We start from the raw sequence: 115,343 nt of genomic DNA on the forward strand, positions 1-115,343 counted from the left end.
CAGGAATTAGAGCTACAGGAGTATTTATACCAGATTTCATAACTCCGTTTACAACCTCATTTAATGTTCCATCTCCACCAACTGCAACTATTAAGTCGTAATCACCATCATTTATATTCAATAATTCATTCGTAGCATCAAATTTTTTGCTAGTATTGAAAGTGTCAATATATTTAAAAACCCCATCAAGAACCAATTTCCCTACTACTGCATGTAGAGATTTTTGGATAGTAGTTCGCCCAGATGAAGGATTATTAATAATTTTTACTCTCATATTAATACCTCCATTATTTTTCTAGTATTTCTTCATTAATATCTTCTTTTTTCTTAAATAGTGACTTTAAATCAACTTCTGAAATTATCATACCAACAAATATAAGTATACTACCTATTATTCCCTGTGTAGATAAAATTTCTCCTAGTAATATATAGGCAAAGATTGCAGAAAAAACAGGTTCCCCACTATATATTAAAGCTGTATGGGTAGCAGATGTGAACTTTTGCATAGTAGTTTGAACAATATAAGCTCCAGATGTTGCAAAAACGCTAGTTACTAATATAGCAGTCCAAGCCTTTGAATTACTTGGAATTACAGGAGTTTCTAACATAAAAGTAAATAATATACTAAATAGTGCAACAGTACCTATTTGTATAATAGCAAATGCAATAGAATCAACTTCATTTGTATACTTTCCAACAAGAATTATTTGAAAAGCATATCCAAAGGCACAAAGTAAAGTGTAAAAATCTCCTATATTTGGTTTTAGGTTTGAATCAAGGCTTAAAAGGGCAAGACCTACTATAGCACAGGTAACACCAATAATACTTTCTTTTTCTGGGAGTTTCTTAAGCAAAAGTGCAGATGCTATAGGTACTATAACAACAGCAAAACCTGTTATAAATCCAGATTTAGATGCACTAGTGTATAAAAGACCTATAGTTTGAGTTGCATAAGCAGAAAATAAAAGTATTCCAACTAAGAATCCATACTTTAAAGTATTTTTGTTTATATTCTTCATATTTTTCCAGAATACAATAGATGAAACTACAAATGCTATAACAAATCTTATAGCTAGAAAATTATAAGTTTCAAGACTCTCAAGAGCATTTTTTGTAAGAACAAATGTAGACCCCCATATTATGGTAACAAGTAGTAATGCTAAATCTGCTTTAAGTTGTTTTTTCATTTATACCCCTCCTTTTATCTAAGAATATTATATCATTTTAAGGTATAAAATAAGACATATTTTGGAATTAAAAAAAATTATCATTTTAGTAAAAAAACACTTGAAAATAATTATCAGTTTCTGTATAATAAAAAATGTGGTTGAAAATGATAAACGATATCAATTAAAGGAGGAATTACATATGAAGCACACAAAAAAAGTATTTTCAATTATTATGGTATTATTATTAACTTCAATTTCTTTATTAACAGGCTGTACAAATGAAACACAAAATACAGGTGAAGTAAATAATGAAGATAGCAAAAAGCTTGTTATATATTCAGGAAGAAAAGAGCAGTTCGTTCTTCCGTTAATAGAGAAATTCGAAAAAGAAACAGGAATAAAAGTAGAGCTTTTATCAGGAAAATCATCTCAATATGCACAAAAAATAATAGAAGAAAGAAATAATCCGCAAGGAGATTTATTAATAGCTAACGACGCAGGAGTTATGGAATACTTAAGACTTCAAGGAGTTTTAGCTTCTAATAATTCAGAATCACTTAAGCAAATACCTGCAAACTTCAAAGCTGAAGATGGATCTTGGGTAGGAGTTTCAGCTCGTTCAAGAGTACTTATGTACAATAAAGATTTAATAAGCGAAGAAGAAATGCCAAAATCTATACTTGATTTAGCGGATCCTAAATATAAAGGGCAATTTGCAATAACAAAAGCATCGAGTGAAGCTATGGTATCTCACATAGCAGCAATAAGATCTATATATGGAGATGAAAAAACAACTGAATTCATAAAAGGAATGTTAGCTAACGAGCCATTAATATTAGAAGGACATACAGATATAAGAAAAGCTGTAGGAGCAGGAGAAGTTAAGTTTGGTCTTGTTAACAACTATTACTTCCACTTACAGTTAGAAGAAGAAAAAGACAATAATGTTGGAGCTATTTATCCAGATCAAGGTGAAAATGAAATGGGAACATTTGTTAACGTAGCAGGAGTTGCTTTAATAAAAGGAGCTCAGAATGAATCAAACGCTAAGAAATTTATAGATTTCTTACTACAAGAAGCTCAACAAGAAATGTTTGCATTTGATAGTAAAGAAACTCCAGTACTTCCAAATGTTAAGACTTTAGATTATGCTAAAAAAATAGATGAATACAAAGTTATGGATAAGCCATTAAGTAATTTAGGTTCAGTGTGGGAGGATACACTAAACTTAATGGAAAAAGCAGGATATACTGAATAAAATGAACTTTGAAAATGTCAAGAAGGTCCGATTAAATAGTCGGACCTTAAGGCACGTTTGGAATAAAATATGGTTTGATAATCCTCCATCAAATCTTATTTTGTTTTTTTCAACTATAATAGCATTATTTATGTTTATACCAGCATTATATGTTGTATTTAAGGCACTTGAAGCTGATGAAAGTAGATGGTCGTTGATTCTAGGAAGTAGAGTTATGCCACTTCTTATAAGTACATTTAAATTATCTTCAGTTGTAACATTAATAACAATAGTAGTAGGGGTAAGTTTAGCTTGGCTTATAAACAGAACAGATCTACCATTTAGGAATTTTTTTAGAATAACATCAGCACTTCCTCTTGCTATTCCTCCTTATGTTGGAGCATTGACATATATAATAGTATTTGGTCCAAGAGGAGTTATACGAGATATATTAGGAAGAGCACCTTTTGATATATATAGCTTTTGGGGAGTAGCAATGGTTATGAGTTTATTTACATTCCCTTATGTATATCTTATTGTTTCTTCATCTATTCAAAGGCTTAATCTTAATTATGAAGAAGCAGCTTTATCGTGTGGTGTTTCATATAAAGATGTGTTTTTTAAGATTATACTACCTCTTTTAAGACCTGCTATAGGATCTGGAGCACTTTTAGTAGCTTTATATATATTCTCTGACTTTGGTGCTATAGCTATGATGAGGTATAGTACATTTGCAAGTGCTATATATCACCAGATGACAGGAAGATTTGATATGGTAGGATCATCTGTATTAAGTTTATTTCTTATGATGATAACGCTTATATTAATAGCTCTTGAAGGTAAACTAAAGAGAAAAAACTACACTCAAAGTTCTAAATCTGCAAGAAGAGCTAAGATAGTACCTTTAGGAAAGTACAAATATGTAGCGTTGATATTTGTACTTGTTGTGTTTACATTATCAATAGTTATACCTTTTTCAGTTTTGATTATATGGTCAATAAGAGGAATAATGAATGGAGCTATAAATGATAGATTTATAGGATTTTTACAAAATAGTATATACTCAGCATCAGTTGCAACAATTATTTGTATGATAGTAACTATTCCTTTAGTATATTTAAAAGCAAGATATAATTCTTTAATAGGACAGATCATAAACAAGATGATCTACTCTGGATATGTTCTTCCTGGAGTTATAACATCTTTAGGTATAGTAGTATTTTTCATAAGATATTTTCCAAGACTTTATTCAACACCTTTCATAGTTATAGCAGCATATATAATAAGGTTTTTACCTCAGTGTATGAAGTCTGGAGAAGCAGCCATAGAATTAGTTCCAAAGAATCTAGATGAAGCTGCAAAGAGTTTAGGAAAAGGTGAAACTTATATTCTTTCAAGAGTAATATTTCCTCTTATAAAGCCAGGGATTTTATCTGGTGGGGCATTAGTTTTTGTAAACTCTTTAAAAGAACTTACTACAACTTTGATTTTGAGACCTGCAGGATTTGATACTCTAGCAGTTAGGATATGGATGGAAGCTAGTGAAGGATTTTACCATCTTGCAGCTCCTCCAGCATTATTGATAGTTTTAGTGTCTATATATCCTCTTATAATACTATTGAGAAAAGATTAGGGGGCAGAAAATGTCTAGCATAAAATTAAGAAATATATCAAAAAAATACAAAGATGAGAAAAAATTTGCAGTATCTAATATGGATGCACAAATAGAAAATGGAGAAATAATAACTTTACTAGGACCTAGTGGATGCGGAAAAACAACTACCCTAAGAATGATAGCTGGATTTGAAAAACCACAAAGTGGAAGTATATACTTTGGAGATGAAGCAATAGTAGATGAAGATTTATTTATACCACCTCAAAATAGAGGTGTTGGAATGGTATTTCAGGACTATGCTTTATTTCCACATCTTACAGTTGAAGAAAATATAGGATTTGGGATAAAAAAGGACAAAGACTATAAAGATAAAATAAATAAAGTTTTGTATCTAGTCAAACTTAATGGTTTTGAAAAGAAGTACCCATCAGAACTTTCAGGAGGACAACAGCAAAGGGTTGCTTTAGCAAGAGCCTTAGTTAGAAGCCCAAAAGTAATATTATTTGATGAGCCTTTTTCTAATTTAGACACAGATCTTAGAACTAATATGAGAAATGAAATAGTTTCTATTATAAGAAAAACAAAGTCTACAGCTATATTCGTAACACATGATCAAAAGGAAGCTATGGCTATATCTGATAGAGTCATAGTTATGAATAATGGATTTGTAGAACAAATAGGTACTCCTAAAGAAATATTTGAGAAACCAAAGAATAAATTTGTAGCTGAGTTTATAGGTTTTAGCAATATATTCAAAGGAGAAGTAAATGATAATGTAGTATCATCAGATTTTGGGGATATAAGTATAGAAAATGAAGAAAATTTCTCTAAAGATGTACAGTTTTCTATTAAGCCAAGTGGTATAAGTATACATGATGAAGGGAACTTAAGTGGAATAGTAAAGTCAACATCATATTTTGGAGATTATTTAGAGGTATTTATAAGTTATATAACTAAAGATAAAGAAGTATTAGATTTAGTATGCTATGAAGATCCTTCGAAAGATTTAAAAGTAGGGGATAGTATTAGGTTTAGTATAGATAAAAACAAAATAGTAATATGGAAAGAATAAGGCGAGAAATCGCCTTATTCTTTTGGAAATTTAAGTATGAATTTAGTTCCAAATCCAAGCTTACTTTCTGCACTAATACTTCCTTTATGTGCCTCAACTAATGATTTTGTTATAGTAAGCCCAATGCCAGAACCTCCAGTATGCTTGCTTCTTGATATATCGCCTCTATAAAGATAATCGAATATGTAAGGTAAATCTTTAGGGTTTATACCAATTCCGAAATCTTGCACTATTATTTTAATATCTTTATCTACAATAGATTCTATATTTATGGATGAATTTTCGTGAGAGTATTTATATGCGTTAGAAAGTATATTATACATAATCTGCTTAAACTTATCCTTATCCATGAAAACATCAAAGTCATCATTTTTACTGTAATTTACAGTTATATTTTTCTTATCAAACTGCAAAGTTAAAGTATTTATTATTTTCTCAATCTCGCTCCTCAGTGAAAATTTTTCTTTGTTTAGAATATAACTGGATTTTTCAAGCTTTATTATATTTGTCAGATTACTAACTAAATTAGACAATCTATTCACTTCATCAAGGCAGCTTTCAAGATTTTCCTCATTTACATCCCAAACCCCATCCATAAAAGCTTCTAAAGATCCTTTTATATTAGTAAGTGGTGTTTTTATTTCGTGGGACATATCAGATATAAGTCTTTTTCTAAGATCGTCTTGAGATTTTAAAGTACTTCCTAGTGTACTTATAGAAGAAGAAAGTTCAGTTATCTCATCGATATCAGTATCTACTTTAGTATCAATAGATAAGTTTCCGCTCGTTATCTGCTTAGAAATTGAAGTTATCTTTTTTATAGGTATTGAAATTTGCTTTGAAAGAGCGATACTTATAAAAAAGCTTATCACTACAGAAATAAATGAAGAAATTATTATTGATTTGTATAGGGAATTCTTAAATATTATAGCTCCTGATGATATATTAGAAGGTCCAAAGTATCCTATAATGACTTTACCACTCTTTTGATTATTAACTACTAAATCGTATGATTCTTCTTTATAATTTCCTAGCATATACTGTAGCCTTCTTCTCATCATCATATGATGACCCATTTTATTTCTATTTATCATATGTTTATTTCCAGAAGTATAAAGTATATTATTTTTTAAATCTCTAATTTCTATGTAGTATCTTTCTAGTATTGCATATTGAGTAAGACCTTCACTGTCTAAATCTTTAAAAGACATATCTTGATTAAATGAAGATTGAATAATAGACTCTATTCTTTTGACTTTCTTTTGATGCTCACCTTCTAAATAAGTATCGAATTCTTTATCTATAATGTGATTAGATATAAAGCCTGTTGTAATTAACGATATCAAAATTATAACTATAGAATTGATTATAAGTTTTTTACTTATGGTGAGTTTCATTATTTTCCTCCAAATTTATACCCAACTCCGTATACTGTTTGTATATAACTTGGAGATTTAGGGTTGTCTTCAATTTTTTGCCTTATATTCTTTATGTGAGTATCTATAGTTCTATAAAATCCATCATAGTCAAACCCAAAAGCTTTCTCAATTAAAACTTCTCTTGAGAAAACCTGCTCTGGATTAGATGCAAGAGTTATAAGAACCTTATATTCATTAGGAGTTAGAAAAATTAATGAACCATTTTTTCTAACTTCTTGTTTTCTTGTATCTATTTCAAGCTCATTATTGAATGAAATCACATCTGCTAAAATAGAATTTTTATTTTCTATTCTTCTAAGTAAAGCCTTTACTCTACTTACCAGTTCTCTAGGACTAAATGGCTTAGTTACATAATCATCAGCTCCAAGTGCAAAACCTTCTAGTTTTGACTCCTCATCGGATTTTGCTGTTAGCATAATTATAGGAACTAATGAAGATACTCTTATTTTTTTGCATACATCCTCTCCAGAAATTTGAGGAAGCATCAAATCGAGTATAACTATATCAGGTGAAACTCTATTAAAAGTTTCAATTCCACTTAACCCATCTTTAGATATATATACATCAAAATTCTCTTTTTCTAGATAAGATTTTATAATATTTGTTATTTTATCTTCATCTTCTATAACCAGTACTTTCTTATTCATATATTCACCCCTTAAATATATTAATTCATAAATATGAAGATATTGTGAAGAAAAAATTTTTTCATCTTCATAAGTTCTCCATAATTTCTGATTATAATAAACTCAAGTAAAAAAATAAAGAAAGGGGAAATCAAAATGAAAAAAATGATTACTTTTGTCTTAGCATCACTTATAGTTTTATCTATTTCAGTAGTATCATTCGCTGATGCTAAAACAGAAACACCAGAATGGTTCAAAGACATGATAAACTGGAAAAGAGAAAGAATTACTGAGGCAGTAAGAGAAGGCAAGATAACTGAAGAAAGAGCAAAAGAAATGAATGAAAGATTAGACGAAAGAATAAAATACCATGAAGAAAATGGATTTAATTTCCCAGAAGACTGTGGAAAAGGAAAAAGAGGATTTAGAAAAATGAATAGAGGATTTGGAAGAGGGTGCGAGAATAACGTTATAGAAAGTGCACCGTCTATGTAATTATTTTTAAAAGGCTTTGGAAAATTTCCAAAGTCTTTCTTTTTTTGATTACTATCTTCATGATTGGTATATAATAGAAAATGTAGATGTAAATCATTTGCAATATGATAGGGAAGGAGAAGTAATATGAAAAAAATACTATCTATTTTTGCTATTATCTCAATTTTGTTAACAGGATGCTCAGGCGGTGAAGTTGAGAAAATTGAAGAAGTTAATGAACAAAGAATTAAAGTGTATGCAAGTTTTTATCCAATGTATGATTTTGCAAGCAAAATAGGAAATGAAAAAATAGATATTGAAGTTATAGTTCCACCAGGTGCAGAACCACATGATTTTGAACCTAGCCTAAAAGCAATATCTTCTATTCAAGATGCAGATTTATTAGTTTTAAATGGATTAGAAATGGAGCCTTGGGCAGATAAGATAATACAAGACTTAGAAAATAAAGGAGTTACAGTTATAAAAATTGGAGAAAGTGCAGACCCTTTAAGACTAGAGCAGCTTAAAGGAGGTCATAAAGGATGTAATCATAGCCATCATGATCATGGAGATTATGATCCTCATATATGGTTAGATCCTATAAGAGTTATTACAATGGCTGAAGAAATAAAAAATGCTTTGTGTAGAATAGATGAAGATAATAAGGAATACTATGAAGCAAACTTTGAAAAATTTAAAAGTGAGCTTATTAAGTTAGATGAAGAATATAAAGATAAATTAAGCAATACAAAAAGAAAAGAAATAATAGTATCTCATGAAGCATTTAACTATCTAGGAGATAGATACGGAATAAATATAATAGGTATCTCAGGAATATCATCACACGCAGACCCAAGTCTAAAAGTACTTTCAGAACTTACCAAATTAATGAAAGAAAAAGAAATAAGAACTGTTTTCTTTGAACAATTAGCAAGTTCAAAGTTATCAGAAACTCTAGCTAAAGAGGTAGGGGGCAAAACTGAAGTTCTTTATACTATAGAAGGAATTACAATGGAAGATATGAAAGAAGGAAAAGATTATATATACAAGATGAGAGAGAATTTAAATAAAATAGAAAGTGCATTAAATGAGTAAAATCCATTCTAAAGAATGGATTTTTATTCTATATTAAAGTACAATTATGTATTATAAATTATTGATACTAAAAATTGGGTTATAATCAGTTATGTAAGCACTTGAAAATAGGTTTTGAAAGGTAGGACTGTTATGGACATAAAAAGAAGAATAGATGAGCTTGTGGAAACTATAAATTATCATAATCATAAATATTACGTAGAAGATAATCCACAAATTAGCGACAGTGAATACGATGATCTTATGAGAGAACTAATAAGTCTTGAAGAAGAATATCCAGAATATAAAACTGAGAACTCACCAACTCAAAGAGTAGGAGGAGTAGCACTAGATAAATTTGATCAGGTTGTACATACTATTCCTATGTTGAGTTTATCTAATTCTTACTCAGAAGGTGATCTTATTGACTTTGACAAAAGAGTGAAGTCTGTAGTTGGAAGCGATGTAGAGTATGTAGCAGAACTTAAAATAGATGGACTTTCAGTTGCATTATCATATCAAAATGGAATACTAAAAACTGGTGCAACAAGAGGAGATGGACAAGTAGGAGAAGATGTTACGGCAAATCTAAAAACTATAAAATCAATACCTATAAAGCTAAAAGAAAATGTAAACCTACAGGTAAGAGGAGAAGTATTTATATCTAAGGATAAATTTGAAAAACTAAACAAATACCAAGAAGAGAATAATCTTCAAAGATTTGCAAATCCGAGAAATGCAGCTGCTGGATCGCTTAGACAGTTAGATTCTAAAATTACTGCAAAAAGGCCACTTGATATATTTATATTTAATATACAAACTATTGAAAATAAGGAGTTTAAAACACATAGTGAAAGTCTAGATTATCTTAAAAGTCTAGGGTTTAAGATAAGTCCTGATTATAGAGTGTGTAAAGATATAAAAGAGCTTATGGAGTATATAAATTATTATCAAGAAAATAGAAACAAGCTAGAATTTGAAATAGATGGAATAGTTATAAAGGTTAATAATCTAAGCTACAGAGAAGAATTAGGAAATACAGCTAAAAGTCCTAGATGGGCAACGGCTTACAAGTTTCCAGCAGAGAAAAAGAAAACTAAAGTAATAGATATAATAGTTCAGGTAGGAAGAACAGGAAATCTAACTCCAACTGCTATTCTTGAGCCTGTAAGTGTTGCAGGTTCAGTTATTAGTAGAGCTACTCTTCATAATGAAGATTATATAAAAGACAAGGATATAAAGATAGGAGATACTGTTATAATCCAAAAAGCAGGAGATGTAATTCCAGAAGTTGTTGAAGTTGTTTTAGAAGAAAGAAGTGGAGATGAGATAGAGTTTACTATGCCAGATATTTGTCCTGACTGTAAAAGTAAGGTTCATAGAGAAAAAGGAGAGGCAGCAGTTAAATGTGTTAACACTCTTTGTCCTGCACAGATAAGAAGAGGAATTATACATTTTGTATCTAGAAACGCTATGAATATAGAGGGACTTGGGGAATCCATAGTAACATTACTTCTTAATAATAATCTTATAAAAGATGTTGCAGATCTTTATTACATAAAAAAAGAAGACTTAGTTAAGCTTGAAAGAATGGGAGAAAAGTCTGCCCAAAACCTTATAAATTCAATAGAAAAATCTAAACAAAATGATTTATCGAGATTGATATTTGGACTTGGTATAAACTATATAGGAGAAAAAGGAGCTAAAATTCTTTCAAACAATTTCAAAGATATAGATACAATTATAAATGCTAAATTTGAAGATATTATAAAATTAGATGAGTTTGGGGAAAAAATGGCTCAAAGCGTTGTTGACTTTTTTTCAAATAGTACAAATCTTAATATAATAGATAAATTGAGAAATGCAAATGTTAATCTAAAATCTTTAAAAGAAGATACTGAAGATGCGAAAATATTTGAAGGAATGAAAATAGTTCTAACTGGAACACTAGAGAAATTCAAAAGAAACGACGCTAAGGAAATTATAGAAAGATTTGGTGGAAAGGTAAGTTCAAGTGTGAGTAAAAACACTTCATTTGTGCTTGCAGGAAGTGAAGCAGGATCAAAACTTGAAAAGGCAAATGAATTGGGTATAAAAGTTATAGATGAAAACAAATTCGAAGAACTCATAAAAATGGATTCAAAAGAAGAAGTTATAAAGAGCATATAAAGATAATCTGGGGGAGAATATTATGATAGATTTTCTGAAACCGAGCGAAAAAGAATTTCTAGATAAAAATATGATAGTTAAAGAATATAAAAAGGGGGAGCAAATATACTCCCCTTTGCAAAAGTGTAAATACTTATCATTTGTACTAAGTGGAAGTGTAAGACTTGCAAAATACTCAGGAGATGGTAGAGTTCAAATAGTTGCTATACTAAAGAAAGGAGCGTTCTTTGGAGAGGCCCTAGTATTTCAGGAGCTTCACTATCCTGTATATGTTATTGCTGATAAGGATTGTAAGATAGGAAATATTACTAAAGACACACTTATTAAAATATCTAGTATGAATGAAAAGTTTATGGAAGTGTTTTTAAGTGAAATTACAACAAAAATATTCATACTAAATAATCAAATAGAAATATTATCCCTGAAAACTGTAAAAGATAAGTTGATAAAGTTTTTATACAATCAATATGAACTTCAAAAAAGTAGTGAATTTAAGCTTCCTTATACAAAGCAAAAAATAGCTAATATGATAGGAACTTCAAGAGAAGTAGTATCAAGGAATTTTAGGGAATTAGAAGACGAAGGTGCATTTATTTACAAAGGAGATAAATTGGCTCTTGACCTAGATTATTTCAACGAAAAGATGTATAATTTCTATTAGGTTTTTAGATTGAAAGGAGTGATAAAATGATAGATAAAGAGAGCATAAAGCACGTTTCAAAACTTGCAAGACTTGAATTTAAAGAAGATGAAATGGATAAAGTGGTAAAAAAATTAGATGATGTACTAAGTTATGTAAAAATGCTTGATGAAGTAAATGTAGAAAACGTGGGCATTACATATAACCCAATTAATCTTAAAAATGTACTTAGAGAAGATGTTGTAAAAGAATCCTTAGATAGAGAAAAAGTACTTCAAAATGCTCCAGATAAAGAAATGGGATGTTTTAGAGTACCTAAAGTACTAGATTAGAAAGGAGTGAATAATTTGGATTTACATAAAATGACTTTAAAAGAAATCAGTGAAAAATTAAGAAATAAAGAAATAACTGCACTTGAGCTTACTAAAAAAACTCTAGATAAAGTTAAGGCACTTGAGTCAAAAGTAGAGTCATTTCTTAGTATAACTGAAGAAATAGCTATAGAAAAAGCAAAAGAAGTAGATGAAAAGATAGAAAAAGGGGAGGAAATATCACCCCTTGCAGGAATTCCTATGGGAATAAAAGATAATATATGCACAGAAGGGATAAATACAACTTGTGCATCTAAAATACTACAAAACTTTGTTCCACCGTACAATGCAACAGTTATAGATAGACTCTACGAAAGTGGAGCTGTACCTATTGGTAAGACAAATATGGACGAGTTTGCTATGGGATCTTCTACAGAAACATCAGCATTTAAAAAGACTAAAAATCCTTGGGATTTAAATAAAGTTCCAGGAGGATCATCAGGTGGATCTGCAGCTGCAGTTGCATCTGGTCAGGTGTTTTATGCACTAGGCTCAGACACAGGTGGATCTGTTAGACAGCCAGCAGCTTTAACTGGTATAGTAGGTCTAAAGCCAACGTATGGAAGAATATCTAGATATGGGCTTATAGCATTTGGTTCATCTTTAGATCAAATAGGAATATTTACTAGAAATGTTTACGATTGTGCTTTAGTTCTTAAAGAAATAGCAGGAAAAGATGAAATTGATGGAACAAGTTCACCTGAAGAAGTTCCGGATTATACTAAGTTTCTAGATGGAAATGTTAATGGACTTAAGATAGGAGTTCCTAAAGAGTATTTTGAACAAGGAATAGATGAAGATGTAAAAAAAGCTGTTCTTGATGGAATACAAAAGCTAAAAGAGCTTGGAGCACAGGTTAAAGAGATATCTCTTCCTCACACTAAGTACGCAGTTGCAACTTACTACGTTATAGCTCCTAGTGAAGCTAGCTCAAATTTAGCAAGATTTGATGGTATAAGATATGGATATAGAGCAGAAAAATTTGATTCATTAGATGAGTTATACATAAAAACTAGAAGTGAAGGATTTGGAGAAGAAGTTAAGAGAAGAATAGTTATAGGAACTTATGCACTTAGTGCAGGATACTACGATGCATACTACAAAAAAGCTCTTCAAGTTAGAACTCTTATTAAGCAAGATTTCGAGAAAGCATTTGAAGATGTAGATGTTATTATAGCTCCAACTGTTCCAAATGTAGCGTTCAATATCGGAGAAAAGAACGAAGATCCTCTATCTATGTATATGGAAGATGTTTGTACTATTCCTGCTAATATGGCTGGAGTACCTGCAATATCTATACCATGTGGACTTAAAAATGGACTTCCTATAGGAATGCAGATAATAGGAAAGCACTTTGATGAAGGAACTGTTCTGAAAGTAGCACACGCTTATGAAAATTCAGTAGACTTTAAGAACAGAATACCTAATTTATAAAATGGAGGTGAAAAAAATGAACTACAAAACTGTTATAGGACTTGAAATACACGCAGAACTTTTAACTAATACAAAAATATTTTGCGGATGTAAAAATGAATTCGGAGGAGATGTAAATACTCATTGCTGCCCTGTTTGCTTAGGTCTTCCAGGATCTTTACCAGTTTTAAATAAAAAAGTATTAGAGTACGGGATAAGTGCAGGACTTGCATTTAACTGTGATATAGCAAGACACACTAAAATGGACAGAAAAAACTATTTCTATCCTGATCTTACTAAGGCATATCAAATATCACAATACGATATTCCGCTTTGTGAAAATGGATTTGTAGAAATAGAAAAAGAAGATAAAACTACAAAGAAAATAAGAATAAGAAGAATACATATAGAAGAAGATACAGGTAAATCTTTACACGATACTACAGGAGATACACTTTTAGACTACAATAGAAGTGGAGTTCCTCTTATAGAGATAGTTACAGAGCCTGATATGAATTCCCCTGAAGAAGCATATAAATTCCTAGAAAAACTAAAAGAGATACTTTTATTTACAGAGGTTTCTGATGTTAAGATGGAACAAGGCTCTTTAAGATGCGACGTTAATATAGACTTAATAAGAGAAGATGGGCTTAAGTCAAACATAGTCGAACTTAAAAACTTAAATTCATTCAAAGCGGCAGTTAAGGCTATGGAATACGAAGTTAAAAGACATATAGAGCTTCTTGAAAGTGGACAAAATACAGTAAGAGAAACTAGAAGATGGGATGATAGTGAAAACAAAACAATATCTATGAGAAGTAAAGAAAGCGTTCAGGATTATAGATACTTCCCAGAACCAGATGTTGTTGATATACATGTAAGCGAAGAACTTATACAAAAAATAAAATCTAATCTTCCAGAACTTCCAGACCAAAAAAGAGAAAGATTTATTAAAGAATATTCTCTACCAGAGTACGACTCTAGGATACTAACTGCAAGTAAGGAGATATCTAGTTACTTTGAAGAAGTTGTAAAATCTTTCAATGAACCTAAGATGGTAAGTAACTGGATAATGACAGAGCTTTTAAGAAGGGTAAATGATGAATGTATACAGCTTTCAGACTTAAAATTCGATAAAGAAGACTTTATAGAGCTTCTAAAGTCTATATCTGAAGGAAAAATAAACAATAATGCAGGTAAAAAGGTATTTAGAATTATGTTTGAAACTGGCAAAAAGCCGCAGGACATAATAAAAGAAGAAGGATTAGTTCAGGTTCAAGACGAAGGAACTATAAGGGAAATAATACAGAATGTATTAAATAACAATCCTCAGTCAATAGAAGATTATAAAAATGGAAAGCAAAGAGCATTTGGATTCTTAGTAGGACAGATAATGAAAGAAAGTAAGGGAAAAGCTAACCCTCAAATAGTAAACAATATACTAAAAGAAATTATAGATAATATGTAAAGGATGAGAGAAATCTCGTCCTTTATTTTTTTTTGTAGCACTATATGTATAATTTTGTAATAAAATTCCTTAATATAGAAAAATTATTTAGTCATTAAGTAAGCTAACTGTTTATATAATACATATTAAAAATATAATATGTTAAAAGATTATAAAGCAAAGGAGGTCAATGTGTGGGAAAGTATATTATTAGCAGATTTTTATCTATGTTTATCACTATCTTCCTTGTTATCACAATTACATTCGTATTGATGCACGCAATACCAGGAGGACCTTTTACAGGTGAAAAGAAATTGCCACCTGCAACAGAGCAAGCATTGAGAGAAAAATATAAGTTAGATGACCCGTTAATTAAGCAGTATACAGATTATCTAATAAATGTATCTAAAGGAGATCTAGGCCCATCATTTAAACTAAAAGGGCAAGATGTAAACGACATAATATCAAGATCTTTTCCTGCGTCTGCTCAGTTAGGAGGGGTAGCTGTACTTGTAATACTAGCTATTGGAATTCCAATAGGGGTTATAGCAGCATTAAAGCAGGGAACATGGATAGATAGCGGTGTAATGTTACTTGCGGTACTTGGGGTTACAATACCGAGCTTTGTTGTAGCAACAGTTATGATTTACATATTCTCAGTTAGATTAAATATACTTCCATCAGCAAGATGGGGAACACTTCAGCATATGATTATGCCAACTATAGCTCTTTCAGCTTATTCTCTAGCATTCATAGCAAGGCTTACTAGATCTACTATGTTAGAAGTTATATCGCAGGATTACATAAGAACTGCAAGAGCAAAAGGATTAAGTGAGGGAGTAGTAATATTTAAGCACGCACTAAAGAATGCACTTATTCCAATAATAACTTACGTAGGGCCTTTAGTTGCAGCACTACTTACAGGATCATTTGTTATAGAAAAGATATTTGCAATTCCTGGGCTTGGTAGGTTCTTTGTTGAAAGTATAAGCAATAGAGATTATACAGTTATAATGGGAGTTACAATATTCTACGCAGTATTTTTAGTAGTAATGATGTTTATTGTAGACATACTATATGGATTAGTAGACCCTAGAATAAAGCTAGATGAGTAAGGGGGAAAAGGAATGGATTGGGAATTAATAAGCCAAGATGAAAAAGATTGTGAAAAGATCGTAAGACCGTCTATGACATATTGGCAGGATGTTTGGAGAAGATTAAAATCCAATAAAGTTGCAATGGGAGGTCTTATATTTTTAGTATTCTTAGTTTTACTTGCCATATTTGGACCTATGTTATCTAGATATTCATATTACGATCAAAATTTAGCACTTGCAAATCACGGACCTAGCTCAAGTAATTGGTTTGGAACAGATAAACATGGAAGAGATCTTTATGTAAGAATACTTTATGGAGCTAGGATATCTTTAACAGTGGGTATAGTAGCATCAATAATAAATTTGGTTGTCGGAGTATTATATGGTGGTATATCAGGGTATGCTGGAGGTAAGGTAGACAATATTATGATGAGAATAGTAGATATATTATCTACCATACCACTTACTTTGTATGTAATACTTTTGATGGTTGTAATAGGGTCAGGACTTAAAAGCATACTAATAGCTATAGGATCAGTTTACTGGCTTTCGATGGCTCGTATAGTTAGAGGTCAAATATTGTCACTAAAAGAGCAAGAATATGTACTTGCAGCAAAAACACTTGGAGCAAGTAGTCTTAGGATAATTTTAAGACATCTTATTCCAAATGCTATGGGCCCTATAATAGTAACTATGACAATGTCTATTCCTTCTGCAATATTTACTGAAGCATTTTTATCATTTATAGGACTTGGAGTTTCTGCACCTCAGGCATCGTGGGGGGTTTTAGCTAATGATGCACTAGGAAGTATAAGAACATATCCGTATCAGTTATTCTTTCCAGCACTTGCTATATCTGTAACTATGCTTGCATTTAACTTTTTAGGTGATGGATTAAGAGATGCATTAGATCCACGTATGCGTAAATAAAGGGGGAATTTAAGTGGGAGATAAATTACTTGATATAAAGAATTTAAAAACCTCTTTCTTTACTCATGTAGGGGAGGTAAAGGCTATAAGAGGAGTTGACTTTTATTTAAATAAAGGTGAAGCACTTGGAATAGTAGGGGAGTCAGGAAGTGGAAAATCTGTAACATCTATGTCTATAATGAGACTACTTCAGCATCCAGGTAAGATAGTAGATGGTGAGATATTATTTAACAATGAGAATCTTATACCAAAAACCGATAAAGAGATGCAGGCTATAAGAGGAAATAGAATAAGTATGATTTTCCAAGATCCTATGACATCTTTAAATCCTGTTTATACAGTCGGAGATCAGATTGTTGAAGCTATAGTAAAGCATCAGAAATTATCAAAGGCTGAAGCAAAGAAAAAAGCTATAGATATGCTAAGACTTGTTGGAATACCAAGTCCAGAAAAGCGTATTAATCAGTATCCACATGAATTTTCAGGTGGAATGAGGCAAAGAGCTATGATTGCAATGGCTTTATCTTGTGAACCAGAGCTTTTGATAGCTGATGAACCTACAACAGCACTTGATGTTACTATACAGGCACAAATTTTAGAGTTAATGAAAGATTTAAAAAGCAAACTTAATACATCTATAATACTGATAACTCACGATCTAGGTGTTGTTGCAGACGTATGTTCAAGGGTAATTGTTATGTATGGAGGACTTATAATGGAGGAAGGAACTGTTGAGGAAATATTCTATACTCCAAGACATCCGTACACTTTAGGACTTTTAAAGTCTATACCAAAACTATGTGACAAAGAAAGCAAACAAAGGTTAGTTCCTATTGTTGGATCACCTCCAGATTTGCTAAAGCCACCAAAAGGGTGTCCATTTGCACCAAGATGTGATTATGCAATGAGAATATGTGTAAATGAAAAGCCACAATACACAAATGTAAGTCCAACACAAAGGTCTATGTGTTGGTTGCTTCATAAAGATGCTCCAAGAGTTGAAGTTATAAATGGAGATTTAAAGGGGGCAGAGCAAAATGAATAATAGAGAAGATATAATACTTGAAGTTAAAAACTTGAAAAAATACTTCCCTGTTAGAAAAGGATTTTTAGGAAAGTCTACTCAGTATGTAAAAGCTGTTGATGATGTAAGTTTTTATATAAAAAGAGGAGAAACATTAGGTCTTGTTGGGGAGTCAGGTTGTGGAAAGTCAACTACTGGTAGAACCATAATTAGACTATATGACCCAACAGATGGAGAAATAATATTTAATGGAAATGAAATAGGTAAACTAAATCAGAAAGAACTCAGAGGATTTAGAAAAAAGATACAAATGATATTTCAAGACCCATATGCATCTTTAAATTCTCGTATGACCGTAGGAGATATAATAGGGGAATCATTTGATATACATAAAATTGCAAGTGGGAATGAAAGACTAGAAAGGATACACGAACTACTTGCTAGAGTAGGGCTTCAGCCAGACCATGCTACTAGATACCCACATGAATTTTCGGGTGGTCAAAGACAAAGGATAGGAATAGCTAGAGCACTTGCTGTACAGCCAGAATTTATAATAGCAGATGAACCTATATCTGCACTTGATGTTTCTATTCAAGCACAGGTTGTAAATATGCTTGAGGATTTGCAAAGAGATCTTAATCTTACATATTTATTTATAGCTCATGATCTTTCTATGGTAAAGCATATATCTAGTAGAATAGGGGTTATGTACTTAGGAAAATTAGTTGAGATTACTGAAAGTGATGAACTTTATAAAAATCCAGTTCATCCATATACTAAAGCACTTTTATCAGCTATACCAATTCCAGATCCTAATATTACAAAAGCTAACAAGAGGATAATACTACAAGGAGATGTTCCAAGTCCACTAAATCCCCCTTCGGGATGTAGATTTAGAACAAGATGTAAGTATGCAATGCCTATTTGTAGTGAAGTTGATCCTGTTTTAAGGGAAATAAGTAATAATCACAGCGTGGCTTGTCACCTTGTAGGTAAGTAGTTAATTTAGGGGTATAGAAACTGTAAAATTATATTTACAGTTTTTATATAAATACATAATAAATTAAGGAGGAGATATTGTGAAAAAAGTATTATCACTACTACTCACAGTAGTGCTAGCTTTAGCATCCTTAGTTGGTTGTACAGCTAACAATTCTGGTGGGGGAGAAAAGAAAGACCTAATGATAGTAAGACATAATTTAGGATCAGATCCAGAAACAATAGACCCAGCATTAAATGCAGCAGTTGATGGAGCTATAATACTTGTTAACACATTTGAAGGGCTTATGAGACTTGATGAGAAAGACCAACCGCTTGAAGGTGTAGCGACTGAATATACCATTTCTGAAGATATGTTAACTTATACATTTAAATTAAGAAAGTCAAAATGGTCAGACGGAGAAGAAGTTACAGCACATGATTTTGAATATGCTTGGAAAAGAGCATTAGATCCTGCTACAGCAGCAGATTATGCTTATCAATTATACTACATCAAAAATGGTGAGAAATTCAATAATGGAGAAGTTAGTGCAGATGAAGTAGGGGTTAAGGCTTTAGATGATTATACTTTAGAAGTTGTACTTGAAGCACCAACTCCATACTTCTTAGAATTAACAGCATTCCCAACTTACTTCCCAGTAAGAAAAGATATAATAGAAGCTCATGGAGAAAAATGGGCATTAAATCCAGAAACTCATATTTCAAATGGACCATTCAAAGTTGTTAAGTGGGAACACAATGATATAATGGAACTTGTAAAAAATGAAAATTATTATGATAAGGATAGAGTAAAATTAGATGGAATTCACTTCTACTTTATGACTGAATCTTCAACAGCACTTGCAGCATTCGAGTCAGGAGAAGTTGACTATATAGAATCAATGCCATCTGAAGAAATACCAAGACTTATGAAAGAAAGTGATGAATTTAAAATATTCCCAAATCTTGGAACATACTTCTACGTATTCAATACTACTAAAGAGCCTGTTAACGATGCAAGAGTTAGAAAAGCTCTATCTATGGCAATAGATAGAAAATCTATAGTAGAAGTTATAACTAAGGCAGGTCAAATACCAGCATTATCATTTGTTCCAGAAGGAATAACAGAGCCAGATGGATCAGACTTTAATAAAAATGCAAAGGACTATGGATTAGCATTGACTCCTAAAGTTGAGGAGGCTAGGGCTCTTCTTGCAGAAGCAGGATATCCAGATGGTAAAGGATTCCCTAAATTAACAGTTATATACAATACACATGAAGGGCATAAGGCAATAGCAGAAGCTATTCAAGCTATGTGGAAAGATAATTTAGGAATAGAAATAGAGCTTCAAAATCAAGAATGGAAAGTATTCCAAGATACTAGAGATAACGGAGATTTTGTTATAGCTAGACATGGATGGCTTGCAGATTATGTTGACCCTATGACATTCCTTGATATGTGGTATTCAACAAGTGGAAACAATAATGCTCACTGGAAAAATGAAGAGTTTGATAGATTAATAAATGAAGCAAAAACTGCAGCAGACGAAAAAACAAGATTTGAAATTATGCATAAAGCACATGATTTAATGATGGAAGAAATGATAGTAATGCCAATATACTACTACACAAATCCAGAAATGATAAAATCTTATGTTAAAGATGTAAGAGTATCTCCACTTGGATTTGTTTATTATGACGAAGCGTATATAGAAAGATAAAATAGGAAAATATAAAGAGAGCTAGTGCTCTCTTTATATTTTTTTGAAAGGAGATATACATGGAGTACATATTTGATGATTACAAAGAAACGAAAAGAATTTATCACATAGTCAGCTTAAATGATCTTGACAATGTGATAAAAAATGGAATATGTTACGATGATAAAATAACTTACAATACAAAATATAAAGGATTTCATGATTATATAGATAGATTCAAGGGAAGCAATATACCACCTTGGGTAAAGAGAAATGAATGTATATTTGGAAGCTTAAATTATAAATTAGGACATCATTTTCATTCTCATAGTGCTATATTATCAGTTAAGGTAAATGAAGATAGATGTTGGGTTGCTAATGAGAATTTAGCAAATACAATATATGAACCATTTGCTCTTAGAAATACAGCTTCATTTGAAAACTGTAAAAAATTTCTAAATAGCAAAGGTGAGATAATTCTAAGGGATTACTGGGATACATCTTTAAGTTTTAGCGAAAATCTAAAATTAAGAAAAGATTTACAAAAAGGGTACGATGCAGAGGTATTAATATGTCATTGTATTCCAAAAGAAGATATAGAGATTTTATATATATGTTCAGATCACGATATAATGAGTCTGGATAAATTTTATAAGTATTTTTCATAATATATCCCTTTGGGATATTTTTTTTTCATTTATTATAATGTTATAATTAATATATTAAAAATCTAGGGGGTAGCAAAGTGAAAGTAGGAAAACTTACATCAGATCAATTAAAAAATCTAGTTTTTAGCACATTAAATACTAGAAGAAGTGAAGTTATGGTAAGACCAAATGTAGGAGAAGATTGCTCGGTAATAGACTTTGGAGAATATGTATGCGTAATGAGTACAGACCCTATTACAGGAACTAGTGAGGAAATAGGAAAGCTTGCTGTGCATATAACTTGTAACGATATAGCAGCTAGTGGAGTCAATCCTTTAGGTATAATGCTTACAATAATGGCTCCAGAAGGAACAAGTGAAGAAGAAATAAAGAAAATTATGTTAGATGCATCGAATGAAGCATCAAAACTTAATGTAGATATAATAGGTGGGCATACAGAAATTACTACAGCAGTAAATAGAATAGTGGTATCATCAACTGGCATAGGTAAAGAGAGAAAGAAGAATATATTAAATAAAGAAATACCTAAAGATAAAGATTTAATAATACTTACTAAAGGTGCAGGGATTGAAGGAACAGGAATAATATGTTTTGAAAAAGAAGAAGAATTAACCAATATATATGGAAAAGATATTGTAAGTGAAGGGAAAAGGTTATTAGATAACATAAGCGTTGTAAAGGAAGGTATCATAGGTGGAAAAGTAGGGGTAAGCTTTATGCATGATGTTACAGAAGGAGGGATTTTAGGTGGAATATGGGAGGTATGTGATCTTTATAATTTAGGATGCATAATAAATAAGGATAAGATATATATAAATAATTCTACAAAAGTTATATGTAATCACTATAATATAGATCCTTTAAGACTTATATCCAGTGGCTCTATGTTAATTGGTGTATCTAGTGAAAAGTTTGAGAAACTGAAACTAGAGTTTGAAAAAGAAAATATACACTACTCTATTATAGGAGAATTTACAAAAGACAAAGAAATATTTATAGAAAATAATGGAGTGAAATACATTGTAGATCCACCTGAAAGTGATGAATTATATAAAGTGCTATAATATTACAATATACATCTTTAGTTGACAAAGTTTTGTTAGAAATGTTATGTTAGGTATATATAATCTAGAAATATTAATTTATAGGGGGGATAGAATGAAAAAAATATTAAGTTTATTTGCATGTGTGTTACTAATATTTATATCAAGTTTCACATCAGCATTTGGACAATCTAATCAAATAAGGGCTATAGTTGATGGAAGAGTCATGACTCTACAGACAGTTCAAATAAGACTAAATGGTGTAGAATTAAGAAATGATGTTCCTCCTGTTATACTTAACAATAGAACTTTGGTACCGGTGAGGATAGTATCAGAAAGTTTAGGAGCAAAAGTTGAATGGAACAGCATAACTAGAACTGTTACTATTACAAGAGATGACAAAATTATAATATTAACTATAGATAATAGTAGGGCACAGGTAAATGGAAAAAGCATTACACTACCAGATAATGTCCCTGCAAAGCTCGTGAACGGTAGAACTATGGTTCCTGTTAGATTCGTGTCTGATGAATTAGGGTTAGATGTAGGCTGGAATGATGTATCTAGGACAGTGATATTAAATACTAGAATAATACAGTTTAATAATATAAATGTTAGTAATAATGAAGTAAGGCTAAGAATGTCTGAAAATGTTATATATAGACATGCAGTTTATTCAAATCCACATAGGTTAGTTGTAGATATTGACAATACAAGAATGAACTTAACTAAAACTAATTACGACGGTGTAGGAGCATTAATAAAAGGTGTAAGAATGTCTCAATTCCAAAGTAATCCCCTTGTATCGAGGGTTGTGATAGACCTAAATGAAGCTCCAAAATATAGTATAGATCAAAGAAATAATGAAATCATAATTAGATTTGATTATTCTGTTAATGCAAGCTCAGAAAATGCTAAGTACCTAATTGCAATAGATGCAGGGCATGGCGGTACAGATCCAGGTGCTATAGGCGTTGAAAGAAAATTAAGAGAAAAAGACTTTAACCTAGATATAGCTAAGAGGCTCGACGAAATGTTTAGAAACAATGGGTACAGAACACTAATGACTAGAAGTGAGGATGTGTTTGTAGCTTTAAGTGAAAGAGCAGCTATGGCAAATCAAAATAATGCAGATGTATTTGTAAGTATACATGCAAATTCATTTACTAACCCTAGCGTATCTGGAATCGAAACTCTATATTATCCAAACAATGGGGATAGAGCTAATGGTAGAGATAATGAAACTTTAGCTAGAATGATTCAAGAAGAATTAATAAAAGAAACAAATGCTATAGATAGAAAGATAAAAGAAAGACCAAATCTTTTAGTACTCAATTCAACAAATATGCCTGCTGCTTTGGTGGAGTTAGGATTTTTATCAAATCCACAGGAAGAGGCATTACTAGATAACAATGAGTATAAGAATAAATTAGTTAGAGCTTTATATAATGCAATAGTTAGATATATCAAAAGAGATGGAGTGTAAAAACATTCCATCTCTTTTACATGTTTTACCTTTTAATAATATTTTCCTTGGTGTATAATAATTTAGTAAGTAAATAGCTATTAGAAAGGATGATTTTATTTTGAAGAGAATCGGTGGCAGAAAGAATGATCAATTAAGAGAAGTAAAAATAACAAGAGATTACACTAAATATGCAGAAGGATCTGTTCTTATAGAAATGGGAGATACGAAAGTTATATGTAATGCATCAATAGAAGAAAAAGTTCCTCCTTTTTTAAAAAATAGTGGAACAGGATGGATTACAGCAGAGTATTCTATGCTACCAAGGGCAACTCACTCAAGAAAAATAAGAGAATCATCTAAGGGTAAATTAGAGGGAAGAACTCAAGAGATACAAAGACTTATAGGAAGAGCTTTAAGATCTGTTATAGACCTTAAGGCATTAGGTGAAAGAACTATATGGATAGATTGTGATGTAATTCAAGCCGATGGAGGTACTAGAACTGCATCTATAACCGGTGCTTTTGTAGCCATGGCAGATGCTGTATACAAGGTATATAAATCTAAAGGGTTAAAGAAAATGCCTATAACATCATTTGTTTCTGCGGTAAGTGTTGGCATAATAAATGGAGAAAAAATATTAGATTTATGTTATGAGGAAGACTCAAATGCACAAGTTGATATGAATATAGTAATGACAAACAAAGGAGAATTCGTTGAGATACAAGGTACAGGAGAGGAATTTCCATTTACAAAAGAAGAATTAGATAGCCTGATAGATTTAGGCCAAATAGGAAATAGAAATCTTATAAAAGCACAAAGAGAAGCTTTAGGAGATATATCTAAGTTAATATTAGGAGATGAAGTTGAAGTTGTTATAGCAACTTCAAATAATCATAAACTAACTGAAATAGGAAAAATTCTAAGTGAATTCAATGTTAAGGTGCTTTCTCTGAATGATCTTGGATTTAAAGATATAAAAATTGATGAAACTGGAAGTACATTTGAGGAAAATGCACTTATAAAAGCTAGAGAAGTTATGAAAAGAACTGGAAAGATAGCAATAGCTGACGATTCAGGCCTTATGGTTGATATATTAGGTGGAAGACCCGGAATTTATTCAGCTAGATTTGCAGGAGAGAATTCTACTGATAAGCAAAACAACGAAAAACTATTAAAGCTTTTAAATGGATATCCTCTAGAAAAAAGGAGTGCAAGATTTGTGTCATCAATAGCTGTTGTTTTTCCAGATAAGAGAGAATTTACAGTAAAAGGAACTTGTGAAGGAAAAATAGCCTTAACCCCTGTAGGTGAAAATGGATTTGGATACGATCCATTATTCATAGTTGATGGATATGACAAAACATTTGGAGAACTCAGTAGTGAAGTAAAAAATAAAATAAGTCATAGAGCAAAAGCTATGGAAAAGATGAAAGTTGAATTAGAAAAGAGGATATAGAAATGAAAGTAGGTATACTTGGAGATACTCACAAAAACATGAGATATATAGATGAAGCCATACAATATTTGAAAGAATGTGATCTGATACTTCATACTGGCGACAACTTTATAGATTCAAAATATATATACAAAATGACAGGAGTACAAACACTAGGAGTAGCTGGAAACTGTGATTTTGAAGATGTTGAAGATGAAATTTTATTTAATATAAAAGGATATAATGTGTATTTATGCCATGGTCATAAACACTATGTAAATTCAGGTATAGAAAGAATAAAACAAAAGGCTAAAGACATTGGAGCAAATATAGTAGTATTTGGGCATACTCATGAATATATGAATCATACTGAAGATGATATTTTATTTTTGAACCCAGCAAGCATTACTTCTCCTAGAGGAGGAAGTAAAAGAGGTTTTATAATAATGGATATAGAAAGTGAAAGTGTAAAAGTTAACAAAATAATACTTTAATACAGAGGAGACATAAGGATATTTATGGAGTATATTGCGGGATATTTGTTTATATTCTTTTCAAGATGTCTAGATGTATCTATGGCAACTATAAGAACTATATTAGTAGTGAAGGGAAAGAAATTTACTGCAGCTTCTATAGGTTTTTTAGAAATAATTATATATGTATTTGCTATAAATAAGGTTTTGACAGGTATGGATAATATAGGTAATGTAATATCTTATGCATTAGGATTTGCAACAGGAAACTACTTAGGAGTTGTTATAGAAGAAAAAATGGCTCTTGGAACTTTGATTGTGCAGGTAGTTACAAACAGAGATATAGAAAAATTCTCAAAATACCTAAGAGAAAATGGATTTGGAATTACTGTTATGGAAGGACACGGAAAAGAGGGTAAGATACATATACTCCAAAGTGTATTGCACAGAAAAGACCTCCATAGCTTTGAAAAGTATGTAAATAAATACGACGATTCAGCCTTTATTACAATATCAGATGCTAGAACAATAAGAGGCGGATATTTCAAAAACAGAATTATAAATAAAAAATGACCAAGATTTGGTCATTTTTTTATAATGAATAGGAAATTATAAACTTTTTGAATTGTGGATAATTTATAATTTCCGTTATGAATTTCAAGAAAGTCTACCTTTAAAATCTTTCAAAGAAAGACTTTTTTATAATGAATAGGAAATTATAAACTTCTTGAATTATGGATAATTTATAATTTCCGTTATGAATTTCAAAAAAGTTCACCTTATAAAATCTTTCAAAGAAAGACTTTTTTATAAATAAAACAGTATTAAATATATAGTTGATAAAATTATTGAAATTATCATAAGAGGAAAACCTATCTTAAGATACTCTATAAATGATATTTCATTGTTATGTTTCTTTAGTATTCCAGCTATTATAACATTAGATGATGCTCCTATTAAACTTCCATTTCCTCCAAGGCAAGCACCTAAAGATAAAGCCCACCAAAGTGGCATTATATCCATAGAAGATAAAAGGGCTATTCTTTTGATTATAGGTATCATAGTTGCAACAAAAGGTATGTTATCCAAAAATGCCGACGCGATTGCAGAAGTCCAAAGAATTAGAATTGAAGCTAAAAATAAATTACCTTCAGTTGAATTTGCTATACCTTCAGCAATTTTATCTATTATACCTACTTTTTCAAGTCCACCTACTAATATAAATAGAAAGATGAAGAAAAATATAGTAGGCCACTCAATGTCATGTAAAATAGGCTCAACTTTAACCTTACTTATAAGAAGCATAATAGAAGCTCCTATAAGAGCAACTGATGAAGATTCAAGCCCGAAGTGCTGATGAGTTAAAAACCCGATAACTGTTATAAGTAATATAGTTAGTGATTTTATTAGAAGTTTTTTGTCTTTAATTGCTAATTTTTCATCAAACGAGAATATCTTTTGTTTTATATCTTCATCTATATTTAATTTATCTTTGTACATTGATTTAAAAGAAAATATGGTAACTAGAAGTATAACCAAAGATATAGGCCCTGTATTTAAAATAAAATCTAAAAAACCAAGGTTTGAAGAACTTCCAATCATAATATTAGGTGGATCCCCTACTAGTGTGGCTGTACCACCTATATTTGAAGCAAGTATCTGTGGAACTAAAAATGGTATAGGATTTAAATTTAAAGTGTCAGTTATAACTAAAGTTACAGGAGCTATTAAAAGAACTGTAGTTACATTATCTAAAAAAGCAGATAATATAGCTGTTACCAAGCTAAATACTATTATTATTCTTATAGGTTCTCCTTTTGCTACTTTTCCACATTTTATAGCTATATATTGAAAAACTCCTGTATTTTTTAGTATACTTACTATAATCATCATTCCAATGAGTAGTCCTATAGTGTTAAAGTCTATAAAGTGAATTGCTTCTTCTTGAGTTATTATTCCAAATAAAATCATCAAAGAAGCCCCAAAAAACGATATAGCTGTCCTATCTATTTTTTCTGTTATGATAAATAAATAAGTAAAAATAAATATTGAAACAGCTATAAAAGACTGAGAAAGCATAAAGATTCATCTCCTTATTTGAAAGTGTTATTGAGATTACTTAATTATTATAGTATATTGCATATAAAAGTAAACTAATATTAGCTCGACATATATTTACTGATTTTTTACAACTTATTCATATATTATTCTTATAATTATTTACACTAATCAAAAAAATATATTAAAATTGTAAGAAAACATTGATATATGAGCATACTTTTAATAAAATTTTATATATGCTATAATGTAAAGGTTACAATACAAATTATAAGAAACTAACTACATAGGAGGAAAAAAATGAGTTCACAATTTATAAAAAAGGAAAACAATGAAGTAACATTAGAGCTTACTATAAGTGCTGACAAATTTGAAGCTGCTACTGAGCAAGCTTACAACAAACTAAAGGGAAAATTCAATATACCAGGATTTAGAAAAGGTAAAGCACCTAGAAAGATAATAGAGTCTCAATATGGAAAAGGAGTATTTTTTGAAGATGCTTTAGATATAGCATTCCCACAAGAATATAAATTAGCACTTGATGAGCATAACCTAGAGCCTGTAGATAGACCAAGTGTAGATATAAAAGAAGCAAATGAAAATGGAGTAACTTTAGAAGTTATAGTTACAGTAAGACCAGAAGTTAAACTTGGACAATACAAAGGTATAGAAGTTGAAAAAATTGAATATACTGTAGAAGAAGATTCTGTGAATAAAAAGATTGAAGATATGTTAGAGCAAAATGCTAGATTTATCAATGTAACTGATAGAGCTGTACAAGACAAAGATATGGTATCTATAGATTTTAAAGGATTTGTTGATGGAGAGGCATTTGAAGGAGGAACTGCAGAAAACTATAACTTAGTTGTAGGATCAGGAACATTTATACCAGGATTTGAAGAGCAATTAGTAGGAGCAAACATTGGTGATGAAGTAGATGTAGATGTTACTTTCCCAGAAGAGTATCATGCTGAAAATTTAGCAGGGAAAAAAGCTTTATTTAAAGTAACTATAAAAGAAATAAAAGCTAAAGAACTTCCAAATCTTGATGATGAATTTGCTAAAGATGTAAGTGAATTTGATACATTAGAAGAATTAAAAGCTGATACAAAGAAAAAATTAGAAGAAGAATCAGCTAAAAGAGCTGCTGCAGAGTTTAGAGATAAAGTAATAGATAAAGTAGTAGAAAGCTCTGTTGTAGATATACCAGAAGCTATGATTAATACTCAAATAGATAGCATGATCAGAGATTTTGACTATCAATTAAGATATCAAGGCCTTGATATAGAGAAATACTTAGAATTTACTGGAACTAAGATAGAAGACTTAAAAGAGCAAATGAAAGAAGAAGCTCAAAATAGAGTTAAAACAGGATTAGTTTTAGAAGAAATTACTAAGGTTGAGAATATCGAAGTTTCTGAAGAAGAACTAGAAAAAGAAATAGAAAATATGGCAAATATGTACAAAATGGAATTAGACAAATTCAAAGCTACATTAAAAGATGAAGACAAAGAATATTTAAAAGAGAATGTAGCTGTTAGAAAAGCTGTTGATATGATAGTAGAAAATACTAAGACAGCATAATTACAGTAGCCTTTGGGCTACTGTATCTGTATATAAATAAAAACTAGGAGGGGTAGTTTGTATGGCTTTAGTACCTATTGTAGTTGAACAAACTGGAAAAGGAGAAAGATCTTACGATATATATTCTAGACTTTTAAAAGACAGAATAATATTTTTAGGTGAAGAGGTAAACGATGTTACAGCAAGCTTAGTAGTTGCACAGCTTCTATTTTTAGAATCTGAAGACCCAGATAAAGACATATATCTATACATAAATTCACCAGGTGGAAGTATAACTTCAGGGATGGCCATTTATGATACGATGCAATACATAAAGCCAGATGTATCTACAATTTGCATAGGTATGGCAGCCTCAATGGGAGCATTTTTACTTGCAGCTGGAGCAAAAGGAAAAAGATTTGCTCTTCCAAATAGTGAAATAATGATCCATCAGCCTTTAGGAGGAACGAGAGGACAAGCAACCGATATTAAGATACATGCTGAAAGAATTCTAAGAATGAAAGAAAATTTAAATAAGATACTATCAGAAAGAACAGGTCAACCTCTCGAAAAAATAGCAGTAGATACCGAAAGAGATTATTTTATGGAAGCTACTGAGGCTAAAGAGTATGGAATAATAGATGAAGTAATCGCAAATAGACCATAAGTCAAAGAGGTGTAAAAATGTCAAGATTTGATGATAAAAAACATTTAAAGTGTTCATTTTGTGGTAAAAATCAAGAGCAAGTTAAAAGACTTATAGCAGGTCCAAATGTATACATATGTGATGAATGTGTTGATCTTTGTGATGAAATAATTAAAGAAGAATTTGAGGATTCTTTTGAAAATGAAACTAGAGGTCTTCCAAAACCTAAAGAAATAAAGAGCATACTAGATGAGTATGTTATAGGTCAAGATGAAGCTAAAAAAGCACTTTCAGTTGCTGTATATAACCACTATAAAAGAATATTTGGTGGAAAGAAGAATGTAAGTAAAGATGTTGAGCTACAAAAAAGTAATATTTTGCTTTTAGGACCTACAGGATCAGGTAAAACTCTTTTAGCTCAGACTATGGCGAAACTTCTCAACGTGCCTTTTGCAATAGCAGATGCTACATCTTTAACTGAAGCAGGATATGTAGGAGAAGATGTAGAGAACATTCTTTTAAAGTTAATTCAAGCTGCAGATTATGATATAGAAAGAGCAGAAAAAGGAATTATTTACATAGATGAAGTTGATAAAATAGCAAGAAAATCAGATAATCCATCTATAACTAGAGATGTAAGTGGAGAGGGAGTTCAGCAGGCACTACTTAAAATATTAGAAGGTACTACTGCTAATGTTCCACCACAAGGAGGAAGAAAGCACCCACATCAAGAGTTTCTACAAATAGATACTACTAATATACTGTTTATTGTAGGTGGAGCTTTTGATGGAATACAAAAGATAATACAAAAGAGAATAGGACAAAAATCTCTAGGATTTGGAGCTAAGATAGAAAGTAAAAAGGATATGGACCTTGGAGAACTTTATAAAAAAGTTCAACCAGAAGATTTACTGAAATTTGGGCTTATACCGGAGTTTATAGGTAGGGTTCCTGTAGTTGTATCTTTAGATTTATTAGATGAGAATGCATTAGTTAAGATATTAAGAGAACCTAAGAATGCTCTTACAAAACAGTACAAAAAACTGTTTGAAATGGATAATGTAGAGTTAGAATTTGAAGATGAAGCACTTTTAGCAGTAGCTAAAAAAGCAATAGAGAGAAACACTGGAGCTAGAGGGCTTAGAAGTATACTAGAAAATGTTATGATGGATATAATGTTTGAGATTCCATCAAGAGAAGATATCCAAAAGGTTAAAGTCACAAGAGAGACTATAGAAGAAGGAAAAGAGCCAAGAATAATATTAAAAGATGGAAGTAATAAACCAGGTGAAAGTGCATAGTTAGGGGCCTTAGGCCCCTTTTGTTATTGCTCCTAATACTCCAAACATAATTATTACAAGTACTGGATGTACTTTCTTTGAAAATAATACAGCTAATGATATGATAAGTATAAATATAGAGTAAAAGTCTGTTATACTCTTTGAAAAAGAAGAAAATGCGGATGAAAGTATTAAGCTTATTGTAATAGGCCTTAGTGATTTAAATGATAGCATTACATATTTATTTTCCTTATATTTTTCTAGCTTAGGAGAAATTATGTTCATAGCTATTAAAGAAAAGAAAATTACACCTAAGGTAGCAAATAGACTACCAAAAAAACCTTGATGTTTATAGCCTATAAATGTAGCAGAGTTTATAGCTATCGGGCCAGGAGAGGTTTGAGATATTGCTAGTATATCTAAGAATTCTTCAAAATCTATAAATCTTTTTGATAGTACAAGCTCTCTTTCCATATATGGAAGCATTGCATAACCTCCGCCAAAGCTAAATGCTCCTATCTTAAAAAAAGATAAAAATATATCTATTAAGTTCTTGAAAGTATACATAATCCAGTGAATCCTCCTATCAGTATAACCCATATAGGATTAATATTTAAAAAAGTTACTATTACAAATGAAGAAATTACAAACATAATATTAAATTTGGTTTTGTCCATTTTTTTTGCCAAATTCCAAAATGAATATATTAGTAGAGAAACTACAACGGGTCTTACACCGTAGAAAAATCCTTTTAACACTTGTGAGTTTTTGGTTAGATTATAGTAATAAGCTAAAATTAATATAGATATGAATGAAGGAAGGACAACTCCTAATAGACACAAAAGGCTACCTAATACTTTATAAAATCTATAACCAAGCAGCAAAGATAAATTTACAGCAATAGCACCAGGAAAACTTTGGGCAACGGAAATATAATCTAGAAATTCTTCAGAACTTATAAGTTTTTTATTAATTACAAGTTCTTTTTCTATGATAGGAATCATAGCATAGCCTCCACCAAATGTAAAAAAACCTATTCTTAAAAAAGTAATAAATAAATCTAACAATATTTTTACCTCCTGAAATTCAATAAATATTTTAAGCAATATAAATATTATAACATAATAACATTTTATAATATTGAAAAAAAATTATGGGAAATATATAATAGTATAAGTATTTTTAATTTATTTTCTATATAATTCCAATCGAACACATTTCGAGTTTAAAATAAAGAGGCACTACAATTTAAGGAGTGATTTTATGGAAACAAGCTACACAATAAAGGAGCATACATTGCCTATTATACCACTAAGAGGACTGTCAGTATTTCCATATATGGTACTGCACTTTGATGTTGGAAGAGAAAAATCTATAAATGCTCTTGAAGATGCTATGGTTGATGAACAATTAATATTTTTAACATCTCAAAAAGAAGCAGAAATAGATATTCCAACTGTTGATGATTTTTATCATGTTGGAACAATCTGCAAAATAAAGCAAATGTTAAAATTACCTGGAGATACAATAAGAGTACTGGTAGAGGGGTTATCAAGAGCTAAGATAAAAGAAATAATTCAAGAAGAACCTTACTACAAAGCTGTATTAGAGGAAGCTATATACGATGTAGAGTCTGAAAAAGATAAAGAATTAGAAGCACTTATGAGAAGTGTTCTTGACACATTTGAAGAATATATAAATATAGGAAACAAAATATCTCCTGAAATATTACTAACATTATCTGATATGACAGATCCTAATAGGTTTGTAGATACTATATCTGCAAATATGGTATTAAAACCTAGTCAAAAGCAAGAAATATTAGAAATATTCGAGCCAAAAGAAAGACTAGAGAAAATATATAAATTACTTCTTGAAGAAATAGAAGTCCTAGAAATAGAGAAAAAAATAGGATTAAGAGTTAAGAAGCAAATAAATAAAGTTCAAAAGGAATACTATCTAAGAGAACAATTAAAAGCTATACAAAGAGAATTAGGAGAAGATGAAGAGTCTTTAGATGAATTAGAACAATATAGAAAAAAATTGCAAAAACTGAAAGTTAAACCTGAAATAAAAGACAAAATATCTAAAGAGATAGATAGATTGTCTAGAATGTCTCCTTCATCAGCAGAAGGTGTTGTAGTTAGAAATTACATAGACACGATATTCTCTCTTCCTTGGGATAAAGAAAGCAAAGAGAAATTAGATATAAAAGAAGGAAGAAAGATACTTGATGAAGATCACTATGGACTTGAGAAAGTAAAAGAAAGAATACTTGAATATCTTGCTATAAGAAAGCTTTCAAAATCTATGAAAGGCCCTATACTTTGTTTAGTTGGACCTCCAGGAGTTGGTAAAACATCTATAGCAAAATCTATAGCAAGAGCATTAAATAGACAATTTGTAAGAGTATCTCTTGGCGGAGTTAGAGATGAAGCAGAAATTAGAGGACATAGAAGAACTTATATAGGAGCTATACCTGGAAGAATAATAAATGCTATAAAAGAAGTTGGAACCAAAAATCCAGTTTTATTATTCGATGAGATAGATAAGATGGCATCAGATTTCAGAGGAGACCCTGCATCAGCAATGCTAGAAGTATTAGATCCAGAGCAAAATAAAGAATTTACTGATCACTATCTAGAAATTCCATTTGATTTATCTAAAGTGCTATTTGTTACAACTGCAAACAGCTTAAGCACTATTCCAAGACCACTTTTAGATAGAATGGAAGTTATAGAAGTTTCAGGATATACAGAAGAAGAAAAAGTAAAAATAACTACTAGATATCTTCTTCCAAAACAAATAAAAGAACATGGATTAAAAGAAGATTTCCTAAAAATTAGTGAAGAAACTATAAAGGATATAATATCTTACTACACAAGAGAATCAGGAGTTAGAAACTTAGAAAGAAAAATAGGCCAGGTATGCAGAAAAGCTGCTACAAGATATGTAGAAAATCCAAATCTAAAGATGATTAGGGTAAATAAAAATAACCTAGAAAAATATCTTGGAAAGCCTATATTTAAGTTCCAAATGGCAAAAGAAAAGCCTGAGATAGGTATAGTAACAGGTCTTGCTTGGACTTCTGTTGGTGGAGATACATTGTCAATAGAAGTTACACCTATGAAAGGTAATGGAAAGCTTGTTTTGACAGGTCAACTAGGAGATGTAATGAAAGAGTCTGCAAAAGCAGGTATATCGTATATAAGGTCTACTTGTGAAAAATACAATATAAATCCAGATTTCTATAAAGAACTGGATATACACATTCATATTCCAGAAGGAGCAATACCAAAAGATGGACCATCAGCTGGTATAACAATGTGCAGTGCAGTTATTTCTGCTTTATCGAAAATACCAGTAGATAGTACAGTTGCTATGACTGGAGAAGTTACCTTAAGAGGAAGAGTACTTCCTGTTGGAGGTATAAAAGAAAAAGTTCTTGCGGCTTATAGAGCAGGTATAAGAAAAGTACTACTTCCAGAGGATAACAAAAGAGATTTAGAAGAGATACCAGAAAATGTGAAAAAGAAAATGGAATTTGTTATAGTTAAAAGTATGGATGAGGTACTAGAACATGCATTAGTTAGGAATGGTGAAAAAATTGAAGATTAAATCTACAGAAATGGTTGTAAGTGCAGTAAATAAAGATCAATATCCAAATGAAGGTTTGCCAGAAATTGCTTTAGTTGGAAGATCAAATGTTGGTAAATCATCAACTATAAATTCACTTTTAAATAGGAAGTCATTTGCAAGAGTAAGTCAAACTCCTGGAAAGACTAGAACTATAAACTTTTATAGAATAAATAAAGAATTTTACTTTGTAGACCTACCAGGATATGGGTACGCGAAAGTATCAAAAACTGAACAAGCTCAGTGGGGAAAAATAATGGAAAGATACCTAAAAGATAGAAAAGAACTTTGCAATATATTCCTACTTGTAGATATAAGACATGAACCAACTGAGCAAGATAAGCAAATGTATGAATGGATAAAATACTTTGGATATGAGTGTACTGTAATAGCTACAAAATCAGATAAGATATCAAAAGGAAACTACCAAAAGCACTTCTCTATCATAAGAAAAAAATTAGGACTTTCAGATGAGAAGATAATACCTATATCGTCTTTGAAGAAAACAGGAATAGAAGAGCTTTGGGAAGAAATAATAGATATATATACAAAAAATGGATATGTTGTCACTACTGAATAGACCTTTTAAGGTCTATTTTTTTGACCATATATTAGGAAGTTCATAAAAAAATATAATAATATTATAAAAAAAAATGTAGTTGATTTAATTTATGGCCGGTGTTAAAATAAATCAGACTACTAAAATAGACAAAAAAACACATATATTCGACAAACAAAGGAGGGTAAAACTATGAGCAACAATGAGTTAAAAAAAGATATAGGTTTTGTAACTGCATTATCTTTAGTTGTAGGAATGGTTATAGGCTCTGGAGTATTTTTTAAGCCTACAGACGTATTCACAGCAACAGGTGCACCAGGGCTAGGTATAATAGCTTGGATACTTGGTGGAGTTATATCTATAGCAGCAGGTCTTACAGCAGCAGAAGTTTCAGCAGCTATAACAAAACCAGGTGGTATGATGACATACCTTAAAGAAACATATGGAGATGTTTGGGGATACATGCTTGGATGGGCTCAAACAATAGTATATTTCCCAGCTGTAATAGCAGCTCTTGGTATTATATTTGCAACTCAAGCAGTAAGTCTATTAGGAATCGGAGATACATTAATAATACCTATAGCAATATTAACTATAATATTTTTAGTATTTATGAATTCATTAGGATCAAAAACAGGTGGAATTATTCAAACAGTTTCAACTATAGGAAAGCTAATACCGTTATTTGCAATAATAATTATAGGATTTATGAATGGTGATGGTGGTTCAGCAAGGTTATTCCCAATAGTATCTAGAGAATACAATCTTGCTACAGCACTTGGATCAGCTCTTGTAGCTACAATGTTCGCTTACGATGGATGGATAATGGTTGGAAATATAGCAGGAGAAATGAAAAATCCTGGTAAAGATTTACCTAAAGCTATAGTAGGTGGATTATCTTTAGTAATGGGAGTTTATGTATTAATAAATATAGCATACCTTTACGTTCTTCCTGCTGATGTATTAGCAGCAACTCCTACACCAGCAGCGGATGTTGCAAAAGTTATATTTGGTTCATCTGGTGGTAAAGTTATAACAGTAGGTATATTAGTATCTATATTCGGGGCATTAAATGGATATATTTTAACTGGGCCAAGAGTACCTTACGCTTTGGCAGTTGAGAATAAATTACCTGGTAGTGAATGGTTATCTAAACTTCACCCAACTTTAGGAACACCAGTAAATGCAAGTATAGGTATCGTATTACTTTCAATGGTTTATGCACTTTCAGGACAATTTGGAATGTTAACAGATTTATTAACATTTATAATATGGATATTCTATGTTATGACATTTGTTGCTGTATTTGTTCTAAGAAAAAATAGACCAGAACTTGAAAGACCTTATAAAGTTCCTTTCTATCCAGTTGTGCCTATGATAGCAATACTTGGAGGATTATATATTATAGTAAATACATTATTAACTCAGCCGCTATACGCAGGATTAAGCTTAGGAGTTACATTATTAGGACTTCCTGTATACAATGCTAGAAAATCTAAATTTAAGCAATTACAAGAGAATCAATAATATAAATACCGTCATCACACTGTGATGACGGTATTTATATTTATTTTAATGTATAACTGTAAGTTGTATATTGATCTGTATTCCAAGGGGTATAAAAAGAGATAGTAATTTTATTTAAATCGTTATTTTGGATATATTTTCTAGATTCTGAATTAGATTTTAATTTTTCATATAAAGATTCACTTATGTTTTGTAAATTATTTAAAATAGCGGTTTGGCTTTTCTTTTCATAAATGTCATATATGGGAATTTCTATATATAATTCTTTCGTGTTGGCAATAATTCCAAACTTTCTTAGTATAAAATTTTTATTTTCATGTACAAAATTATATACTATGGTTTGAGTTTCTAATTCTTCTGTAGATTGCTCTATATTAGCAATTTCAGATAAAAAAGTTTGACCTGTTGTGTATTCATAATTTGACATATTCTTGTTATCTATAAAATTAGTATAAAGTGTATTTAATTTTAAAAATCCATAAGTATCCTTAATACATAACTGGAATATCTCTTTATTAATTTCATTCGATATATTTTCAGCCTCTTCTCTACTCATGTTTTCATGATTAATAGATAATTCAAGACTGATAAACAAATTATTAAATTGTTTTTTATTTTGGTTTTCATACATCAATAGATTATCTTCATAAATATTTATTGTAATTAAATCTAGTAGTTTTTTATTATTAACATAATCTGCTATTTTTCCTTCAAAATAGTTAACTACATAATCCATAGGCATAGAATCTATTATTTTCATCAGCTTTATTTGTTCAGATTGAGGTAATTTTCGAAAATCTGATAGATTTGGAAGGTCTTTAAAATCATCAGAGTCTTTTATATCTGTTTTATAATTTATGCTGAAGATACACAAAAGTAAAAGAAACATGAAAAATATAATTTTTGTTGTACTTTTCAAAAACAACTCCCCCTTTATACATATATTTACAAATATTATATATTAATATATAATATTTGTAAATATATGTATTGTTTGTAAATAAGATCTTGAATCAAGAAAACTATGATTGTTAAAGGGGGATAGTCATTATGAGTAAGATTAAAAAAACTATATTTTTAATATTTTCGTTAGTTTTATTATTTTCAAACCTAGCTTTTGCCGATAATTTAGATGAAAAGAGAATTAAAGAAAGAGCAGAGTGGGCTATAGATAATATAAAACCAGAATATTATGAGGGTATAAGAGAAGATGATTTTTCTACTAAGTCAATAGGGAGTGGATGGATAACAACTCGAGTTCATGAAAATCATATTTACAATGGTCTGTATACAGTTGGTGCGATACAAACACAAGCTAGATGGACTTCAGATTACAATTTAAATGTTGTAGATTATGAAGTTGTCAAATTTAATGCATATAAATATACAACAACTGGAGTAATGAATAAAAAATTTAATTCGTATTTGGTAGCAAAAGATAATGCTAAACTTATTTTTACAGTAACTATTGTAGATTTTACAGGAGATTACTGGTTAACACATGACTATAATCTACATGGAAAAGGAAATTATAGCTTTAGAGTATATTGATATAAAACTTAAAACATAACATTAAATTTTGTGATTTTTATTAATCAAGATCTTATTACAAACTTGTCAACTCCAAAATCCTAGGGTTATTATAAGTAAAGTAAGAGGCAGTCTTAAAGGAGTTTTGATACAAGCACATAATACAGCTCCCTCTAATACTATGTAATTAAGGAAAAATATTGAAGTATAAGAGGAGCTGATTGTAATGAGTGGTAAAGTTAAAAGAGTTTTTCCAGGTGGAAATACTTCACTAGGCTTTTATTCATTTTATGACAACATGATTGATAAGTATGCCAACAGAATATTTGTAATTAAAGGTGGACCGGGAGTTGGTAAATCCTCAATGATGAAAAGAGTAGGTCAAGAATTTATAAGAAGAGGATACGATGTAGAGTTTCACCATTGTTCATCTGACAATAACTCTATAGATGGATTAGTAATACCTGCATTAAAAGTTGCATTACTTGACGGTACGGCACCACATATAGTAGATCCCAAAAACCCAGGAGCAGTTGATGAAATAATACATTTAGGAGATTATTGGGACACAGAAAAAATTGAACAAAAGAGAGAAGATATAATAAAAAGTAATAAAGAAGTTGGAAGATGCTTTGCTCGAGCATATAAATTTTTGGCAGCTTGTAGACCGATAGTATTAGATATACAAGAAAAACACAAAGAAGCTATGGATTATGGAAAGGTTAATTTTGAAATAGCTAAACTAATAGAAGGAATATTCACATTTGTAGATCCAAGCCCTACACTAGGAAAAGAAAGACACCTATTTGGAAGTGCAATAACTCCAGATGGACATGTAGAGCATACAGATTCTATATTAGATGGAGCTAGGACTATATATTATATAAAAGGTGAAATAGGAACTGGAAAATCTACTTTATTAGAAAAGGTATATAAAGAAGCTGTCATAAAGGGAATAGATGTAGAAGTATATCACGCTCCTTTAATGCCTGAAAAGATAGAGACAGTTCTTATCGAAAGTTTAGGAGTAGCATTTACAACAAGTTCTTTATTTAAAGAAAATAACTGTAAGACTATAGATTTAGATCAATACCTAGACAAAGAAGTAATAGAAAAATATAAAGATGAATTAGAATACAATAAGAGAATATTAAATGAACTTTTCAATCAAGGAATTTTGAATATACAAAATGCTAAAAGAGAACATGATGTTGTAGAGAAATATTATATAGCTCATATGAACTTTGATGCTATAGAAAAGCTAAGATATAACATAATAGATAGAATACTAAAATATGAAAAATAACAATAAGAGACCAGATTTGGTCTCTTATATAGTATCTGGATCTTTTTTAAAGTATACCCTCTTGCTCTTGCTTTTACAATCTTTGATAAGTTCTTCAATTCTCGAAATCTCTTCTACAAGATTGTCAAACACATCATGAGGTACATTGTAATACAAATATAAATCTTCAAAATGTCTAAGTGATGTATGAAATCCTTTGTGTATCTCTATAAAACTTTCGAACATAGTGGATTTAGCAGCATTTCTGAATTGATCCATATCATATCGTATTACTTTTATTATCTCATCTTTAGTGGCGAATGTTCCCATTATCATAGGATAAGGAGAAATCCTCTGAAGAAAATAATTATCAGCATTATTTATGTGATATACATACTCAATAGAAGTATTATTTATATCAAATTTAACATAAACCATAATTCCCCTGATAACTTCTACTTTTCCACCCATTTGATTAAGAACCATTTCATGTTGACTCATTTCTGTTTTAAGATAAGTAAATTCCATATTGACCCCTCCAGATATGTATAAAAAATAGTATTTTAAACTATATATCTATATATACACTTATTATATTTTAAATTATATCCATTTTGAATATTATTTTATAACCCATAGAGAATTATGTACTTTAGCAAATTGTGGATAAGTCATAATTTACGTAATGTGTTTCAACAAAGTCTTCTTTTAAAATCTTTCAAAGAAAAACTTTGTTATCCAAAATATAAAAGGGGATGTTAGATATGAGTAATTTATTATATGAGATAGATAGGCTTATAAACACAATTAAAAGTATAGAGAAAATAGATAAGAAAATAGAAAGGCTTAACAAAAAAAATCTTAAGGAAAAGGAATATAGTTTAAATGAGAAAATAGTTGCATCTGTGCTAGTGTTAATCAATGTTATTATTATACTTGTATTTTTTACACATAGTACTAGATTTATAGGTATAGATTTAGTACAGATATTTTTTTATAGCAATAACATAGTGTTAACTATAATAATACTAATTTTATTAGCTTTCTCGTCAATAGAAATCAGCATATTTATGATAGATTATTTAGGATTTAAGAAAATAAGAGATAAAATAAGAATAAAAACTTGGGAAAAAGTGTATAAGCCTAAGATAGAAAATCTAAAATTAGAAAAAGAAAAAATGATAAAGTTACTACACTCAGATAAAATACCCACAGATTATATAAATCTAAAAATGTTATATTATCTGAAGTATAAAATTAAATTTGAAAACATGAGAAATATAGAGAATTTTGTGGAAAATAATCAAGATTGTATGATAAAATACAGATGTGAAGAAATTTTAACTATATTAAAAATAAAAATGGGAGTAGATAAGAAATGATTTTTTTATTTCAGGGGATAAATACTATACTTATTTTACTTATATTGACAGTACCTGTTTTAGCCACTTATTACCTTATAAACCATTTAAGAAACAAAGAAGAAAACAAAGATGAAATCTTGGGAAGGCTAATAATCTTGGAAAAAAAAGTAAAGGAACTTGAAGATTATATTAGTGATTCGGACATGTGATTTTGGGGTATAAAATGGGCAAATACTTGTTGAGGAGGCGTTTTGAATGAAAGGTACAGTAGTTTCTACTTGGCTAAAGACATGTAGAAAATTATATAATGACGATATCGTAGATAAAGCCATGGAAAGTGTAGGGCTATCAAAGGATAAAGCATTTTCGCCACTTGAAGATGTTGATGATATAACTATAAATAATATAGTCACAAATATATCAAGATCTAAGAATATGAAAGTAACGGATTTGTGGAGAGAGATAGGCAAAGATAATATAGTTACATTTACAAGTGATTATCCAGCTTTCTTTAAGCATGATAGTTTGTATCATTTTTTAAAGTCTATGAATGATGTGCACAAGATTGTTGTAAAGAGAATACCTGGGTCAAAGCCACCTGCATTAGATGTTGAGCCTATATCTAAGAATGAAATAATCTTTACATATAAATCAAAGCGTGGCATGTTTGATTATTTCTTAGGATTATTAGAAGGTGCTGCAAAGTATTACAATGAAAAAATAGATATAAAAGAGATTTCTAAAAGTAGTGATGAACTTAAAATTCAGATTAAATTCGAAAAAGAAATTTATAGCAAGAAGGTATTCATACTTAACAAAGTTCTTTCATTCGGATTAATAAAATCTATAAACGTTAAAGTTGCAATTTTATCTATCATCTTATTTGCTATGATTAATACTCCTATACATTTAATATATAGAGATATTAGTATGGTTATATCTCCTATAGTAGCGTTTTTATCAACATTCTTAGCATCTAAGGTTGTGAATAGACCTATAGATTTAATCATGAGTGAAATAAATAAAGTAAAAAATCATGAGTATGTGGAAAACGGAAAATTAATAACTAATGATATTTATGAGCAAATGTACGATATATTAAATGAATACAAAGACATTATAAGAAAAGATTTCGTAGGATTTAAAGGTTTGACAGATGAAATGAATACATTTAGCAATGTCCTAAATCAAATATCAAACAAAATGAATTATACATCAGAAGAAATTTCAAATGTAGTAGAGCAAGTAGCAAGTGCTGCTATGAATCAAGCTCAAGAAACAGAAAGTGCAGTGTATCTTTTAAATCAAAATATATACTCTATAAAAGAAGTTGCACGTTTAGAGCAAGAAAATAAAGAAGATCTTGAAAAGTCAGTTCAAAGAATAGAAGGCAGTTATGAAAATATGAAAATAACTGCAGATAAATTAAATGATATATTATCTAGCTTTGAAGAGGTTAGGGAAAATAGTATACAGCTACAACAAAAAGGAAAGAACATAACAGATATAGTTTCATTAGTATCTTCAATAGCATACCAAACAAATCTTCTAGCACTTAATGCATCTATAGAGGCAGCTAGGGCAGGAGAAATGGGAAGGGGCTTTGCTGTAGTTGCAGAAGAAGTTAGAAAATTAGCAGAGCAATCTCAAAGAGCAGTAGAAGATATAAATGGAAATCTTACTCAATTTATAGGTGACATAGACGATTTAGTTAAATCTGTTGGAACTCAATTTGAAGTATTAGATGAGGAAAATGATAAAATTAAAAGTGCAGTATTTGAAAGTAGTTTAGCAAATGAGACAATCAAACAAGTAGCACAAAAGATGATATCTACATCAGAAAAGCTTCAGACTGAGACTGATTCTATAGCATCAGTGTATGAAAATATAGAATCATTAGCAGCAATAGCTCAGCAAAACTCAGCTTCATCTCAGGAAGTAAGCTCAAGTGTTACAACTTACGCAGAAGAAATTAAAAAGCTTACAAGGAGCGTATCAGAGTTTAAGAAACTTACAGAGGATTTTGCTAAAGATATAGACATTTATAAAATATAAGCACGGGGAGAGTTGGCGATGAAGTTTATACTAAAGAAGAATTCTATAAAATTCAGAATACTTAGTATAGTATCTATTACATTTTTAGTAACTATATCAATATTAACAAGTATTTCTATATATTCAATAAATAAAAAAATGACTCATCAAATGGAAACTTTGAGTCTATCTTTAATTGAAAGTATGGTATCTAGAATAGAAAATAATCAGCAAGCACTAGATGTTATACAAGAATTATTCGATGAAAAGATAACAATAACTTCAAAAATAATAAATAGTTATCCAAATATCTCTAATGAAACCTTAAAAAACCTAGCTAGTCAATTAGGAGTTGAAGAAATAAACGTAGCAAACTCTGATGGAGTTATAGTGTATTCTAATTTAGATGAAAATATAAACTACAAATACCCTAAGGAACACGCAGTTCAAGATATATTATCTGGAAAAAATAATAGTTTGATAGAAAACATAAGAAAAAGTGATATAGATAACAATTATTATAAATATGGAGCTTCAAAACTTAACAATGGAGGAGTAGTTCAGGTAGGAATTTTAGCAGATACAATAAAAAAGATTAGTGATTCTGTTGAAGTTCAGAATATACTTGAGGATATAGCTTTAAGAGAGGATATAGTTTATGCACTTGTAATAAGTAAAGATTTAAAGGCAATAGCTCATAGCAATAAAGATAGAATAGGAATAGAACTTACTGATGAAGGAAGTAAAACTGCTGCAGTAGAAGGAAAATCTTATTTTGACAAATTCTATTATGAAGAAATAGGAGCAGAGGTATTTGATGCACTAGTTCCTCTTTATAGAAATGGTGAACATATAGGAGCAGTTAACATAGGTATATCTACTAAGAGTTTAAAAGATGCTATAAAAGAAACAATTGTAAATGCAATTATAGCTAGCTTATTAATGTTTCTTGTAGGATTCTTAGTTTTAGTATATTTATTAAATAGATTAATAAAACCTTTAAATAATCTTGTATATGCAGCTGATAAAATATCTAATGGAGACTTGACTGTTAATATAGATATAAAAAGTAATGATGAAATAGGAAAAGTTGCAAGCAGCTTCAATAATATGGTTGAAAACTTGAGAAATATGACAAGCAAAATGAAAGATGTAGCTATAAACATATCTTCTTATAGTGAAGAATTATTTTCTGTTTCTCAGCAGGCATCTTCTGTTTCAGATCAAATAGCTGCATCTACTCAGGATATGGCTCAGGGATCGGAAGAACAAGCACAGGCAACAATAGAAGTATCAGATAACATAAAAAGTGTTGTTTCTAATATAGAGAAAATAAAAGAAGAGGTAATAAATGTTGTTCAGAATGCAGATGAAACAGGAAAATTAGCAGTAGATGGAAGAGAAAAGATGAATAATATGATAAGTCAGATAAATACAATAAAAAATAGCGTAAATTATTCATCACAAGTAATAAAAGGATTAGAGCAAACATCAAATGAAATAGGTAATATAGTTGATGTTATAAATAATATAGCAAATCAAACAAATCTATTAGCTTTAAATGCTGCCATAGAAGCTGCAAGAGCAGGAGAAGCAGGACGAGGATTTGCTGTAGTTGCAGAAGAAGTAAGAAAGCTTGCAGAAGAATCTATGAAATCTTCAGATTCTATAAAGAATTTAATAGACAAAACTCAAGAAAATACTAAAAAAGCTCTGTTATCTATAGGCGAAGGAACTGATGAAGCTCAAAAAGGAGAAAAAGTTGTAAAAGAAGTTGAAACTTCTTTAAATGAAATATTAGATGGATTCAATGAAACTAAGAATAAATTGTATTTAGTTAATGATAATATAATGCAGGCAAATAGTAATGCAGAGAATGTAATAACTTTTGTGAGAAGAATAGAATCTATATCACAAGATTCTGCCGCTAACTCAGAAGAGATAGCGGCATCTGCAGAGGAACAAGCAGCTTCAATAGATGAGATTGCAAAATCCATTGAATCATTAACTAATATGGCAAAAGAATTAGAAGATATGGTATCACATTTTAAATTAAGTTAGTTCAAAAAAGGTCTACACATTGTAGACCTTTTTTGAATGTATTATATTATAAAAATGTGATAATATAGAAAGTGGGTGATAAAATGAAGAATAAATATATATCAATGATAATATTAGCTATTTTATTAGGAGTATTAATAGGGATACAATTTAAGAGTAGTTATCAAGAAAAATTCCAACTATCCTTTGTAGACAGGCAGTTTGTAGGTGATATAAATGCTATAAAGAAGGAAAATGCAGAGTTAAAAAGAAAATTAGATACACTAAATGAAAATTTAAAGTTCATAGAGAAAAATACTATAGTAAATGATATAGAAAAAGGTTTGAAAGAGCAAGTTGATTCTTTAAAGCTCATTTTAGGATATTTAGATGTAAAAGGACCAGGAATGACAATAAAAATAGATACAAAAGAAGAAGTGAATTTAGGATTTGTAATGGAAGAAAAGAAAATTTTGATAAGCCTAATAAATGAAATTAGAATATATGGGGGTGAAGTAATATCTATAAATAATCAAAGAATAACCCCGTATTCTGAAGTAACTTTAGCAGGTAATCATATAAATATTAACTCTACACCGATAGCTCAACCATATGAAATAAAAATAATAGGAGATATAGAGAAGCTAAATAGATATATAAACAAAGGTAATGTTCTTATAGACACGATGATAAATATGTATGATTTGAATGTGGATATAACTTCAAGTAAAGAATTAATAATATATAAAGCAGAAAGAGAAAAGAAAACTAGATATGTTAGGAATATAGAAGATATGTAGTGGGAGGGTGTATGAGAAATAATAAATTTAAATTAGGAGATCTTTTAGTGTCAGTTGGAAAGATAACTGATAAGCAATTAAAAGAAGCTTTGAAAGAACAGAGAATATCAGGAAAAAAACTAGGAGAAATACTTGTAGATAAGGGATTTGTAGATGAGCTTCAAATAATAGAAGTATTAGAGTTTCAGATGGGTATACCTCATATAGATTTAAGCAAATACCATGTAAATCCTGATATAATTAAACTTATACCAGAAAGCCTAGCTAGAAGACATATCTTAATACCTATAGATAAACAAAATGGAAAAATAACAGTAGCAATGGCAGACCCACTAAATATATTTGCAATAGATGATATTAAGATATATTCTGGATTTGATGTAGAACCTGTTATATCTACAAAAAATAGTATACTTAAAGCTATAGATATATATTATGGAAAGGAAACTGCACAAAAAGCAGTTGAAGATTTTAAGAAAGAACAAAATAAGAATATTAGTAATGAGATTAAAAATGATTCATTAGAAGATGTAAATAGTGCCCCAGTGGTTAGAATAGTGAACTCTATATTTGATGAAGCTGTAAATATAGGTGCAAGTGATATACATATTGAACCTTTCCAAAACAATGTAAGAGTAAGATATAGAGTAGATGGAAGTTTGATAGAGGGAATGAATTTAATAAAAGGAACTCACTTATCTTTAGTTAATAGAATAAAAGTTATGGGAAAGATGGATATAGCAGAGAAAAGAGTCCCACAAGATGGAAGAATAGAAATAAATATAAATGGTAAATCAATAGATCTTCGTATATCAATAATGCCTACAGTATTTGGAGAAAAAATAGTAATAAGGCTCTTGCTTAGAAATGAATTTTTATTTTCAAGAAATGAGCTAGGACTAATAGATGAAAACTTACGACGATTTGATAAAATAGTCAAAAACCCTAGTGGCATAATACTAATTACAGGTCCTACAGGAAGCGGAAAGACAACTACATTATATACCTTGCTAAAGGAGCTAAATAGTATAGATAAAAATATAATATCTATAGAAGATCCTGTTGAATACAAAATTGAAGGTGTCAATCAAATTCAAATAAATAACAAGGTCGGACTAACATTTGCAAGTGGACTTAAGTCTATATTAAGACAAGATCCAGATATGATAATGGTTGGAGAAATAAGAGATAAAGAAACAGCACAGATATCCGTAAGAGCTGCAACAACAGGGCATTTAGTTATAAGTACTATGCATACTAATGATGCTCCATCGACAGTTTCAAGGCTTTTAGACATGGAAATAGAACCGTATCTTATATCATCTTCTTTAGTAGGGGTAGTGGCACAAAGGTTAGTTAGAAAGATATGCCCAGAATGTAAGGAATATTATACTCCTAGTATAGAAGAAATGAAAGTACTAAATATAACTGAAGATACAAAGTTATCTAAAGGGAAAGGATGTTTTAATTGTAGCAATACTGGGTATAAAGGAAGAAGAGCAATTCATGAGATAATGATAATAGATAGAGAATGTAGAAATATAATAAATTCAAAATTTAATGCAGAGGATTTGAAACATTATGCACTTAGAAGCGGAATGATTTCACTAAAAGAAAATTGTAAAAAGTTAGTATTAGATGGAATAACAACTTTTGATGAATTGATAAAAGCTACATATATTTACGAATAGGTGATAAAGTATGAACATGTATGATTTATTACAAAAAACAAGAGAGCTTAATGCTTCAGACCTTCATATAACGGTTGGATATCCTCCAGTTATGAGAATCAATGGATCATTGACTAAATATAAAGATGAAATATTGCTTCCGGAAGATAATTTGAAACTTGTAAAAGAAATATTAGATGAACATCAGTTTAATAAGCTACAAGAAAAAGGAGAAATAGATACATCAGTTTCATACAATAAGTTAGGAAGATTCAGAGTAAATGTATTTAAGCAAAGGAACACATATGGTATGGCTATAAGGTGCGTTTCTGTAAATGTACCGACTATAGAAGATTTAGGATTACCACCTGTAATAAAAGATCTAACTAAAAAGCAAAGAGGACTTATACTTGTAACGGGTCCAACTGGAAGTGGAAAATCCACTACTCTTGCAGCTATGATAGATTGTATAAATAAAGAAAGAAGTGGTCATATACTTACTTTAGAAGACCCTATAGAGTATCTTCATAGGCACAATAAAAGCATAATAAATCAAAGAGAAATAGGAACAGATACACAATCGTTTGCTAATGCACTAAGGTCTGCATTAAGGCAAGATCCAGATGTAATATTAGTAGGTGAGATGAGAGATCTTGAAACTATGTCAATAGCACTTACAGCAGCTGAAACAGGACATCTAGTACTGTCTACCCTTCACACAATAGGAGCAGCTAAAACTATAGATAGAATTATAGATTCTTTTCCTTCACATCATAAACAGCAAATAATAATTCAGTTATCGACAATACTCGAAGGAGTCATATCACAACAACTACTCCCGACATCAGATGGAAAAAGAAGAATTGCAGCACATGAAATAATGATAGCAACACCAGCTATAAGAAATCTTATAAGAGAAGGTAAGACCCATCAAATACAAACATCTATACAAACTGGTGCAAAGTTTGGTATGAAAACTATGGATGCAAGCCTAAGTGAGCTTTATATAAAAGGATACATAAGTAAAGAAACAATGATTGCTCACGCGGTAGATAAGGATATGATAGAAAGGTATGTTGGATTTCAATAAGAAAGGTGCTAGGTATGCCTATATATAAATACAAGGGAATAAATGAATTAGGACAAAAAATTCAAAGTACTGTTTATGCAAATGATGAAAATGAAGTACTAGATATAATAAGAAAAGGTAATTATTATCCCATAGAGATAAAAAGGGTACGGGAATTAGAAATAAGAAATTTGTTGCACATAAAGAAAGTAAAAATAAAAGATATAGCAATATTTTGTAGACAGCTTTATACCCTTTTAAACTCAGGAATAACAATAATAACCTGTTTAGATATATTAAGAGTCCAGACAGAAAACAAATATCTAAAATCTTCAATTAGTGAATGTTATGAAGAAGTACAAAAGGGAATATCTTTTTCAGAATCGCTAAGAAAAAATAGTGATATATTTCCAAATCTACTTATCAACATGGTAGAGGTTGGAGAGATAAGTGGTAACTTAGATGTAATAATGAATAGGATGGCAGTATATTATGAAAAAGAAAACAAGATATATACAAAGATAAAAGGTGCAATGACATATCCGATTATATTAAGCATAGTTTCAGCTATTGTAGTTGCTTTTCTACTTACATTTGTTTTACCAACATTTGTTGCAATGTTTGAAAGTGCAGGAGCAGCTTTGCCTATGCCTACTAGAATTCTTTTAAATATAAGTTATCTAGTAACAAAATTTTGGTATTTAGTTGTACTAATTTTAATAATAATAATATATATTTCGAAAAGAATAATACAAAATGAAAAAATAAGTTATGTATTAGATAAGCTTAAATTTAAAATACCTATAATAAAAGATCTTATGGTAAAAATAATAACATCTAGATTTAGTAGGAGTTTAGCAATTTTAATATCTAGTGGAGTACCTTTGATTAGATCACTAGAAATTGTATCCAATATAGTTGGAAATAAATTCGTATCAGATGGAATAGATAAATCAAGAGAAGATGTTCTAAAGGGAATAAGTTTAGCTGACCCTATAGAAGAAATAGGAATTTTTCCTCCTATGGTTGTACATATGATAAGAATAGGAGAAGAATCAGGGGTATTAGATGAAATATTAGATAAGACTTCAGATTTTTATGATGATGAGGTAGAGAGTGCATTCCAAAAGATAACAACATTAGTAGAGCCTTTAATGATTGTTATTATGTCAATCATAGTTGGATTTATTGTAATTGCGATAGTTCTGCCTATGTTTGATATGATAAATACAGTTCAGTACTAATATAAGGAGGTGAGAATATGATAAAAGCGGTAAGAAAAGTAATGAACAGTAAAAAAGGATTCACATTAGTTGAGCTTATAGTAGTATTAGCAGTACTAGGAATTATAGCAGGAATTGCTATACCGAGATTTGGCAATATACAAGAGGAGTCAAAGAGAAAAGCAGATATAGCTACAGGAGCTGTAATAGGTAAAGCTGCTGAACTTGCACTAGCTAATGGAGAAACTGACGTTGCAGTAGATAAATTAGTAAGTAAAGGTTATTTAGAATCATTACCTAAGCCACAATATAAAGCAGATAAAGATTTCGTAGTTACAGTAACAGGTGGAAATGTTACTGTTACAGTAGATAATCAGCAAGTATATCCAGATGGTAAAAACTACAAGAAAGACTAATGGGTAAAGACAATATACATATGTATATTGTCTTTAGTTATAAATGGGGGGTACTTATGATATATTTAGTATTTATATTTGGCAGTTTAATAGGATCTTTTCTTAATGTATGTATATATAGAATTCCTAAAGGCGAATCTATAGCTTATCCTCCGTCAAGCTGCACAGATTGCAATAATAAACTTAAATTATTAGACTTAATACCTATAGTAAGCTATATACTCCTGAAAGGTAGATGTAGATATTGTAAAAGTAAGATATCAATAAAGTATCCATTGATTGAATTTATGAACGGTATAATATATTTAATGCTATTTATAAGATTTGGACTAAGTATATTAACAATAAAATACTTTATAATATCTAGTATTTTAGTAGTTGTAACATTTATAGATTATAAATATCAAATAATTCCTGATGGATTAATAATATTTGGATTAATAAGTATATTTATAATGCATATATTAGATAATTTTCATATAGGTTTTATTAATTCTATTCTAGGAATGCTCATAGGAGGGGGATCATTTCTAACTATAGCATTAATCACAAAAGGTGCTATGGGTGGGGGTGATGTAAAATTAATGGCTCTTTTAGGATTTGCTCTTGGTCCTTGGAATATTCTACTAAATATCTTTTTGTCATTTATAATAGGTGCTATAATATGTTTAATATTACTAGTTTTTGGTATAAAAACTAGAAAAGACTATATTGCATTTGGACCATTTATAGCTATAGCATGCTTTATAACTATTTGTTACGGAAATGAAATTATAAGCTGGTATATAAATTATATTGGGATAATATAGAGGTGAGCAGATTGCTAAATGATATTTTATCTATAGATATAGGAAGTAGGAATATAAAGATGGTTGTTGGAAATAAAAAACCGGACAAACTCATAATAAAAAAAGCATCCATAATAAAAACTCCGAATGAAAGTTTTAGTGATGGAAATATATTAGACATTAAATCTATATCTGATGTTATAAAATCTGAAATAGTAAATCAAAACATAAAAGTTAGAAAAGCTATCTGTACATTTCAAAGTACATCTGTAATTTCAAGAGAATTATATCTTCCAATCGTGAGTCAGAAAGAACTACAGAAAATGATAAATTTTGAGATAGAGCAGTACTTGCCGATACAATTAGATGAATATGTAATAGAGCATAAGATACTACAAAAATTAATTCAAGATAATATATACAAATATAGAATTTGGATATGTGCAGTCCCAAAGAGTATAGCAAAAAAATATTTTGAACTCCTAAATGAATTAAACCTTGATCCTATAGCATTAGATATAAACTCTAACGCCATATCCAAATTATACAAAGAAAGCGAATATAAAAGTCAAACAATAGCGGTAATTGATATGGGATATACATTTTTAAATGTAAAAATAATTTCTAAGGGGGTATCTCAATTTAGTAGACTTATAAATGGTGGAGGAAGAGATATAGACTCTAGTATTTCAAATATACTAGATATAAATTTAAGTGAAAGTGAGAAAAAGAAAACACAATATTCAATTATTGATGATAATTTACTTGTACATCAAGCGATAATACCTTGTGTTGAAAACTGGGTAGAAGACATTAAAAGGGTATTTAAGTATTACACAAGTAGAGATAGGGAAAATAGTATAGATACTGTATTTTTACATGGTGGAAGTTCAAATATTAGTGAAATAAGCAATTATATAAGTACATCTTTGAATATACCTACTTATACAGTAGATAAAATTGATGGAATAATTACAAAAGTAAAAAATATAGACACAAAGTTATATCTAAACTGCATAGGTGCATTGATAAGAAACTAGGGAGGTTATAGTTTTGAGCGATTTTAATTTTTTCTCCCCATACATAAAGCCAAAGAAAGAATCAAGAAAAAAGAGTATTTATATAAACTTAAGTATAATTGTTTTAATTATGTGCATATCAATACTTTATGGGTATTTGTACATGACCGAGATAAAATTAATAGATAAAATACATAGGGCAGAAAAGCATATACAAGAAAAAGAGCAGTTATACCAGGAAATGAGAGTTGAAGAAAAGAAAGATAGACTACAGTTCTTAAATGATTACTATGACATAATACTACGTGTAAATGAAAACATAGAAAAACTTGATATAGTAAATACAGATTTGATGGAGAATATATCATCTTCTATTCCTAAAGACATAGTCCTAGAAAGTTTAAACATAGATGAAAATGGAATATCAATACAAGGAAATGCAATGGTGAGAACATCAATAGCAGAGCTTGAATATAATCTTAAGAAGATAGATCAAATTAATTATGTACATATTATATCAATAGCTGAAGATACTTTTACAGAAGAAAATGAAGAACTTACAGAAGGTACAATTACTAAATTCAATGGATACACTTTTACCTTAAGGTGTAGATTTGAGGATGTGGATTATGATTAAGTTAAGTAAGAGAGAAAAGATACTATTATTTATATTGATAATACTAATTATACTAGCTGCTTTTTATTATCTTTTATTTATTCCAAAGTATACGAAAATAAAAGAGTTAAGGAATGAGTTATCTCAGTATGAGGAAACTATAAATCTTTTAGGAGATAAACAATATGATAACTTACAAGAAAGTATAGCGGATATAGATAAAAAGATATACAATCAAACACAAAGCTTGCTTCCAGTTATAAAGCAGGAAAAAATAATAGTTATATTAAATGAAATGTTAAGTAAGGCGGATTTAAAGGGTGATATTATTGAATTTTCGGAAGTTGAAGATGTAAACTTCGATGATGAAAAAAAAATAGTAGATATAAAAAAAATGGTTGTAAATATAAATTATACTGGAAGTTATGAAAGTTTAATGAACTTTATAAAGCAGACACAAAGCTATGATAAGCATATAGGAATAAAAAGCATACGTATAAATAAAGATAATGAAAACTATCTAGTGGGCAGAATAGGATTAGAGCTTTACTCTGTTTCGAAACTACATAATCAAGATGAAGAATATCTAAAATGGGAGTACAATAATAAATATGGAAAAGATAATCCTTTCTTAGATTGATTTCAGATGCATTATCTGGAGGAGATATATGTTTAATATATTGAAAAATGACAAGGGTCTAACACTAATAGAGATAGTTATGGCAATTGCAATACTAGGAATAGTTATAATACCAATATCTTCAATGTTTGTTGATGTAGCAGTTTTGAACACAACTTCTAAGCATAAGCTAAAAGCATTAAGTTTTGCCCAAAAATACATGGAGAATATAAAATCATTAGAAAATATAAATCAAATACAAAAAATATATATAGAAGATGATTATGAAATTCTAGTGAAAATAGAAGAAGAAGACTCAAGAGAAATAACGTATAAAGATGAAAGTACAGATAATAGCGATGTAATTTCGAATATATACAACTTAATTATAGTATCAGAAGGAAACATTATAAAAATAATAGGCGAAGAGAATTTCTTGATAAGTGTAGATGTAAATACAAATATCGTAAGTTATAAAGACAAATGGAATAAAAATGCAACATACGATTTAAAAGAGAAATTAAACAGCATAAGTATAACTGTAACAGGTACAAATATAGACTTTAGATTTAATAGCAAATCACTTCCAAATGATAAAAGACTACAGGAAAAGGATAGACCATACACTATAGGGATTAAACTTAATCATGATATAGATATATATACCAATGTAACTTCTAATAACAACTATATAAAATACAATATATATGATGGTGGAAAAGTAGTTAATGGAAATAGTGTCTACAAAGGAAGTGGAAACCAAAAAATATATCCATATAAAAGTGACCAAAATGAAGAAAAAAAAGTTTATCTAAAAATATATAAAATAAGTATAACTGTAATGAGAAAAGGTAAGGAATTAGAAAGTATAAATGGATATATAAGAACTATAGATGGCAAAATACAATAGGAAGTGTGTCTATGAAAAGATATAAAAATAGTGGGTATGTTATGATATCTATAGTAATAATAATTACTATACTTACGATCTTAGGAATGGTTATGTTATCACTTTCAATGTCAAATTATAAGATGAAAAGAGTAAGCAGCGATTATAATTACGCATTTTATATGGCAGAAGGTGCTATTGAAGCTGTATATGACAAAGTTTATGATCTTGTTAATGATGCGTTAATTGAGGCTAATAAAGAAAGTAGTGAAGATAAATATAAAGTTAAATTTGAAGGCTATATAAAAGAAAATCTATATAGTTATATAGAAAACAGCATGATTAAAGTTATAGGTTATGAATATAAAGATAACATATATATACATCTAGAGTCGACTTATACAAAAAATAAATCTATAAGGGTAGTTGGCGCAACTTATGAGATAAATATACCTAAATACAGAAAAAGTGAAAACATTCAAAGAATTATAAATATAAGAGATTGGAAAATAAAAAAGTAATTATTCCTAATGTTAGGAGATGTAGTTATGAATAAAAGGGGCTTTACAATTATTGAGCTTTTGATTTCGTTAGGGATAGTAAGTATTGTTTTTAGCATTATTTTTAGCTTTTTTACTATGAATTTTAATATGTTCAAAAAATCTAATGACATTATAGATATACAAAATGAAGGCCAAATTGCGATGGCCAAAATCGTAAATATAGCAATGGTATCAAGTGGTATATCAAATATATATGACTACAACAACATAAACCAAGATGATACAAAAGATAAGATAAGTTTAGGTAAGATAATTTTTAAAGAGGGAGATATATTTCAAGTTAAAGAAGGTAATTTAAAGCACAATGGAAATATAATTGCAAATCATATAAAAAATATAAAAGTATCTCCTATAGATGATATATCTTTTCTGCAGTCTAATGGACTTATAATAGAAATAATTTTAGAACTAAATAAAGAAACTATAAAAATCGAAAATCAAGTCATGTATAGAAATAAATAAAAAAGCAAAACCTAGAAGAAAACTTCTAGGTTTTTATTTTTGTGGTAAAACTTAAAGGTAAAAACATATAATTATAGAAATATAAATAAAGTAAAGAGTTAGGACAGGTGAAAATATGAGTATTGGAAAAGTGATTTCCTTAGATGATACTATTGAAAAAATGAAAATGGACTATCTTTACGATGGTAATGAAAAGTATTTAAAATTCATAAAAAAATTATACTCTATAGATTACAACAAATGGAGCACATATTTTTGGGAACTATATATCGTAAAATTATTTGAAGAAGAACTTAGAGAAGGATTGTTTCATGTGAAAAATATACGTCAGATAGCAAAAGATATAGCACATGATATAAAAGAAGAAAGAGAAAGAATAATAATTTTAAGTTATATAGAAGGTGCAGTATTTGGACATAGAAATATGAAACTAAGCAAAGAATTGATAAAGATATGCGATAAAGTAATTAACGAAAAGAAATCTAATAAAATACATATAAGTGAAGTAATGAGAAGCAAACATATAAGGACATATAATGAAGTGATATTAAGAGAAATGCAAGAAACAGACTACATAGAGGAAATAAAAGAAGTATTATTAGATTACTGCGAAAATAAGATTTATGATAAGTTGAAAAAATATAGTCTTAAAAGAGATATTGCACTCTTTGAAAGCGAAATATACAGAATATTCGAAAAGGATTGCTTAGAAAAATACAAAGATGGTGTTTGGGACGGTGTTGTGGCTAGAGTTGTCAAAGATGTTAACAGAAAGTATAAAATAATTCTATAGTGAAATATATAAAAAAGTGATATAATCATTAATTGTAAGCTTGAGATAAAACAAAAGAAAAAGATTTATAAGGGAGTGAAATTTAAATTGATGGGGAGAAATGATCAATGTATATGTGGCAGCGGGAAAAAATATAAAAAATGCTGTTTAAATAAAGAGAAAAAGATAAGCATGTTAAGAAAGAAAATTGAACTTTCCCAAAGTATCGATACTAACTTAATTAATAAAATATATAATTACTCTACAACAGAAGAATTACATAATGAATTTCTAAATGCACAAGAGAAATTCTTTATGGTAAAAGGGCTTAAAGAAAATGAAAAATTTCATAGGTTATTTAATACTTACTACATGAATGACTATATAACTACACAAAATAAACCTATATCTATTTTATTTTATGAACAACATTCTAATGAAGTAAGTGTTGTTGAAAGAGATATATTAAAAGAGAAATTAACTTCGTATATAGGAATATATGAAGTTGTAGATATAAAAGAAGATAAAGCATTGTTAAAAGATGTATTAACTAATGAAGAAACACATATGGAAGATTTGAGCGTTATAGATAACGTAAAAACTGGAGAAATAATAGTTGGAAGAATAGCTAAAATAGTTAATGTAAATAGATTTTTAGATGTTGTTGTATCGATATCTCAAAAGACAAAAGAAAGACTAGTAGATGATATAACAAAGATTTATAATGGAAATAAAGATAATTACAAAGATATTAAACAATTTATGATGTACAATACTTTGATGATGTATAAGTATATTCAACAGTTATTAGAGCCTAAGATAGTAGAAAATTTCAACGCTGAAAATATTGATGTAGAGAAATGTGAAATAAAAGAAATAATACTAGAGAATATAGAAGCTGAGTATGTAGAAGAAAGTATTAGAATATGGAATGAATATAAAAGAAAAGTAAAAGATATAAAAGGAAATGGTAAGAGTTGGGCTGCTGCAATTGAATATCATGTCAAAAAAGAAAATGGAGTTACTACGACTCAATCTATGATAGCTAACAAATATGGTATAGGTGTGAGTACTTTAGGAAAAAGATATAAAGAGTTTAAGGAAGCTTAAAATAATACACGAAAGAAGGTAGAAAGATGAACTTAAAACTAGGTAAACAGATAGCTGTTGCAACTAACTATATAAAATCTAATCCTGCTGTGCCTATTTACAAAGGAGAAGAAAGCGTTCAAAATTTATTTGCTTATATATATCATATAGAAATAGGGTATAATGAAAACAATATAGAAAAGGTTAGAAACTGCTTAATTATAGACTATAAAGAATATGAGTTAAGTAAAGAAGACAAGGATAAATTATTAAATACAGCTAAAGAATATGCGACAATTAATAATATACAAAATGAAGAGTTATTTTTACTAGATAATGAAGAAGCAGAGGCTTTCGTAGAGAAATTATTTGATAATATGAAGATTATAAGAGGTTTAACTACAAAAAGAGCATAATGCTCTTTTTTTAGATTATTTTAAAATATGTGTTATAATATATATATATACTAAATTTGGAGGAAAGTATATGAGATTTTTAGGATTAGAAGAAATTCAACCATATAAAAACTTACATCAATTCAAAATATTTGAATATGATGATGAGATAGATTTAAATAATAAAGAAAAATATATATGTGATTTAAAGGTAATAAGAATGGATATAAATGAAATGTATATACAAAAAGGATTTGAAGAAAATATATATTGTGCAATTATATACAATTTGAATAAAAATATAGATCTAAATGAACTAAAAGAAGGAATAAAAGCATTTATATTAGAGGAAATTCCAAGTACGAGTACCCAAAGTATAAACATATTCAAATCTGAAAATTTAACATTATAGAACATCAAAGGGGGATAGACTATGGAAGATATAAACAAATTAAAACAAGATATTGAGAAATTAAGAGACGATTTAAATCAGTTAATAATAGATAGTGAATATAAGCTAAATAATGAAGAGATAGTTAAGCTAAGTCAAGAATTAGATAAACTTCTTAGTTTATACTCTTCACTAAAGAAATAAAAGGTATATGATATACCTTTTATTTTTTTTTAGTTTTTTCAAAAAAACACTATACAAATAAAATAAATGTGATATACTATTAAATGTAAATGAGATAAATAATATATAACAAAGGGCGGAGGTATGAAAAGTGATACACTTTTTAAAAAATGATTTATTCAAAAATGTTATAGTAAACCCAAGCGTTGAAGAATTAAGAAATATGAGTAAACATATGGAGATAACAACGGAATATAATAGTCCTTGCTATATAAGTAAAGTAAGAAATAGAAGTGCAAAGAACTCTTTCGTAGTAAATGATGTTCCATTAGGAATAGATCAACAAGGAATAAGCAGATTAGAAGCAGATAGGATAGTTGATAAAGTAAATGAATACTTATTAAATAAAGAATTAGTTAGAGTAGATAGAAAAATGGGTACTCACGAGAGATTTTCTTTCAATTGTAGACTATATATAACTAAAGAGTATAGCAGAATAGCATATATGTGGAATAATACATTATTTAATCCTACTGATACAGAAAATCCAGATTTAGTGAGTGTATATGTTCCAGAGTGGCCAGAAAGAATCATCCTTGTATATCCAGAAGAAGGAGTAACATATATACTAGGAACAGATTATTTTGGAGAGTCTAAAAAATCTTTCTTAAGAATGGCTATGTACAAAGTTAAAAAAATGGGTGGTCTTGGACTTCACGCAGGAAGTAAGGTTTTAAGAGTAAAAGATAAGAATGACAATTTAAAAGATGTAGGATTTATAATGTTTGGATTAAGTGGAACAGGTAAAACTACACTTACTATACATGATCATGGTCTTACAGGAGAAGAATGTGCAATAATAAGACAAGATGATGTAATATTCATGGATAAAGATGGATATTGTGCAGGAAGTGAAAATGGATTTTATATAAAAACAGAAGGGCTAGATGAAGGACAAAAGGTTCTTTATAAGGCAGCTACAAGCCCAAATTCAGCACTTGATAATGTTAAGGTAAATGAAGATGGAACTGTTGATTTTGACAATACAGAGCTTACCTCTAATGGAAGAGGAGTTGTATTAAGAGAAGAAATAGAGAATACTGATGATACTGTAGATCTTGAGAAAGCTAATAAATTAATATTCATAACTAGAAGAAATGATGTTGTTCCACCAGTTGCAAAACTTACTATATCTCAAGCAGCTACATTCTTTATGTTAGGAGAATCTATAGAAACTTCTGCTGGAGATCCTACAAAAGCAGGTCAGTCAAAAAGATGTGTAGGAACAAATCCATTTATAATAGGACTTGAAGGAGAAGAAGGAAATAGATTGCATCAAATACTAAGACAAAATCCTGATATGGAATGCTTTATATTAAACACTGGTAGTGTAGGAGCTAGTAAGGATTCTAAAGGTGAAAAAATATCTATAAAAGTATCTACTACTATAATGAAAGAAATAGCAAAAGATAGTATAGAGTGGGAATTAGATAAAGATTGGGGATATTTAGTTCCAAAGCATGTAGAAGGAATTGATATTGAAAAGTACAATCCAAAAAATTATTATGCAGACATAGAATACAAAAATCTTGTAAATAAATTAAAAGAAGAAAGAAAGAACTGGATAGGAAGATTTGAGAATTTAAGTGAAGAAATAGCAAGTACTATAGCATAAGCTGGGGGTTTCCCAGCTTTTATTTTTTTTTATTTTCTGATATAATCTATTGTATTTTGGTAAATTCTTTATATTAAGAGGTGATTAAATGATAAGAATATCTAACATAAGAATGAGTATAGATGAAGATATAAAAAATATAGAAAAGTACATAATCAAGAAGTTAAAGATAAAAAAAGAAGATATATTAAGTTATAGCATATATAAAGAGTCTATAGATGCAAGAAGAAAAGGAAAGATAGATTTTATATATACAGTAGATGTTAAAGTAGATAATGAGGAAATGATTCTAAAAAAAATAAAGGATATTGATGTAAGAAAATCTCCAGATTTAGAGTATAAAGATGTTGCTATGGGAGATACAAATATAAAAGAAAGACCTATTGTAGTTGGAATGGGACCTGCAGGATTATTTGCAGCACTTGTATTAGCACAAAGGGGTTATAATCCTATAGTTCTAGAAAGAGGACTAGATGTTGATAGAAGAAGTCAAGATGTAAGCTTATTCTGGAGTAAAGGAAAACTAAACAAAGAATCGAATGTACAGTTCGGAGAAGGCGGAGCAGGAACATTTTCGGATGGAAAGCTAACGACTAGAATAAAAGATATAAGATGCAGAAAGGTACTAGATGAACTTGTAAATGCTGGAGCACCTGATGAAATACTTTATTCTCATAAACCGCATGTAGGAACAGACATTCTAAAAGGTGTAGTTAAAAATATAAGAAACAAGATAATAGAACTTGGTGGGGAAGTTAGATTTGGATGTAAAGTCACAGATATAATAATAGAAGATAGCTGTGTAAAGGGAGTTATAGTAAATGGTTGTGAAACTATAAAATCTGATATAGTAATAATTACTATAGGACATAGTGCAAGAGATACTTATGAAATATTGTACAAAAGAGGAGTTAAAATAATTCAAAAGCCATTTGCAATAGGAGCTAGAATTGAACATCCACAGATACTCATAAATAAGTCGCAATACAAGGAATTTTATAATCATTCAAGACTTGGAGCGGCAGATTATAGGCTTATACATCATGCACAGAATAAAAGAACAGGATATACATTTTGTATGTGCCCAGGAGGAAGTGTAATAGCCTCATCATCTGATGAAAATATAGTTGTAACTAATGGTATGAGTGAGCATAAAAGAGACAAACAAAATGCCAATAGTGCACTTCTTGTAAATATAGTTCCTGAAGATTTTGGAAGTGATCATCCCCTTGCAGGAGTATATTTTCAGGAAAAATATGAGAAACTAGCATTTAAACTAGGTGGGGGAAATTATTTTGCTCCTATTCAGTTAGTAGGAGATTTTATAAAAGGACAAGAATCTAAAAGTTTAGGAAGTGTAGCTCCAAGTTATGCTCCTGGTGTTGTATTAACTGATTTAAGAGAGTGTTTACCAGAATTTGTTGTAGAAACTATGAAAGAGTCAATAATACAGCTAGACAAAAAACTTAATGGATTTGCTTTGCATGATGCAATACTTACAGGAGTAGAAACAAGATCATCATCACCTATAAGAATAGTAAGAGATGAAGGAAATTTTGAATCTGTGAACATAAAAGGGCTCTATCCAGGAGGAGAAGGGGCTGGATATGCTGGAGGAATAGTATCAGCTGCTGTAGATGGAATAAAAATAGCAGAAAGTATAATAATGAAATATCATATTTAACACTAACTTAACATTATTAATTTTTATTTAAATACACATACCCATATATATCTGATAAAATTTAGAGATAGCAATACAAAGGGGGAATGGAATGGGAATAAATGTTTTGTTTGGAATAATAGGAGGATTAGGTTTATTTTTATATGGTATACATCTAATGGGAACTGCTCTTCAGAAAGTAACTGGAGATAAAATAAAGAAAATAGCTGGAATTTTAACGGACAATAAATTTTTAGGAGTTTTGCTTGGAATATTTGTTACAGGCATAGTTCAAAGCAGTAGCATAACAACTGTTATGCTAGTTGGGTTTGTTAATGCTGGAATACTAAAGCTTACACAATCTTTAGGGCTTATAATGGGAGCAAATATAGGGACAACTTTAACAGCACAAATGATTTCATTTAGTTTTGAAGATATAGTACCAATACTAATTGGAATAGGTATGGTTTTACATCTGTCTAGTAACAAGGAAAGAACAAAGCAATTAGGGGAAGCACTTATAGGGCTTGGAATATTATTTTTAGGTATGGATTTTTTAAGAAGTGCTGTAAAGCCACTTGAAAACTTTGAAACATTTAGAAATATATTAATAAGCTTTGGGCATAATCCAGTTCTGGGAATACTTATAGGAATTGCTTTATCTATAATACTTCAAAGCAGTACAGCTGCTATAGGACTATTAATAGCATTGGCATCACAAGGATTAATTCCTTTAGTATCAGCACTTCCCATACTGTATGGAGAAAATATAGGCACTTGTACAACTGCATTAATCTCTAGTATAGGTGCAAATAAAGATGCTAAAAGAGCCGCTAGTTTACACATTTTATTTAATTTAGTGGGAACTATTTTATTTACAACAATTCTATATAGGCCTATGGAAAGTTTGATTGTATATATAAATCCAAATGATATATCAAGGCAAATAGCCAATGCACATACTCTTTTTAATATAACAAGTACAATACTTATTATTCCATTTTCTGCACAACTAATAAAGTTGTCTAAAGTGATAATAAAAGATGAAAATGATGAAAATGAGTATACTAAGATTAGTAGATATCTTGATGATAGAATGCTAAAAACTCCTACAATAGCACTTGAAAGTGCTGTGAAAGAAACTCTTTATATGGCAGAAATTGCAAAGGATTCATTTCAATGTGCTATGAATGGATTTTTGAGTAGATCAAAAGACGAAGTACTAAAAGTATTTGAAAAGGAAAAAATTATAAATGAATTTGAAAAGAATATAATAAGCTATATGATAAAGCTTTCTAATGCATCGATGTGCTCAGAAAGTAGAGAAACTATGGATGGATTGTTTAATATAGTAAATGACGTAGAGAGAATAGGAGATCACTCAGAAAATATAGCTGAACTTGCAGTGGTAGCAATAGACAAACACCTTGCGTTCTCAGAAGAAGCCATAAAAGATCTTAATAATATGTATACAAGGGTATTAGATGTATATGAACTATCCATAAAAGCTATGAAGCAAAGAGATGTTAGATTATCACTTGAAATAATGAAATTAGAAGAAAAAATAGATATACTAGAAAGATTATGTAGAAAAAATCACATATACAGACTAAACACAAAATCCTGCCATCCTGAGTCTGGTATAGTATTTCTAGATTTGATAAGCAATATGGAGAGAATAGCAGATCATGCATCTAATATAGCAAGAACAGTCATAGACAGCAAAAGATAGCTTGATTAGCTATCTTTTTTTATAATGAATAGGAAATTATAAACTTTTGAATTGTGGATAATTTATAATTTCCGTTATGAATTTCAAAAAAGTCTACTTTTAAAATCTTTCAAAGAAAGACTTTTTTATACCAATTTAACCCAATGTTAACGTATTCTTAACCAAATTTACTTTTAATTAATATTTTTAACAATAACTTAACATTTCTTGAGCCATTTTCTGATAAAATTAGACAGCACGCAATTATAAAATATCAATTTTGAGGAGGATACTTATGGCTTTGGAAATAGGATTAGGAATACTAGGAGGCCTTGGACTATTCCTTTATGGAATGAATTTAATGGCAGATGGTCTTCAAAAAGCCGCAGGAAGTAAACTAAAAAAGATAATTGAGCTTTTGACAAAAAATACTTTGACAGGAGTTTTAGTTGGAGCTTTTGTTACAGCTATAGTTCAAAGTAGTAGTGCAACTACAGTTATGGTTGTTGGATTTGTAAATGCTGGTATAATGAATCTAACTCAAGCAGTAGGACTTATAATGGGAGCGAATGTAGGTACAACTATAACAGCTCAGCTTGTTGCTTTTAAGCTTGAAGATATAGCACCAATTGTAGTTGGAGTAGGTATGATGCTTTATTTATTTAGTAATAAGCCAAAAACTAAACAAATAGCTGAAGTATTAATAGGATTTGGTATATTATTTATTGGTATGGGTTATTTAAGTAAGGCAGTTAGACCTTTAAGAGATGTACAAGCATTTAAAGATTTATTAGTAAGTTTTGCTCACAACCCAATGCTTGGAATACTTATGGGATTTGCACTAACTGTTATGGTTCAAAGTAGTACAGCTTCTATGGGTATACTTTTAGCATTAGCATCGCAAGGATTAATTCCTTTAGCATCCGCACTACCTATTTTATACGGACAGAATATAGGAACATGTGTTACTGCTTTAATATCTAGTATAGGAGCAAGTAAGAATGCAAAAAGAGCAGCTATGCTTCACTTAATATTTAATATCGTAGGAACAGTATTGTTTGCAACTATATTAGTTATTCCTATAAGGACTTTAGTTGTATCATTAAGTCCAAATGATGTAGTAAGACAAATAGCAAATACACATACGCTATTTAATGTTATAAATGTTATAATTCAATTCCCGTTTGCTGCTTTACTAGTAAAAACTGTTATGATATTAATTCCAGAGAGAGAAGATGAAAAAGAAGCTAATAAAACTACAAAATATCTTGACGATAGAATACTGCAAACACCTTCTATAGCTCTTGAAAATGGAATAAGAGAATGTCTTCGTATGGGTAAATTAGCAAAAGGCTCGTTTGAAAGTGCAATGGATGGATTCTTTAGCAAATCAGAAGAAAAGGCAAAAGAAACATTTGAGAAAGAAAGAAAGGTAAACGAACTAGAAAAAAGTATAGTTGATTATATGATAAAGCTTTCTAACACGGCTATGTCTCACAGAAATAGAGAAATAGTAAATGGATTATTTCACACGGTTAATGATATAGAGAGAGTAGGAGATCATGCTGACAATATAGCAGAATTAGCTATGGTAGCTATAGAAAAAGACTTACCATTCTCTAACGAAGCTATAGATGACCTTAGAAAAATGTACACTAAAGTGTTAGATACTTATAAATATTCACTTGAATGTATGAAAACAGGAAATATGGATTTAGCATTTAATGTAATAAAAATGGAAGAACAAGTTGATATAATGGAAAAAACTTGCAGAACTAATCATATACACAGATTAAATACAAGTTCTTGTAATGCGGAATCAGGTATAATATTCTTGGATTTAATAAGTAATATGGAAAGAATAGCAGATCATGCATCAAATATAGCAAGAGCAGTTATAGATGCAAGCAAGCATGAATAAAATAAAGAGATAGCCTAGGCTATCTCTTTTTATATAAGGGGTGATAATAATGGAGAGAGTATTTAAGATAGCACTTTGTCAAATCAAAGTAGAAAATGATAAAGAAAAAAATATAGAAAAAGGAATAAAGTACATAAAAGAAGCGGCAAAAAATGGTGCAAAGTTGATATGTCTTGGAGAAATGTTTAATTGTCCTTATAGAAAGGAAACTTTCAAAGAATATGCGGAAGAAGAGAAAAATAGTAAAACATTAAAAATAATATCTAAGGTAGCTAAAGAAAACAAAGTATATGTAATTGCAGGATCCATACCTGAAAAAGAAAATGATAAATACTACAACACATCGTTTGTATTTGATAAAGAAGGAAATGTTATAGCAAAGCATAGAAAAATACATCTATATGACGTAGATATAAAGGGAAAAGTTTTTGTTAAAGAGTCTGATATATTTTCTTATGGACAAGATATAACTGTATTTGATACAGAGTATTGTAAAATAGGGCTTAGTATATGCTATGATATCAGATTTCCAGAGGTTTTTAGAATAATGGAGCAAAAAGGGGCAAAACTTATAGTAGTTCCTGCGGCATTTAATATTGTTACAGGTCCTATGCATTGGGATCTATTAGTAAAAGCTAGGGCGGTAGATAATCAGGTATATATTGCTGCTGTAAGTCCAGCTAGAAACTATGATGAAAAATATGTGATATATGGACATAGTAAAGTATCTGATCCACTTGGAAATATAGTAGATAGTTTAGATGAAAAAGAGGGGATACTTTACAGCGAGATAAATTTGGATTATATTAGTAAGGTGAGGGAAGAACTTCCTTTATTAAAACATAGAAGATCAGATTTGTATGAAGTGAAAATAAAGTAGGAGGAAATCAAAATGGAGAAATTGACTTTCGATTATTCAAAAGCAAGTAAGTTCATAAAAGAGCATGAAGTAGAATACTTAAATCCTTTCATAAAAGAAGCACACAATATGCTTCATGAAAAAAATGGTCCAGGAAATGATTTTGTAGGATGGGTTGACCTACCTATAAATTATGATAAAGAAGAATTTGATAGAATAAAAAAAGCAGCACAGAAGATAAAAGATACTTGTGATGTATTACTTGTAATAGGTATAGGAGGGTCTTATTTAGGAGCAAGAGCTGCTATAGAAATGCTTGGTCATACATTCAGAAATAATCTTTGCAAAGAAGATAGAAAAGGGCCTGAAATATACTTTGTAGGACACAATATAAGTTCAACATACATGATGGACTTATTAGATATTATAAAAGATAAAGATGTATGCATAAATGTAATATCTAAATCAGGAACTACAACAGAGCCGGCAATAGCATTTAGGATATTCAAAGAGTACATAGAAAACAAATATGGAAAAGAAGAAGCTAAAAATAGAATATTTGCAACTACAGATAAAGAAAGAGGAGCATTAAAAAAACTTGCAGATAGTGAAGGATATGAAACATTTGTAATTCCAGATGATGTAGGTGGAAGATTCTCTGTTTTAACTGCTGTAGGATTACTTCCAATAGCAGTTTCAGGAGCTAATATAGATGAAATTATGAAAGGTGCAAGTGATGCTTTACATGAGTACTCTAATTGTGATTTAAAGAATAATTACTGCTATCAATATGCTGCAGTTAGAAATGCACTTCACAGAAAAGGCAAGAATATAGAGCTTATGGTTAATTATGAACCAGCACTTCACTACATAGCTGAGTGGTGGAAACAACTTTATGGAGAAAGTGAAGGAAAAGATCAAAAGGGAATATTCCCTGCATCAGTAGATTTTTCTACAGATTTACACTCAATGGGTCAGTATATACAAGATGGAAGAAGAGATCTGTTTGAAACAGTATTAAATGTTCAAAATTCTAGAAGAAATATAACTATAAAAGAAGAAAAAGAAGATTTAGATGGTCTGAATTACTTAGCTTCAAAAACAGTTGATTTCGTAAATCAAAAGGCGTTCGAAGGTACACTACTTGCACATACAGATGGAAATGTACCTAATTTAATAATAAATATTCCGCATCTTAATGAATATTACTTTGGGTATTTAATATATTTCTTTGAAAAGGCATGTGCTATAAGTGGATATATGTTAGGTGTTAATCCATTCGATCAACCGGGTGTAGAAGATTATAAGAGAAATATGTTTGCTTTACTTGGAAAGCCAGGATATGAAAAAGAAAAGAAAGAATTAGAAGAAAGACTGAAAAAGTAGTAAGGATATCCTTACTACTTTTTTAAAAAATTAATTATATTATTTATGTGTTTTTTTCCTGCGAGTTCTCCTCTATATATACACTCATCTATTCTACCTTTATCTAAAAGTCCAACATCCCATATTTGAGGATTCATAACATAAGAAATATCAGAATACTTCTCTATCTTTAGCTTAGTTATTTCATACATCATGATATCTAAAGATTGAGTTAAAATTTCAAAACCGTTATCAACATCTTCTCTAAGCATTCCATTGTATCCAAGATTTATTCCAATTACCTTGTCGGCTCCCATGTGTATAAGACTTTCTAAAGGAAGATTATCCAAGACACCACCATCAACGAGTCTAATCATATCATTATTTAAATTTACCATCTTTGGTTTAAATATCAAAGGTATAGAGCAACTAGCTCTAACAGCACTAGCAATATCTATATCTGTAACAACATCGTAATTAAGGGAAAGATCAAAATTTTGTTTAGAACAAAATACTATTTTTTTACAACTATTTATATCTACTGAAGTAATAGCTAGAGGAATTTCAGTATCGTACATTTTTTTATCTGAAAATAAAACTCTTAAACTATCTTCTAATTTATCTCCATTTAATATTCCGGTGATTTTACTTTTCTTAAAAAAGATAATGGATTTGATTATGCCAAAATAATCAATATCAACAAAGTTATCAAATAAATATGTTGATTTTTCTATTTCATTTAAGGAATAACCTAGTGCATATAAAGATGCAACTATACTACCGCTACTCGTTCCAGATATAATATCTGGTTTTATTCCATGACTTTCTAATACTTTGAGTATACCTATATGAGCAGCTCCTCTCACTCCACCTCCCGAAAGAGCTAATCCTATTTTCATAAAATCACCCCCTTTTATTAATATATTAAAAAAATATTGACAATGTTATCAAATTGATATAGAATTTAATTAATAATAATTATCAATATCATTTTGGAGGGGGATTTAAAATGAGTATAGTTATATTTGGTGGACACGATAGAATGGAAAGAATTTACATAGATGAAGCTAAAAAGATGGGTCTAAAAGCTAAGGTGTATACTTACGGGAGAAATGATATAGACAAGTCTGTAGGAAAAAGTGATGGTGTATTGATATTTACAGATACAATATCTCATAAAATAGCAACTAGTGTATCTAAAGAAGCTAAAAAGAGAAGTATACCAGTTATAGTATGTCATAACAGTAGCAAAACATCTTTCAAAAAAACTATACAAGAATTTGCTATGTAAATTTTGTGAATAATTTATCTATTCATATAGTTTAATATATTCCGGATATTACCAAATCTATTGATAAAATTTTCTCTAGGGTTTAAAATCAGATTAAGGATAGGTTTATAATAACCGGAGGTGATATGGTATGAGAAAAGTTTTCAGTGATGTAGTAATCATAGGATTTGCTTTATTTGCAATGTTCTTCGGAGCAGGTAACTTGATATTTCCTCCATCTTTAGGACTTGTAAGTGGTGATAGTTGGTTAATTTCATTTTTAGGGTTTTTATTAACTGGTATAGGTATGCCACTACTTGGAATAGTTGCAGTATCTAAGGCAGGTGGAAGCTTAGGTGATTTAGCTGATAAAGTTAGTCCAACTTTTAGCAAAGTCTTAGGTACTGTTATAATGCTCGCATTAGGACCGCTTTTAGCTATACCAAGAACTGCAGCTACTACATTTGAGATGGGTGTAAGGCCTATATTCCCAAGTGTAAGCCCTGTGATTTCATCTATAATATATTTTGCGATAACTTTTGCTTTAGTTATAAAGCCTTCTTCAGTTATAGATACAATAGGTAAGTTCTTAACTCCAACACTATTAGTGATTTTAGCTATAATTATTTTTAAAGGAGTAACAGATCCTATTGGAGTTCTTGCAAATACAGGCTTAGAAAACTCATTTTCAAGAGGGTTTACTGAAGGATATCAAACTATGGATGCACTAGGGTCTATAGTTATAGGCGGAATTATAATAAAAACACTAGTATCTAAAGGATATACTAAGAAAGATGAGCAAGTAAAACTTGCCATAATGTCTGCTGTAGTTGCAGCTTTAGGACTTACATTCGTATACGGTGGACTTATGTACTTAGGAGCTACTGGAAGTACAATATTTGATCCTAGCATTCCAAAGACAGATTTAACTATGCAAATAACTAGTGCTATACTAGGAAATATAGGAAAGGTAGCTATAGGAATTGCAGTATCATTAGCTTGCCTTACAACATCAATAGGACTTACTGCTACTTGTGGAGAATTTTTTAATAATTTAACGAACGGAAAATTAAGCTATAAATCAATAGTTACTACTATAATAATATTCAGTACTATAATGTCTAATTTTGGAGTAGAAAAAATTGTAGGGCTTGCGATACCTTTATTGGTAACGGTTTATCCTGTTGTAATAATATTAATATTAATGAACTTATTTGATAAGTATATACCAAATAAAGGAGTGTACTCAGGAGCTGTAATAGGAGCTGTATGTATAAGTATATTTGAAGCATTATCAGCTGCTGGAGTTGAAGTATACAGTATTCTAGATGTGATAGGAAGACTTCCTTTATCAAGTCAAGGTTTTTCCTGGATAGTTCCTGCTTTAGTAGGAGCTATGATTACTGGAGTTATAGGTAGAAAAAAACATAATTTCTAAATTAATTAAAGGATGCGAAGTCGCATCCTTTAATATTTTTGAATTTTCTTTTCTATAATATTTATAACTTGATACATAAGCAGTGCACATACAGCAAGAATTATAACTCCCATCATAACAAGATCTAGTTTAAAAACTTGACCTCCATAAACTATTAAGTATCCTATACCGTATCTAGAAACTAAAAATTCTCCAACTATTACACCAACCCAAGAAAGTCCTATATTAATCTTAACTATGTTGATTATATTACCTACATTAGAAGGTAGTATTAATTTAACTAATATCTGATATTTAGTTGCTCCAAAGCTTTTTAGCATCTTTATTTTTTCCTCATCAACATTCTTAAAATAATTGTATGCAGATAGTACAGTTACTATAATGGATATAGTTATAGCTATTACTATAATTCCATTAACACCAGCTCCTGCCCATACTATTATTATAGGAGCAAGGGCTGTCTTAGGAAGTGCATTTAGTACAACAAGGAAAGGATCTAGAATTTCTGCTAGGAGATCATTCCACCAAAGAATAACAGCTATTATTATCCCGCCTAAAGTTCCTAGAGTAAATCCCATAACAGTTTCATAGAAAGATATGCCTATGTGCTTAAATATCTCCCCACTAGCAAAAAATCTTATCATTAAGGTTAATATAGAAGAAGGTTTGCTAAAGAGAAACTGATCAATTATCTTTAAATTAGCTCCAACTTCCCAGATTATAAGGAATAAAATCAAGAAAATAGCTCTGTATACATTAATCTTTATTTTTCTAGATTTTATAGAAGCTAAATACTCATTATATTCATTAGAGTGATCTAGTTTTGTCATCTATCTCCAGCTCCTTCCATATCGTATTGAAATAATTCTTAAACTCTGGAGCTTCCCTAGCAGTCATAGGAGTCTTAACTGTATCTACGCTCAAAATCACATCATGAATACTTTTTATAGTAGCAGGTCTTTTAGACAAAACAGCTATTTTATCACCCATAGATATAGCTTCTGATATATCATGAGTTACAATTATAGTAGTTTTGTTTTCTCTTCTTATTATCTTAGTTATATCATCACAAACTAAAAGCCTTGTTTGATAATCAAGAGCAGAAAAAGGTTCGTCTAAAAGAAGTATGTCAGGATCAACTGCAAGTGTTCTAATAAGTGCAACTCTTTGTCTCATTCCACCTGATAGCTGTCGAGGATAGCTATTTTTAAATTCCCAAAGTCCATATGTTTTTAGTAAATGCTCTATCTTTTCTACTGATTCATTAGTTAGTTTTTTTTGTATTTCAAGACCGATTTTTATGTTGTCTATTATCGTTCTCCATTCTAAAAGGCAATCTCTTTGAAACATATATCCTATTTTACCATTCATATGAACTTGACCTTTAGTAGGTTTTAAAAGCCCTGATAATATGTTCATAATTGTGGACTTTCCACAACCAGAAGGGCCCACAAGTGCTAGAATTTCACCTTTTTTTACAGTTAAGTTTATATCTTTTAGAACTTCAAGCTCTCCACTTAAAGTGTAGTAATTCATGGAAAGGTCTTTTATTTCTACTATAAAGCTCAAAGTGTCACCTCCTGTTATTTTAGTAAATCTTATATTTATACTATTAAAAATTACGATATTTTGTACCATACTAGAAGGTTTTTAACGCTTTTGTGTAGAAAGTTAAATAACTTAAATCTTAAGGGGGGATACATATGATAAGGTTAATAAAACCTGATGCTAGTTTTGAAAGTGAATTTTTAGATATGATATCAGAATGGAAAGACTCAGGAGAGGAATTTATTCCTTGGAGTTTAAATCTTGATACAACTGACTTTAATGCAATGATAGATAAATTAAATGGATACAGTAATGGTATAGGACTTAAAGATGGTTTTGTAGAATGTTCAACTTATTGGTTAATAAATGAAAATAACAAAATTCTAGGTGCTATTGATATAAGGCATAGGCTCAATGAAAAATTGCTTTATAGGGGTGGACATATAGGGTATGGTATAAGGCCTAGTGAAAGAAAAAAAGGATATGCTACACAAATGTTATACTTAGCACTTAATATATGTAAAACTATAGGTATATCAAAAGTTTTAATAACTTGTGATAAAAATAATATTGGATCTAGTAAAGTAATAATAAATAATGGTGGAATTTTAGATTCTGAAGGAACAGAGAATGGAGAAGTTTTCCAAAGATACTGGATTAATCTAATATAAAGTTATAAATTTAATAGTAACTATAATATTGATACAGTTAAATATTAGAGGATGCACTACCAAAAAATGTTTTACAATTTACCTATACTAGTCTATAATAGGAATAAGATTTATATTTCAATATACATTCTTGTTCTCTTAAAGAAGATAATGCACAAATGCTGAATGTAAATTAAATATAACGTCTACGATATAATTAAAAATCTTAGGAGGAATCAAGATGTATAATGATAAGACTATAGGATGTAGAGATTGTGGAACGGATTTTGTATTCACTGCAGGAGAGCAAGAATTCTTTGCTCAAAAAGGATTTGACAACGAGCCAACAAGATGTAAAGTGTGTAGAGATAAGAAAAAAGCTGAGAGAGGCAATAATAGAGGATTTAACAGAAGATAGTTAAAAAAGGGCAGACAGATCTGCCCTTTTTTTATAATGAATAGAAAATTATAAACTTTTTGAATTGTGGATAATTTATAATTTCCGTTATGAATTTCAAAAAAGTCTACCTTTAAAATCTTTCAAAGAAAGACTTTTTTATCCAAGTATTATTTTTATTAAGAACATAAAAGACACTATATACATAACTGGAGACACTTCATTTTGTCTTCTTGTTAATAGCTTGAGTATAACATAGCTTAACATACCAAACACTATACCTTCAGCTATACTATAAGTAAGAGGCATCATTAATATAGTCAAAAATACTGGTATAGCCTCAGTGAAGTCATCAAAGTCTATTTCCTTAACAGGAGAAATCATAAATAGTCCAACTAATATTAATGCTGGTGCAGTAGCTGCAGCTGGAATCATTATGAAAAGTGGTGATAAAAATAAAGCTATTGTAAACATTACAGCTGTAGACAAAGCAGTAAGTCCTGTTCTACCGCCATCTGCAACTCCTGATGCACTTTCAACATAAGTTGTTACTGTACTTGTTCCTAACATTGCTCCTATTGTAGTTCCTATCGCATCCGCAAATAAAGCTTGTTTTGCATTTGGAATATTACCATCTTTATCTAACATATTAGTCTTAGTAGCAACTCCAACTAAAGTTCCTACAGTATCAAACATATCAACGAATAAAAATGTAAATAGTATTACAAGCATATCTATAGAAAATATATTTGACCATTCAAATTTAAACATTATAGGGCTTAAAGATGGAGGAGAACTTATAAATTTTAAACCTTCAGGAAGAGCAGTAACCCCCATAGGAATTCCCAAAACTGTTGTAATTAATATACCTAAAAGTAAAGCTCCCTTAACATTTTTCGCTAGTAAAAATCCTGTTATTATAATTCCTATTACAGCTAAAAGGCCTGATCCAGAAGATATATGTCCAATAGTTAGTGGTATTCCATCTAACTTTCCATCTCCAACGTGAAACATTCCACTTACAACTATTCCAGAATTGAAAAGTCCCAAAAATGCGATAAATAAGCCTATACCAGCAGAAACTGCTTTTTTTATTCCTATAGGAATTGAGTTTATTATAGCTTCTCTTACGTTAAAAAAAGAAAGAATTATAAATATTATACCTTCTAAAAATACTGCTGTTAAAGCCATCTCCCAAGAATAACCCATTCCTAAAACTACTGTAAAAGCAAAAAACGCATTAGGTCCCATAGCTGGTGCTAGAGCGAATGGAAGATTAGCATATAGCGCCATAACAAGTGTAGCTACAACTGAAGATAAAGCAGTTGCAGTAAATAGTGCTCCAAAGTCCATACCTGTAGCAGACAATATGCTAGGATTAACTATCAGGATATAAGCCATTGTCATAAATGTTGTTATACCTGCTAGTATTTCGGTTTTGGCATCTGTATTATGCCTGCTTAGTTTGAAAGTTCTTTCTAAAATAGAAGTGTTAATTTGTTGCTTAACTAGTTCCATTATGTATCCTCCCTTTGACTAATAAATATTTAGTCCATAGTAAGGCAATTTACGGTCGCCTAGTAGAAACTTCGCATCCTTATTACGCGAATTATATGGAGGTTTGTCGTTTGACATATAGATAATAATATATGAAAGAATATTAGTCAATACAAAAATAGAAAAAAATAAATTAAAGTTCGGCCAAATCCGAACTAAAAAAGTTCAAAACATAATAAAGTTGACTATGCACTATTATAAATGTTAATATTTAATATATGAGTTATCTGTATAGTCCTAATGATATGGTTTAGGAGTTTCTACAAAATGCCGTAAACATTTTACTACGATAAAGAGAGGGATATGTTATGAATAATATCTTAAGTAAAAAGGTAGGGATAATAGGTGGTGGACAGCTCGGGAAGATGCTTATAATTGAAGCTTTGAAGATGGGAGTATACACTGTGATTTTAGATCCTGATCCTAAATGTCCTGCAAGTAATATAGCTAATGAACATATTGTTGCAAGTTTTTATAATGAGAATGCTTTAAGAAGTTTAGCTAGTAAAGTTGATATTGTAACTTACGAGTTTGAACATATAGGTGCAGATATACTTAAGAGTTTAGAAGGTGAGGGAGTTAGGATATATCCAAGTCCTAAGACACTTGATATAATTCAAAATAAATATAATCAAAAGACATACTTCTTACAAAACAATATCCCTGTAGGAGATTTTAGAGAAGTTAAATCTCCAAATGATATAGTCAAAGCCTGTGAAGAGTTCGGATATCCTGCTATGCTAAAGAGTGCACTTGGTGGATATGATGGAAAAGGAAATAGTTTGATTAAAAATCAAGATGGAATAGATAGTTCTTATAAAGAACTTGGTGAAGGGAAAATTCCTTTATATATAGAAAAATATATTCCTTATACAAAAGAAGTTTCTGTTGTATGTTGTAAGGGAATTAATAAGGATATAAAGATATATCCAGTGGGAGAAAATATTCATAAAGATAGTATATTATTTGAGACATCTGTTCCTGCTGATATAACGAAAGATGAATATGAAAAAGCGATAAATATCTCTAAGGATATATTAAATTTATTTGATGATGTTGGGATATTTTGTATAGAAATGTTTATAACAGAAGATGGAAGTGTTTTTGTTAATGAAGTTGCACCAAGACCTCATAACTCGGGACACTACTCAATAGAAGGGTGCGTAACTTCCCAATTTGAAAATCATTTAAGAAGTATACTAGGGCTACCTCTTGGGGATGTAACTTTAGTTAAGCCAACAGTTATGAGAAATCTTCTAGGTGAGGACGGATATAAAGGAAAACCTATGGTAGTTGGAGTTAATAATGCATTATCTATAGAAGGTGTTAGTCTTCATATATATGGAAAGATTGAAACAAAACCTAAAAGAAAGATGGGGCATATAACTGCTATATCTGATACATTAGATGATGCAAGAAAAAAAGTAAGTAGTGCATATAACTTAATGAAAGTTATTTCAAGATAAGGGGGATTTGTATGAAAATAGGAATAATAATGGGAAGTGATTCGGATTTACCTGTAATGAAAGAAGCTGCTCAAATTTTAGACGAGCTTAAAGTAGATTATGAAATGACAATTGTTTCAGCACATAGAACTCCAGATAGACTGTATGATTATGCTAAAGGTGCTAGACAAAGAGGTATAAAAGTTATAATAGCAGGTGCAGGAGGAGCTGCACACCTTCCAGGGATGGTTGCTTCGCTTACAAATGTTCCTGTTATAGGAGTTCCTGTAAAAACAACAAGTTTAGATGGAGTAGACTCTTTATATTCTATAGTCCAGATGCCATCAGGAGTACCTGTTGCAACTGTAGCTATAAATGGTGCAAAGAATGCTGGTATACTAGCAGCTCAAATAATAGGAACTAGTAATGAAAGTATTTATAATAATTTAGAAAAATATAAAGAGAATCTTGAAAATATGGTACTAGAAAAAGCAAGGAAAATGGAAGAAAGTAAAATATAATACAGTTTGTTTATGTGTTGACAATAAACTATGTGTAAACACATTATAAAATCTATATAAAATAGAGTCTCTGGATGTCCAAAGGCTCTATTTTTGTTAATAAATAAATAAAATCTAGTCATACCATAATTTACGAGTATAAGACATATTAATTTAATATATGAATCATAAATGAATGAGGGGGTAAGTGGATGAGGGAGTTTGCATTGTCCAAAAACAAGTTGATTGAAAGTAAGTTTAAGGAGTTAGAAGATTTTATAGATTCTTTAGAAAATAAGAAAGCAGAGTTAATAATTGTACTTCATAAAGCTCAAGAAATTTTTGGATATCTTCCTAGAGAAGTTCAGCAGTTTGTTGCTAAAAAGCTAGATATACATACTTCTAAGGTTTATGGAGTAGTGAGTTTTTATTCATTTTTTACTATGACTCCTCAAGGAGAATATCCAATATCTATATGTATGGGAACAGCGTGCTATGTTCGTGACTCAGAGAAGGTATTAGATGAATTCAAAAGATTGTTAGGAATAACTATTGGTGAAGTTACTGATGATGGAAAGTTCTCTATAAATGTGCTTCGTTGTGTTGGAGCTTGTGGGCTTGCACCTGTAGTTATGATAGGCGAGAAAGTTTATGGACGAGTTACACCAGAGAAAGTATCTAAGATTCTTAAAGAATATGAGTAAAATTATATGAGTTGGAGGGAGAACATGAACAAAGTTAGGTCTATTGATGATTTGAAAAATATAAAAAATGAAGTAAGATCCAAAAATGCTAAGGGAGATTTGACAATTATAAAGGTAGCTATGGCAACTTGTAGTATAGCAGCAGGTGCAAAGAATATTATGGATAGTTTAATCAATGAGATAGATAAGCACAATTTAGAAAATGTAATAGTGATTAAAACAGGTTGCATGGGTTATTGTTATGCAGAGCCAACTGTTGAGGTTAGTATAAATGGAAAGGAAGATGTTGTTTTTGGGTATGTAGATGAAGATAGTGCTAGAAATATAGTACAAAATTACATAAAAAATGGAGAAGAAATCGAAGGAGTTATATCAAACAAAGACAGTAAGCAAATGAAAATAGTTCTTAGAAACTGTGGATCTATAGACCCTGAGAATATAGATGAATATATAGCTGTAGATGGTTATGAGGCTTTAGGGAAAGCTCTATTTAGAATGGGTGATGATGGAGTTATAGATGAGATTAAAAAATCAGGACTTCGTGGACGTGGAGGTGGAGGGTTCCCAACAGGACTTAAATGGGAATATGCAAGAAAAAACAAAGCGGATCAAAAATACGTTATTTGTAATGCTGACGAAGGAGATCCAGGTGCATTTATGGATAGATCAATACTAGAGGGAGATCCTCATTCGATAGTTGAAGCTATGGCTATTTGTGGATATGCAATAGGAGCAAGTGAAGGAAAGGTATATATTAGAGCTGAATATCCACTTGCTATAAAAAGACTTCAAAAAGCAATAAAAGATGCTAGGGAGTATGGGCTTTTAGGCAAAGACATAATGGGTAGTGGATTTGACTTTGATATTGATATCAAATACGGAGCAGGTGCATTTGTTTGTGGAGAGGAAACTGCTTTAATACATTCTATAGAAGGTGAAAGAGGAGAGCCTACAACTAAGCCGCCATTTCCAGCTGAAAGTGGATTATGGGGAAAACCTACAAATGTGAATAACGTTGAAACTTTCGCTAATATACCAGCTATACTTTTAAATGGTGGAGATTGGTTCAATAAAATAGGTACTGAAAGATCTAAAGGAACAAAGGTATTTGCTCTAGCTGGAAAAATAAATAATGTTGGCCTTATAGAAGTTCCTATGGGAACAACTCTTAGAGAAGTTATATTTGATATAGGTGGAGGAATAGTCAATAATAAAAGATTTAAGGCAGTTCAAACAGGAGGACCATCTGGAGGTTGTCTAACTGAGATTGACTTAGATACCCCTATAGACTTTGAGAATTTAATTCAAAGAGGCTCTATGATGGGATCAGGTGGAATGATAGTTATGGATGAAGAAGACTGTATGCCAAGTGTAGCAAAATTCTATTTAGAGTTTATAGAAGATGAATCCTGTGGTAAGTGCACACCTTGTAGGATTGGAACTAAAAGACTCTACGAAATTTTAGAAAAAGTAACTACAGGAAGAGCTGCTATGGAAGATTTGGATCAGCTAAGAGTTTTATCAGATGTCATAAAAGATACAGCTTTATGTGGTTTAGGGCAGACTGCTCCTAACCCTATACTCTCAACATTGAGTACATTTTGGGATGAATATGAAGACCACGTGAAATATGGAAAATGTACTGCTGGAAAATGTAATGCACTACTAAAATACAGAATTATAAAATCTAAATGTGTCGGTTGTACACTATGTTCAAGAGTATGTCCTACTAGTGCTATAGTTGGAAGACCTAAACAAGCACATGTAATAGAACAAACTAAATGTATTAAATGTGGTGCATGTATGGATAAATGTAAGTTCTATGCTATTAAAAAAGATTAATGTAAGGAGGATTATATGATAAATATTACAATAGATGGAAAGAAAATAAGTGTAGAAGAAGGTAGTACTATACTTGAAGCATCGCACAAAGTTGGCATAGACATACCTACACTTTGTCATCTTGATTTGCACGATATAAAGATGGTAAATAAATGTGCATCTTGTAGAATATGTGTTGTGGAAGTTGAGGGAAGAAGAAATTTAGCTCCAGCTTGTGCAACTCCTGTACATGACAATATGATTGTAAAAACAAATACTTTAAGAGTATTGAATGCTAGAAAAACAGTTCTAGAACTTATGTTATCAGATCATCCTAAAGATTGTTTAATATGTCCTAAATCAGGAAATTGCGAACTTCAAGATCTTGCAGAGAGATTTGGAATAAGAGAGGTTCATTATTACGATGGTGAAAAGTCGACATATATAAAAGATTACTCTACATCTATAATAAGGGATATGGATAAGTGTGTAATGTGCAGAAGATGTGAAACTATGTGCAATAGTGTTCAAACTGTAGGAGCTTTATCAGGAGTAAATAGAGGCTTTAATGCTGTTGTATCTCCTGCATTTGAAGAAAAATTAGAAAACTCTGTATGTACTCACTGTGGTCAATGTGTTGCTGTATGTCCTGTTGGTGCATTAACTGAAAAAGAAAATATATGGTCTGTTGTAGATGCGTTGGTAAATAAAAACAAGGTTGTTGTAGTTCAAACAGCTCCTGCAGTAAGAGCGGCACTTGGAGAAGAGTTTGGTCTTGAAGCTGGAAGTTTGGTTACAGGAAAAATGGTAGCAGCTCTTAGAAGACTTGGATTTGATTATGTATTTGATACTGACTTTGCAGCAGACTTAACCATAATGGAAGAAGGTGCAGAACTTTTAGATAGACTGGAAAGGTATATTGAAGGAGATGAAAGTGTAAAGCTTCCTATGTTAACTTCGTGTTGTCCTGGATGGGTAAATTTCCTTGAAAGTCAGTTCCCAGATTTATTAGATATACCATCTTCAGCTAAGTCTCCACAGCAGATGTTTGGATCAATAGCAAAATCCTATTTTGCACAAAAATTATTCATACCTAGAGAAAAAATGGTTGTAGTCTCAGTTATGCCTTGTCTTGCAAAAAAATTTGAAGCATCTAGAGAGGAGTTTAAAGTAAAAGGAAATCCAGATGTTGATATATCTATATCTACAAGAGAACTTGCACATCTTATAAAAATTGCAAATATAGACTTTAATGATCTTGAAGAAGAAGACTTTGATAAACCACTTGGAGAATCTACAGGAGCTGCAGTTATATTTGGGGCTACAGGAGGAGTTATAGAAGCTGCTACTAGAACAGTATATGAACTTTTTACAGGTAAAAAGTTAGAAAAAATAGATTTTGAAGAACTGAGAGGGATTGAAGGAATAAGATGTGCTAGTATAAAAATAAATGATATGGATATAAACATAGGCATAGCTAGTGGTCTTGGAAATGCACGTAAATTATTAGAAGAAATAAGAAGTGGAAATCCACGAAATCTTCATGCTATAGAAATTATGGCATGTCCAGGTGGTTGTATAGGTGGAGGAGGTCAGCCTTATCATCATGGAAATATAGAAATTCTAAAAAAACGTGCGGATGCTATATATACAGAAGATAAAAATAAACCTATAAGAAAATCTCATGAAAATCCTTATATAAAGGAAATATATCAAAAATTCTTATGGGAACCATTAAGTGAAAAGTCTCATCATTTACTACACACTTCTTACTCACCTAAACAGAAGGTGTAGGCTTTAAAATACTTGTATGATGTGACAAATTGTGTTAATATATATAAAGTCTTTAGAGATAATTTAATTTTACGTGTCACTGACTAGATCAGGCATGAGTAAAGCTTATTTTGGGCATATCTATTTATAGATCCTAGGCTTTGCTCATGCTTTTATTTTGTTTAAAAGAAAGGAGAAGTCACATGAGAAAATTATTAGAAAGTTTAAAGCAAACGTTTACGCAAAAGACTGCTGACAACGAAGTTAAGGAGGTAAATGTAGAATCTAAAGATACGACTTTTGTATCTCCACTAAGTGGGAAACTATTAAATATTGAGGAAGTACCAGATCAAGTATTCTCTCAGAGAATAATGGGAGATGGATTTGCTATAGAGCCTAATTGTGGCAAAGTTGTATCTCCTGTTAATGGTACAGTAGCTACTTTATTTCATACAAAGCATGCTATAGGATTAGTTTCAGATGATGGACAAGAAATACTTATTCACTTTGGTATAGATACAGTTAATTTAGGAGGAGAAGGTTTTGAAGCTTTAGTAAGCGAAGGAGATAAGGTTAAGGTAGGTCAAACTATACTTAATGTAGACATAGATAAAATAAAAGGAAAGGTTCCTTCTTTAATAACTCCTGTAATATTTACTAACTTGAAAGAGAATGAAAAAATATCTGTTGAAGTTGGTAAAGAAGTTAAGGCTGGAGATAAAGATATAGTATCTATAGTGAAATAGTCTAAAGGTCTACTGAAATTCAGTAGACCTTTAAACTTTATACAATATAAAGTATAATAGTTATAAAATCTGCTTTGGGAGGCTTGAAATGAAAAAAGGCGATATGATTTTGATAGCTATTATATGCATTGTATCTTTTGGAGGATTCTTATTCTTGAATTTTAACAAGAAAGAGCTAAATGAAAAATATATAGAAATAGTTGTAGATGGACAAACGTATAAAAAAGTATACATAAATAATGAAGAATATAATGAAAAGATAAGTGTAAAGACTGAATTTGGTGAAAATGTAGTATATATACATGATGGAGGAGTGGAAGTTGAAAGTGCCGATTGTAAAGATCAAATATGTGTAAAAACAGGTCATATAAAAAGATCTGGACAAATAATTGCATGTCTTCCTCATAAATTATACGTTAAGATAACTGGTAAAGGCAATGAAGTAGACAATATAGCATACTAGGAGGATAATATGAGCAAGACAAGAAAATTAGTTATAATTGCAATTTTTGTATCTCAGGCTATGGCACTTCATATAATTGAATCATCTATACCAAATCCTCTTATAGCTATATCACCTGGTGCAAAACTTGGGCTTTCAAACATAATAACACTAACATCACTTAAGATATTTGGATTTAAAGAATCATTATTAATATTGGTATTAAGAATAGCTTTATCTACCCTTTGGGGCTCGATGTCATCCTTTCTGTTTAGTCTTGTAGGAGGGGTTCTTAGTTTGGTAGCTATGGCTACTTTGTTGAAGTTGCTAAAAGAAAGGCTCAGTATTATAGGAGTAAGTATTGTAGGTGCAATATTTCACAATATAGGGCAGCTACTTGTAGCTTCTATAGTTATACAAAATATAAATATATTCATATACTTGCCTGTACTACTGTTATCATCAATACCTACAGGACTATTTATAGGTATTGTATGTAAATTTTTAGTTAAAACTTATAAATATTCAATGAAAATGTTTTCGTAATTAATATTTATACATTGACATATATTTACTTTATTTGATAAAATACAACTAGGGAAGATATTACAAATTATAAAATAAAATGGTGATATATATGAAAAATGAAAATATAACCGTTATAAGAAAGAAAATTGAAGATCTAAGAGATGATATCAATAGATACATAGAGTATCCAGATATTTTTAAAGAAGAATTAGAAGAGACGAGTAGTAAGATTGACTCCCTTATAAATGAATATTTAAAACTTAATGGTAAATAAAAAGAGAAGGATATCCTTCTCTTTTTAGTGGAAAAAACTAAGTATAATATCAAATACAAAAAGTAGTATGATCATCCATTCTAAATTTGCAGATCTTCTTGCTTCTACTAAGTTAGAGTAAGAGTTTAGAACCGTTAAAAGTATTTCTATTTTGTGGTTTGTACTTTCATATCTATCGTTGAGGTCAAAGAAGCTACTAAGCTCTATATAAAACTTTTCTATTTCTGAGTTTTGCCATGCAATATCAGGTATTTCATCTATCATTATATAAGATATTGTTTGGTACTTAAATCTAAGTATGTCAGCGGCGTGCTTTGCTAACACCTTATCTCTTATATTAAGCTTTCCTCTTTCTAAAATTTCTAAAGTTGGTTCGAAATTGTCGAAGATTTTGTATATATCTTCTTCAACCCTTTCAAGTGCTACTGATTTACCTAAAACTGTAGATATTATGGTTAGGTAATAGTCTTTAATTTCAGGAACTATAATCCCATCATCAAGTATAGCCAGTTCACTATCAGGTAACAATCTAAGATAGAATTCATCAGAAAAATGTTTTAAATATGAAGAATTTATCTTTATTTCAGAGTCTCTTATATAATCTATAAATACAGGGATTTCACTTTCTTCCATATTTATAAATATAATACTACCAAAAGAAAAGATATATATACTTTTATTTTCTATATTAGCTCCTAATATTCTTTGCAAATCTTTGTTACGAAGTATAAGAGGTTCTTCCCATTTATACTTTTTATAAATATTAAATTTTTTAGCTACATTATTAATGTTTATTTCCTTAGCAACAACAATAGATTTAAATACTATTTGTTCCATACGTTTATCACCCGATATTATATTTTTATTTAGTTTAGATTAATTTTAAGAAAAATATGCAACTAGGAGGTGTCTATGGAAAAAATTATAAGAAGTATATTAATAGTAATTCTATCTTTTTTATCAGTACGATTTGTAAAGTACATAACAAAAAAAATATTTGATATTACTAAATTTAATATTCAATACGAAAAAACAGTTAGAAGTATTATAGTATCTCTTGCTTATTATGTAGCTTTCTTTGCATCTTTAGTTATTTTACTGAAAGAATATGGTCTTTTAGATTTGAGCAAGTCAACGATAGTTACAGGTGCAGGTATAGTAGGTTTAGTAGCTGGTCTTGGATCTCAAAGTTTGATTAAAGATATATTAAATGGATTTTTCATATTATTTGAAAATCAGATGAAAGTAGGAGATTATGTAGTAATCAATGAAAGTTTCAGGGGAACTGTAGAGGAGATAGGGCTTAGGAGTACAAGTATTAGAGATTGGAATTTAAGAAGAATACACATTCCGAATGGAGAGATAAAATCTATCATAAATTACAATAGAAAGAGAATGAGAGTGATAGTAGATGTATATGTATCTTATGAAACCGATCCTTACTTAGTTATAGAGGCTCTAGAGGAAGTATGTAAGTCTTTAAATGAAAAATATGGTGAATTTCTTTGTAAAAATATGATGAATGAACCTGCAAATCCATTTGATGTATATGGAGTAACTGATATAGATGAGAAAAATATAGGAGCCAAATACACTATAACAGGAGTTGTAGAGCCGTTTAAGTACTGGTCTGCACTGAAGGATGCAAGACTTGAAATATTAGTTAAATTTAGAGAAAAGCAAATAAAAATAGCTTATCCAAGAAGAATTAATATTAATGAATAATCTTCTTGGATATTTAAACTAAAGCTTATTTATTTTTCGACATTGATATAGCTTTTTTAGTACATGCTTCCATAGCAGATATTATACTTGATCTAAATCCGTTTCTCTCAAGCTCGTAGATGGCTTCTATTGTTGTTCCCCCAGGTGAGCATACCTTATCTTTTAGACTTCCAGGGTGCTCATTAGTTTGAATAACCATTTTAGCAGCACCTAAAACAGCTTGAGCAGCCAATTTATAAGCCTTATCTCTAGGAATGCCCCTTAAAACTCCTCCGTCAGCTAAAGCTTCTATCATTAAATAAACATATGCAGGAGATGATCCACTTATAGAAGGAATAACATCCATTAAAGATTCGTCTATAACCTCAGCTTTACCAAAACTTTCAAATAATCTCAATATGTATTCTTTTTCATGGTTTAGCAAAAGATCATTAAAAGAAATTGCACTCATTCCTTCTCCTACTAAAGATGGAGTATTAGGCATAGTTCTTACAACTTTTAAATCTTTACCAAATGAATTTTGAATAAAATTTATATCAATTCCTGCTGCTATTGTAACTATTATATCATCTTCGTTTACAAAATCTTTTATTTCATCTATAACACATTTATATTTATTTGGCTTTACAGACAAAAATATTACATCTGAAAACTTCGCTACATCTACGTTGCTATTTGTAGTCAAGATGCTATATTTTTCTTTTACTACTTCTAACTTAGAATTAGTAGGATTGCTTGCGATAATATCCTTATTTGAAACTATTTTAGAATTTACAATTCCTCCTATAATAGCTTGAGCCATGTTTCCACAGCCTATAAATCCTATTTTTTTATTCATTCAAATCCTCCTTATTTTAGTATATAAAATCATAATACTATACACACTAGTAAAGCTCAACTTATTATTAAGGTGCTTGTACAACAAAAAATATAGTCAATTTTAGAAATATGGTTAATATAATGAGAAAAAGGGGTGATACTTTGAACAGAGCGGACATCATATACAGGTTACTCCTTGCTATGTTTATAGGGGGGATAGTTGGTATAGAAAGGGAGAAGTCGAATCAGTGGGCAGGTTTTAGAACCCATGTATTAGTTGCTGTTGGATCTTGCGTTGCTGCTATGACATCTTTATTGTTATTTGAAGAATATAGAAGTGTTATAAATTTAGATCCAGGGCGTATACCTGCACAAGTATTGTCAGGAGTAGGTTTTTTAGGTGCAGGAGCTATATTAAAAACTCAAAACAGTATAAGAGGGTTAACGACTGCTGCTGGCATTTGGGTTATGGCAAGTGTTGGGCTTGCTATAGGATATGGATACTATTATCTTAGTATAATGGTTTTAGTATTTTTGCTTATAACATTGTACATGTTAAGGATAATGGAAAAAAAGATAGTACTTAGCAAAACTTCTAACTTTTATGTATATACAACTAATATATCAGACACAGTATCTACAGTAGTTCAAACATTAGAAAGAAATAAAGTAATAATAAAGAATATAGAAATATCTCATACTGAAAGCTCTAATAAATTTTGGGCTATAAATATAACAATAGCCTACAATAGCAAAATATCTATAAAAAAGATACTAGAGAGAATACTAGACTCTCAAGATGTTGTAAAGGTAGATTATATAGAGTAAAAATATGGTATATTTATTATATAAAATGTTATAATGTAGGAGATATTTTAGTGAGAATTTAATAATTAAAAAAGGAAATAACTATAAATATATTTGATAATAAAGTTTTGGAGGTAAAGTATGGGAAAAAAGAGAAATGAGATAAACGACAAATATAAATGGGATCTTGAGAGTATTTACGATAGCGAAGAAAAGTTAAGAGATGATTTTGAAAAAGTAAAAAAACTTTTATCTGATATAGAAAAATACAAAGGTAAATTAGGAGATAATGCAGAAAGTTTATACAATGCGTTATCTCTTTATGAAAATATTGCAAGAACATCTGAAAGTATATATGTGTATACTCATATGAAGCAGCATGAGGATAACACAAATACTAAAAATCAAGCACTATCTGGTAAATCTGAAATGTTATCTACAGAGATATCTACTGCTACATCATTTATAGTTCCAGAAATTATAAGTATAGATGAAAGTAAAATAAATGAATTCATGAAAAATGAAAACTTAAAATGTTACAAAAGATTTATAAACGAAATACTTAGGAAAAAGCCATATACATTATCTCCTAGAGAAGAAGAAATCTTAGCATCATCTTCTGATGTAGCAAATGCTATCGAAAACACATATGAGATGCTTTCTTTTGCAGATCTTAAATTTCCTGAAATTAATGATGAAAATGGGCAAAAGGTTCAGATAACTCACGGGAACTATTCTACTTTTATGCAAAGTAAAAACAGAGATGTAAGAAAAAGTGCATTCACAAGCATGTACGAAACTTATAGTAAATATAAAAATACATTTGCATCTACATTATCAGGTGGAATAAAAAGAGAAATATTTTACTCTAAGATAAGAGGATATAACTCTGCTATAGAGGCATCTTTGTTTCAGGACGATATAAATATAAAGGTTTATGATAATTTATTAGATGTGATAAGTGAAAATATAAATTTACTTCATAGATACCTTAAGTTAAAGAAAGAATTTCTAGGACTAGATGAACTTCATATGTATGACTTATACGTTCCACTAGTACAGAACTTTGATATGAAGGTAAGCTACGAAAAAGCACAAGAACTGATACTTAATGCTTTGAGGCCTTTAGGTGATGAATATGTAAGTTTGGTTAAAAAGTGTTTTGATGAAAGATGGATAGATGTTTATGAAAATGAAGGGAAAAAAGGTGGAGCTTACTCTTGGGGAAGTTATGATTCACATCCATTTATATTAATGAATTATAAAGATGATTTAAATTCATTGTTTACACTAGCTCATGAGATTGGTCACTCTATTCATAGTTATTATTCAAGAAAAAACCAGCCATATATAGATTCTAGATACAAGATATTCGTAGCAGAAGTTGCATCTACATTAAATGAACAGCTTCTTATGGATTATATGCTAAAAAATTCTAGTAGTAAAGAAGAAAGACTTTATTTACTAAATTATTATCTAGAGCAATTTAGGACTACAGTATATAGACAAGTAATGTTTGCTGAATTTGAAAAAATAACTCATGAGAAAATTGAAAATAAAGAGTCTTTAACTTCTGAACAATTTTGTGATATATATTACGATTTAAATGTAAAATATCATGGAAAAGACATGGTTGTAGATAAAGATATACAATTTGAGTGGGCTAGAGTTCCTCATTTTTATTCTAATTTTTATGTATATAAATATGCAACTGGATTTGCCGCTGCATCTACACTTAGTTTTAAAATATTAAACAAAGAGAGTGAATCTGTCGATAAATATATAGAGTTCTTAAAAAGTGGAGGATCTGATTATCCACTTAATCAATTAAGAAAAGCTGGTGTAGATATGGAAGATAAAACTTCTATCGAGATAGCTTTAAGAACATTTGAAGACTTAATAAATAAACTAGAACAAGAAAGGTAATAAATAAAACACCTATAATAAAATTAATTATAGGTGTTTTTAGGTATGGGGTGGTTTATGAGACTTGTAAATATAAATTATATAGACGTAGATAAGTATGAATACTATCTTGGTAGAACCGTTAGTAGTGAAGGTGTTGTTTTATTAAAGCAAGGTGTAAAGTTAAATGAGAACTATGTAAAACAACTAAATTTAAAAGGAATACATTATATATATGTTATAGATGAAGTATCTGAAGGTATAGAAATCAAGGAAGTTATATCACCAGATAAATATTTTAAAATGAAAGATGTAGTAAAAGATCAGTTTAATAAGGTTAAGAAAAATGTGAATATAGGACTTAATATGAATATCATAAATAATACTGTGGATGATATTTTGACTATGCTAACTTCAAACAAAGATATATATTTGAGTATAAATGAGATGAGAAATATGGATGATTATTTATATGAACATAGCCTAAATGTTGCTATATCTTGCCTTTATACAGGTATACTTTTGAAGTATGACAAAATGAAGCTTCATAAGTTAGCTGTTGGAGCTCTTCTTCATGATGTAGGAAAGTTATTTATAGATCCAAAAGTATTGAACAAGCCTTCAAATTTAACTATTGAAGAAAGAAAAGAAATAGAAAAGCATCCTGAACTTGGATATAGATTTATATCAGATAACTACGGAAATCAAATACAACCACAGAGTAAACAAATTATACTTCAACATCATGAAAAATGGAATGGAAGCGGTTATCCTAATCAACTATCTGGAGAAAGAATATATGAAATGGCTAGAATATGTTGTATATGTGATGCGTTTGATGCATTGACATCTAAGAGGGTATATAGAAATCCTATGCCTATTTATTTAGCATCTGAATATATATATTCTCTTGGAAATATAGAATTTGACTTTGAAATAGCAAAATTATTTTTATCTAAAATTGTTAGATTTAAGGAAGGAAGTATTGTTAAGTTATCGGATGGATCTAAAGGAATAGTTTACTCTCAAAATAAATCTGCACTTGATAGACCTATTATAAAGTTATTAGTAAGTAAAGAAGGATATAGTATTGGTCACAAAAACATATTTATAGATTTATTGGAGGAAAAGACACTGTTTATAGAGAAACAATTAGAAAGTACAATTTTAGATTAGGTGATTTTATGAACAAGATTAAAAAGATGCTCTTAATAGCTTTTTCTATAGCTTTAATATCACAGGTATATATAAATTTATTTTCTAATAATTTTAGAATATCTTTAGCTGTGATATTTTTTCCTATATTTTTGCTAAATTACAGTCAATTAAATGTTATTGCTACATCAATTATCACTTCGTTTACTGTATTTATATTTAGAAGTGTTATACATTATTATAGTGTTTATAGTGAAGCAGCATTTATAATCAACTACCCTGTTATATTTTTTTATATATTATATGGAATAGGTTTTTATATACTTGATATAAGGAATGAAAAAGATACAATTAAAGTAATATTAAGTCTTTGGATTTGCGATTTTATTTCTAATTTATTTGAAGTATTAATTAGAACTGAAAATATTGTTAATATAGATATATACAGTGTATCTAAGATACTTGCGATAATAGCACTTATAAGGGTTATACTAGTATTTCTTATAATTACTTTGACAAAGCACTATAAACTACTTCTGATGAAAGAAGAACATGAAGAAAGATATAGAAAGCTTATTTTATTGATATCTAGCTTAAAATCAGAAATATATTTAATGAACAAAAATATTGATAATATAGAGCTTGTTATGAACAATGCTTTCAAATTATACAAAGATATGTCAGATGAAAATGCAAATCAAACATCCTTAGCTCTTTCTATAGCTAAGGATGTTCATGAAATAAAGAAAGATTATATAAGGGTTATAAGAGGAATTGAAGAACTTACTGTAAACAAAATAGAATATACTAAGATGAGTTTAAAGGATATATTTTATATTTTAGAAGATAGCACGAGTAAGTATATATCAGCCGAAGGAAAAGATATAGACATTATTTTTCAAAGGGAAGGAAATTTTTATACTAAATATCACTATACGCTTATATCTATACTTAGGAATTTAATACAGAACTCAATAGAATCTATAGATACTATAGGTCAAAAGGGAACTATAATGGTTAGACATTTTGAAGATAATGATGTTCACAATTTCATAGTGTATGATAATGGAAAAGGAATTAAACAAAAGGATATTGATTATATATTTAACCCTGGATTTTCCACTAAATTCAATAACAAAACAGGGGACATAAATAGGGGTCTAGGTCTAACTTTAGTCAAAGATATAGTTGAAAATGAATTTAGTGGAAGAATAAAAGTCAACTCTCAGTATGAAGATGGAACTATATTTGAGATAAAGATTCCAAAGATAAAGATAGAGTATATTAAGTCACAAGAGGGGGATGGTGATGAATATGAGGTTTTACATAGTTGATGATGATATAAATATAGTAAAGATACTTGAAAATATAATTGAAGACAAGAATATAGGTGAAGTTGTTGGATACTCTACAAGTGGATTAGAATGCGTTGATGACATAAATTTCAAAAAACCAGACATAATTATAGTAGATCTGTTGATGCCAGGTAAAGATGGAATAGAAGTTGTAGAAGATATAAAAAGTATGAATAATACTTTTAAAATTATAATGATATCGCAGGTTTCTTCTAAGGATTTAATAGAACAAGCATATTCAAAGGGAATTGAATTTTTTATAAGTAAGCCTATAAATATAGTTGAAGTTGTGAAAGTTATAGAAAATGTAATAGACAAGATAAAAATGGAAAAAACTCTTGGAAAAATAAAGAATATGTTCACTAACTTAGAATTAAAACAAGATGAGGAAAGTAACAAATCGGGCACTGAAAAAATAAGATTTATACTATCAAAACTTGGTATATTAGGAGAAATAGGAAGTAAAGATATAATAAATATCTGTGAATATTTAATAAATAGCAAGCAAAAAATGTTTAATTATAAAGTAAGTGAGATATGTGAAAAATTAAGCGACAATCCAAAGGCCATGGAACAAAGAATAAGACGAGCTTTGAATAAAGGACTTACTAATATTGCAAGTTTGGGAATAGAAGATTATATGAATGAAGATTTCGTATCTTACTCAAATACATTGTATAACTTTGAAGATGTAAGGCTTCAAATGGATTACATAAGAAACAAAAATACATATGGTGGCAAGGTTAGTATAAAGAAGTTTATAGAAGGATTACTGCTACACAATGAATGTTGATATTTAGAAATATTCAATTTACTGAATAATTTAAATTTTTCAAAATATTTTTGAGTTTTTTTGTAACTCCCTTTTATAATGAAAGAAAATAAAATAAAGGGGAGGGGTAAAAATGAAAAAGAAAGCAAGTCTTACTTCTAAGATTTTTGCAGGACTTATTTTAGGTGCTATATTTGGAATTATACTTAGTAAAGTTCCAGGCGGATTTATTAAAGACACATTACTTATCAACGGAATATTTAAGCTAGCAGGTAGAGGATTTATAAACGGAATAAGAATGCTTGTAGTACCACTTGTATTTGTTTCTCTTGTATGTGGATCAGCAGCTATTGGAGATGTAAAGAAATTAGGAAGAGTTGGAGTTAAAACTTTAGGGTTTTATATGGTTACAACTGCTATAGCTATAACGATAGCTTTAGTTTTAGGAAATGTTATAAATCCAGGTGTTGGACTTGATTTATCTAAAGTTATGACATCAGAGCCTACGATAGGTCAGGCAAGTCCTTTAGTTGATATAATAATAGATATGATACCAATAAACCCAATTCAGTCTATGGCTGAAGGATCAATGCTACAAATTATCGTATTTTCACTTTTAACTGGGCTTAGTATAGCTTTAGTTGGAGAAAAAGCACAGCCAGTATTTAAAATATTTGAGTCGTTAAATGAAGTAATAATGAAGATGGTAGGGGTTGTTATGTTATTTGCTCCATATGGAGTATTTGCATTAATAGCTAACACATTTGCAACAGTTGGATTTGATGCTATGTGGCCTCTTGCTAAGTATATGATAGGAGTTTTGTTAGCTTTAGCAATTCATGCAACAGCAACTTATATGGGAATACTAAGTTTAATTGGAAAGTTAAATCCGGTTATATTCTTTAAAAAGTTTGCACCAACTATGAGCGTTGCGTTCTCAACTTCATCAAGTAATGCTACATTACCACTTACTATAGAAACAGCTGAGGAAAAATTAGGTGTATCAAAGAGCGTTGCGTCATTTACTTTACCGCTTGGAGCTACAATTAATATGGATGGAACAGCTATAATGCAAGGTGTAGCTGTAGTATTTATATCTCAGATATATGGAATAGAATTATCATTACAAGCATTCCTTACTGTAATAGTAACAGCTACTTTAGCATCTGTAGGTACAGCAGGAGTTCCTGGTGTTGGTCTTATAACTTTATCTATGGTACTTCAGTCTGTAGGATTGCCAGTTGAAGGGATAGCTTTAATAATAGGAATAGATAGATTATTAGATATGAGTAGAACTGTTGTTAATATAACAGGAGATACTGTTTGTACACTTGTTGTAGCTAAATCAGAAGGAGAATTTGATGAGAGTATATATTACTCAGATGTAAAAAAAGAAATTACAGCTTAATCAAAAATAGGGGTAGATATGAAATCATATCTATCCCTATTTTTTTCGAATAATACATAGTAAAATTTGGTATAATATATAGTTAAGATGTAGGTTTTAGCAGGAGGGATTATATGAAGACTATACTAGAAGTAAAAAATTTAAATTTTAGCTATGGAAATTATAAAGTTATTGATAATGTTAGTTTTGATATAAATTATGGTGATTATTTTGGTGTTGTAGGCCCAAATGGTTCTGGAAAAACAACACTTTTGAAGTTAATGTTAGGTATACTAACGCCAAGTAGTGGAGAAATTAGATTCTTTGGTCAGAGGTTAAAAGATCTAAAGGAAAGAAATAAAATAGGATATGTTTCTCAAAAAGCTAATTCTTTCAATGTTAATTTTCCAGCTACTGTTGAAGAAATTATACTTTTTACTTTGAAGTCTTTATATAAAAATAACTATGACATAAAACAAAAAACTTATGAAGCGCTTAGTAAAGTTGATATGTTAAATTATAAAGATAGACTTATAGGTGATTTATCAGGGGGTCAGCAACAAAGGGTATTCATTGCAAGGGCTTTAGCTACAGATCCTAATATATTGTTTTTAGATGAGCCAACAGTTGGAGTTGACTATAAATCTCAAGAAGATTTCTACAATATAGCAGAAAAATTGAATTCATCAGGAGTTTCTATATTTATGGTTTCCCATGATGTTGGTGTTATAATTAACAAAGTAAATAAAGTTGCGTGTATAGGTAATGGAAAAGTTTATATACATCCTACTGATGAGATTAAGGGAATAGAAAATAGTTTAAATAAAATATATGGTAAAAATATTGAGTTTATAAATCATAGTCACTAGGAGGGGTTATATGATAGAAATTTTATCTTATGATTTTATGCAAAGAGCTTTGTTTGGAGGGGTTATTATAGGATTTATAGCTCCTTTGATAGGGATCTTTATAGTCCTAAGAAGGATGTCTTTAATAGGAGATAGTTTATCACATGTAGCCTTATCGGGTGTAGCTTTATCTGCATTTATAGGTATAAATCCTCTTATAGGAGCTGTGGTATTTTGTGTTCTTGGATCTTTAGGAATTCAGAATTTAAGAGAAAATTATGGTAAGTTTGAAGAAGTGTCGCTTGCTGTAGTTATGTCTGGTGGTATAGCACTTGCAGTAGTACTTATGGGATTATCTAAAAATATTGGTATAAGTTTTATGTCTTACTTATTTGGTAGTATAGGATCTATATCTAGCTTTGACATAATTGTTATGTGCATTTTGGCGGGGATTATCCTGATTTTCTTGAGAATATATTTTAACAAACTATTTTATATATCATTTGATGAGGAAACTGCAAAGGTATCAGGAATAGAAGTTGACCTTATAAATAATATATTTATGATTTTGATTTCTTTTATGATAGTTATCTCGATGAGAATAGTTGGGATTTTGCTTATATCTTCTCTGGTTGTAATACCTGTTGCAGCTGCTATGCAGGTATCAAAGAGCTTTAAAAATACACTTATTTTATCTTGTGTGTTTGGAGAAATATCGGTTTTGTGTGGGATAATTTTATCTTATTATTTTGATTTAGCTTCTGGAGGTATTATAGTTTTAATAAGTATATTTATATTGTTATGTTGTGTTATGTACAAAAATATTAGTAGTATAAAAATTAAAGTGTCAAGAAAAGCTATATCTGTAGCGAATGATTTAGTGAGAAGGTAAGTATTTACAATAAAAAATAAAGGGTAAGTTTACCCTTTATTTCTATTAGCTTTAACTCTTTCATGTTCGTTTAATAATTTTTTTCTAAGCCTTATACTATCAGGTGTTATTTCTACAAGTTCATCATCTGCTATAAATTCTAAAGCTTCTTCAAGTGTGAATATTCTAGGATTAGGAACATTAAGTGCATCGTCAGATCCTGAAGCTCTTACATTTGTAAGCTTTTTGTTTTTGCAAGGATTTACAGTCATATCTTCTTTTCTACTGTTCATTCCTATTATCATTCCTTCATATACCTCAGCTCCTGGCTCTATAAACATAGTAGCCCTTTCACTTAAATTGCATATAGAATATGCCATAGCAGTTCCGTTAACTTGAGAAATTAAAACTCCATTATTTCTTTGAGGAATTTCACCTTTGTATTCTTCAAATCTTTCGAATGAACGAACTAAAGTTCCTTCTCCTCTTGTATCGTTTATAAATTCACTTCTATATCCTAAAAGCCCTCTAGTTGGAGCAAGATATTCTATTTTAACATAGTTGTTCTCTGAAGTCATAGACTCCATTATGCCTTTTCTTACGTTAAGCTTTGATATAACAGTCCCTGAGTATTCTTCTGGAACATTTACAATAACTCTTTCAATTGGTTCCATAAGCTTATCATTTTCTTTATACATTAAAACTTCAGGTTTAGAAACTCCAACTTCATATCCTTCTCTTCTCATGTTTTCAAGTAGAATAGATAAGTGAAGCTCACCACGACCAGAAACTTTATATCCATCTGTACTTTCTAAGGCTTCAACTTTAAGACCTACATTAACTTCAAGCTCTTTTTCGAGTCTAGCTTTTATGTGTCTTGTAGTTACAAACTTTCCACTTTTTCCAGCGAAAGGTGAATCGTTAACTAAGAAATTCATAGATAAAGTAGGTTCTTCTATTTTTATCATTTCCATAGGTATAATATTATTTTCATCACATACTGTTTCACCTATTGATATATCAGATATTCCAGCTATAACGGCTATATCTCCACTTTGAGCTTCTTTTACAGATACTTGTTTTAGTCCTTGGTATACGAAAAGTTTTGTTATTTTTCCTTTTCCAATACTTCCATCAGCTTTAGATATAGAAACTGATTGTCCTTCTTTGATAGTTCCCTTATATATTCTACCTATACCAAGTCTTCCTATATACTCATCATAAGCAAGTGCTGATATTTGCATTTGAAGTGGATCGGTGTTAAAATTAGGATATACGCTTACGTGATTTAGTATAGTGTCAAATAAAGGTGATAAATCTGTTGAAGAATCATCTAGTTCTTTCTTTGCAATACCATCTTTTGCAATACCATATATAATAGGGAAATCTAGCTGTTCATCTGTGGCATTTAATTCAACGAATAAATCAAATACCATATTTACAACTTCTTCAGCCCTTTGATCTTTCTTGTCTATCTTATTTATAAATAAAATAGGTTTAAGTCCAAGTTCTAATGATTTTTGAAGAACGAATCTAGTTTGAGGCATAGGGCCTTCACTAGAATCAACAAGTAGTATAACGGTATCTACTGTTTTTATTACTCTTTCAACTTCAGACGAAAAGTCAGAGTGTCCTGGTGTGTCTACGATGTTTATTTTTACGTCTTTATATTCTATAGAACAGTTTTTAGAATATATAGTTATTCCTCTTTCTCTTTCTATATCATTACTATCCATTACGCAGTCTACAACGTGTTCATTTTCTCTAAACACTCCACTTTGACTTAAAAAAGCATCTACTAAAGTAGATTTTCCGGCATCAACGTGTGCTATAACAGCTATATTGATTATATTTTGTCTATTTAACATATGATTGTCAACTCCTTATAAGATTGCATCACTATATTCTACACCTAAATATAACAATAATCAAATAATATTTTGTAAAATTAATAGTAAATATAATGTTAAATTAGTTATGTTATGGCAATAAATGAATAAATATTCCATAAATAAGCATATTATTAAAAATACATAATCTAAGGAGGGGTTATTATGGGTAGAGACAATTTCCATAATTCAGTACTAGAATTAAAAGAAGAAGTAATTGATATGATTGAAAAAGTAGAAATAATACTACAAAAATCTATAGATTCTTTAATAAACAAAGATGTAGACCTTGCAAGAGAAGTTATAAGGTTAGATGATGAAGTAGATGGATGTATGGCTAAAATAGAGGATAAGGCTATAGAACTTATAGCTCTTCAGCAGCCTATGGCAAAGGATTTGAGGGTAATATTTTCTATATCTAAAATAATTACTGATATAGAAAGAGTAGGGGATTATTGTGTAAATGTTGCTAAGGAAACTATAAAGATAGGAAATGAGGATCATATAAAAGAACTTATAGACATACCTAAGATGAGAGATATAATTCTTAATATGCTAAGAAATACTAAATTAAGCTTTAAGATGGAAGATGTAACACTTGCTTACAAAGTTGGAGAAGAAGATGAGCTTATAGATAATCTATATAAAGACATATATAGAGATATATTAGCTTTAATACATAAAGATGAGAAAAATATAAATCAAGGAACTAAATTGTTGTTCGTTGGAAGATATTTAGAAAGAATGGCAGATCATATAACTAATGTATGTGAAAGAATAATATACATAACTAAAGGAGAAAAGGTAGATATAAACTAAAACATACCTATGTAGGTATGTTTTTTTCAGAAAATTTGATATATATATGTTGAAAAATATACCATAAGTTGTATAATTACAAGTATAAGAGGTTTTGCTCTTAAAAAACGAATATAGGGGGGACAAACATGTCATTAATACAAGAAGTATTAGAACAAGTGAAGAAAAGAAACCCAGGTGAAACAGAATTTCATCAAGCAGTAGAAGAAGTTTTAATTTCTCTAGAACCAGTTATACAAAAACATCCAGAGTATGTTGAAGCTGGAATAATAGAGAGAATAGTTGAGCCAGAAAGACAAGTAATGTTTAGAGTGCCATGGGTTGATGATAATGGTAAAGTTCACGTTAACAGAGGATTTAGAGTACAGTTCAATAGCGCAATAGGACCTTATAAAGGGGGAATTAGATTCCATCCTTCTGTATACTTAGGAATAATCAAATTCTTAGGATTTGAACAAATATTCAAAAACTCATTAACTGGACTTCCGATAGGTGGAGGAAAAGGTGGAGCTGACTTTGATCCTAAAGGAAAATCAGATGGAGAGATAATGAGATTCTGCCAAAGCTTTATGACAGAACTGTATAGACATATAGGACAAGATATTGACGTTCCTGCAGGAGATATAGGTGTTGGAGCTAGAGAAATCGGATATATGTATGGACAATATAAGAGAATAAGAAATGCTTATGAAGCAGGAGTTTTAACAGGTAAAGGACTTACATACGGTGGTTCATTAGTTAGAACACAAGCTACAGGTTATGGACTTATTTACTTTGTAAGAGAAATGCTTAAAGAGCATGGACATAGCCTAGAAGGAAAAGAAGTAGTTATATCAGGATCTGGTAATGTTGCTATATATGCTTGCCAAAAGGCTCAAAGCTATGGTGCTAAAGTTGTTGCAATGTCAGATTCAGGTGGATACATATACCATAAAGATGGAATAAACTTAGACACTATAAGACAAATAAAAGAAGTAGAAAGAAAGAGAATTAGTGAGTACATAAAACATCATCCAGAAGCTGAGTATCATGAGGGAAGAGGACTTTGGTCTGTTAAGTGTGATATAGCTTTACCATGTGCTACTCAAAATGACATAGATGTTGAAGATGCAAAAGCTCTTATAGCTAATGGAGTTATAGCTGTTGGAGAGGGAGCTAATATGCCTTGTACAAATGAAGCATTAAGCTTGCTTATAGAAAGCAATATATTAGTTGCTCCAGCTAAGGCTGCTAACGCAGGTGGAGTTGCAACTTCTGCTCTTGAAATGTCACAAAATAGTATGAGATTATCTTGGACATTTGAAGAAGTTGATGCAAAATTAGATCAAATAATGGTTGATATATTTAGTGCAGCTAAGAAAGCGGCAAAAGAATACGGATTTGAAGGAAACTATGTTGCAGGAGCTAACATAGCGGGCTTTTTAAAAGTAGCTCAAGCTATGATGGCACAAGGTATAGTATAATAAGCAAAAGGGCATTGCCCTTTTGCTTATTTTATGTTTTCTATAGATACTTTAGCAAAATCTGTATTAACTATTTTTTCATAAGGAGCTCTTTTATCAAGCTCTCCTGCAAGTTGCATTATATCCATTAGATGATCTAGGCTTTCTTTTTCAAGAACTGGATTTTTAGACCAAGTATCCTGATCTTTATATCTTCTTACAACCTCAGTTAAAGATTCTAAATCTATATCAGGGAAGTGAGGAGCTATAGAATTTGCGATAGCTTCAGGAGTGTTATTTTGAACCCATATTTGAGCCTTGTATATAGCATTAGTGAATTTTTGAATTATATGTGGATTTTTTTCTATATAGGATTTAGTAGCTGAATAACAAGTGTAAGGAATATAACCAGATTCTTTACCTATAGATGCTACTATATAACCTTGCTTTTCTTTCTCGAGGGAATAAGCAGTAGGTTCAAATAGTGTTACATAATCACCTTCTCCACCTACAAATGCTCCAGCCATAACAGCAAATTGAATATCAGTTCTAACTATAACGTCTTTACCTATCTCAAGACCTTTGTTTTTTAGGACATACTCAAGTGTCATCTGAGGCATTCCGCCTTTTCTTCCACCTATTATAGTTTTACCTTTTAGCTTGTCAAAAGTGAAGTTATCATCTTTATCTCTTCCAAGAAGGAAAGATCCATCTCTTTGAGTTAGTTGAGCAAAATTTATAGCGTAGTCTTCTTTTCCTTGATTGTATACGTATATAGAAGCTTCAGGTCCCATAAATCCTATATCCACTTCGTTTGACAAAAGTGCAGCCATAGTTTTATCTGCTCCTTGAGTATTTATAAGATCTATACTTAATCCCTCATCTTCAAAGAAACCTTCGCTAATTGCTACGTATTGAGGTGCGTAAAATACAGAGTGAGTAACCTCTGCAAGTTTAACTTTTGTTAACTCCTTAGGTGTGCATCCACTTAAAGTTAAGGAAACCATGAATATAAAAGATAAAATAAAAACTAACTTTCTAGACAATCTCACAAAACTCCCTCCTTACAAAAATTTTCTCTGTAATCACAATATATTATTTAGGCATTTAAAAGTTACATAAAATTAGGTACAAAACATTTATATATACATAATCTGTATTAGAACAAAAAGAGGTGATAATATGGATAAAAAAGGATATGTAATGGTTTTTTTGCCTATAATATTTATAGTACTATTTGGGTTTATAGGTCTTGCAATTGATCTATCGATTGTGGTTTATAACAAACAACATCTCCAAGATGTGGTTGATTTTGCCGCAATATCATCTATTCAAGAGGCCACTAAAAATAAGAGCCAAGTAATTAGAACCTCTAGAGAATATCTTAATAAAAATGGAATAAATGATATAGATATAGTTAAAATAATTTATCCATATGATGGAGATGATTATAAAATTAAAATATCAGCAAGTAGAAAAGTAAAATTAACATTCTTATCAATACTCGGATTTAAAGAAACAACTGTACTGGTCAATTCTATTGCAAAATTAAATAGAGATTTAAGATATGCGATATTTCAAAATAGTAATGATGTATTGTATATAAATACAGCAATAAGAGTAGAAGGAAATATACATTCAAATGGAGATATAAATCTGCAGTCAAGAGATATAATTGTTAATGGAATAGTTGAAGGGGTAGGAAAAATTAACTCAAGAACAACAAATGTAAGTCAATTCATTGAAAATTGCCCATATATAAAAATGCCTTACTATAATATACAAGACTACAGAAATAAAGCTACTATATATTACAATAATAGTATAACTATAGATAATAAGCTTACCCTAAATCAGGATCAAATAATATTTGTTAACGGAGATATAACAGTAAAAGCTAAAACAGAAGGTAGAGGAAAAATTATTGCAACTGGTAACATAACCTTCACTGGAAATGATATAATCTATGGAACAGATAAAGATGAAATAATGTTTATGGCAGGTAGGAATATATGGTTTTCTGGAACAAAATCACAATATTCAGGTATTTTTTACACATATTCAGGCGAAATAAATTTTAGCTGTTCAAATTCAAGTGTGTATGGAAGATTATACGCAAATAAGATAAAATTAATTGGGGGTAACAACCAAATATATCCATACAACATGGAAATTTCTGATACTTGGAGTACTAGTCTTGTAGAATAAAAATAGTATGGAGGATACAATGCTGAACAAGGTAAAAATAAATTATATATGTAATAGTGGATTTAAGGTGAGAATTAAAGATAGTCTTTTTATATTTGATTACTACAAAGATGAAATTAATGTAATAGACATAAATGAACTTATAGAAAGCAAGAGTATATTTGTATTTGTTAGCCACTCTCATTATGACCATTTCAATGAAGAAATATTTAATTGGAAAAAATACAATAATAATATACACTATATATTAAGTAGCGATATAAAAATAAAAGAGGAAGGTTATTATTATTTAAATCCGTACTCAGAGTTACAAATAGAAAATATAAAAGTAAAAACATATGGATCTACAGATGAAGGTGTGTCTTTTCTAGTAAACGTACATGATCTAAATATATTTCATGCAGGAGATTTAAATCTATGGTACTGGAAAGAAGATACTGAAGAAAACAAAAATTATGCAAAAGATTGGTTCGAAAAAGAAATAGATAACATATTAGGTGAAGATATAGATATAGCATTTTTTCCAGTTGATCCTAGACTAGAAGAATATGCTATGTGTGGTGGAAAGTATTTTATAGAAAAATTAAGACCTAAGGTATTTATACCTATGCATTTTGGAGAGAATTTTGGTATAACTAGCGAGTTCAAAGATATTATCAAATGTAAAGAAGTAGAAGTTATTCGTATATCAAGTTATGGTGAAGAGATAATTATATAAAACAATAACAAAATAATAGTAGTTACATATTATGAATACTGAGAAAGTTAACAATATATAAAAGGGGGATTAATATGTATAACTACTATTATGATAATTATCTACAACATTGCAAAAAAAGGTATGAAGCTATGTGCCCAAGTGTATATCGAGAAATAGCACCTATAGTTGTAAGAGTATGCATGGAAGATGATAATAACATATATGTATTCCCAAATGAAAAAGCAGTTGATGATATGGTTGAGAAAGTATGTAAATATTATGATGAACAAAATAAGACAAGAGATGATTATGATGGTGATGATGAGTATAGACGAAGAAGAAGAGGTATATTTGGAGACTTTGTAAGATTTCTTATTTTGAGGAATTTATTTGATAGAAGACGTAGATGCTTTGGAAGAAGACCTTTTGGTGGATATGGATATTACGATTGTTATTAAAGCTTGGGGGTTTGCCTCCAAGTTTTTTAAATAAATTAAATGAATTATCAAGGAAGTGATAGCTTGAAGTTGGGGATGAGAACTATAAAAACAGGAATAGCAGTATTTTTATGTGTAATAGTATTTGAAATATTTAATATGGGTTCAGCTATGTATGCATGTCTTGCTGCTATAATATCTATGCAAAATACTGTTATTTCTTCTTTTAAAGCTGGAAAAAATAGAATGATAGGAACTACTATAGGAGCATTTGTTGGATTTATATGTGCAAGTATTATGCCAGAAAGTGCAATTTTATCAGGGATAGGGATTATGAGTGTTATACACATATCTAATATTCTAAAAAGCAAGGAATCACTTTCTATTGCAGGGGTTGTATTTTGTGCAATTATGTTAAAGTTAGAAGGTCAGAGTGTAATAGTTTATAGTTTTAGTAGAATAATAGATACATTTATAGGAATTGCAATTGCTATTTTAGTTAATTATTTTGTTGCTCCTCCAAAGTACTTTGAGAAGATAGACGAAAAGTACAAAGAAATAGTTAATGATATATTTTTATTATTTAAAGATGAGGTATCTAAAAATAAACCTATAGATTTAAGTAAAATAAATAAGGATATTTCCAATTTTGAAAAGCTTGTTGACACATACATAGAAGAATTTAGGGTTAGAAAAGATGAAGAAGTAGAAATTGAAAAAATAAGAAAAGTACTAAATGAATGCAAGAAAATTTATTTTAACTTAGAAATTATAGCTTCTTTAGATGATCAAGGTTTCTTGAATAAAGAAAATTGTAATAATTTGAATAAGCTTTACAATTTCAGATTTGAATATCTAGATTATGATGAAGGTGACTTAGATATAGTATACAATTATCACATTAAGAATATAATAAATTCTATTCATACACTTAACAAAACAATAGGTATTTGTACTATAATATAAAAACTATGGTATAATATAACAGCCTAACTATGGCAATTATCTAATAAGAGGTGAAATATTTGAACAAAAAAGTAGTTGTAATCGGTGGCGGAGCTGCTGGAATGATGGCAGCAGGAGTTGCTGGAAGTAGAGGTATAGATGTTACTTTAATAGAGAAAAATCCTATGCTTGGAAAGAAAATGCTAATAACGGGTAAGGGAAGATGTAATATAACCAATGATATAGATATGGAAGGATTCATTAAAAATACTCCTGTAAATGGCAAATTCTTATACAGTGCATTTTATGCATTTACAAATACAGATATTATAGAGCTTTTAAATGAGTTTGGTGTAAAGACAAAAGTAGAACGCGGAGGTAGAGTGTTTCCTGTTTCTGATAAATCAAAAGATGTAGTGGATGCATTAGAAAAATATATAAAAAGAAATAATGTAAAAGTAATTAAAGGTGAGGTTTCAAAAGTAGTATCTAAAGATGGAGAGGTTTCTTGTGTTGTATTAAGTGATGGACAAACTATAAAATGTGACAGTGTAATAATTGCAACAGGAGGAGCATCTTATCCAGCTACAGGATCAACAGGAGATGGATATAAATTTGCAAAAGAAAATGGGCATACAATAGTTCCTTTGAAGCCATCTTTAGTACCACTTGAAACTATGGAAGATTGGGTTAAAGATTTACAAGGATTGTCACTAAGAAATGTATCTATAAAGGTACTAAATGGGAAAAATAAGAAAGTATACGATGATTTTGGAGAAATGATATTTACACATTTTGGAGTTTCAGGACCTATAATACTATCAGCTAGTTCGTATATGAAAAGATTGGAAAATGAAAATTACAAATTAGTTATAGATTTAAAGCCTGCATTAAGCGATGAAGAGTTAGATAAAAGAATTCAAAATGACTTTAGCAAATATATAAATAAGATATATTCAAATTCTTTAAACGACCTACTGCCTAAAAAATTAATACCAGTGATAATAAATTTATCTCAAATTCCACATGATAAGGTTGTAAATGAAATCACAAGAAAAGAAAGATTAGAGCTTGTTCACCTACTCAAAAATTTAACTTTACATATAAAAAGATATAGACCATTGAAAGATGCAATAATAACATCAGGAGGAGTTAAGGTAAGTGAAATAAACCCAAGCACTATGGAATCAAAGCTAGTAAAAGGACTTTATTTTGCCGGAGAAGTAATAGATGTGGATGCTTATACAGGTGGATTTAACCTTCAAATAGCATTCTCAACTGGATATTTAGCAGGATTAAATTGTTGATAAGGAGTAGATATATGGTAAAAATAGGAGATTTCAATGAACTAAAAATAAAAAGAGAGGTAGACTTTGGAGTTTATTTAGATGGTGGTGATGTAGAGATACTTCTACCAAGAAAGTATGTGCCAAAGGAAGCTAAGATAGATGATGTATTAAAGGTATTTATATACAAAGATTCAGAAGATAGAATTATAGCTACGACATTAGCTCCAAAGGCTAAAGTTGGTGATTTTGCTTATCTTAAAGTAAATGACGTAAATAAATACGGGGCATTTTTAGACTGGGGACTAGAAAAGGACTTGTTAGTTCCTTATGGACAGCAAAAACTTAAAATGGAAAAGGGCAGAAGTTATATAGTTAGAGTACACTTAGATAAGGTAACTCAAAGAATACTTGCTACAACTAAAATTAGTAAATTTTTAGAGTATGATGAAATATTACTAAATGAAGGTGATGAAGTAGATATTCTCGTATGTGATTTTAATGATATAGGTATAGGGGCTATTATAGACAATAAATACTATGGAATGCTATACAGAAATGAAGTATACAAAAACTTAAGATTAGGAGATAAAGAAAAGGCATACGTAAAGAAAATAAGGCCTGATGGAAAAATAGATCTAACATTAAGAAGAAGGAATTATGAAGAAATAGATATGAATAAAGATAAGATAATGGAAAAGCTATCTCAAAATGATGGGTTTATTCCATTAAATGATAAAAGTTCACCAGAAGAGATAAAGAAGGAATTTAACATAAGTAAGAGGAATTTTAAAGATGCAGTTGGAAGACTGTATAAAGAAGGGAAAATAGAATTAAAAGAAAATGGAATATGTATAAAACAATAAGGTGGAAATTAATTCCACCTTATATCATGTTTATTTCATTTAACTTAGTTCTAGGTATAAATTCTTCAGTACCAGTATTGAATATATAAACTCTATCGTATAAAAGTATATCTCCAGCTTCATTTTTTTCTCCAGTAGGGCTTGGTATTGCCCAGTTTAAAGACATAACTTCACTTGAAGCAGGTAGTAATATACTTTCAGAGTCAAGACTAGGCTGATTATATGCTCTTGTTTCTTGGAGCGTTACGTGAACTCGTTTATTAAATTTATAAGCATAATCTATTCTCTTAAGTGCTGTTTGGGCTACATTTGCTATAGCTTCATTTGGATCATTACTCAAATCTTGAAGCATAGTTATTATATTAGGATTTGTAGGCACTATTCTTCCAAGAGAAACTATCGAGTAGAAAGTAACTATATCGCAAGGATGCTTAATAAGTTCCATCAAATATGGAATCGCTCTATAGCCTAAAGCCTCCCAAGTGAAAGTACCGTGATAATAGATATCATGTATTTCTTCTTCTGACAATTCATTGCAATACATATTCCCTGTAGCTTCCCAAAGTTCTTTGAGTTCATTAGGATTAGCCATAAATGGGCCCATAAGCAGTTCAGAACCAGCAAATAATATACCAGGATTAGCTAATCTGTTTATATAAGCTATAGTCCTAATAGGCATATTAAATTCTCTAGATAAACACCAAAGGCTATCTCCAGGTTGTACTATATAGTATGGGCCTTGGCCTTGAGATTTTGGAAGATTCATACCGTTTTCAGGAATAATAAGGACTTGACCTGGATATAGTAAAAATGGATTGCAAATTACATTAGCATTTTTTATACTCTCCATGCTTGTATTGAATTTCATTGAAATCTTAGGTAAAGTATCTCCACTCTTAACATAATATAACATATATATCACCTCAAAATATACTATTCGAAATAGGTGATATATGTTAAAGAGTTATTGATAAAATAAGAATGTATTAGTATATTTACAAAGTTTAAAAAAATATATATAATTTAAAATAAACATAATTTAATACATCAAAGACAGTGAAGAAGAGGAGTACATGAAGTTCACCAAAAGAGAGGAAAGCCCTTGGCTGAAAGGCTTTCTAGGAAAGAAATCATGGAAGGTAGCTTCTGAGTTTCTAGGTTGAAATAGTAGTAGACTTAGACGGGAAATCCGTTACAATAAATTAAGAGCCAGAAGTTCTGGAAATAAGGTGGTACCGCGAAACAAAACCCTTCGTCCTTAATTGAGATGATGGGTTTTTTTAAATTATATGGAGGTGTTTTATGGAGGAAAGAAACTTAGCAAAAACATATAATCCAAAGGAATTCGAAAACAGAATATATAATGAATGGATGGAAAAAGGTTATTTTAAAGCAGAGGTGGATGAAAGTAAAAATCCTTTTACTATAATGCTTCCACCACCTAATATAACAGGTCAATTACACATGGGACATGCTCTTGATCATACTCTTCAAGATATACTTATAAGATTTAAACGTATGCAAGGATTTGCTACACTTTGGCAGCCTGGAACTGACCATGCAAGTATAGCAACAGAAGTAAAAGTAGTTGAGCAAATAAACAAAACTGAAGGGAAAAGTAAATATGAGATAGGAAGAGAAGAGTTCTTAAAAAGAGCTTGGGAATGGAGAAATGAATACGGAAGAAAAATAGTTGATCAGATGAAAAAGTTAGGAGATTCATGTGATTGGGATAAAGAAAGATTCACAATGGATGAAGGTTGTAACGAGGCTGTTACAGAGTTCTTCTTGAGACTATATGAAGATGGACATATATACAGAGGAAATAGGATAATAAATTGGTGTCCAGATTGTAAAACTTCTTTATCAGACGCAGAAGTTGAGCATGAAGAAAAAGGTGGTTATTTCTATCATTTCAGATATCCTATAAAAGATAGCGATGAATTTATAGAAATAGCTACAACAAGACCTGAAACTATACTTGGAGATACAGCAGTTGCAGTAAATCCAGATGATGAAAGATATAAACATCTAATAGGAAAGATGGTTATACTTCCTATAGCTGAAAGAGAAATACCAATAGTTGCTGATGATTATGTTGATATGGAATTTGGTAGTGGAGCTGTTAAAATAACTCCTGCACACGATCCTAATGACTTTGAAATAGCTCAAAGACATTCACTCCCTAGAATAAATGTCATGAATGAAGATGGAACTATGAATGACAAATGTGGAAAATACAGCAACATGGATAGGTACGAATGTAGAAAAGCTTTAGTTAAAGACCTAGATGAAGCTGGATATTTAATAAAGACAAAAGACCACGTTCATAATGTAGGACATTGTTATAGATGCGATACAATTATAGAGCCAAGACTTTCTAAGCAGTGGTTTGTAAAAATGGATAAATTAGCAATACCTGCAATAGAGGCAGTAAAAAGTGGAGAAATAAAGTTAGTTCCGGAAAGATTCAATAAAATATATCTTCACTGGCTTGAAAATATAAAAGATTGGTGCATCTCAAGACAGTTATGGTGGGGTCATAGAATACCTGCATATTACTGTTTAGACTGTGATGAAACTATAGTATCAAAAGATAGACCACAAAAATGTACAAAATGTAATAGCGAGAATTTAAAACAAGATGAAGATGTGCTTGATACGTGGTTTAGTTCTGCACTTTGGCCTTTTTCTACATTAGGATGGCCAAATAAAACTAAAGAACTTGAATACTTCTATCCTACGGAAGTATTGGTTACTGGATATGACATAATATTCTTCTGGGTAGTAAGAATGGTATTTGCAGGAATTTACTGTACAGGCAAAGTACCGTTTAAGAATGTGTTTATACATGGACTTGTTAGAGATTCTGAAGGAAGAAAAATGAGTAAATCATTAGGAAATGGAATAGATCCTCTTGAAATAATAGAAAACTACGGAGCAGATGCATTAAGATTTACTCTTGCAACAGGAAATTCCCCAGGAAATGACATGAGATTCCATAATGAAAGAGTAGAAGCATCGAGAAATTTCGCAAATAAACTGTGGAATGCATCTAGATTTGTATTTATGAATGTAGATGAAGCACTAATAAAAGATATTAAAAGAGAAGATGTTGAGAAAGACCTTACTCTTAGCGATAAGTGGATAATATCTAGATTAAATAGTGTTGTAAAAGAAATGACTGATAATATGGAGAAGTTTGAGCTTGGAATAGGAGTTCAAAAAATATACGACTTTACTTGGTCAGAATATTGCGACTGGTATATAGAGATGGTAAAACCAAGACTTTATGGTGATGATAACGATAGTAAGAAAGCAGCTCTTTATACATTGACATATGTTCTTGACAATATTCTAAAGCTTCTTCATCCATTTATGCCATTTATAACAGAAGAAATTTACACGTACCTTCCTACAGTTAATGGAAGTATCATAGTTTCAGATTGGCCAAAGTATAAAGAAAAAGACAATATGAAGCAAGAAGAAGAAAAGATGAACTTAATAATGGACGGTATAAGAAGTATAAGAAATATAAGAGCAGAAATGAATGTTCCACCTTCAAGAAAAGCTAAAGTTATGATAGTTCCTGCCGATGAAAAGATTAGCACTATAAAAGAAGGACAAGAATACTTTGCTACTTTAGCTAGTGCATCTTGCGTTGAAATATTAAATGATAATACTAATATTCCTCAAGATGCTATGTCAGCAGTTATAGATGGAGTACAAATTTATATACCTCTTGATGAACTTGTTGACTTTGAAAAAGAAATACAAAGACTAGAAAAAGAAAAAGCAAAGATAGATTCAGAACTGAAAAGAGTTAATGGAAAACTTTCAAATAAAGGTTTCCTTGACAAAGCACCAGAAAGTTTAATTGAAGAAGAGAAAGCTAAAAAAGATAAGTACGAAGAAATGATGAAATCAGTTTTAGAAAGGTTAGAAAATCTACAATCAAAAATTAAATAATTAGTATAGAATGGGAGAGATTGACGTGAAGTACGCACAGGCGTTAGATTATATTTATGGAGCATCTAGATTTGGAATAAAGTTAGGACTTAACAATATAAGTAAGTTATTAGAGCTTCTAGGAAACCCTCATGAAGAGCTTAAAATAATACATGTTGCAGGAACGAATGGAAAAGGCTCTACCTCATCATTTATAACTTCGATACTTAAAAATGCAGGATACAACGTTGGGCTGTTTACATCTCCCCACCTTGAAGTATTTACAGAAAGAATAAGGATAAATGGTCACAATATAGATGAAGAAGATTTAGCTAGAATTACAGCCATAATAAAAGAAAAGGCTGAATATATGGTGCAAAATGGATATAATCATCCTACACAATTTGAGATAATAACAGCTATAGCATTTTATTATTACAAAGAAAAAAATGTAGACTTTGTTGTATTAGAAGTAGGTATGGGTGGAAGATATGATTCTACAAATGTAGTCAAAGACCCTTTGCTTTGCGTTATAACACCTGTAAGCCTAGATCATAAAGATGAACTAGGAGACACAATAGAAAAAATAGCTTACCATAAAGCAGGTATAATAAAAAAAGGTAGTGATGTTGTAGTCTATCCTCAAGAAGCAGTAACTCATGAGATTATATACAAAGAAGCTGATGAAAAAAACGCCTGTGTGTATATTGCTGATATAGACAATAGGGAAGTAATTGAAAGTTCTATAGAAGGGCAAAAATTTAATTTTAAATTAGATAATGAAATATATGAGAATGTAGAAATAAGCCTTTTAGGAGATCACCAAATTAATAATGCAATAGTGGCTACTACTGCTATAAATGTATTGAGAAAAAAGCACAATATAAATATTAGCAAAGAAAATATTTATAAAGGATTAAAAGAAACTAAATGGGCAGGAAGAATAGAAATCTTAACTAAAAACCCAACACTAATTATAGATGGAGCACATAATGAAGATGGAGCAAATTCTCTTGCTAGGGCTATGGATAAATACTTTAAAAACAAAGATGTGACTTTTGTACTAGGTATGCTAAAAGATAAGGATGCAGATGGAGTAATAGAAATATTAATGCCTAGAACTAAGAAAATAATAACAACAAAACCAAATAGTGATAGATCTCTTACTGCACAGGAACTAAAAGAAAAAATAAATAAGATAGGAAGAGATTCTATAGCTATAGATGATATAAGTAAAGCTATAGAGTATGCAGTAGATACATCTAAAGAAGATGAAGTTGTTATATTTGCAGGATCTCTTTATATGATAGGAGAAGTCAGAAGTATAATAAGAAATAAATATAAAAACAAAAAACTGCCACTTTAGGCAGTTTTTTTTTATTGTGCTAAATATTGCTACGACAAATTTTCTGAATGTCTAGTATAATTATTATAATATAAGGGAGTTCCCCTTTGAGTATATGAGAGTGTACTCTAAAAATATATCAAGGGAGGATACAGGATGAATAAACAAATGAGAAAAAAGCTAATAACAGGAGTAATAGGGTTAGGTCTTGTTATTAGTCCGTTTAATCTATCGGAAATATATGCAAACACAATAGTTCCAAATACTGGGGTACTTAGAATTGGAAATAGAAGTAACTCAGTATCTTTACTCCAAGATAGATTGAAAGAATTAGGATACTTTAATCACAGTACAACTGGATACTTTGGGACTATAACAAGAGCAGCGGTTCAAAATTTCCAAAGAGATAGAAGAATAACTGTTGATGGAATAGTAGGACCACAGACAATAAGACTTTTGAATCAACAAAATCAAATAGCACAAGCCTCACCAGTTGCTGTAAATACATCATCAACTACAGTAGGATCTACTGTAATGAGAATTGGAATGAGGGGTGAGAATATATCAAACCTTCAGAGAAGATTAAGAGAATTAGGATACTTTAATCATAATGTGACTGGGTATTTTGGGACTATAACAAGAACTGCAGTTCAAAATTTCCAAAGAGATAGAAGAATAACTGTTGATGGAATAGTTGGCCCACAAACAATAAATCATCTAAATCAAAGTCAGCCTGGATCAGTATCAAGAGGAAATACCACTGATAGAGCAGTTTCCCAATTAACGTGGTTTGAAAGAATAACAAATATAATACCAAGAGGAACTACTTTTAGAGTTATAGATGTTTACACAGGTAGAACATTTAATGTAAGAAGAACTTATGGTACTAATCATGCAGATTGTGAAACAGTAACTACTCAAGATACACAGATAATGTTATCTCTTTATGGAGGAACTTGGTCGTGGGATAGAAGACCTATAATTGTTGAAGTTAATGGAATGAGAATACCTGCATCTATGGCTGGAATGCCACATGGATCACAATTTATACACAACAATGGAATGAATGGACATTTTGACATTCACTTCTTAGGAAGTAGAACACATGGAACTAATAGAGTTGATCCTTGGCATCAAGAAACAATAAGGATAGCTAGTGAACACCTAAATAGATAAATATTTTTGTTGACTTGTAAAATTAAAATATTTATAATATACAATAATAAATTTGAATTAAATGTGTAATAATAAAAATAAAACATAGAAAATCTTATGACAGGAAGAGTAATTATAGTATATGTTTCAGCGAGCTAGAGTTGGTGGAAGTCTAGTAACAAAGCTATAATGAAAAGAGCCCTAGAGGATATCTTTTGAAATATTAGTATGAAGATACGGTAGCCGTCGTTAAAGGCAATGGAGTGGGTATATTATTATACCAACAAGAGTGGTAACACGGGAAAAACTCTCGTCTCTTATTTGTTAAGAGGCGGGAGTTTTTTTATATAAAAATAAAACATAGAAAATCCTATGACAGGAAGAGTAATTATAGTATGTGTTTCAGCGAGCTAGAGTTGGTGGAAGTCTAGTAACAAAGCTATAATGAAAAGAGCCCTAGAGGATATCTTTTGAAATATTAGTATGAAGATACGGTAGCCGTCGTTAAAGGCAATGGAGTGGGTATATTATTATACCAACAAGAGTGGTAACACGGGAAAAACTCTCGTCTCTTATTTGTTAAGAGGCGGGAGTTTTTTATATAAAAATTTATAAATGGGAGGTAAAAAAATATGAAAGAGAAAGTTGTTTTAGCATACTCAGGAGGATTAGATACATCAATAATAATACCTTGGCTTAAGCAAAACTACAATTTTAATATAATTGCTGTATGTGTAGATGTAGGTCAAGGAGAAGAAATGGAACAGGTAAAATTAAAGGCTATAAAGTCAGGTGCAGAAAAAGTTTATGTAGAAGATGTTAAAGAGGAATTTGTGACTGATTATGTTTATAAAGCTTTGAAGGCAGGAGCTATTTACGAATATAAATATTTGTTAGGCACATCTTTAGCAAGACCTTTAATTGCAAAAAAACTTGTTGATATAGCACATAAGGAAGGAGCTAAATATATTTGTCATGGATGCACAGGTAAGGGCAATGATCAAGTTCGTTTTGAAGTAGGAATTGCAGCTATAGATCCTAGTATAAAAGTAATCGCTCCTTGGAGAATATGGGATATAAAATCAAGAGAAGAAGCAATAGATTATGCAAACTTAATGAATATAGAAGTTGCAGTTACTAAGGAAAAAATATATTCAAGAGATAAAAATTTGCTTCATGTAAGTCATGAAGGAGGAGACTTAGAAAATCCTAAGAATGAACACAATCCAGATATACTTTACATGATGACTATACCTTTAGAAAAAGCTAAAAATGAGCCAACTTATGTTGAAATATACTTTGAAAAAGGTATACCAAATATGCTTAATGGCAATAAGCTTAGTCCTGTCGAAATGCTAGAAACATTGAATAAAATTGGTGGAGAAAATGGAATAGGAGTTATAGATTTATTAGAAAATAGACTTGTAGGTATGAAATCAAGAGGTGTCTATGAAACTCCAGGAGGAACCATTTTATTTCAGGCACTAAGAGAGTTAGAATACTTAACTTTAGATAGAGATACACTTCACTATAAACAAGGAATTTCTCAAAAATATGCACAATTAGTCTATGATGGATTATGGTTTGGTAAATTAAGAGAAGCTTTAGATTCATTTATAGATACAGTACATGAAACTGTTACAGGAAGTGTAAAGCTTAAGCTTTATAAAGGGAATATAATGATAGCAGGGATGGATTCACCTTTTGCATTATACGATGAAGACATATCATCCTTTGGAGAAAGTGATTTATATAATCATAAAGATGCACAAGGTTTTATAAATTTATTTAGTTTACCGTTTAAGATAAAGGGCTTAAAAAATCAAAGAATAAAAGAGGGTGTAAAAATATGAAATTATGGGGTGGAAGATTTGAGTCAAATGAAAGTAAACTAATGGAGGATTTTAACTCATCTCTTAAATTTGATAAGGTATTGTATTTTCAAGATATTAAAGGTAGTATAGCACATGTTAAGATGCTAAATAAATGCAATATTTTAACAGATGAAGAATGTAAAATCTTAATTGATGGACTAAACTCTATACTTAATGATATAGAAAGTGGAAATTTATTAATAGAAGGAGATTACGAGGATATACACAGTTTTATAGAGATTAACCTTACTAAAAGAGTAGGGGAAGTTGGTAAAAAACTTCATACAGCAAGAAGCAGAAACGATCAAGTAGCAGTAGATATGAAAATGTATTCCAAAGACAAAGCGTATGAAGTTATTAAGAATATTAAAGATTTACAAGCTGTAATGTTAGAAATTGGAGAAAAAAATAATGTATTAATGCCAGGATACACACACCTTCAAAGGGCTCAGATAGTAACTTTTAAACATCATATTATGGCATATTATAATATGTTTGAGAGGGATATTAAGAGAATATTAAATGCAATTGATATTTTAGATGAAAGTCCCTTAGGATGTTGTGCACTTGCTGGAACAACATATTCTATAGATAGAGATTATACATCCAAAGAGTTAGGTTTCAAAAAACCAGTAGAAAATTTCTTAGATGGTGTAAGTGATAGAGATTATATTATAGAACTTACATGTGCGTACTCTATAATAATGATGCACTTAAGTAGATTAAGTGAGGAAATCATTATATGGAGCACTAAAGAGTTTGATTTTATAAAAATGAGTGATGAATACTCAACGGGAAGCAGTATAATGCCACAGAAAAAGAATCCAGATGGTGCAGAATTAATTAGAGGCAAAACTGGAAGAGTTTATGGATCATTAATGTCAATACTTACTACAATGAAGGCACTTCCTTTAGCTTATAATAAGGATATGCAAGAAGATAAAGAACAATTTTTTGATTCTATAAATACCGTAATTAGTTGTTTAAAAATAATGACTGGTATGCTAGGGAGTATGGAAATCAAAAAAAGCAATATGATAAAAGCAGTTAAAACAGGATTTTTGAATGCTACGGAAGTTGCTGATTATCTTGTGAATAAAGGAATTCCTTTTAGAAAAGCACATGAAATTGTAGGATTGATTGTATTATACTGTGAAAGTAATAATTTATGTATAGAAGAATTAAAGATAGATAAGCTTAAAGAGTTCAGCAATTTATTTGAAGAAGATATATATCAATTTATAGAGTATAGAAATATACTAGATAAAGGAATAAAAAAAGAAATATAGGGCTTAACAACAAGCCCTATATTTATGCCTTAGTCTTTATTTTAACTTTATACTCAGCTAATGCTTTTGAAAGCTGATCAGGACATGAAGTTTTTCTTTTACCACAGCTTATTCCACTAAGTCTAGCTATAACATCATCTATGTGACTTCCTTCAACAAGGGCTTTAATTCCTACTAAATTTCCAGGACATCCACCTACGAAATCTACAGATTTAACTATATCATCTTCAATTTCAAAAATTATTTCCTTAGCACAAACTCCAGAAGTTTTGAATTTTAACATAATAGCTACCTCCTCAAGAATATTTATATTAACTATATTATCATACTATATACCGATTTAAAAGGTAACTAAAATTCATTAAACAAATATATATATAATATAATGTATTATTATACTAAAGGGGGAATTGTAGTGAGGGTATATATTTCTAATTTTCAAGATGGATGTATATCAATAATAGATGGTGAATGTCTTATCGAAAAAGAGAAGATATATTTAGATGCACATATATATCCTCATCACTTTTGTATAGATGAAAATGATGAAAAGATATATATACCAAATAGTATAGATGGAGTATTGTATATAGTAGATATAAATAAAAAAAACATATTAGATTGCATTTCTATAGGTGGAAATTTAAGTCAAGTAGTGTTATTTAATGAAGAACTTTTCATAGCTAATGAAGATTCGAATAGTATATATATATTAAATATAGATACACTTATTCCTGTGGGCATAATAAGTGTTGATAATATGCCACACGGTATGATTATAGATAAAAGTTCTAATGAATTGTATGTTCCATGTGAAAAGTCTATAGTAGTTATAAATACAATAACTAAACAAATTGAAAGAAGAATAAATTTAGATTACAAACCATGGCACTTAAAAATAGATAAAAATATCTTATATGTAGTTACAAAGTGTGGAAAAATACTTATTCTAAATACTAGAAAATGTGAAGTTATTAATGTTTTAAGAGGATTTAAGATGCCTGTAGAAATTGCTATAAATGATTTTAAAGATGAATTATATATAACTGATTTTTATGATAAAAGCATAAGTATAATTGACAGAAGTAATTACGATTTGATAAAGAAAATAGAAATTGATGGAATGCCTTTAGGAATAGATATCTCAAGTGATAATAAATT

At 30.0% G+C, this 115,343-nt stretch carries 110 protein-coding genes, 2 riboswitches and 3 other annotated features (2 of these 115 only partly in view); of the genes, 91 read left to right on the top strand and 19 right to left on the bottom strand.

From position 1 onward, the window contains the following. Positions 1-274: the 5' end (the start) of a diacylglycerol/lipid kinase family protein gene (locus tag CLOTH_RS03445; RefSeq protein WP_079411256.1), read on the bottom strand. 641 nt of this gene lie to the left of the window's left edge; only the first 274 of its 915 coding nucleotides appear in the window; it begins with the start codon at positions 272-274; its stop codon lies off the left edge, out of view. 13 nt (positions 275-287) lie between these two features. Next, complete coding sequence (locus CLOTH_RS03450) at positions 288-1,187, bottom strand: DMT family transporter (protein ID WP_079411258.1); 900 nt, start codon at positions 1,185-1,187, stop codon at positions 288-290. Positions 1,188-1,368: 181 nt separating this feature from the next. Here CLOTH_RS03450 and CLOTH_RS03455 point away from each other — a divergent pair, with 181 nt between their 5' ends. The 3 genes from CLOTH_RS03455 to CLOTH_RS03465 are packed head-to-tail and all read left to right on the top strand — an operon-like array spanning position 1,369 to position 5,093. Next, positions 1,369-2,427 carry an extracellular solute-binding protein gene (locus CLOTH_RS03455; protein WP_079411260.1) on the top strand — a complete coding sequence of 353 codons (1,059 nt, stop codon included), beginning with the start codon at positions 1,369-1,371 and terminating at the stop codon, positions 2,425-2,427. 1 nt (position 2,428) lies between these two features. Next, positions 2,429-4,039, top strand: a complete 1,611-nt coding sequence (locus CLOTH_RS03460; protein WP_079411262.1) for an ABC transporter permease — start codon at positions 2,429-2,431, stop codon at positions 4,037-4,039. A 10-nt stretch (positions 4,040-4,049) separates the two neighbouring features. Continuing rightward, positions 4,050-5,093 (top strand): ABC transporter ATP-binding protein, encoded by a 1,044-nt coding sequence (locus CLOTH_RS03465; protein ID WP_079411264.1) that lies wholly within the window; start codon positions 4,050-4,052, stop codon positions 5,091-5,093. 14 nt (positions 5,094-5,107) lie between these two features. Here CLOTH_RS03465 and CLOTH_RS03470 read toward each other — a convergent pair whose 3' ends face one another. Beyond that, positions 5,108-6,490 (bottom strand): HAMP domain-containing sensor histidine kinase, encoded by a 1,383-nt coding sequence (locus CLOTH_RS03470; protein WP_079411265.1) that lies wholly within the window; start codon positions 6,488-6,490, stop codon positions 5,108-5,110. Continuing rightward, positions 6,490-7,179, bottom strand: coding sequence for a response regulator transcription factor (locus CLOTH_RS03475; RefSeq protein ID WP_079411266.1), 690 nt, complete (start codon positions 7,177-7,179; stop codon positions 6,490-6,492). The genes CLOTH_RS03470 and CLOTH_RS03475 overlap by 1 nt, the downstream gene beginning before the upstream one ends. A gap of 135 nt (positions 7,180-7,314) precedes the next feature. Here CLOTH_RS03475 and CLOTH_RS03480 point away from each other — a divergent pair, with 135 nt between their 5' ends. The 18 genes from CLOTH_RS03480 to CLOTH_RS03565 all read left to right on the top strand — a co-directional run bounded on the left by CLOTH_RS03480 (position 7,315) and on the right by CLOTH_RS03565 (position 26,135). Beyond that, the gene (locus CLOTH_RS03480; protein WP_079411268.1) at positions 7,315-7,653 is read left to right on the top strand and encodes a DUF2680 domain-containing protein; all 339 of its coding nucleotides are present in this window, start codon (positions 7,315-7,317) and stop codon (positions 7,651-7,653) included. A 126-nt stretch (positions 7,654-7,779) separates the two neighbouring features. Then, positions 7,780-8,727, top strand: a complete 948-nt coding sequence (locus tag CLOTH_RS03485) for a metal ABC transporter solute-binding protein, Zn/Mn family (protein WP_079411270.1) — start codon at positions 7,780-7,782, stop codon at positions 8,725-8,727. A 132-nt stretch (positions 8,728-8,859) separates the two neighbouring features. Further along, a complete protein-coding gene (ligA, locus tag CLOTH_RS03490; protein WP_079411272.1) occupies positions 8,860-10,875 on the top strand; it encodes an NAD-dependent DNA ligase LigA in 2,016 nt (671 codons plus the stop codon). 22 nt (positions 10,876-10,897) lie between these two features. After that, positions 10,898-11,536 carry a Crp/Fnr family transcriptional regulator gene (locus tag CLOTH_RS03495; RefSeq protein WP_079411274.1) on the top strand — a complete coding sequence of 213 codons (639 nt, stop codon included), beginning with the start codon at positions 10,898-10,900 and terminating at the stop codon, positions 11,534-11,536. Positions 11,537-11,562: 26 nt separating this feature from the next. Continuing rightward, positions 11,563-11,847, top strand: coding sequence for an Asp-tRNA(Asn)/Glu-tRNA(Gln) amidotransferase subunit GatC (gene gatC / locus CLOTH_RS03500; RefSeq protein WP_079411276.1), 285 nt, complete (start codon positions 11,563-11,565; stop codon positions 11,845-11,847). A 15-nt stretch (positions 11,848-11,862) separates the two neighbouring features. Further along, a complete protein-coding gene (gene gatA / locus CLOTH_RS03505) occupies positions 11,863-13,320 on the top strand; it encodes an Asp-tRNA(Asn)/Glu-tRNA(Gln) amidotransferase subunit GatA (RefSeq protein ID WP_079411278.1) in 1,458 nt (485 codons plus the stop codon). Positions 13,321-13,336: 16 nt separating this feature from the next. Next, the gene (gene gatB, locus CLOTH_RS03510; protein ID WP_079411280.1) at positions 13,337-14,767 is read left to right on the top strand and encodes an Asp-tRNA(Asn)/Glu-tRNA(Gln) amidotransferase subunit GatB; all 1,431 of its coding nucleotides are present in this window, start codon (positions 13,337-13,339) and stop codon (positions 14,765-14,767) included. Between the two features lie 173 nt (positions 14,768-14,940). After that, on the top strand, positions 14,941-15,861 hold the full coding sequence (locus tag CLOTH_RS03515) for an ABC transporter permease (protein WP_079411282.1): 921 nt from the start codon (positions 14,941-14,943) through the stop codon (positions 15,859-15,861). A gap of 12 nt (positions 15,862-15,873) precedes the next feature. Further along, positions 15,874-16,773, top strand: a complete 900-nt coding sequence (locus CLOTH_RS03520; protein WP_079411283.1) for an ABC transporter permease — start codon at positions 15,874-15,876, stop codon at positions 16,771-16,773. 13 nt (positions 16,774-16,786) lie between these two features. Beyond that, the gene (locus CLOTH_RS03525; RefSeq protein WP_079411285.1) at positions 16,787-17,818 is read left to right on the top strand and encodes an ABC transporter ATP-binding protein; all 1,032 of its coding nucleotides are present in this window, start codon (positions 16,787-16,789) and stop codon (positions 17,816-17,818) included. Continuing rightward, the gene (locus CLOTH_RS03530) at positions 17,811-18,797 is read left to right on the top strand and encodes an ABC transporter ATP-binding protein (protein WP_079411287.1); all 987 of its coding nucleotides are present in this window, start codon (positions 17,811-17,813) and stop codon (positions 18,795-18,797) included. Before CLOTH_RS03525 ends, CLOTH_RS03530 begins: the two co-directional genes overlap by 8 nt. A 79-nt stretch (positions 18,798-18,876) precedes the next feature. Beyond that, positions 18,877-20,496, top strand: coding sequence for a peptide ABC transporter substrate-binding protein (locus CLOTH_RS03535; RefSeq protein ID WP_331721988.1), 1,620 nt, complete (start codon positions 18,877-18,879; stop codon positions 20,494-20,496). Between the two features lie 59 nt (positions 20,497-20,555). Next, a complete protein-coding gene (locus CLOTH_RS03540) occupies positions 20,556-21,143 on the top strand; it encodes a hypothetical protein (protein ID WP_079411290.1) in 588 nt (195 codons plus the stop codon). Between the two features lie 77 nt (positions 21,144-21,220). Continuing rightward, positions 21,221-22,207 (top strand): AIR synthase family protein, encoded by a 987-nt coding sequence (locus CLOTH_RS03545; protein WP_079411292.1) that lies wholly within the window; start codon positions 21,221-21,223, stop codon positions 22,205-22,207. A 94-nt stretch (positions 22,208-22,301) separates the two neighbouring features. Beyond that, positions 22,302-23,672, top strand: a complete 1,371-nt coding sequence (locus tag CLOTH_RS03550) for an N-acetylmuramoyl-L-alanine amidase family protein (RefSeq protein ID WP_158080450.1) — start codon at positions 22,302-22,304, stop codon at positions 23,670-23,672. Between the two features lie 100 nt (positions 23,673-23,772). Further along, on the top strand, positions 23,773-25,110 hold the full coding sequence (gene rph, locus CLOTH_RS03555) for a ribonuclease PH (RefSeq protein ID WP_079411295.1): 1,338 nt from the start codon (positions 23,773-23,775) through the stop codon (positions 25,108-25,110). Between the two features lie 2 nt (positions 25,111-25,112). Then, positions 25,113-25,583: a metallophosphoesterase family protein gene (locus CLOTH_RS03560; protein WP_079411297.1), complete on the top strand. Its 471-nt coding sequence runs from the start codon at positions 25,113-25,115 to the stop codon at positions 25,581-25,583. 24 nt (positions 25,584-25,607) lie between these two features. Beyond that, complete coding sequence (locus CLOTH_RS03565) at positions 25,608-26,135, top strand: DUF2179 domain-containing protein (RefSeq protein ID WP_079411299.1); 528 nt, start codon at positions 25,608-25,610, stop codon at positions 26,133-26,135. Positions 26,136-26,369: 234 nt separating this feature from the next. Here CLOTH_RS03565 and CLOTH_RS03570 read toward each other — a convergent pair whose 3' ends face one another. Beyond that, on the bottom strand, positions 26,370-27,641 hold the full coding sequence (locus tag CLOTH_RS03570; protein ID WP_079411300.1) for an ArsB/NhaD family transporter: 1,272 nt from the start codon (positions 27,639-27,641) through the stop codon (positions 26,370-26,372). Positions 27,642-27,920: 279 nt separating this feature from the next. Between CLOTH_RS03570 and tig the strand changes: the two genes are divergently transcribed. The 3 genes from tig to clpX all read left to right on the top strand — a co-directional run bounded on the left by tig (position 27,921) and on the right by clpX (position 31,130). Further along, positions 27,921-29,204 carry a trigger factor gene (gene tig / locus CLOTH_RS03575; protein WP_079411302.1) on the top strand — a complete coding sequence of 428 codons (1,284 nt, stop codon included), beginning with the start codon at positions 27,921-27,923 and terminating at the stop codon, positions 29,202-29,204. 61 nt (positions 29,205-29,265) lie between these two features. Then, positions 29,266-29,850 (top strand): ATP-dependent Clp endopeptidase proteolytic subunit ClpP, encoded by a 585-nt coding sequence (gene clpP, locus CLOTH_RS03580; RefSeq protein WP_079411304.1) that lies wholly within the window; start codon positions 29,266-29,268, stop codon positions 29,848-29,850. 17 nt (positions 29,851-29,867) lie between these two features. Then, positions 29,868-31,130 carry an ATP-dependent Clp protease ATP-binding subunit ClpX gene (clpX, locus tag CLOTH_RS03585; RefSeq protein ID WP_079411305.1) on the top strand — a complete coding sequence of 421 codons (1,263 nt, stop codon included), beginning with the start codon at positions 29,868-29,870 and terminating at the stop codon, positions 31,128-31,130. 9 nt (positions 31,131-31,139) lie between these two features. Here the strand turns inward: clpX and CLOTH_RS03590 are convergent, their stop codons facing one another. Together CLOTH_RS03590 and CLOTH_RS03595 are read right to left on the bottom strand one after the other, a co-directional pair. Continuing rightward, positions 31,140-31,676: a chromate transporter gene (locus CLOTH_RS03590; protein ID WP_079411307.1), complete on the bottom strand. Its 537-nt coding sequence runs from the start codon at positions 31,674-31,676 to the stop codon at positions 31,140-31,142. After that, positions 31,655-32,176, bottom strand: a complete 522-nt coding sequence (locus CLOTH_RS03595; RefSeq protein WP_079411309.1) for a chromate transporter — start codon at positions 32,174-32,176, stop codon at positions 31,655-31,657. The genes CLOTH_RS03590 and CLOTH_RS03595 overlap by 22 nt, the downstream gene beginning before the upstream one ends. A gap of 196 nt (positions 32,177-32,372) precedes the next feature. Between CLOTH_RS03595 and lon the strand changes: the two genes are divergently transcribed. From lon to CLOTH_RS03610, 3 genes are all read left to right on the top strand, one after another. Beyond that, positions 32,373-34,727, top strand: coding sequence for an endopeptidase La (lon, locus tag CLOTH_RS03600; protein WP_079411311.1), 2,355 nt, complete (start codon positions 32,373-32,375; stop codon positions 34,725-34,727). Then, a complete protein-coding gene (gene yihA / locus CLOTH_RS03605; RefSeq protein WP_079411313.1) occupies positions 34,717-35,325 on the top strand; it encodes a ribosome biogenesis GTP-binding protein YihA/YsxC in 609 nt (202 codons plus the stop codon). The genes lon and yihA overlap by 11 nt, the downstream gene beginning before the upstream one ends. A gap of 171 nt (positions 35,326-35,496) precedes the next feature. Continuing rightward, entirely contained in the window at positions 35,497-36,831 is a 1,335-nt protein-coding gene (locus tag CLOTH_RS03610; protein ID WP_079411315.1) for an APC family permease, read from the top strand. A 40-nt stretch (positions 36,832-36,871) separates the two neighbouring features. Here CLOTH_RS03610 and CLOTH_RS03615 read toward each other — a convergent pair whose 3' ends face one another. After that, complete coding sequence (locus CLOTH_RS03615; protein WP_079411317.1) at positions 36,872-37,750, bottom strand: hypothetical protein; 879 nt, start codon at positions 37,748-37,750, stop codon at positions 36,872-36,874. A 131-nt stretch (positions 37,751-37,881) separates the two neighbouring features. On the opposite strand from CLOTH_RS03615, the gene CLOTH_RS03620 reads away from it, so the two are divergent. After that, positions 37,882-38,382: a hypothetical protein gene (locus tag CLOTH_RS03620; protein WP_079411319.1), complete on the top strand. Its 501-nt coding sequence runs from the start codon at positions 37,882-37,884 to the stop codon at positions 38,380-38,382. Positions 38,383-38,587: 205 nt separating this feature from the next. After that, entirely contained in the window at positions 38,588-39,667 is a 1,080-nt protein-coding gene (locus CLOTH_RS03625) for a PRK06851 family protein (RefSeq protein ID WP_079411321.1), read from the top strand. A gap of 24 nt (positions 39,668-39,691) precedes the next feature. Here the strand turns inward: CLOTH_RS03625 and CLOTH_RS03630 are convergent, their stop codons facing one another. Next, positions 39,692-40,174 (bottom strand): hypothetical protein, encoded by a 483-nt coding sequence (locus tag CLOTH_RS03630; protein ID WP_079411323.1) that lies wholly within the window; start codon positions 40,172-40,174, stop codon positions 39,692-39,694. A gap of 236 nt (positions 40,175-40,410) precedes the next feature. On the opposite strand from CLOTH_RS03630, the gene CLOTH_RS03635 reads away from it, so the two are divergent. The 26 genes from CLOTH_RS03635 (at position 40,411) to CLOTH_RS03765 (ending at position 67,263) form a co-directional block, all read left to right on the top strand. Beyond that, positions 40,411-41,028: a hypothetical protein gene (locus CLOTH_RS03635; RefSeq protein WP_079411325.1), complete on the top strand. Its 618-nt coding sequence runs from the start codon at positions 40,411-40,413 to the stop codon at positions 41,026-41,028. A gap of 237 nt (positions 41,029-41,265) precedes the next feature. Next, positions 41,266-43,065, top strand: coding sequence for a heme NO-binding domain-containing protein (locus CLOTH_RS03645; protein ID WP_079411329.1), 1,800 nt, complete (start codon positions 41,266-41,268; stop codon positions 43,063-43,065). 18 nt (positions 43,066-43,083) lie between these two features. Next, complete coding sequence (locus tag CLOTH_RS03650) at positions 43,084-45,105, top strand: methyl-accepting chemotaxis protein (protein WP_079411331.1); 2,022 nt, start codon at positions 43,084-43,086, stop codon at positions 45,103-45,105. Between the two features lie 83 nt (positions 45,106-45,188). Then, positions 45,189-45,884, top strand: a complete 696-nt coding sequence (locus tag CLOTH_RS03655; RefSeq protein ID WP_079411333.1) for a DUF881 domain-containing protein — start codon at positions 45,189-45,191, stop codon at positions 45,882-45,884. Between the two features lie 11 nt (positions 45,885-45,895). Further along, a complete protein-coding gene (locus tag CLOTH_RS03660) occupies positions 45,896-47,575 on the top strand; it encodes a GspE/PulE family protein (protein WP_079411335.1) in 1,680 nt (559 codons plus the stop codon). A gap of 10 nt (positions 47,576-47,585) precedes the next feature. Beyond that, positions 47,586-48,644 carry a type IV pilus twitching motility protein PilT gene (locus tag CLOTH_RS03665; protein ID WP_079411337.1) on the top strand — a complete coding sequence of 353 codons (1,059 nt, stop codon included), beginning with the start codon at positions 47,586-47,588 and terminating at the stop codon, positions 48,642-48,644. A 14-nt stretch (positions 48,645-48,658) separates the two neighbouring features. Further along, complete coding sequence (locus CLOTH_RS03670) at positions 48,659-49,867, top strand: type II secretion system F family protein (RefSeq protein WP_079411339.1); 1,209 nt, start codon at positions 48,659-48,661, stop codon at positions 49,865-49,867. A 17-nt stretch (positions 49,868-49,884) separates the two neighbouring features. Beyond that, positions 49,885-50,262, top strand: coding sequence for a competence type IV pilus major pilin ComGC (locus tag CLOTH_RS03675; protein WP_079411341.1), 378 nt, complete (start codon positions 49,885-49,887; stop codon positions 50,260-50,262). A gap of 56 nt (positions 50,263-50,318) precedes the next feature. Beyond that, positions 50,319-51,071, top strand: a complete 753-nt coding sequence (locus CLOTH_RS03680) for a prepilin peptidase (protein ID WP_331721990.1) — start codon at positions 50,319-50,321, stop codon at positions 51,069-51,071. 11 nt (positions 51,072-51,082) lie between these two features. Next, the gene (pilM, locus tag CLOTH_RS03685) at positions 51,083-52,090 is read left to right on the top strand and encodes a type IV pilus assembly protein PilM (RefSeq protein ID WP_079411343.1); all 1,008 of its coding nucleotides are present in this window, start codon (positions 51,083-51,085) and stop codon (positions 52,088-52,090) included. Positions 52,091-52,103: 13 nt separating this feature from the next. Next, entirely contained in the window at positions 52,104-52,706 is a 603-nt protein-coding gene (locus CLOTH_RS03690) for a PilN domain-containing protein (protein WP_079411345.1), read from the top strand. After that, a complete protein-coding gene (locus CLOTH_RS03695; RefSeq protein WP_079411347.1) occupies positions 52,699-53,325 on the top strand; it encodes a hypothetical protein in 627 nt (208 codons plus the stop codon). Before CLOTH_RS03690 ends, CLOTH_RS03695 begins: the two co-directional genes overlap by 8 nt. A 28-nt stretch (positions 53,326-53,353) precedes the next feature. Further along, positions 53,354-54,214, top strand: coding sequence for a PilW family protein (locus CLOTH_RS03700; RefSeq protein ID WP_079411349.1), 861 nt, complete (start codon positions 53,354-53,356; stop codon positions 54,212-54,214). Positions 54,215-54,225: 11 nt separating this feature from the next. Beyond that, entirely contained in the window at positions 54,226-54,714 is a 489-nt protein-coding gene (locus CLOTH_RS03705; protein WP_079411351.1) for a hypothetical protein, read from the top strand. Between the two features lie 27 nt (positions 54,715-54,741). Beyond that, complete coding sequence (locus tag CLOTH_RS03710; RefSeq protein ID WP_158080451.1) at positions 54,742-55,218, top strand: PilW family protein; 477 nt, start codon at positions 54,742-54,744, stop codon at positions 55,216-55,218. A gap of 115 nt (positions 55,219-55,333) precedes the next feature. Beyond that, positions 55,334-56,011 (top strand): hypothetical protein, encoded by a 678-nt coding sequence (locus CLOTH_RS03715; RefSeq protein ID WP_079411355.1) that lies wholly within the window; start codon positions 55,334-55,336, stop codon positions 56,009-56,011. A 90-nt stretch (positions 56,012-56,101) separates the two neighbouring features. Beyond that, positions 56,102-57,100, top strand: a complete 999-nt coding sequence (locus CLOTH_RS10780) for an SEC-C domain-containing protein (RefSeq protein WP_143715414.1) — start codon at positions 56,102-56,104, stop codon at positions 57,098-57,100. A gap of 26 nt (positions 57,101-57,126) precedes the next feature. Next, entirely contained in the window at positions 57,127-57,495 is a 369-nt protein-coding gene (locus CLOTH_RS03725) for a hypothetical protein (RefSeq protein ID WP_079411359.1), read from the top strand. Positions 57,496-57,565: 70 nt separating this feature from the next. After that, positions 57,566-57,886, top strand: a complete 321-nt coding sequence (locus tag CLOTH_RS03730; RefSeq protein ID WP_079411361.1) for a hypothetical protein — start codon at positions 57,566-57,568, stop codon at positions 57,884-57,886. Between the two features lie 21 nt (positions 57,887-57,907). Beyond that, positions 57,908-58,069, top strand: coding sequence for an aspartyl-phosphate phosphatase Spo0E family protein (locus tag CLOTH_RS03735; RefSeq protein ID WP_079411362.1), 162 nt, complete (start codon positions 57,908-57,910; stop codon positions 58,067-58,069). A gap of 130 nt (positions 58,070-58,199) precedes the next feature. Further along, positions 58,200-59,723 (top strand): phosphoenolpyruvate carboxykinase (ATP), encoded by a 1,524-nt coding sequence (locus CLOTH_RS03740; RefSeq protein ID WP_331721991.1) that lies wholly within the window; start codon positions 58,200-58,202, stop codon positions 59,721-59,723. An 88-nt stretch (positions 59,724-59,811) separates the two neighbouring features. Next, the gene (locus CLOTH_RS03745) at positions 59,812-61,407 is read left to right on the top strand and encodes an NAD(P)/FAD-dependent oxidoreductase (protein ID WP_079411364.1); all 1,596 of its coding nucleotides are present in this window, start codon (positions 59,812-59,814) and stop codon (positions 61,405-61,407) included. A gap of 91 nt (positions 61,408-61,498) precedes the next feature. Continuing rightward, positions 61,499-63,118 (top strand): Na/Pi cotransporter family protein, encoded by a 1,620-nt coding sequence (locus tag CLOTH_RS03750; protein ID WP_331721992.1) that lies wholly within the window; start codon positions 61,499-61,501, stop codon positions 63,116-63,118. Positions 63,119-63,392: 274 nt separating this feature from the next. Then, positions 63,393-65,018, top strand: coding sequence for a Na/Pi cotransporter family protein (locus CLOTH_RS03755; RefSeq protein ID WP_079411365.1), 1,626 nt, complete (start codon positions 63,393-63,395; stop codon positions 65,016-65,018). 49 nt (positions 65,019-65,067) lie between these two features. Beyond that, complete coding sequence (locus tag CLOTH_RS03760; protein WP_079411367.1) at positions 65,068-65,898, top strand: carbon-nitrogen hydrolase family protein; 831 nt, start codon at positions 65,068-65,070, stop codon at positions 65,896-65,898. Between the two features lie 12 nt (positions 65,899-65,910). Next, the gene (locus CLOTH_RS03765) at positions 65,911-67,263 is read left to right on the top strand and encodes a glucose-6-phosphate isomerase (protein WP_079411369.1); all 1,353 of its coding nucleotides are present in this window, start codon (positions 65,911-65,913) and stop codon (positions 67,261-67,263) included. Positions 67,264-67,277: 14 nt separating this feature from the next. On the opposite strand, the gene CLOTH_RS03770 is transcribed toward CLOTH_RS03765, so the two are convergent. After that, on the bottom strand, positions 67,278-68,141 hold the full coding sequence (locus CLOTH_RS03770) for a patatin-like phospholipase family protein (RefSeq protein ID WP_079411371.1): 864 nt from the start codon (positions 68,139-68,141) through the stop codon (positions 67,278-67,280). Between the two features lie 110 nt (positions 68,142-68,251). On the opposite strand from CLOTH_RS03770, the gene CLOTH_RS03775 reads away from it, so the two are divergent. After that, on the top strand, positions 68,252-68,533 hold the full coding sequence (locus tag CLOTH_RS03775) for a DUF2325 domain-containing protein (protein ID WP_079411373.1): 282 nt from the start codon (positions 68,252-68,254) through the stop codon (positions 68,531-68,533). Positions 68,534-68,663: 130 nt separating this feature from the next. Then, a complete protein-coding gene (gene brnQ / locus CLOTH_RS03780) occupies positions 68,664-69,950 on the top strand; it encodes a branched-chain amino acid transport system II carrier protein (protein WP_079411374.1) in 1,287 nt (428 codons plus the stop codon). A gap of 29 nt (positions 69,951-69,979) precedes the next feature. Here the strand turns inward: brnQ and CLOTH_RS03785 are convergent, their stop codons facing one another. Beyond that, positions 69,980-70,780, bottom strand: coding sequence for an ABC transporter permease (locus CLOTH_RS03785; RefSeq protein ID WP_079411376.1), 801 nt, complete (start codon positions 70,778-70,780; stop codon positions 69,980-69,982). Then, the gene (locus CLOTH_RS03790) at positions 70,758-71,519 is read right to left on the bottom strand and encodes an ABC transporter ATP-binding protein (protein ID WP_079411378.1); all 762 of its coding nucleotides are present in this window, start codon (positions 71,517-71,519) and stop codon (positions 70,758-70,760) included. The genes CLOTH_RS03785 and CLOTH_RS03790 overlap by 23 nt, the downstream gene beginning before the upstream one ends. Before the next feature lie 134 nt (positions 71,520-71,653). Between CLOTH_RS03790 and CLOTH_RS03795 the strand changes: the two genes are divergently transcribed. Further along, a complete protein-coding gene (locus CLOTH_RS03795; RefSeq protein WP_079411380.1) occupies positions 71,654-72,169 on the top strand; it encodes a GNAT family N-acetyltransferase in 516 nt (171 codons plus the stop codon). Between the two features lie 220 nt (positions 72,170-72,389). Continuing rightward, positions 72,390-72,566: a zinc-ribbon domain-containing protein gene (locus CLOTH_RS03800; protein ID WP_079411381.1), complete on the top strand. Its 177-nt coding sequence runs from the start codon at positions 72,390-72,392 to the stop codon at positions 72,564-72,566. A gap of 138 nt (positions 72,567-72,704) precedes the next feature. On the opposite strand, the gene CLOTH_RS03805 is transcribed toward CLOTH_RS03800, so the two are convergent. Then, complete coding sequence (locus CLOTH_RS03805) at positions 72,705-74,063, bottom strand: NCS2 family permease (RefSeq protein WP_079411383.1); 1,359 nt, start codon at positions 74,061-74,063, stop codon at positions 72,705-72,707. A gap of 17 nt (positions 74,064-74,080) precedes the next feature. Then, a riboswitch (purine riboswitch) is annotated at positions 74,081-74,182 on the bottom strand. Between the two features lie 126 nt (positions 74,183-74,308). Beyond that, a riboswitch (purine riboswitch) is annotated at positions 74,309-74,409 on the top strand. Between the two features lies 1 nt (position 74,410). On the opposite strand from CLOTH_RS03805, the gene CLOTH_RS03810 reads away from it, so the two are divergent. The 9 genes from CLOTH_RS03810 to CLOTH_RS03850 all read left to right on the top strand — a co-directional run bounded on the left by CLOTH_RS03810 (position 74,411) and on the right by CLOTH_RS03850 (position 82,335). Continuing rightward, a complete protein-coding gene (locus CLOTH_RS03810) occupies positions 74,411-75,568 on the top strand; it encodes a 5-(carboxyamino)imidazole ribonucleotide synthase (RefSeq protein WP_079411388.1) in 1,158 nt (385 codons plus the stop codon). An 11-nt stretch (positions 75,569-75,579) separates the two neighbouring features. After that, positions 75,580-76,068, top strand: coding sequence for a 5-(carboxyamino)imidazole ribonucleotide mutase (purE, locus tag CLOTH_RS03815; protein WP_079411390.1), 489 nt, complete (start codon positions 75,580-75,582; stop codon positions 76,066-76,068). A gap of 191 nt (positions 76,069-76,259) precedes the next feature. Beyond that, entirely contained in the window at positions 76,260-76,751 is a 492-nt protein-coding gene (locus tag CLOTH_RS03820; protein ID WP_079411392.1) for an NADH-quinone oxidoreductase subunit NuoE family protein, read from the top strand. Positions 76,752-76,775: 24 nt separating this feature from the next. Beyond that, positions 76,776-78,593 (top strand): NADH-quinone oxidoreductase subunit NuoF, encoded by a 1,818-nt coding sequence (locus CLOTH_RS03825; RefSeq protein ID WP_079411393.1) that lies wholly within the window; start codon positions 76,776-76,778, stop codon positions 78,591-78,593. Between the two features lie 15 nt (positions 78,594-78,608). Beyond that, positions 78,609-80,366 carry an NADH-dependent [FeFe] hydrogenase, group A6 gene (locus CLOTH_RS03830; RefSeq protein ID WP_079411395.1) on the top strand — a complete coding sequence of 586 codons (1,758 nt, stop codon included), beginning with the start codon at positions 78,609-78,611 and terminating at the stop codon, positions 80,364-80,366. A 182-nt stretch (positions 80,367-80,548) separates the two neighbouring features. Next, on the top strand, positions 80,549-81,091 hold the full coding sequence (locus CLOTH_RS03835; protein ID WP_331721993.1) for a PTS sugar transporter subunit IIA: 543 nt from the start codon (positions 80,549-80,551) through the stop codon (positions 81,089-81,091). Positions 81,092-81,179: 88 nt separating this feature from the next. Further along, positions 81,180-81,554 carry a NusG domain II-containing protein gene (locus tag CLOTH_RS03840; RefSeq protein ID WP_079411399.1) on the top strand — a complete coding sequence of 125 codons (375 nt, stop codon included), beginning with the start codon at positions 81,180-81,182 and terminating at the stop codon, positions 81,552-81,554. Between the two features lie 9 nt (positions 81,555-81,563). Continuing rightward, the gene (locus CLOTH_RS03845) at positions 81,564-82,079 is read left to right on the top strand and encodes a Gx transporter family protein (RefSeq protein WP_079411401.1); all 516 of its coding nucleotides are present in this window, start codon (positions 81,564-81,566) and stop codon (positions 82,077-82,079) included. A 79-nt stretch (positions 82,080-82,158) separates the two neighbouring features. Continuing rightward, positions 82,159-82,335 carry an aspartyl-phosphate phosphatase Spo0E family protein gene (locus CLOTH_RS03850; protein ID WP_331721994.1) on the top strand — a complete coding sequence of 59 codons (177 nt, stop codon included), beginning with the start codon at positions 82,159-82,161 and terminating at the stop codon, positions 82,333-82,335. A gap of 24 nt (positions 82,336-82,359) precedes the next feature. Here the strand turns inward: CLOTH_RS03850 and CLOTH_RS03855 are convergent, their stop codons facing one another. Further along, positions 82,360-83,172 (bottom strand): RMD1 family protein, encoded by an 813-nt coding sequence (locus CLOTH_RS03855; RefSeq protein WP_079411404.1) that lies wholly within the window; start codon positions 83,170-83,172, stop codon positions 82,360-82,362. A gap of 75 nt (positions 83,173-83,247) precedes the next feature. Here CLOTH_RS03855 and CLOTH_RS03860 point away from each other — a divergent pair, with 75 nt between their 5' ends. Continuing rightward, a complete protein-coding gene (locus tag CLOTH_RS03860; protein ID WP_079411405.1) occupies positions 83,248-84,060 on the top strand; it encodes a mechanosensitive ion channel family protein in 813 nt (270 codons plus the stop codon). Between the two features lie 25 nt (positions 84,061-84,085). On the opposite strand, the gene proC is transcribed toward CLOTH_RS03860, so the two are convergent. Then, complete coding sequence (gene proC / locus CLOTH_RS03865; RefSeq protein WP_079411407.1) at positions 84,086-84,898, bottom strand: pyrroline-5-carboxylate reductase; 813 nt, start codon at positions 84,896-84,898, stop codon at positions 84,086-84,088. A gap of 143 nt (positions 84,899-85,041) precedes the next feature. Between proC and CLOTH_RS03870 the strand changes: the two genes are divergently transcribed. The 8 genes from CLOTH_RS03870 to CLOTH_RS03905 all read left to right on the top strand — a co-directional run bounded on the left by CLOTH_RS03870 (position 85,042) and on the right by CLOTH_RS03905 (position 94,000). Then, positions 85,042-85,707, top strand: a complete 666-nt coding sequence (locus tag CLOTH_RS03870; protein ID WP_158080452.1) for an MgtC/SapB family protein — start codon at positions 85,042-85,044, stop codon at positions 85,705-85,707. Positions 85,708-85,827: 120 nt separating this feature from the next. Then, complete coding sequence (gene pepF / locus CLOTH_RS03875; RefSeq protein WP_079411411.1) at positions 85,828-87,612, top strand: oligoendopeptidase F; 1,785 nt, start codon at positions 85,828-85,830, stop codon at positions 87,610-87,612. Between the two features lie 57 nt (positions 87,613-87,669). Continuing rightward, entirely contained in the window at positions 87,670-88,767 is a 1,098-nt protein-coding gene (locus CLOTH_RS03880; protein ID WP_158080453.1) for an HD-GYP domain-containing protein, read from the top strand. 8 nt (positions 88,768-88,775) lie between these two features. Beyond that, positions 88,776-90,080 carry a sensor histidine kinase gene (locus CLOTH_RS03885; protein WP_079411415.1) on the top strand — a complete coding sequence of 435 codons (1,305 nt, stop codon included), beginning with the start codon at positions 88,776-88,778 and terminating at the stop codon, positions 90,078-90,080. Next, on the top strand, positions 90,055-90,894 hold the full coding sequence (locus tag CLOTH_RS03890) for a response regulator (RefSeq protein ID WP_331721995.1): 840 nt from the start codon (positions 90,055-90,057) through the stop codon (positions 90,892-90,894). The genes CLOTH_RS03885 and CLOTH_RS03890 overlap by 26 nt, the downstream gene beginning before the upstream one ends. Positions 90,895-91,006: 112 nt before the next feature. Further along, a complete protein-coding gene (locus CLOTH_RS03895; RefSeq protein ID WP_079411417.1) occupies positions 91,007-92,281 on the top strand; it encodes a dicarboxylate/amino acid:cation symporter in 1,275 nt (424 codons plus the stop codon). A gap of 113 nt (positions 92,282-92,394) precedes the next feature. Beyond that, the gene (locus CLOTH_RS03900; RefSeq protein ID WP_079411419.1) at positions 92,395-93,129 is read left to right on the top strand and encodes a metal ABC transporter ATP-binding protein; all 735 of its coding nucleotides are present in this window, start codon (positions 92,395-92,397) and stop codon (positions 93,127-93,129) included. Between the two features lie 10 nt (positions 93,130-93,139). Next, the gene (locus CLOTH_RS03905) at positions 93,140-94,000 is read left to right on the top strand and encodes a metal ABC transporter permease (protein ID WP_079411421.1); all 861 of its coding nucleotides are present in this window, start codon (positions 93,140-93,142) and stop codon (positions 93,998-94,000) included. Between the two features lie 29 nt (positions 94,001-94,029). On the opposite strand, the gene typA is transcribed toward CLOTH_RS03905, so the two are convergent. Continuing rightward, positions 94,030-95,847 (bottom strand): translational GTPase TypA, encoded by a 1,818-nt coding sequence (gene typA / locus CLOTH_RS03910; protein WP_079411423.1) that lies wholly within the window; start codon positions 95,845-95,847, stop codon positions 94,030-94,032. 186 nt (positions 95,848-96,033) lie between these two features. On the opposite strand from typA, the gene phoU reads away from it, so the two are divergent. Both phoU and gdhA read left to right on the top strand, forming a co-directional pair. Continuing rightward, entirely contained in the window at positions 96,034-96,687 is a 654-nt protein-coding gene (phoU, locus tag CLOTH_RS03915) for a phosphate signaling complex protein PhoU (protein WP_079411425.1), read from the top strand. Between the two features lie 128 nt (positions 96,688-96,815). Continuing rightward, positions 96,816-98,150, top strand: a complete 1,335-nt coding sequence (gene gdhA, locus CLOTH_RS03920) for an NADP-specific glutamate dehydrogenase (RefSeq protein WP_079411427.1) — start codon at positions 96,816-96,818, stop codon at positions 98,148-98,150. Between the two features lie 26 nt (positions 98,151-98,176). Here the strand turns inward: gdhA and CLOTH_RS03925 are convergent, their stop codons facing one another. Beyond that, a complete protein-coding gene (locus tag CLOTH_RS03925; RefSeq protein WP_331721996.1) occupies positions 98,177-99,181 on the bottom strand; it encodes an ABC transporter substrate-binding protein in 1,005 nt (334 codons plus the stop codon). A gap of 130 nt (positions 99,182-99,311) precedes the next feature. Between CLOTH_RS03925 and CLOTH_RS03930 the strand changes: the two genes are divergently transcribed. The 6 genes from CLOTH_RS03930 (at position 99,312) to CLOTH_RS03955 (ending at position 104,571) form a co-directional block, all read left to right on the top strand. Next, a complete protein-coding gene (locus CLOTH_RS03930; RefSeq protein ID WP_079411429.1) occupies positions 99,312-100,337 on the top strand; it encodes a TadE/TadG family type IV pilus assembly protein in 1,026 nt (341 codons plus the stop codon). 19 nt (positions 100,338-100,356) lie between these two features. Then, the gene (locus tag CLOTH_RS03935) at positions 100,357-101,055 is read left to right on the top strand and encodes an MBL fold metallo-hydrolase (protein WP_331721997.1); all 699 of its coding nucleotides are present in this window, start codon (positions 100,357-100,359) and stop codon (positions 101,053-101,055) included. A gap of 74 nt (positions 101,056-101,129) precedes the next feature. After that, positions 101,130-101,495, top strand: a complete 366-nt coding sequence (locus CLOTH_RS03940) for a hypothetical protein (protein WP_079411431.1) — start codon at positions 101,130-101,132, stop codon at positions 101,493-101,495. A 63-nt stretch (positions 101,496-101,558) separates the two neighbouring features. Continuing rightward, on the top strand, positions 101,559-102,440 hold the full coding sequence (locus CLOTH_RS03945; protein WP_158080454.1) for an aromatic acid exporter family protein: 882 nt from the start codon (positions 101,559-101,561) through the stop codon (positions 102,438-102,440). A gap of 50 nt (positions 102,441-102,490) precedes the next feature. Next, complete coding sequence (locus tag CLOTH_RS03950; protein WP_408605807.1) at positions 102,491-103,726, top strand: BaiN/RdsA family NAD(P)/FAD-dependent oxidoreductase; 1,236 nt, start codon at positions 102,491-102,493, stop codon at positions 103,724-103,726. A 14-nt stretch (positions 103,727-103,740) separates the two neighbouring features. After that, positions 103,741-104,571 carry a CvfB family protein gene (locus tag CLOTH_RS03955; RefSeq protein ID WP_079411437.1) on the top strand — a complete coding sequence of 277 codons (831 nt, stop codon included), beginning with the start codon at positions 103,741-103,743 and terminating at the stop codon, positions 104,569-104,571. Positions 104,572-104,590: 19 nt separating this feature from the next. Here the strand turns inward: CLOTH_RS03955 and CLOTH_RS03960 are convergent, their stop codons facing one another. Continuing rightward, positions 104,591-105,484: a LysM peptidoglycan-binding domain-containing protein gene (locus CLOTH_RS03960; protein ID WP_079411439.1), complete on the bottom strand. Its 894-nt coding sequence runs from the start codon at positions 105,482-105,484 to the stop codon at positions 104,591-104,593. Between the two features lie 134 nt (positions 105,485-105,618). After that, positions 105,619-105,834, top strand: a binding site (T-box leader). 39 nt (positions 105,835-105,873) lie between these two features. On the opposite strand from CLOTH_RS03960, the gene CLOTH_RS03965 reads away from it, so the two are divergent. The 5 genes from CLOTH_RS03965 to argH all read left to right on the top strand — a co-directional run bounded on the left by CLOTH_RS03965 (position 105,874) and on the right by argH (position 114,182). Further along, complete coding sequence (locus CLOTH_RS03965; protein WP_079411441.1) at positions 105,874-108,540, top strand: valine--tRNA ligase; 2,667 nt, start codon at positions 105,874-105,876, stop codon at positions 108,538-108,540. A gap of 25 nt (positions 108,541-108,565) precedes the next feature. Beyond that, positions 108,566-109,885 carry a bifunctional folylpolyglutamate synthase/dihydrofolate synthase gene (locus CLOTH_RS03970; protein WP_079411443.1) on the top strand — a complete coding sequence of 440 codons (1,320 nt, stop codon included), beginning with the start codon at positions 108,566-108,568 and terminating at the stop codon, positions 109,883-109,885. Between the two features lie 135 nt (positions 109,886-110,020). Continuing rightward, positions 110,021-111,040, top strand: a complete 1,020-nt coding sequence (locus tag CLOTH_RS03975; protein ID WP_079411445.1) for a peptidoglycan-binding domain-containing protein — start codon at positions 110,021-110,023, stop codon at positions 111,038-111,040. 87 nt (positions 111,041-111,127) lie between these two features. Further along, positions 111,128-111,340, top strand: a binding site (T-box leader). Between the two features lie 42 nt (positions 111,341-111,382). Then, positions 111,383-111,595, top strand: a binding site (T-box leader). A gap of 56 nt (positions 111,596-111,651) precedes the next feature. After that, a complete protein-coding gene (locus tag CLOTH_RS03980; protein WP_079411447.1) occupies positions 111,652-112,872 on the top strand; it encodes an argininosuccinate synthase in 1,221 nt (406 codons plus the stop codon). Next, the gene (gene argH, locus CLOTH_RS03985; RefSeq protein WP_079411449.1) at positions 112,869-114,182 is read left to right on the top strand and encodes an argininosuccinate lyase; all 1,314 of its coding nucleotides are present in this window, start codon (positions 112,869-112,871) and stop codon (positions 114,180-114,182) included. The genes CLOTH_RS03980 and argH overlap by 4 nt, the downstream gene beginning before the upstream one ends. Before the next feature lie 22 nt (positions 114,183-114,204). On the opposite strand, the gene CLOTH_RS03990 is transcribed toward argH, so the two are convergent. Beyond that, on the bottom strand, positions 114,205-114,465 hold the full coding sequence (locus CLOTH_RS03990; protein ID WP_079411451.1) for a TIGR03905 family TSCPD domain-containing protein: 261 nt from the start codon (positions 114,463-114,465) through the stop codon (positions 114,205-114,207). 132 nt (positions 114,466-114,597) lie between these two features. Between CLOTH_RS03990 and CLOTH_RS03995 the strand changes: the two genes are divergently transcribed. Further along, on the top strand, positions 114,598-115,343 hold the 5' portion of the coding sequence (locus CLOTH_RS03995) for a YncE family protein (protein ID WP_079411453.1). 115 nt of this gene lie beyond the right edge of the window; only the first 746 of its 861 coding nucleotides appear in the window; the start codon lies at positions 114,598-114,600; its stop codon lies off the right edge, out of view.

Origin of the sequence: Alkalithermobacter paradoxus (genome assembly GCA_002029295.1) — a bacterium.
GTDB lineage: Bacteria > Bacillota > Clostridia > Peptostreptococcales > Peptostreptococcaceae > Alkalithermobacter > Alkalithermobacter paradoxus.

What these genes read in the sequence shown, in the direction of transcription:
- CLOTH_RS03560 (WP_079411297.1), top strand. Translation starts at nt 25,113, where the DNA reads ATGAAAGTAGGTATACTTGGAGATACTCACAAAAACATGAGATATATA.
- CLOTH_RS03480 (WP_079411268.1), top strand. Translation starts at nt 7,315, where the DNA reads ATGAAAAAAATGATTACTTTTGTCTTAGCATCACTTATAGTTTTATCT.
- CLOTH_RS03960 (WP_079411439.1), bottom strand. Translation starts at nt 105,484, where the DNA reads ATGTTATATTATGTTAAGAGTGGAGATACTTTACCTAAGATTTCAATG.
- CLOTH_RS03955 (WP_079411437.1), top strand. Translation starts at nt 103,741, where the DNA reads ATGGTAAAAATAGGAGATTTCAATGAACTAAAAATAAAAAGAGAGGTA.
- argH (WP_079411449.1), top strand. Translation starts at nt 112,869, where the DNA reads ATGAAATTATGGGGTGGAAGATTTGAGTCAAATGAAAGTAAACTAATG.
- CLOTH_RS03765 (WP_079411369.1), top strand. Translation starts at nt 65,911, where the DNA reads ATGGAGAAATTGACTTTCGATTATTCAAAAGCAAGTAAGTTCATAAAA.
- CLOTH_RS03565 (WP_079411299.1), top strand. Translation starts at nt 25,608, where the DNA reads ATGGAGTATATTGCGGGATATTTGTTTATATTCTTTTCAAGATGTCTA.
- brnQ (WP_079411374.1), top strand. Translation starts at nt 68,664, where the DNA reads ATGAGAAAAGTTTTCAGTGATGTAGTAATCATAGGATTTGCTTTATTT.
- CLOTH_RS03775 (WP_079411373.1), top strand. Translation starts at nt 68,252, where the DNA reads ATGAGTATAGTTATATTTGGTGGACACGATAGAATGGAAAGAATTTAC.
- purE (WP_079411390.1), top strand. Translation starts at nt 75,580, where the DNA reads ATGAAAATAGGAATAATAATGGGAAGTGATTCGGATTTACCTGTAATG.
- CLOTH_RS03695 (WP_079411347.1), top strand. Translation starts at nt 52,699, where the DNA reads ATGATTAAGTTAAGTAAGAGAGAAAAGATACTATTATTTATATTGATA.
- gdhA (WP_079411427.1), top strand. Translation starts at nt 96,816, where the DNA reads ATGTCATTAATACAAGAAGTATTAGAACAAGTGAAGAAAAGAAACCCA.
- CLOTH_RS03795 (WP_079411380.1), top strand. Translation starts at nt 71,654, where the DNA reads ATGATAAGGTTAATAAAACCTGATGCTAGTTTTGAAAGTGAATTTTTA.
- proC (WP_079411407.1), bottom strand. Translation starts at nt 84,898, where the DNA reads ATGAATAAAAAAATAGGATTTATAGGCTGTGGAAACATGGCTCAAGCT.
- ligA (WP_079411272.1), top strand. Translation starts at nt 8,860, where the DNA reads ATGGACATAAAAAGAAGAATAGATGAGCTTGTGGAAACTATAAATTAT.
- CLOTH_RS03965 (WP_079411441.1), top strand. Translation starts at nt 105,874, where the DNA reads ATGGAGGAAAGAAACTTAGCAAAAACATATAATCCAAAGGAATTCGAA.
- CLOTH_RS03735 (WP_079411362.1), top strand. Translation starts at nt 57,908, where the DNA reads ATGGAAGATATAAACAAATTAAAACAAGATATTGAGAAATTAAGAGAC.
- CLOTH_RS03530 (WP_079411287.1), top strand. Translation starts at nt 17,811, where the DNA reads ATGAATAATAGAGAAGATATAATACTTGAAGTTAAAAACTTGAAAAAA.
- CLOTH_RS03730 (WP_079411361.1), top strand. Translation starts at nt 57,566, where the DNA reads ATGAGATTTTTAGGATTAGAAGAAATTCAACCATATAAAAACTTACAT.
- CLOTH_RS03755 (WP_079411365.1), top strand. Translation starts at nt 63,393, where the DNA reads ATGGCTTTGGAAATAGGATTAGGAATACTAGGAGGCCTTGGACTATTC.
- CLOTH_RS03745 (WP_079411364.1), top strand. Translation starts at nt 59,812, where the DNA reads ATGATAAGAATATCTAACATAAGAATGAGTATAGATGAAGATATAAAA.
- CLOTH_RS03830 (WP_079411395.1), top strand. Translation starts at nt 78,609, where the DNA reads ATGATAAATATTACAATAGATGGAAAGAAAATAAGTGTAGAAGAAGGT.
- CLOTH_RS03885 (WP_079411415.1), top strand. Translation starts at nt 88,776, where the DNA reads ATGAACAAGATTAAAAAGATGCTCTTAATAGCTTTTTCTATAGCTTTA.
- CLOTH_RS03465 (WP_079411264.1), top strand. Translation starts at nt 4,050, where the DNA reads ATGTCTAGCATAAAATTAAGAAATATATCAAAAAAATACAAAGATGAG.
- CLOTH_RS03900 (WP_079411419.1), top strand. Translation starts at nt 92,395, where the DNA reads ATGAAGACTATACTAGAAGTAAAAAATTTAAATTTTAGCTATGGAAAT.
- gatB (WP_079411280.1), top strand. Translation starts at nt 13,337, where the DNA reads ATGAACTACAAAACTGTTATAGGACTTGAAATACACGCAGAACTTTTA.
- CLOTH_RS03850 (WP_331721994.1), top strand. Translation starts at nt 82,159, where the DNA reads ATGGTGATATATATGAAAAATGAAAATATAACCGTTATAAGAAAGAAA.
- CLOTH_RS03625 (WP_079411321.1), top strand. Translation starts at nt 38,588, where the DNA reads ATGAGTGGTAAAGTTAAAAGAGTTTTTCCAGGTGGAAATACTTCACTA.
- CLOTH_RS10780 (WP_143715414.1), top strand. Translation starts at nt 56,102, where the DNA reads ATGGGGAGAAATGATCAATGTATATGTGGCAGCGGGAAAAAATATAAA.
- CLOTH_RS03975 (WP_079411445.1), top strand. Translation starts at nt 110,021, where the DNA reads ATGAATAAACAAATGAGAAAAAAGCTAATAACAGGAGTAATAGGGTTA.
- CLOTH_RS03785 (WP_079411376.1), bottom strand. Translation starts at nt 70,780, where the DNA reads ATGACAAAACTAGATCACTCTAATGAATATAATGAGTATTTAGCTTCT.
- CLOTH_RS03845 (WP_079411401.1), top strand. Translation starts at nt 81,564, where the DNA reads ATGAGCAAGACAAGAAAATTAGTTATAATTGCAATTTTTGTATCTCAG.
- CLOTH_RS03610 (WP_079411315.1), top strand. Translation starts at nt 35,497, where the DNA reads ATGAGCAACAATGAGTTAAAAAAAGATATAGGTTTTGTAACTGCATTA.
- pepF (WP_079411411.1), top strand. Translation starts at nt 85,828, where the DNA reads ATGGGAAAAAAGAGAAATGAGATAAACGACAAATATAAATGGGATCTT.
- CLOTH_RS03935 (WP_331721997.1), top strand. Translation starts at nt 100,357, where the DNA reads ATGCTGAACAAGGTAAAAATAAATTATATATGTAATAGTGGATTTAAG.
- CLOTH_RS03485 (WP_079411270.1), top strand. Translation starts at nt 7,780, where the DNA reads ATGAAAAAAATACTATCTATTTTTGCTATTATCTCAATTTTGTTAACA.
- CLOTH_RS03520 (WP_079411283.1), top strand. Translation starts at nt 15,874, where the DNA reads ATGGATTGGGAATTAATAAGCCAAGATGAAAAAGATTGTGAAAAGATC.
- phoU (WP_079411425.1), top strand. Translation starts at nt 96,034, where the DNA reads ATGGGTAGAGACAATTTCCATAATTCAGTACTAGAATTAAAAGAAGAA.
- CLOTH_RS03800 (WP_079411381.1), top strand. Translation starts at nt 72,390, where the DNA reads ATGTATAATGATAAGACTATAGGATGTAGAGATTGTGGAACGGATTTT.
- CLOTH_RS03895 (WP_079411417.1), top strand. Translation starts at nt 91,007, where the DNA reads ATGAAAAAGAAAGCAAGTCTTACTTCTAAGATTTTTGCAGGACTTATT.
- CLOTH_RS03675 (WP_079411341.1), top strand. Translation starts at nt 49,885, where the DNA reads ATGATAAAAGCGGTAAGAAAAGTAATGAACAGTAAAAAAGGATTCACA.
- CLOTH_RS03750 (WP_331721992.1), top strand. Translation starts at nt 61,499, where the DNA reads ATGGGAATAAATGTTTTGTTTGGAATAATAGGAGGATTAGGTTTATTT.
- CLOTH_RS03460 (WP_079411262.1), top strand. Translation starts at nt 2,429, where the DNA reads ATGAACTTTGAAAATGTCAAGAAGGTCCGATTAAATAGTCGGACCTTA.
- CLOTH_RS03905 (WP_079411421.1), top strand. Translation starts at nt 93,140, where the DNA reads ATGATAGAAATTTTATCTTATGATTTTATGCAAAGAGCTTTGTTTGGA.
- CLOTH_RS03680 (WP_331721990.1), top strand. Translation starts at nt 50,319, where the DNA reads ATGATATATTTAGTATTTATATTTGGCAGTTTAATAGGATCTTTTCTT.
- CLOTH_RS03655 (WP_079411333.1), top strand. Translation starts at nt 45,189, where the DNA reads ATGAAGAATAAATATATATCAATGATAATATTAGCTATTTTATTAGGA.
- CLOTH_RS03540 (WP_079411290.1), top strand. Translation starts at nt 20,556, where the DNA reads ATGGAGTACATATTTGATGATTACAAAGAAACGAAAAGAATTTATCAC.
- CLOTH_RS03550 (WP_158080450.1), top strand. Translation starts at nt 22,302, where the DNA reads ATGAAAAAAATATTAAGTTTATTTGCATGTGTGTTACTAATATTTATA.
- gatC (WP_079411276.1), top strand. Translation starts at nt 11,563, where the DNA reads ATGATAGATAAAGAGAGCATAAAGCACGTTTCAAAACTTGCAAGACTT.
- CLOTH_RS03450 (WP_079411258.1), bottom strand. Translation starts at nt 1,187, where the DNA reads ATGAAAAAACAACTTAAAGCAGATTTAGCATTACTACTTGTTACCATA.
- CLOTH_RS03590 (WP_079411307.1), bottom strand. Translation starts at nt 31,676, where the DNA reads ATGTATACTTTCAAGAACTTAATAGATATATTTTTATCTTTTTTTAAG.
- CLOTH_RS03930 (WP_079411429.1), top strand. Translation starts at nt 99,312, where the DNA reads ATGGATAAAAAAGGATATGTAATGGTTTTTTTGCCTATAATATTTATA.
- CLOTH_RS03820 (WP_079411392.1), top strand. Translation starts at nt 76,260, where the DNA reads ATGAGGGAGTTTGCATTGTCCAAAAACAAGTTGATTGAAAGTAAGTTT.
- CLOTH_RS03700 (WP_079411349.1), top strand. Translation starts at nt 53,354, where the DNA reads ATGTTTAATATATTGAAAAATGACAAGGGTCTAACACTAATAGAGATA.
- CLOTH_RS03810 (WP_079411388.1), top strand. Translation starts at nt 74,411, where the DNA reads ATGAATAATATCTTAAGTAAAAAGGTAGGGATAATAGGTGGTGGACAG.
- CLOTH_RS03940 (WP_079411431.1), top strand. Translation starts at nt 101,130, where the DNA reads ATGTATAACTACTATTATGATAATTATCTACAACATTGCAAAAAAAGG.
- CLOTH_RS03475 (WP_079411266.1), bottom strand. Translation starts at nt 7,179, where the DNA reads ATGAATAAGAAAGTACTGGTTATAGAAGATGAAGATAAAATAACAAAT.
- CLOTH_RS03825 (WP_079411393.1), top strand. Translation starts at nt 76,776, where the DNA reads ATGAACAAAGTTAGGTCTATTGATGATTTGAAAAATATAAAAAATGAA.
- typA (WP_079411423.1), bottom strand. Translation starts at nt 95,847, where the DNA reads ATGTTAAATAGACAAAATATAATCAATATAGCTGTTATAGCACACGTT.
- CLOTH_RS03855 (WP_079411404.1), bottom strand. Translation starts at nt 83,172, where the DNA reads ATGGAACAAATAGTATTTAAATCTATTGTTGTTGCTAAGGAAATAAAC.
- CLOTH_RS03620 (WP_079411319.1), top strand. Translation starts at nt 37,882, where the DNA reads ATGAGTAAGATTAAAAAAACTATATTTTTAATATTTTCGTTAGTTTTA.
- CLOTH_RS03760 (WP_079411367.1), top strand. Translation starts at nt 65,068, where the DNA reads ATGGAGAGAGTATTTAAGATAGCACTTTGTCAAATCAAAGTAGAAAAT.
- clpX (WP_079411305.1), top strand. Translation starts at nt 29,868, where the DNA reads ATGTCAAGATTTGATGATAAAAAACATTTAAAGTGTTCATTTTGTGGT.
- CLOTH_RS03570 (WP_079411300.1), bottom strand. Translation starts at nt 27,641, where the DNA reads ATGCTTTCTCAGTCTTTTATAGCTGTTTCAATATTTATTTTTACTTAT.
- CLOTH_RS03880 (WP_158080453.1), top strand. Translation starts at nt 87,670, where the DNA reads ATGAGACTTGTAAATATAAATTATATAGACGTAGATAAGTATGAATAC.
- CLOTH_RS03665 (WP_079411337.1), top strand. Translation starts at nt 47,586, where the DNA reads ATGAACATGTATGATTTATTACAAAAAACAAGAGAGCTTAATGCTTCA.
- lon (WP_079411311.1), top strand. Translation starts at nt 32,373, where the DNA reads ATGGAAACAAGCTACACAATAAAGGAGCATACATTGCCTATTATACCA.
- CLOTH_RS03840 (WP_079411399.1), top strand. Translation starts at nt 81,180, where the DNA reads ATGAAAAAAGGCGATATGATTTTGATAGCTATTATATGCATTGTATCT.
- CLOTH_RS03650 (WP_079411331.1), top strand. Translation starts at nt 43,084, where the DNA reads ATGAAGTTTATACTAAAGAAGAATTCTATAAAATTCAGAATACTTAGT.
- CLOTH_RS03705 (WP_079411351.1), top strand. Translation starts at nt 54,226, where the DNA reads ATGAAAAGATATAAAAATAGTGGGTATGTTATGATATCTATAGTAATA.
- CLOTH_RS03495 (WP_079411274.1), top strand. Translation starts at nt 10,898, where the DNA reads ATGATAGATTTTCTGAAACCGAGCGAAAAAGAATTTCTAGATAAAAAT.
- CLOTH_RS03980 (WP_079411447.1), top strand. Translation starts at nt 111,652, where the DNA reads ATGAAAGAGAAAGTTGTTTTAGCATACTCAGGAGGATTAGATACATCA.
- CLOTH_RS03660 (WP_079411335.1), top strand. Translation starts at nt 45,896, where the DNA reads ATGAGAAATAATAAATTTAAATTAGGAGATCTTTTAGTGTCAGTTGGA.
- CLOTH_RS03770 (WP_079411371.1), bottom strand. Translation starts at nt 68,141, where the DNA reads ATGAAAATAGGATTAGCTCTTTCGGGAGGTGGAGTGAGAGGAGCTGCT.
- CLOTH_RS03725 (WP_079411359.1), top strand. Translation starts at nt 57,127, where the DNA reads ATGAACTTAAAACTAGGTAAACAGATAGCTGTTGCAACTAACTATATA.
- CLOTH_RS03635 (WP_079411325.1), top strand. Translation starts at nt 40,411, where the DNA reads ATGAGTAATTTATTATATGAGATAGATAGGCTTATAAACACAATTAAA.
- tig (WP_079411302.1), top strand. Translation starts at nt 27,921, where the DNA reads ATGAGTTCACAATTTATAAAAAAGGAAAACAATGAAGTAACATTAGAG.
- CLOTH_RS03990 (WP_079411451.1), bottom strand. Translation starts at nt 114,465, where the DNA reads ATGTTAAAATTCAAAACTTCTGGAGTTTGTGCTAAGGAAATAATTTTT.
- CLOTH_RS03835 (WP_331721993.1), top strand. Translation starts at nt 80,549, where the DNA reads ATGAGAAAATTATTAGAAAGTTTAAAGCAAACGTTTACGCAAAAGACT.
- clpP (WP_079411304.1), top strand. Translation starts at nt 29,266, where the DNA reads ATGGCTTTAGTACCTATTGTAGTTGAACAAACTGGAAAAGGAGAAAGA.
- CLOTH_RS03630 (WP_079411323.1), bottom strand. Translation starts at nt 40,174, where the DNA reads ATGGAATTTACTTATCTTAAAACAGAAATGAGTCAACATGAAATGGTT.
- CLOTH_RS03645 (WP_079411329.1), top strand. Translation starts at nt 41,266, where the DNA reads ATGAAAGGTACAGTAGTTTCTACTTGGCTAAAGACATGTAGAAAATTA.
- CLOTH_RS03890 (WP_331721995.1), top strand. Translation starts at nt 90,055, where the DNA reads ATGAATATGAGGTTTTACATAGTTGATGATGATATAAATATAGTAAAG.
- CLOTH_RS03710 (WP_158080451.1), top strand. Translation starts at nt 54,742, where the DNA reads ATGAATAAAAGGGGCTTTACAATTATTGAGCTTTTGATTTCGTTAGGG.
- CLOTH_RS03860 (WP_079411405.1), top strand. Translation starts at nt 83,248, where the DNA reads ATGGAAAAAATTATAAGAAGTATATTAATAGTAATTCTATCTTTTTTA.
- CLOTH_RS03455 (WP_079411260.1), top strand. Translation starts at nt 1,369, where the DNA reads ATGAAGCACACAAAAAAAGTATTTTCAATTATTATGGTATTATTATTA.
- CLOTH_RS03715 (WP_079411355.1), top strand. Translation starts at nt 55,334, where the DNA reads ATGAGTATTGGAAAAGTGATTTCCTTAGATGATACTATTGAAAAAATG.
- CLOTH_RS03470 (WP_079411265.1), bottom strand. Translation starts at nt 6,490, where the DNA reads ATGAAACTCACCATAAGTAAAAAACTTATAATCAATTCTATAGTTATA.
- CLOTH_RS03805 (WP_079411383.1), bottom strand. Translation starts at nt 74,063, where the DNA reads ATGGAACTAGTTAAGCAACAAATTAACACTTCTATTTTAGAAAGAACT.
- CLOTH_RS03670 (WP_079411339.1), top strand. Translation starts at nt 48,659, where the DNA reads ATGCCTATATATAAATACAAGGGAATAAATGAATTAGGACAAAAAATT.